The following is a 113,351-nucleotide window of genomic DNA, read 5'->3' as shown; positions in this document are numbered from 1 at the left end:
CGCCGGCTTCCAGCTCGCGCTGGCCTGCGACATCCGCATCGTGGCCGACGACGTCCTGTTCTCCATGAAGGAGCCGGCCCTCGGCCTGGTGCCGGACCTGGCCGGGACCCAGCCGCTGGTCGACGCGGTCGGCTACTCGCGGGCCCTGGAGATCGTGGCCACCGCGCGTTACGTCGACGCCGAGGAGTCCCTGCGCATCGGCCTGGCCAACCACGTCGTCCCGCGCGGCGAGCTGCACGCCGCCGCCGCGAAGCTCGCCGCCGACTTGCTGGCCAACCCGCGCGGCGCCGTCACGGAGTCGAAGGCCCTGCTGCGGGCGGCGGCGGGGCGGGCGTACGACGAGCAGCGGGCCGCGGAGCGGGCGGCTCAGACCCGGCGCTTCCGGGACCTGGCCGGGACGGGAGAGTCCTGACCGTCCCTGGTGCGGCTGCGGCTGCGGCCGCGGCTGTGGTTGTGGTTGTCGCTGCGGCCGCAGCCACGATTGCCAGAAGTCTGCGACCGGGACCGGCATCGACGCCGTCGGCTACTGCGCGGTCTCGGACACCAGCGTCGGCTCGGGCCGCTTGGCCGCCCGGCCGTCCCCGGAGGACTTGCCGGTGATCCGCCGCCCGATCCACGGCAGCAGGTAGATCCGTATCCACCGCAGGTCCTGGCGCCGGGCCTGGAGCCACGGCTTCGGGCGCGCCGGCGGCAGCCCGGCGCGCCAGTCGAAGCTCGGCTCCGCGCCCAGCGCCTGCAGCACCGCCTCGGCGACGCGCCGGTGGCCTTCGGGGGAGAAGTGCAGCCGGTCCTCGGCCCACATCCGCGGGTCGTCGAAGACCCGGGCCGTGAACAGGTCCACGACCACCGCGCCGTGCGACTCGCCGAAGGCGTCCACCAGCTCGATCAGCCGGTTGACGGCGGGCATCAGGCGCTGCGAGCCGCGCATCCGGCGGCGCGGGTCGGTCGGGCGGAACAGGACGATGGTGGCCTTGGTCGTGGCCAGCTGCGCGAAGCAGGAGCGGACGCTCGCCTCGACCGCGGCCATGTCACAGCGCGGCCGCAGCACGTCGTTCAGCCCGCCGGCCAGGGTGATCAGGTCGGCGTTCAGCGCCGCGGCGACCGGGATCTGGTCCCGCTCGATCTGCCCGATCAGCTTGCCGCGCACCGCGAGGTTCGCGTACCGCAGGTGCGGGTCGTCGGCGGCGAGCCGCTCGGCCACCCGGTCGGCCCAGCCGCGGAACGAGCCGTCCGGCAGCGTGTCGTCGCACATGCCCTCGGTGAAGGAGTCCCCGACCGAGACCATGACCTTGCCCTGGTGGGCGCTCAGTGTCGTGAAGTCCATGGTGGCTAGATCCTAGCGGCGGTAGTTTCCAGCGCGGCGAGGGTGTCCACCAGGGCGTTCCAGGTGGCCCGCTCGTTGGCCGCGCCGGTGTGCGGGACGGCGAACCGGGCCAGGTCGACGGCGGTTTCGGCGAGGTCCCAGCGCAGCTGGTAGAGCTCGCGCAGCCGCGGGTCGCCCAGGCCGAAGTTCCACAGGTCGCGCTCCGGCGGTCCGATCAGCGCGCTGTCCCAGTCGATCAGGAGCAGCCGGCCGCCGACCCGCATGAAGTTGCCGAGGTGCGGCTCGCCGTGGGTGAGGACGAACCCGTCCGGCTCGGCCCGGGCGGCCTCGGCGACGCAGTCGTAGTGGGCCAGCAGGGCGGAGAGGGTCGGGGCCTGCCAGGCGATCAGCTTCGAGGCGTTGCGGGCGAAGGGGCCCAGGCTCGGATCGAGGGCCTGTCCGGATAGCAGCGCTTCCAGGGCCGCGCGCTTCGGGATGGCGAAGGTCTCGACCTCGGCGGTGCCCCAGGCCGTTTCCGGGACGGCGTGGAGTTCGGTGACGACGGCCAGCGCTTCGGCGGCGAGTGCGGGGTCGGCCTGATCCCAGGGCTGCCATTCGAAGCTTTCGCCGTCGAGGAGGGGGTGGAGCGACACCGCGAAGCCGGGGGAGGCCGCGGAGCCTGCGGGGCTTGCGGAGCCGGTCGAGCCGGTCGAGCCCGTCGAACCCGTCGAAACCGTCGAAACCGTCGAGCCGAGTTCGGCGAGCAGGCCGCCGTCGACCGTCCGCTCCGGTGCGGGGGTGATCCGGTGGCCGTGGTCGACCAGCGCGCGCGGCACGCTCAGCGCGTTGCGCAGGCTCCGCAGCGGATCGTCGGTGGCCAGGGGGAACGCGGCGAGTTCGTCGACGTTCACGAACCAGCTCCGGCCGGCCGTGTCGCGTACCGACCAGTGGTGCGACCCGAACCCGACCGGGACGTACTGCAGGCCCGCGACCTGCACCTGCCAGCTGTTCGCCAACAGCGCACGCAGCTCGTCTTCAGAAAATGAGCCCGGAGGGTTCAACATGGCTGAAGGCTATGGGAATGGCCGTGTGACCTCACGGCATTTATCTCTGACGGGGATTCACGACTTTAGGGAGCTGCACGCGTGTCGATGGGTGGTGGGATGGGCTCGCCGGGCATGATGATGATGCGCGGGGCCCGCGGCCGGAACGACAAAGAGATCCTGAACCACAAGCTCGCCCCGGGGACCATCAGGCGGATCTTCAAGATCGCCCGGCCCTACCGGGTGCTGATCAGCGTCTTCCTGGCGATCACGATCATCGACGCGGTGCTGGTGGTGCTTCCGCCGCTGCTGGCGCAGAAGCTGGTCGACAGCGGTGTGCTCAAGGGCGACAAGGCCGTGGTCACGAAGCTGGCGCTGATCATCGCGGTGGTCGCGGTGGGGGACGCGATGGCGTCGCTGGTGAACCGGTTCCTGTCCTCGCGGATCGGCGAGGGGCTGATCTACGACCTGCGGACCCGGGTGTTCGCGCACGTCCAGCGCATGCCGATCGCGTTCTTCACGCGCACCCAGACCGGCGCGCTGATCTCCCGGCTGAACAGCGACGTCATCGGCGCGCAGCAGGCTTTCACGTCGGTGCTGTCCAGCGTGCTGTCGAACGTCATCAGCCTGGTCCTGGTCGCCGGGACCATGTTCTACCTGTCGTGGCAGATCACCGTGCTGTCGCTGGCGCTGCTGCCGGTGTTCCTGATCCCGGCCCGCCGCGTCGGCAAGCGGATGCAGGGCCAGGTCCGGCGGCAGATGCAGCTGAACGCGGACATGTCGGCGATGATGACGGAGCGCTTCAACGTCTCCGGCGCGCTGCTGGCCAAGCTGTTCGGCCGGCCCGCCGAGGAGGACGCGGAGTTCGCCGAGAAGGCCGACGGGGTGCGGAACGCGGGCATCAGCATCGCGCTGACCGGCGCGTTCTTCACCACGGCGCTGACCCTGGTGGCGGCGCTGGCCACCGCGCTGACCTACCTGATCGGCGGCCGGCTGGCGATCAGCCACTCCATCACGCTGGGCACGCTGATCGCCCTGGCCGCGCTGCTCGGCCGGCTGTACGGGCCGCTGACCGCGCTGACCAACGTCCGCATCACGGTGATGTCGACGCTGGTGTCCTTCGACCGGGTCTTCGAGGTCCTGGACCTGGAGCCGATGATCAGGGAGAAGCCGGACGCCGGCGTGCTGCCGACCGGGCCGGTCGCGGTCGAGTTCGACGACGTCGCCTTCCGCTACCCGACCGCCGAGGAGGTCTCCCTGGCCTCCCTGGAGTCGGTGGCCCGCCTGGACCAGGCACCGTCGGCGCAGGTGCTGGCCGGCGTGACCTTCACCGCGGCGGCGGGGGAGATGGTGGCGCTGGTCGGCCCGAGCGGCGCCGGCAAGACCACGATCACCTCCCTGGCGAACCGCCTCTACGACCCGCAGTCGGGCGCGGTCCGCATCGGCGGCGCGGACATCCGCGACGTCACCCTGGAGTCGCTGCACGCCACGGTCGGCACGGTGACGCAGGACGCGCACATGTTCCACACCACGATCCGCGCCAACCTCCTCTACGCCCGCCCCACGGCCACCGACGAGGAACTGACCGACGCGCTGCGCGACGCCCAGATCCTGGACCTGGTCCACAGCCTGCCCGACGGCCTGGACACCGTGGTCGGCGACCGCGGCTACCGCCTGTCGGGCGGCGAGAAGCAGCGGCTGGCCATCGCCCGCCTGCTGCTGAAGGCCCCGAGCGTCGTCGTACTCGACGAGGCCACCGCCCACCTGGACAGCGAGAACGAGGCGGCGGTACAGCGCGCACTGGCGCGGGCCCTGCGCGGGCGGACGTCGCTGGTGATCGCGCACCGGCTGTCGACGGTGCGCGACGCCGACCAGATTCTGGTGGTGGACGGCGGCCGGATCGTGGAGCAGGGGCGGCATGAGGAGCTGCTGGCCGCGGATGGGTTGTATGCGGAGTTGTACCGGGTGCAGTTCCAGGGGCAGGAGGGCATGCGGGGCGGGGAGGCCGAGGCCGGCGCCGGTGCTGAGGCTGCGCCGGAGGTCGCTGCGGCTGCGGGGTGATGGCGGGGGCGGCGGCCAGGCGGGCGGCTTTCGGCGCGGCTCGGCGCGGTGGTGGCGGCTTGACCGCCGGACTTCAGCGTGGCGATGGTGGCGCTCGGCATTTTGTTAGGGCATTTTCGCCCCTTATCCAGGTATACCGGGCGCCGCCGACACACCGGCCACCCGCGCGAAGCCAAGCCGCCCGCCCGAGACCGGCCCGGCACCTGGGCCAGCTTGCTCGCCCCAGACCGGCTCGCCCGCCCGAGATCAGCTTGCGCGCCCGAAGCCAGCCCGGCCGCCCGCGCGCCAGCCCGGCCTCGCCGCCGGAGGCCGGCCCGCCCGAAGCAACCTCAGCTCTACCGGCTTTTCCTCAAGGCCGTGAACCCGAATTCCATCGCCACCGGTGAAGGCTGCCGGATCAGCGTTGTGGAGCGCGGCCGGCGGGCGACCCGGGTCTCGCCGGCTGCGGCGCCGGGTTCGCCGTTGGTGATCACCCGGTCGAAGTCGATGCGGCGTGCTTCGGGGATCTCTTCGCGCAGGACCTGGGCGATGTCCGTCCAGATGCCGGCTCGCTGCCAGTCGCGGAGGCGGCGCCAGCAGGTCATGCCGCTGCCGTACTCCAGTTCCTGGGGCAGCTTCTCGAAGCCGATGCGGCGGCCCAGGACCACCAGGATGCCGTTCAGTACCGCGCGGTCGTCCAGGGGTTTGCGGCCCGGGTTGCGGCGGCGGCGGGGGCGCTCGGGGAGCAGGGCGCTGATGCGCTCCCAGGCTCGGTCGGTGACCATCGGGTCCGTGGGGGCGGTGCGGCGCAGGCGTGTCAGGGTGTTGGCGCCGCCGGGCGCGGTGGCGGGGTCGCGGCGTGGGGCCGGAACCCCCAGGAGCACCGCGCTGTGGACATCCGGCGGTTCAGTGCGCGGCGCGTTGTGGGGCACGTATCGCCCAACGCGGTCGAAACAGCAGACGTCACGCTTTCGGGTCGCTTGTCACCCATTGGAGGCAGGCGGAAGCGCCCCGTGGCGTTACCCTGTCCGATGGTCCACTCGATGAGAGACCCTGAAGGGATACCTGGCGCTTATACGCCGAAAGGACTAGGTGGGGACTAGATCGGTACGGTTCGGCAACCGAAGAGGCCGGGCTTTCGTCAAAATATTGAGTGCGGGGAGCGATCGCGGGTAGCCGGGGGCTGCTTCGCAATCCGGTACGACGACTCTCTCTTGGGGGGATCCGCAGGTGGGAACGAACGGACGCCACGCCGCCGAGGCTCGCAGGAGCTGGCCGGAAGGGGACCCGGTAGCGGTGGCGATGGTCGGCCTGCTCGACGTGGAGCTGCGCCGTCGCGGCTGCGCGTGGTCGATCGTGGAGGAGGGGCTGATCGAGGTCTACGGCCCGCACCGCGGCCGCTGGCCGCTGGCCGCCCTCAAGCGCCGGATGGAGGTGGCCGAGAAGGCCGACTGGCCGGAGATGGTCGAGGAACTGGTGCTGACCCGCGTGGACCCCTCAGGGTTCTACGCCAGTTCGGTGTCCCTCACCGGCGACCACGACTCGGAGTGGGCCTCGGTCCGCGGCCGGATCCGGGCCCGCCTGTTCGGCGGCGACGACGCCGACTCCGCGGCGCTGGCCGGGATAGAGCACCGGTTCTGCGCCGACGGCCTGGTGGAGGTCCTGGAACTGGTGCCGCCCTCGCCGCTGCGCGACCCGCTGGGCGCCGGCGTGCGCTGGTACCGGCCCGAGGAGGGCCCGGTCGCGTACGGGGACCTGGCGCGCTGGAAGGTGACCGCGCGGGAGGCCTACCGGACCGCGCGGGAGAACGTGCGCCGCGAGGGCCTGCTGGAGACCCGGCTGCTGGAGGCGGAGGGCGTCAGCATCACGGTGGTGCGCGGCGGCTCCGGCTACGCCCCGACACACTCCTTCTGGCTGCCCGACTACGTGTCCGTCGACAGCAACGGCGCACTGGTGGTGATACCTAACCGCGGACTGTTCGCGGCGCACCCGGTGCGCGGCCCGGAGGCCGTGCCCGCCGCCGAGGGCATGCTGCGCCTGGCGCGGCGGCAGTACGAGACCGGGCCGGGCCCGGTGAGCGACCAGCTGTTCTGGTGGCGGGACGGGGTGCTGTACCGGCAGGGCTCACGCCGCGCCGAGGACGGCATCCGGTTCGAGCCGACGCAGGAACTGGCGGACGTGCTCAGGGCGCTGGCGCGGTAGCGGGGGCGGCGGGCGTTTCGGCGCCTTCCGCCTCTTCGTCTTCTTCGCTGTCTTCTTCTTCGTTCTCTTCGTCCTCTTCAGCCGCCTCGGCGGCCTCCCGGTCCCGGTGCTGGGCCTCGCGCCGGATGATGGTCACCCAGCCGCCGGCCGCGATCACGCAGAACAGCCACCACTGGAACCAGTACGACAAGTACGGGCCCTCGTCCAGCGACGGCGCGTCCACCGGCGTGATCTGCACCCCGGAGGAGTTCGCCGCGGAGTCCGCCGGCTTCGAGGTGATCACCTCGGCGTACCCGCCGCGCAGCTGGAGCCCGGTCTTGGCGGCCAGCGCGCCGGTGTTGATCAGGCTGATCTGCCCGGCCGGCAGGCCCGAGGTGACGTCCCGGATGCCGGTGTTGCCCTTGGTCTCGGACTGCTGCAGGCGGCCGGTGACGGTGACCGTGCCGGCCGGCGGCGCCGGGATCGCGGGCGACTGCTGCTCGTCGGAGTCGACGGTCGGGATCCAGCCCCGGTTGACCAGGACGGACGTGCCGTCCGCGAGCGTCATCGGGGTGATCACGTAGAACCCCGGGTTGCCGTTCTCCTGGTGGTTGCGGGCCAGGAACTGGTGCGCGGTGTCGAAGGTCCCGACCAGCGTGAGCTGCTTCCAGCGGGCCTTCTGCGGCACCGCGGCGCCCACGGCGTCGGCGTCCTCGATCGGCACCGGCGGGGCGTTCATCGCGGTCCTGATGACGGCGTTCTCCGCGGTGCGCTCGTGGTAGCGGCTCCGCTGCCACATCCCCAGGCCGATGAACGAGGGGATGAGGACCAGCCAGATCAGGACATGCAGGCGGATCCAGCGCCAGGAGAAGACGAAACGGTACCGAGACACAGGCTGACGGTACCCGACGTCCCTCAGCGTGCTGGAGGCAGGTCGCACTCAGCGCCAGGCCTTCACCCCGAGCCTAATCCTCGGTCCGGATCAACTCTTCGCCAATCCGACGACGATCCCCGCCACCACCACCGCCACCCCCGCCAGCTGCGCGATCCCCGGCGTCCCGACGCCGAGCGCGGCGCTGGCGGCGCAGGCCGCGACCGGCACCGTGCCGATCAGCAGGCCCGCGCGCTGCGGCCCGAGGCCGTTCAGCGAGCGGTACCAGAGCAGGAACGCGCCGACGGTCAGCGGCAGCGCGAGGTACAGCAGCGCGGCGGTCTCGGCGAGCGTGGGCATCCGCAGCATCGCGGTGCCGTCCGTGGCCAGGCCCGCGACCAGCAGCGTGGGGACGGCGATGACCGTGACGTAGGCCGAGACCCGCAGCTCGCCGAACTTCGGCAGCAGCGGCACCGCGAGCAGTGAGAACAGCGCCTCGCAGGCCAGCGTCAGGACGGCGAACACGATCCCGGCCGCGCTGCCCGGCCCGAAGCCCTGGACCATCGCGCTCCCGGCGACCACCAGCCCGGCCGCGCCGATCGCCGGGCCCGTGCGCAGCCGGTGGCCGTGGCCGGCCTTGGCGACCAGCGGCCCGGCGATGGCCAGCACCAGCGGCGAGCAGGCCACGACGCTGCCGAGGGTGGCGGCGTCGGTGTGCCGGAGCGCGGCGAGCACGAAGACGTTGAACAGGACCAGGCCGGTGGCCGACAGCAGGCTCAGCTGGAGCCATTCGCGGGCGGTCGGCCGGATCCGGGGCAGGCCGCTGCGGCGGACGATGACGGCGAAGACCGCGGCGGCGAGGGTGTAGCGCAGGGCCTGGCCGCCGAGGACCGGGTAGCGGGTGAGGTGGGCGCTGACCGCGGTGGAGGCTCCGAGGACTGACATGGCCAGGGCGCCCTGGAGGACGTGGCGGGTGGCGGGGCGCGGGCGTTGCGCTGGGGTCGGAGCTTGGGTTTGGGCTTGGGCGCCGGCCCCGCTCCCCGCGCCCGCCTCGCCTGTGATCGTGGACATGCTGCGAGGCTAGGATCGGATTGGTCCGCGAGTAAGAACCAATCAGCGGCGCGGAAAGGGGACCAATCCGGTGGCCGAGATCCTGGTGACCGTCGACCGCACCGCCGGCCGCCTGGTCGAGCAGCTGGTCGTCGGCCTGCGCGACGGCATCCGCGCGGGCCGCATCGCCGGCGGCACCGTCCTGCCGCCGAGCCGGCAGCTCGCGGCGGAGCTGCGGCTGTCGCGCGGGCTGGTGGTCGAGGCGTACCAGCAGCTGGTCGCGGAGGGGTACCTGCTCAGCCGCACCGGCGCCGGGACGTGGGTGGCGGCCGGGCACGCGGTGGGGGAGCGGGCCGCGGCGCCGCAGGACACGGCCGAAACGGAGCCGGAGTTCGACCTGACGCCGGGTCGGCCGGACCTCGGGGCGTTCCCCCGCACGGCGTGGGTCGGGGCGCAGCGCCGGGTGCTCAGCGACCTGCCGCACACCGGCCTCGGCTACGGCGATCCCGGCGGCGTGCTCCGCTTCCGCGAGGAGATCGCGGCCTACCTGCGCCGGGTGCGTGCCGCGGACGCCACGCCCGAACGCGTGGTCGCCATCAACGGCTCGGCGCAGGGCCTCGCCCTCGGGCTGCAGGCCCTGTACGAGCTCGGACACCGGGTGCTGGCGGTCGAGGACCCGTCGGCGGACCGCCCGCGCCGGTTGTTGGCCGCCTCGGGCATGACCCTGGTCGGGGTGCCGGTGGACGAGGCGGGCCTGGTGGTCTCGGAGCTGCGGCGGACGTCCGCGACCGTCGTCTTCGCGGGCCCGGCGCACCAGTACCCGACCGGAGTGGTCCTGGCCCCGGCCCGCCGCGCCGAGCTGATCGCCTGGGCCCGCGCCGCCGACGGCCTGGTCATCGAGGACGACTACGACGCCGAGTTCCGCTACGACCGCGACCCGGTCGGCTGCCTCCAGGGCATGGCCCCGGACCGCGTGCTGTACCTGGGGACGACGAGCAAGTCCCTGGCCCCCGCGCTCCGCCTCGGCTGGGCCGTCGCCCCGCAGCCCCTGGCGGACCGGATCCGCGACATCCGCCTGCACAGCGACCTCGGCGGCTCCGTCCTGGACCACCTCGCGATGGCGCACCTGATCGCCACCGGCGCCTACGACCGCCACCTGCGCACCGTCCGCCGCCGCTACCGCACCCGCCGCGACGCGCTGGTGACCGCCCTGGCCGCGGAACTGCCGGAGTGGAAGGTGCGCGGCGTCGCGGCCGGCCTGCACGTGCTGGTGGACCTGCCGCCGCGGAGCGACGAGGGCGCGCTCGCCGCCGCGGCGGACGCGCAGGGCGTGCGCGTCCAGCCGCTGGCGCCGATGCGGTTCGCGCCCGGGCCGCCCGGGCTGGTGCTCGGCTACGCCGGCCTGACGCCGGGGCGGCTGGCGGAGGCGGGACGGCGGCTGGGGGTGGCGGCGCGGCGGGTTTAGCCGGGCCCCTCGACGTCGGCGAAAGGGCCGCGCGGCTCCTCAGTGGCCTGCCACAGCCATTCGCGTCCGGGCGGCTTCCCGCGTCCCGCGTGCGGCGACGGCGTGGCGGGGCGCTCGCCGTTCGCGCTCATCGCGCCGCGGGGACCTTGTTCAGGCCCATGACGCCCGCCAGCAGCCGGTCCCGCGTCCGCAGTGGCAGGCGCGCCAGCAGCCCGAGCATGCGCGTGTCGGATCCGACGGTGTAGCGCGGCTTGGGCTTGCGCGCGGTCAGCGCCCTGATCACGGCGTCGGCCACGATCGTGGGCGGGGCGGCCTTGGACTTGGCCAGCGCGCCGTCCACGGCCTGGATCTGGGCCTCGTAGAGGGCGCGTTCGGCCGGAGTCAGGGCTGCTGTCGCCTTCGCCGTGGCCTGCGCCGCCTTGGCGAAGATCGCGGTGTCCACGAAGCCCGGTTCGACCACGACGACCGGCAGGCCCCAGTGCGCGAGCTCCAGGCGCTGGGCGTCGGACAGCGACTGGAGCGCCGCCTTGCTCGCCGAGATCGGCCCGAAGAACGGTCCGGCGACCCGCGCCGTCGCGGCGGTGATGTTGACCAGCCGGCCGCGGCCGGCGCGCAGCAGCGGCAGGAACGCCTGGGTGACCGCGACCGCGCCGAAGACGTTGACGTCGAACTGGTGCCGCAGGTCCTGCGCGGTGACCAGCTCCAGCGGGCCCTGCACGATGATGCCGGCGTTGTTGACGACGCCGTGCAGGGCGGTGCAGCCGTCGGCCAGGACGTGGGCCACGGCGTCGGCCACGCTGGCGGGATCGGTGACGTCCAGCGGGAAGGCCCGGACGTCAGGGTGCTGCAGAAACTCCCCACCCGATTCGCGCACTGCCGCGTAGACGCGGAACCCGCGCTCGGCCAACGCCTGTGTCGTCGCGCGCCCCACGCCCCCGCCCGCGCCGGTCAGCACCACCGCGCGCTTCTGCTCGCCGTTCATGACAGCCCCTCCCCATACGTTCCACTCAACATGTCTGTCTGTACATGTCATCGTCTACATGTCCGCACCGATGTGTCAAGATGGACGATCAGCCGCCGACTGCCACCCGCTGCCACCGATCCGCCAGGAGGACCCCGCCGATGTCGCTGCGCCACGGCCTGCTCGGCCTGCTCGCCGAAGGCCCGGCCAGCGGCTACGACCTCGCCCGCCGCTTCTCCGAAGCCCTCGGCTCGGTCTGGCCGGCGCAGCACCCGCAGATCTACTCGGAGCTGGCGCGCCTGGAGACGGCCGGCCTGATCGAGGTGGAGAGCACCGGCCCGCGCCGGCGCAAGGCGTACCGCATCACCGACCAGGGCCTGGCCGAGGTGCGCCGCTGGCTCGCAGAGGTGGAGGTCGACCACACGTTCCGGATGGAGACGCTGTTCCGCGCGTACTTCTTCTGGCTGATGGACCCCGAGGACCTGAAGACACACCTGGCGTCCGAGCAGGCCTTCTTCGCCGAGACGGCGGCCGCGCTGCGCGGCTACGCCGAGACCAAGGACCGCGGCGAGTGGGGCACGAGCGCGCAGACGCGGGCGATGCGGATCGCGATCGAGGCGGGGATCCGGATAAACGAAGCGCTGGCGGGCTGGGCCCAGTGGGCGCACGAGACCGATCTCATGACCGCCGAGGACTTCGGTACGGCGAAGCCGAAGCCGAAGGAAAACACTGAATCACTCGACGCCAGCTCACCCGACGCCAACGCTGACGCCGACGAGCGCTGACTCGCTCCCCGGCGTCAAACCCGCGCTACGCCCAGCCCGCCCGAGGCTCCCTCACGCACCGCCACCGGCGGCGATCAAGTGCCCGGGGTGCGACGCGTGGTCGACGTGGTCGGCGATACCGTTCGCGCCGGCCGACTTCGCGCAATGCGCACAGCAGTAGAACTTGCCGTCCGCTTCGACCCCGTGCCCGACGATCCGGCACCGGCAGTGCTCACAGGTCGGCGCCATCCGGTGAATCGCGCACTCGAACGAGTCGAAGGTGTGCTTCACGCCGGCGGCGACGACGTCGAACGACATGTAGTAGTCGTTGCCACAAACCTCACACACGGCCATTTCCGACTCCCGGGTCACGGTGACAGGACGCGGCGGCCTCCACCGCCGAGAGCGGCCTACCCGGCGTTATCGGGCGGTAGTCGATCGCTAGGCCATGCAGGCCATCGCGTCGCCGCCAGGTCCTTCGACGACTAAGGAACCAACACTGGGCGGCCCCGGATTGAACATGTGTTCGCGATGATGGATCGAAGTCTGTCAGAGTCCTTACAGTGCTGAAATGAACGCGCGCCGGACGTCGGTCTGGTACCGGGCGGCCCAGGTGTTCGTGACAGGGCTGATCGTCGGCTTCGCCTGTGCGGACGAGATACACGTGCTGTGGTCGATGCGAAAGCATCCGGATGCCAGGGTCATCCCCGTCTTCTTGGCCGTCTTCCTCGGCGCGTGGATCGGCACGGTCATCGCGCACGAACTGGGGCACCTCGTCGGCGCGCTGCTCATGGGGCTCGGGGTCGGCCACATCCGGCTGCTGCCGGGCGGCCGGGGCGCCGGAGGGCGGCCGCACGTCAACGTCGCGCCGCGCCCCGGCGCGGTCGCGATACCGGCCCGCATCGCCGTCACGGCGCTGGCCGGGCCGGGCGCGAACATCGGCATCGCCGTCTTCTTCTGGCAGTTGGCGGATCGACACGGGGTCAGTGCGGAGCAGCACGGACTCCTGCTCCTGCCGGTGATCCTGGGCCTGGGAGTGGGCGCGGGCAATCTCGTCCCGCTCCATGCGCGCGGACGCCCATCTGATGGGTTGCAGGTGTTTACGTGGCTGCTACGGCGGGGTGGAACAAGGAGGAATTCGATGAAGGACGAGGCCCGGCTCAAGGAGTACCTCGCCGAAATCCAGCGCGGGGGAGTGCCGGACCTCGCGGGTCTGCGCGCGATGGCCGACTACGGCCAGGGCACCACGGACGTGGCCGCCGCCACCGTGCTGATGGCGGCCACGATGAGGGCGGGTATCGCGGAGTTCACCGCGGACATCCCCCGCTTCGTCCGAGCGGCGCGGAATCCGCGGATGCGCCCCGAGACTGCCGCGTCCATGGCCGGGCGTGTCGCCTGGGTCCAGGGCCTTGAAGTGCTGCGCCGGCTCATCCGCCGGGAGGCTCGGGATCCGGAGCTCGTGGCCGAGATCGCGGCGCTCGCCGAGTTCGCCTACGGCAAGGACCGCTCCTGCTCCATCGCCCGCTGCGCCCTGGGCTTGATCCGGCTGGTCCAGAACCGTCCGGCTGAGGCTCGCAGGCTGCTGGTCGGCGCCGATGACGAGGCGCGCACCGACAAGGAGCGTGCGGACCTCCTCGCGGTGCGGGCCCTCGTCGAGGCCACACTTGGCGACTTCGCGCAGAGCCGGCGGCTGATCGCGTCGGCGCGTCGGCTCGACGTCGAGCCCGCGATCAGGCTGCCGCTGGTCGAGGCCGCCCTCGCGAGCGCGGAGAAACGCAGGGCCGCGCAGCAGGATGCCGCCGCCGAAGGCGTTTCGACGGCGGCTGACGTCGCAGAAGCCTGATCGCCGGCTCCGGCTGCTGCTACGGCTCCCGGGGCAGGATGTGCACGACCTCGATCTGCTCCATGACGATCTGCGCCGTCAGCACCTGCGGCTCGCTCTCCTCGTCGTCGTCGAAGGCGCCGTCGGCGAACTTCTCGCGGGCCTCCTGCTCGGCGTCGGCGTGCTGCTCGTCGGCCTCCGGTGGGACTGGCGCGCCCAGCACCGGCTCCTCGGGGCCGCCCTCGAACGAGACGGTCGTCGGAGTCGCCGCGCCGCCGGGGCCGGGGCCGGCGGCAGGCTTGCTGAAGGCGTCGAAGCCCTCGGCCGCTTCCGCAGCCGGAGCCTCGCCCGGGACGCCGGTCGCGGGCTCAGCCGCCGCACCAGCACCAGCCGCACCCGCATCCCCCGCCGCACCAGCCGCATGCGCTCCGCCGCGGCCGCCGCCGCGCCACTCGGGCATGGTGATCGCGTACATCGCGCGGTCCTGCCACTGGCCGCCGACCAGGAAGCGGTCCAGCAGCACGCCCTCCGGCCGCATCTTCACGTGCTCCGCCACCCGCATTCCCGCGGTGTTCCGCGGGTCCACGGTGGTCTGCACGCGGTGCAGCTCCAGGCGGGAGAACGCCAGCTCCAGCAGGAGGCGCGAGGCCTCCGTCCCCAGCCCCTCGGCCCAGCGGTCGGGGCGGAGGTAGACGCCGATCTCGCCCTGGCGGTGCGGGAAGCTGAGGATGTCCAGCGTCGCCGAGCCGATCAGGTCCCCGTACTGCTCTACCGCGAGGTAGAAGCTGCGGCGGGGCTGGAGCTGAGCCATGCGCGCGGTCTCGGACAGCCACGCGCCGGCGGTGTCCGGGGTGGCCAGGGCCGGCCACGGGGTGTGCGCGGCGACCCGTGGGTCGCCGGCTATGCGCTGCCAGGCCAGAAGGTCGTCGGGGCGGAACTCGCGCAGGGACAGGCGAGGGCCCCTCGGGTACTCAAGGAGCGGTGAAGACACGGCAGAACGTTATGCGATCGCCGGGCTCGCGTCAGCCCGAAAGCGACAATGCTTTGAGGGCATCAGTGCTCGGTCAAGGGCTGTACTACCCGGGAACACCCAGTGTGAGCATGGTGAATCCGAAGTAGTCACGGTGTCCGCGCAGCCAGATGCTCCGCTTGCCGTCCAGTCGGTCACGGACCGCCGCCGCGTCCGGATGGTCCGGTTCGGCCAGCAGCCACTCCTCGGCGTCCATCGTCTCCAGCGATTCGTAGTCGTCCCACTCCGGGCGGGTCGAGGACTCGATGCGCAGCGGACGGAACCCGGCGGCGACGGCGTGGTCGGCGAGGTCCGCCAGCAGCTCGTAGCTTTCGGCGGTGGTCCCGGGCCACATCTCGGCCAGCCGCTCCGGCGGCGGCACGGTCTCCCAGTGCTCGACCCCGAAGAACAGCCGCCCGCCGGGATTCACCAGCGGACGCAGGGCTTCCAGCGCCCGCGTCACGTTCCGGCCGAACGCCTGCCACGCCCCGCTGCTGATCACCACGTCCGCCGTCCGCGCGTTCTCCCGTGCCGGTCCTTCGACGAACTCCACCCGGTCTCCGAGTCCGCGGGCCGCGGCGTTGGCCCGTCCCCGCGCCAGATCCCGCCCCGACAGGTCCACGCCGTATCCCCGCGCGGCCGGTGCCAGCGCCAGTACCCGCAGCAGCAGCTCGCCCCAGCCGCACGCGTAGTCGGCGACCGTCGCCGGCCGGGTGGCTGCCAGGTCCGCGGCGATGCGGTTCGCGCGCTCCTCGGACATCGGCGAGTGGAACACCATGCGCGTCGCCGGACCGACGATCTCCTCGACTGTCATGTCGACCAAGGTAGGCGGGGACGCCTGTCTCAGGCTACTGATTCTCCGGTGGCGCTTGATCCGCGAGCAGCGACCGCACCAACGCCCCGGTCGCCACCGCGAACAGCCGGTCGGCGTCCACCGGCGTGGCCAGCGCACCGGCCAGCGCGGCGTCGGGAGCCGGCTCGGCCTGCCACAGCTCCTCGGCCGACGGCCGCTGCTCCGGCGAGCGGTCGGTGTGCCGCTCGACGAGGATGAACCCGATCACGTGGTACTGCAACGCCCGCACCGCCTCGGCGGCCCGGGCGCCGCGCAGTCCGGCGGCCGAGATCTCGGCGATCAGGGCCCGCTGGGAGGGCAGGAACATCGCCGGGGTCAGTCCGCGCTCGTTGACCAGCCCGATCAGGTGCGGGTGGTCCCGCAGCACCCGGCGCAGCTCCACCGCGAGCGACAGCACGCGCGCCGTCGGCGTCGTCCCGCGCGCGGGCAGCGTCTCCAGGCCGTGCACCATCTCCTGCACCAGTTCGTCGAGCAGCGCCTCGCGGTTACCGACGTGCCAGTAGATCGAGGTGACCGCGACTCCCAGCTCGGCGGCGAGCTTGCGCATCGACAGCCCGGCCACGCCCTGCTGCTCGACCAGGCGCGTCGCGGCGTCGAGCACGGCGCGCCGGGTCACCGCCGGCGCACGGCTCGGCTTCGTCGCCTCCTGGCTTGAACCGGTCACGGTGCCATCCTCTCGCCGCCGATGGCTCTTTACCCTTCACGCCCACGGGTGTAACGGTGTTACAGAAGGCTTATGACGAGGAGTCAGATATGCCCAAAGTGCGCTACGGCCCCCGCGACCTCGAAGCCGTCGCCGCGGCCCGCGAATCCGCCTCGAAACTGCCCGACCTGTGGTCCACCGGAGTGCACGCCGTCTGGGAGACCGACCCCGACGCCCTGGCCCAGGTGCTGCCTCCGCCCCTGAAGCCGACCGCCAAACCGTACGTGCGCGCCACGATCAACCAGGTCGACATCTTCGGGATGCCGCTCGGCGCCGCGGCCATCTCGGTGGCCTGCGCGCACGGCGCGGAAGAAGGCTGGTACAGCCTGGTCATGCCGATGACCACCGAGCGCTCGCTGATCGGCGGCCGCGAGGTGTTCGGCGAACCCAAGAAGCTGGCCGAGGTCGTCGTGGACCGGGACGGCGAGCAGGTGGCCGGCACGGTCACCCGGCACGGCGTCACCTTCGCCGAGATCCGCGGCCGGATCGCCGGCGCGCTGGAACCCCCGGCGCCCTACGTCAAGGTCGACTGGTATCTCAAGTTCCTGCCGGCGGTGGACGGCTCCGGCTTCGACGCCGACCCGCTGCTCGTGCGCTGCGTCCGGAACGAGAAGACCAGAGCCCTGGACGCGGTCGAGGGCGAGGTCATCCTCCGCGAGTCCGCGCTCGACCCGATCGCCGACCTCCCGGTGCTCCGGCTGGTCGAGATCACCTACGGGGAGAAGACCTCCGACCAGCGCGGCGAGGTCGTGGCGCGGCTGGATCCGAAGGAGATCCTGCCCTACGTGCACCAGCGCTACGACGACCCGGCGCAGATCCACGACTCCGTGGAGGCTCCCGATGCTGGCTGACCTCCCCGGCAAGACCGCGGTCGTCACCGGCGCGGCCAGCGGCATCGGCCTGGCGATGGCCCGGCTGTTCGCGGCCGAGGGCATGAACGTGGTGCTCGCCGACGTTGAGGAACCCGCTCTCGAAGAAGCAGTCAAGGCAACGGCCGAGGTCGCTCAGCAAGCGGTCCACGGCGCGCGGGCCATCGGCGTCGTCACCGACGTCTCGCTGCCGGAATCCGTGGAAGCGTTGGCGCACAAGGCTTTCGCCACCTTCCCCAGCGTCGACGTCCTCTGCAACAACGCCGGCGTCGGCTCCGGCGCCGAGGGCCCGATGTGGCAGCACGAGCGCACCGACTGGCAGTGGGCCTTCGCGGTCAACGTCTGGGGCGTCTTCCACGGCGTCCAGGCCTTCCTGCCGCGCATGATCGCGCAGGACACCCCCGGCCACGTCGTCAACACCAGCTCCCCGGACGGCGGCATCGCCCCGCTGCCCACGGCCAGCGTCTACGCCGTGACGAAAGCCTCGATCGTCACGATGACCGAAGCCCTGTACGCGCAGCTGAAACAGGCCGGCGCGAAGATCGGCGCCTCGGTGCTCTTCCCGGGCCCGCACATGGTCCGCACCGGCCTGTGGGAGAGCTACCGCAACCGCCCCGAGCGCTACGCGAAGACCAAGCCGCGACAGAACCCGTATCCCACCCTCGAAGGCTGGGAGCAGGCGATGAAGGACGCCGGGCTCGAAGCGAAGATGACCGAGCCGGAAGAGGTCGCGGCGCACGCGCTGGAGGGGATCCGGACCGGGACCTTCTGGATCCTGCCGAAGGGCGGCTCCTCCGACGACATGATCCGGCGGCGCTCGCAGTCGATGCTGGAGCGCTCGAACCCGGGATACCTCGAAAAGTTCATCCTCGACTGAGGAGAAAAGACCCATGCCAGAGCTCGACAACAGCCCCTACGTCGTCATCTCCTCCGACTGCCACGCCGGCCTGCCGACCGAGGAGTACCGCACCTACATCGAAGCCAAGTACCACCCGGCTTTCGACGACTTCCTGGCCGAGCAGGCGGCCCGCGTCGAGGCCGCGACCAAGCTCGGCGTCCGCAACCCCGAGTTCGCCCGGAACTGGTTCGAGGAACACGAAGAAGGCCTGCGCGGCGGCTGGGACTCCGCGCAGCGCGACAAGGAGCTCGACGCCGACGGCGTGACCGCCGAGGTGATCTTCCCGGACGCCGACGCCGTGGAGTCCACCACCGCCGCGCCCTTCGGCGTCGGCCTGACCTTCTCCGGCGGCCTGGACCAGGAGCTGGCGCTGGTCGGGGCTCGCGCGCACAATCGCTGGCTGGCCGAGCTGTGCGCGCACTCGCCGGAGCGGCGCCGCGGCGTGGCCCTGGTGCCGATCACCGGCGACGTGGACGCCGCGGTCGCCGAGATCCGCCGGGCCAGGGACTCCGGGCTCGGGGCGGTGATGATCCCGGCGATGTGGGAGGACAAGGCGCCGTATCACGACCGCCGCTACGACCCGGTCTGGGCGGCCTGCGAAGAGCTCCAGATGCCGGTCGCGACCCACTCCGGCGTGGCCCCGCGCGACGAGTACGGCGACCACCTGGGTATCTACGTCTCTGAGGTGACCTGGTGGCCGGCCCGGCCGATCTGGTTCCTGATCTGGTCCGGGGTGTTCGAGCGCTTCCCGGGTCTGAAGTTCGGCGTCACCGAGGCCGGCTGCTGGTGGGCGCCGAACCTGCTGTGGTTCATGGACCGGCTGTTCCTCGGCGCGCACGCCGCCGCCAAGCTCACGCCGTTCGAGGAGGTGAAGCGGCCGCCGAGCGAGTACTTCGACCGCAACTGCTTCATCGGCGCGACCAACACCAAGCGCCGCGAGCTGGCGCACCGGTACGAGATCGGGATCGACAACATGCTGTGGGGGAACGACTTCCCGCATCCCGAGGGCACCTGGCCGAACTCGAGGAAATGGCTCAGGACCACGTTCCACGACCTCCCGGTCGACGAGACGCGCCGGATGCTCGGCCTGGCCGCCGCCGAGGTGTACGGGTTCGACCTCGCCAAGCTCCAGCCCGTCGCCGAGCGCGTCAACCTGCGGCCGAGCGACCTCGGCCAGTCCGGCGACGAGGCGGCCGGCTGGGCTGCCGCCCGCGAGGTCGGCCGGCACTGGCTCACCGGCAACGACTTCCCGGTCATCGGCTACGGCGCCACCCTCGGCGGCCACCGCACCGAGGGCGTCGGACCGGAGGTGTCGTGATGACCGGGAACACCGATGGCGCAGCGCGGTACACCGTCATCTCCGCCGACGGCCACGCCGGCGCCGACCTGCTGGACTACCGGCCCTATCTGGAGTCGAGGTACCACGACGAGTTCGACGCGTGGGCCGCGGCGTACGTGAACCCCTACGAAGACCTCCTGCACGGCGACGCCGAGCGCAACTGGGACTCCGCACGCCGCCAGGCCGACCTGGAGCGCGACGGCATCGTCGCCGAAGTGCTGTTCCCCAACACCATCCCGCCCTTCTACCCGAGCATGTCGCTCGGCGCGCAGCAGCCGAGCGCCGAAGAGTACGAACTCCGCTGGGCCGGCCTGCGCGCCCACAACCGCTGGATGGCCGACTTCTGCGCGCAGACCCCCGGCCGCCGCGCCGGCACCTGCCAGGTCCTGCTCGGCGACATGGACGACGCGGTCGGCGAAGTCCGCTGGGCCCGCGAGCACGGCCTGTTCGGCGGCGTCCTGCTGCCCGGGACGCCGCCGGGGACGTCGGTCCCGCAGCTGTACTCGGACGTCTACGAACCGCTGTGGGCGGTCTGCGAAGAGCTCGACATGCCGATCAACCACCACGCGGGCTCGGCGTCCCCGGAGATCGGCCAGGAGCCGGCCGGTCGCGCGGTCTTCATGATGGAGATCACCTGGTTCGCGCACCGCGCGCTGTGGCACCTGATCTACGGCGGCGCCTTCAAACGCCACCCCCGCCTCAAGTTCGTGCTCACCGAGCAGGGTTCCGGCTGGGTGCCCGGCGTCCTGGAGATGCTCGACTACTACCACCGCGCGCTGGTGCGCCGGATGAGCTCGGTGATGCATGACGCCGGCGCGGTCACCGCCGAGAGCCGGTTCGGCGCCGGGATCGCCGAGGCGGTCGGCCTGGCGCCGAGCGAGTACTGGAAGCGGAACTTCTACCTCGGCGCCTCCTTCATGCGGCCCGACGAGGTGCCGCTCCGGCATGCCATCGGGCTGGAGAAGCTGATGTGGGGCGGTGACTACCCGCACGACGAGGGCACCTTCCCGTACTCGCGCGAGGCGCTGCGCAACTCCTTCGCCGGCCTGCCGCACGCGGAGATCGCCGCGATCGTCGGCGGCAACGCGGCCCGGGTCTACGGATTCGACCTCGCCGCGCTCGACCCGGTCGCGGCGGCGGTCGGCCCGACCACCGCGGAGATCGACGAGCCGCTGAAGCAGGCGCCCGCGGACGCCACCTCGCCGACCTTCGGCACCGACAGCGTGATCCGGGTGTGGTGAGGCCGCGGCGTCGCGAACCGGCCTGACCTGCACCCGAGCGACACCTCGGCTTAAGACTTAAGTCGCTGGGCATACGTGATCTCGTGGAACACCGCCCCCATCACCAAGCGATCCGCCACCTTCACCCGGTCGGCGGATCGTTGCCCGTTCGGCGCAGTCCCGCCGGTCCTTCATCGCTCGCTCAGGTGCTGGAGGTTCATTGGTCGGACCAGCTCGGCACCGAGGCGGCGGCTTCGATTCCGTGGTGATCTGTACCTGTCGGACGAAGATCTGGATCTGCATGACGAAGATCGGTATCTGTGGGAGAAGATCGGTAGCGGTCGTTGGAAGATCTGCATCTGTATCTCCGGCTTACGCGCCAGGCGGCAAAGTGACACCGGAACGGCCGCTCGGCCGACGGACAGGTCGGAGGTGAGCGGAGGGTGACGCCGATGGAGGTTCCCGGCCGACTGTCGCGGGTCGCGCGCATGCGTCAGCGTGCGCAGGCCCGCAAGCGTGCTCGAGCCCGCAGAGCGGCGCTGGCCGCCGGGGCGGCCGGGATCGTGGTGATCGCCGGGATGCTCGGCACCGCCTTCAGCACGCCGGAGTCCGCCGGCGCGATGACCGCCGAGGGGGCCGCGGAGTCCTCGCCGTCCCCGGTGGCCGCGACCAGCAGCCCCTCGACCTCGGCGAGCACGCACGCCGCCGCGGCTCCCGCGGCCGCGGTCCCGCCGGCCGCGGCGACGGCCAGCGTCACCAGCACCGCCCAGCCCGGCAGCGTCACCCCCGAGCCGACCGTCAGCACCGCGACGAGCACCGCCGCGGCGGCCGCGGCCGCCGGGCCCGGCTCCACGGTCGACACCCCGGACCAGCCGTCGAGCTCGCCGAGCGGGAAGCCGTTCGGCGGCACCGCGGTGGCCGGGGTCCTGTACCGGCCGGATTCCGGTGTCTCCAGCCACTTCTGCAGCGCCTCGGTGGTGCACAGCTCCGCCGGGGACCTGGTGATCACGGCCGCGCACTGCGTCTACAGCGACGGTCCCAAATCGGACATCGCGTTCGCGCCCGGCTTCCACGACGGCCAGCTGCCCTACGGCTCGTGGACCGTCACCAAGGTCGTGGTCTCCCAGAACTGGCAGAGCTCCAACGACCCGGACGAGGACGTGGCCTTCCTGCAGGTGGCGCCGAACTCCAGCGGGGCCTCGCTGGAGTCGGTGACCGGGGCTGACCAGATCGCCTTCAGCCAGGGCTTCGGGATGCCGGTCACGGTGCCGGCCTACCCGCAGGGCTCGGACACCCCGATCACGTGCGTGTCGCCGGCGAAGAAGTTCAGCGCCACGCAGACCGAATGGGACTGCCGCGGCTACCCGGACGGGACCTCGGGCGCGCCGTTCCTGACGAACGTGGACGCCAGTGGGGAGAAGGGGACCGTCATCGGCGTGATAGGCGGCTACCAGCAGGGTGGCGACACCCCGGACATCTCCTATAGCGCCTACTTCGGTTCGGCCGTACAGGCGCTGTATCAGAGCGCGTCGTCATAATCCGTCCGTTTCGCCGGATTCAATCCTGTCGGGTGAGATAACATCCGACTCATCCGTACCCGCCCCTTGATCGCGTTCGGTACGCTTTAGCCTCCCCCCGAAGCGGTGGCCCCGTCGTGCGGCCGCCGACCCCCCCTCGTGGAAGGCTCCCGATCTTGTTCTCCGGCTTCAAGAAGTTCCTGATGCGTGGCAACGTCGTCGACCTGGCGGTCGCGGTGGTCATGGGCGGTGCGTTCAGCGCCATCGTCAACTCGGTGGTCAAGGACATCATCATGCCGTTGATCACGGCGATCTTCGGCAAACAGGATTACACGCGGCTGTCGTTCACGATCAACAAGTCGCACTTCGCCTACGGCGACCTGCTGACCAACGTCATCGTCTTCCTGAGCATCGCCTCCGCGGTGTACTTCGTCATCGTCATGCCGATCAACCGCATCAATGAGCGGCGCAAGGCCCGCCTGGGGATCCCGGAGCAGGCCACCGCGACCGAGAAGGAGCTGCTGGCGGAGATCCGCGACCTGCTCGCGGCGCAGCGGAACAGCAACTGACCGTCACCGGCGCCGCTGCCCGGACGCCGCGCTCACGGGACTCTCACGGACCCGGCGGACCGGGTTGGTAAAGAGTTCCAAGGTCAGCGACGAATCTGTGACCTGGCTCTGCGACACTCGCTCGCATGACCGCACAAGTCCAGCTGAAGTCCACCATGAAGTCCGCCGTGAAGCACATAGCGCCGGGGAGCTGGCGCCGGCACCCCGGTGTGCGCACCGGCGATCAGCTCACTCGCGGCGAGCGTGCCGCGGACAAGATGCGCAACGGCATGGGCTCGTGGATGTTCGTCTTCGTCTCGTTGGTGTTCCTGGCCGTCTGGATGACGGTCAACGTCGTCCTGGACAAGTCGACCGGGCACACCTTCGACGCGTACCCCTTCATCCTGCTCAACCTGGTGCTCTCCTGCGTTGCGGCGTTGCAGGGCGCGATCCTGCTGATCGCCGCCAAGCGCTCGGACCAGGTGTCCAGTGAGCTGGCGCAGCACGACTACGACGCGGACTGCCAGTCGCGGGAGATGCTGCAGGTGCTGACCGAGGAGTTCTCGGCGCTCCGGACGCAGCACGCTGAGCAGAGCGCGCAGCTGGCCGAGCTGATCGCCCGGCTGCCGCTGCCGCAGGCGGAGTAGCGGCTCGGCCGCTGGCCCCGCTGACCTCGCTGGCCGTGCTGAGCCCGCTGGCCCTGCTGAGCGGCGGCGCTACGGATGCGGCAGCAGCGCCGGGCACCCCTGCGTCTTGTACCGGGACTGGTACTCGAAGTGCCAGGTCTCGTCCTGGTACCGGCGGCACAGCCCGTACTTCCCGGCCGTCGACTCCAGCCAGGACGCGGCGGACGGCGGGGCGATGTCCATCGCGTAGCCCTGGACGTGCGCCGATTCGTTCGGCGGGAGCGCGTACTGGCGCGCGGCCTGCGGGGAGCCCAGCTGCTTGACCCAGCAGTCGAAGACGCGCTGCTGGTAGGCCGCGGAGCGGTAGCCGGAGTTGAGCACGAAGCTCAGACCGGCGGCCTGCGCGGCCTTCTGCGCGGCCAGGAACGCCTGCTGGGTGCCGTGGGTCATGCCGCTGAACTTCATCGCCTCGTCGGCGGGGGTGTCGTGGCTCGTGTTCTCGCAGTCGCCGTTCTCGCCGTCGGCCGACGGCGGGGGCGAGGTGGGGCTCTTGCTCGGCGAGGTCGGCGAGGTCGGCGAAGTCTTCGGGGTCGACGACGGCGTCGTGGGCCCCGAGGTGGGCGGCAGGGTGCTGGTCCCCGATATCGCGGAGCCGCTCGTGGTGCCGCCGGTGGTCGGAGTGTCCGGCGCGGAGGTCTCGCCGGGCGTGGGACCCGGCGTGGAGCTCGACGCGGCGGCGTTCAGCGCGGTGTCGTGCGAGGGCGAGTGCGAGCCGCCGACGAGGGCCGCCGCGGTGCCGGCCACGGCCAGCGCCGCGATCGCGACGCCGCCGACGATGAACCAGCGCTTCGGCCGGCGTCCGGCCGATTCCGCGTACGCGGGACCGCTCTCGTACTCGCCGGCCCGGGCCGCCGCCTCCGCCGCGGCGCGGCCGATGTCCTCACCCGGCTCCTGCGGCGTCTGATCGCGCTGTTCCATGTCTGGAAAGACGTGCGAAGAGGTCCTTTCGTTGCTGCCCGCGGTGTCTCGGTTGCGTCACGACCGCCAGCGGGTGGCGGCCTGGACGCGGCACCGGACGCCGAGCTTCACGTACGCGTGCTCCAGATGTTTGTCGACGGTGCGCGGGCTGATCCCCAACCGGGTGGCTATCTGCCGGTCGGTCAGCCCCCGGCACAGCAGGTCCAGCACGTCGGCCTCGCGCGGCGACACCTTCTCCCGCCGCGGGCCCGGCCCGCCGAACGGTGCCAGCGCGCGGCCGATGCGGGGCCGGACCGCTTCGGCGACGGCGACGTCGTGCTGCGTGAAGTCGGGGGAGGCGCGGTTGAAGAGCACGACGACCCGCCGCTGCTCGTCCGGCCGCACCGCCATCACCAGCTGGCGCCGGGCGCCCAGCGGCGCGTACAGCGCGGAGAACACCGGGAGCCGGTGGAACTCGTGGTCGGTGTGCAGATCCGAGCGGCGGGTCGCGGTGCCGGGGCCGTGCCAGGCCGCGGCCAGCAGCGGGTCGTCGGCGTGCGCGGCCAGCAGCGCGGCCTGCTCGGCGCCGACCGACCCGGCCGGCTCGGCCCGCCAGGTCGCCGGATGCCGCCGGTCGGAGGCCAGCCACAGTACGGTGTCGGCCGGGACCGCGCGCCGCAGCACCGGCAGCAGCCGGTCCACCAGCTCGACCTCGTCCACCGCGCCGAGCAGGACGTCCGCGACGGCCAGGATCCGGCACAACCCGACCTCGCCGGGGGTCGGGATGCGGGCCGGTGCGGCCGGCCGCGGCGTGGGGGCGAGCTGGGGTGGAGACGTGAGCTGAACCGGAGACGGCATGCGGATCACCTGCGATCGCGACGTGTGCGGCGGCTGCGGTATGGAGGGGGCCATGGTGGCTCTGCGTGGCGGGACTCTGCCTGAGGGTGGAACACCATGCAGCCTAGCGAGCCTCAGCAACCTCGGATATGCCCTTGCGCATCGAGTCTTCGCACTGTGCGCGGGAACAAAAGCGCGTAGGCGGCGATGTGCGCCAGTGCGAAGACGGGAACAAGGCGCGCGTCTGAGAAGCTGGAACGGTTAGAGGGGATCTTCGGCGACGCTTGGCGGAAAGAGGGGCACGATGCTGGTCGACACGTTCGGCAGAACGGCGACGGACTTGCGGGTGTCCCTGACCGACCGCTGCAACCTGCGGTGCACGTACTGCATGCCCGCCGAGGGGCTGCCCTGGCTGCCGAAGGCGGAGCTGCTCACCGACGCCGAGATCCTGCGCCTGATCGGCATCGCGGTCCACCTGCTCGGCGTGGACCAGGTGCGCTTCACCGGCGGCGAACCGCTGGTCCGGCCGGGCCTGGCCACCCTGGTCGCGCAGGTGGCGGAGCTGCGCCCGCGCCCCCGCATCTCGCTGACCACCAACGCCCTCGGCCTGGCCCGCCTGGCCCCGACGCTGAAGGAAGCCGGCCTGGACCGGGTGAACGTCTCGCTGGACACGCTGGACCCGGCGGTCTTCCGCGAGCTGACCCGCCGCGACCGCTTCGCCGACGTGGTCGCGGGCCTCGCGGCGGCGGCCGAGGCCGGGCTGACCCCGGTGAAGGTGAACAGCGTCCTGATGCGCGGCGTCAACGACGCCGAAGCCCCGGCGCTGCTCCGATGGTGTCTGGAGCGCGGCTACGAGCTGCGCTTCATCGAGCAGATGCCGCTGGACGCCCAGCACGGCTGGGACCGCGCGCAGATGGTGACCGCCGACGAGATCCTGGCGGCCCTGGAGACCGAGTTCAAGCTGACCCCCGAGGGCCCGGTCGCCCGCGGCGCGGCCCCGGCGGAGACCTGGCTGGTGGACGGCGGCCCGGGCCGCGTCGGCGTGATCGCCAGCGTGACCCGCCCCTTCTGCGGCGCCTGCGACCGCGTCCGCCTGACCGCCGACGGCCAGGTCCGCACCTGCCTGTTCGCCCGCGAGGAGTCGGACCTGCGCGGCGCGCTGCGCGACGGCGCGAGCGACGAGGAGCTGGCCGAGCGCTGGCGCGTGGCGATGCTCGGGAAGAAGCGGGCGGCCGGGATCGGGGAGGCGGGGTTCGTGCAGCCCGAGCGGCCGATGTCGGCCATCGGGGGCTGAGCGAGCGGTCGGCGAGCGGTCGGCGGGCGGTCGGCCTGACGGTCGGCTTTTGGCGCGGCTGACCCCCGCAACCGCCACGGATTCGTCTCCCGCCGAATCAGATGCGACCGTGGGCGCGGTCTGATTCGCTGTCCGCATGACATCTCAGCACGACAAGGCCACCCGGTTCCACGCCCTCCACGTCCCCGGCACGCCCCTCGCCCTCGCCAATGCCTGGGACGGGGCCAGCGCCCGGATCGTCGCCTCCACCGGCGCGCCCGCGGTGGCGACCACCAGCGCCGGGGTGGCGTGGGGGCTCGGCGCGGCCGACGGGGGCCACCTCGACCGGGAGCGCGCGGTGGCGTTGATCCGGCGGGTCGTGGACACCGTCGAGGTGCCGGTCACCGCGGACATCGAGGACGGCTTCGGGCCGGACGCGGAGGCCGTGGCCGAGACCGTCGCGCAGGTGATCGCGGCCGGTGTGGTCGGGGTCAACATCGAGGACGGGCCGCGCGATCCGGCCGAGCTCGCCGCGCGCATCGCCGCGGCGCGGACGGCTGCGGACAACGCGGGCATCCCGCTGTTCGTCAACGCCCGCATCGACGTGTTCCTGTTCGGGCTGGGCGCCGCCGAGGACCGCCTCGGCGAGACGCTGGCGCGGGCCGAGCGCTATCTGGCCGCCGGGGCCAGCGGGATCTTCGTGCCCGGGGTGGCCGCCCCGGAGACCATCGCCGAGCTGGTCAAGGGCATCGACGCGCCGCTGAACGTGATGGTCGGGCCGGGGGCGCCGACGGTCGCGGAGCTCGCCGCGCTCGGGGTGGCGCGGGTCAGCCTGGGCGCCGCCGTGGCCGAGGCGGCCTATGGACTGGTCCGCCGCGCCGCCGAGGAGCTGGCCAAAAGCGGTACCTACACGACGGTCGAGGGCGGGCTGCCGTACCCGGAACTCAATGGTCTGATGAGCTGATCGCTTTGTGCTGAGGAACTTGAGGCATCCGCTGTTTTCCGCCACGGACAGCGGGTGCTTTTCAGTCCCGCGGCGCGCCGGGCGTGAAGGGCTCCACCTCGATGAGGAAGCCCCGGACGTCCAGGAAGTCCGCCAGGTGCTGCCGGTGCTCCTCGCAGGCCAGCCACACTTTCCGCCGGTCCGGCGGGTGCAGCTTGGGGTTGTTCCACACCACGCTCCAGACCGCCGGCGTGCGGCAGCCCTTCGCCGAGCAGATGGCGGTCGTGGGGGTGTCTTCCGAGGTCACGAAGCCACTGTAGAACAGCTTCGTGGGGGCGGTGCCGAGAGACGAAGACGCGGCGTCGAACGGCCACGGGGGGAGCCGCTCGACGCCGCAAGTGGCGCCCCGACGGGGGTTCAGGGCGCAGGTAAGAAGTATGACATGCGTAGACCCGCTAAGGGAATGGGCCCCTTACTTTTCGCCAACCGGTGCGGGCACACCGCTCGACCAGCGGCGGGCTCAGTCGTCGTCGCCGACGATCCGTCCCACGATGGGCTCCTCCGGGGCCGAGCCATCGTTGTCTCGGGGGTCTCCGGGACGGCCCGACGCTCCGTTCCCGCCGCTTTGTCCGGGCAGTAACGCCTGCCGTTCGGCGTGGGTGAACGGGGAGTCCGCACCCGGCGCCGGCTCGCGTCCGCCGTTGGCGTACACGACTGCGACATAGGGCAGCACCAGCGCCAGCGCCGCGAGCCCGATCTTCCACGGCCAGGCGATCGGCAGGATCACGATCAGCAGGAACGCCGCGATCCTTATCCCCATCGCCATCAAGTACTTCGACTCCCGGGACCGGATGTCCTGGCTGAGCGGCTTGGGGGCGTCGGTGATCCCGTGTACGACGTCCTGCCGATGTCCGCTCTTGTCCCGCCCGATCCGCATACTCCCAGGCTACGCCCGCCGTCGAGGCCCATGACAGGACCCCGCCGACATCGTCGCGGCGGGGTCCTGATAGTGCGGCCGGGCTGTGTGATCCGGCTGTGTGATCCAGGTGTGCGATCCGGCTGTGTGATCGGCTGTGCGGCGCGGCCTACGAAGCCGGGCTCACCGACGACATGTTGAAGTCCGGGATCCGCAGCGCCGGCATCGCGGTCCGGTTGAAGTAGTCGCCCCACTCCCGGGAGAACGTCCGCTCGGTCCGCCCGGCCTCGGCGATCCGCGAGAGCAGCGACACCGGCGACTCGTTGAACCGGAAGTTGTTCACCTCGCCGACCACCTCGCCGCCCTCGACCTTGTAGACGCCGTCCCGGGTCAGCCCGGTCAACAGCAGGGTCTGCGGGTCCACCTCGCGGATGTACCACAGGCTGGTCAGCAGCAGGCCGTCGCGGGTTTCCCCGGTCATCCCGCCGAGCGTCGGACCGGCCCCGCCGGGCGCCGCGTCCAGGATCAGGTTGTCGATGAACGGCGTCGTCGGCAGCTGCGCCGCCGCCGCGGTCCGTCGCGTACTGACCAGCGAGGAGAGGTGGCCGTCCTTGATCCACTCGGTCGGGCCGAGGGCGAGGCCGTTGTCGAACACCGACTCCGAGGCGTCGGAGGAGTACGCCACGGCGTAAGGGGCGCATTCCAACCCCGGCGCCTTCGGGTCGCTGCGCAGCGTCGCCTTGATCGCCGAAGAGCCCGCCAGGTTCTCGCCGAGCCGGGACCCGCCGCCGCTCTTGCTGTACACCGAGCGGCCGTCCAGGGCGTCGCGCAGTGCGGCGGCCCAGTAGGCGTAGATCATCAGATCGGCGACCGAGCTCGGCGGCAGGATCGTCTCGTAGCGGCCGGCCGGCAGGTCGATCTTGCGCTTGGCCCACTCCAGACGCTGCGCCAGGCCCTGGCCGGCGGCCACGACGTCCACGTCGGAGAAGTCCGCGGTCGGCACGCCGGTCCAGGCCGAGCGCGAGCGGTCGCCGGACTTGGCGTTCAGCTGCACCGAGCCGGTCGGCTGCGCGTGCCGCAGCCGCAGGCCGGTCGAAGAACCCAGATACTGCGTGCCCATGCTGTGCTCGGCGTAGCCGAACAGCAGGTTGCCCTCCGCGCGCGCGGCCGCGAGGGTCTCGCCGAGCGCCGGGGCGAACGCGGAGAACACCGAGATGTCGGTCCGCGCCGGCGCCTCGTCCCAGTCCGCCGACACCCGGCCGGGGACCAGGCCGGCGGCGTCGTCGGCGGGCCCGGACTCCTCGGCCGCCTTCTCGCTGGCCCGGACCAGGTCCTCGAGGGTGGACAGGTCCACGCCCGAGCGGCCGACCACGCCGACCGCGGCCGAGGCCGCGCCGGTCCCGCCGTTCTTCGTCGAGATGACCGTGACCTGCTGGCCGGCCGAGACGCCGTTGGTGGTCAGGGTGTTGTTGGCCCAGCGCAGGTTGGCGTCGGTCGCGGTGTCCACGAGCACCACGGCGCCGTCCGCGCGGGAGAGCTCCAGGGCCTTCTCGACGAGCTGCTGCGGAGTGGCTTGTCCCCCCGACTGGGAGAACGCTGTGTTCATCGGGCTCACTGGCCGGCCTCCTGGACCGTGTTGAGGATGCGGATGCCGCGGAACAGCGCGGTCGGCGCGCCGTGGCTGACCGGCGCGATCTGCCCGGGCTGGCCCTTGCCGCACTGGAACGAGCCGCCGACGACGTAGGTCTGCGGGCCGCCGACCGCTTCCATGGCGCCCCAGAAGTCGGTGGTCGTGGCCTGATAGGCGAAGTCCTTCACCTGGCCCTTGAGCTCGCCGTCCTCGATCAGGAAGGCGCGCTGGCCGGTGAACTGGAAGTTGTAGCGCTGCATGTCGATCGACCACGACTTGTCGCCGACGATGTACAGCCCGCGCCGGACGCGCGAGATCAGCTCCTGGGCGGAGGGGCCGTCCGGCGCGGGCCGGAGCGAGACGTTGGCCATGCGCTGGATCGGGACGTGCGCGGCGGAGTCGGCGAAGGCGCAGCCGTTGGAGCGGCCGCCGTTCAGGCCCTTGAGCTGCGCGATGCGCCGGTCGAACTGGTAGCCGACCAGGATGCCGTCCTTGACGATGTCCCACTGCTGCGTGTGCACGCCCTCGTCGTCGTACCCGACGGTGCTCAGGCCGTGCTCGGACACCCGGTCGCCGGTGACGTTCATCACGGGGGAGCCGTATCTCAGGGTGCCGAGTTTGTCGAGCGTGGCGAACGAGGTGCCGGCGTAGGCGGCCTCGTAGCCGAGCGCGCGGTCCAGCTCGGTGGCGTGGCCGATGGACTCGTGGATGGTCAGCCACAGGTTCGAGGGGTCGATGACGAGGTCGTACTCGCCGGGCTCCACCGACGGCGCGGCGAGCTTGTCCCGCAGCAGGCCCGGGAGCGCGTCGAGCTCGGCGTCCCAGTCGTGGACCTCGGTGCCGGTGAAGAACTCCCAGCCGCGCCCGACCGGCGGGGCGACAGTGCGCATGGTCTCGAACGCGCCGGTCTCCTCGTCGACGGCGACCGCGGTCAGCGAGCCCTCGGTCCGGACCCGCTGCTGCGTGAGGCGGTTGCCGGCCAGGTTGGCGAAGTACTTGCACTCCTGGACGGCCTGGAACTCGGCGTCCACGTGCGCCACGCCGTCGGCTGCCAGCAGCCGCTCGGACCAGCGCTGGAAGTGGCCGATCTTCTCGGTGTCCGGGACGTCGAAGGGATTGATGTCGTAGCTGGAGACCCACACCTGCTCGCCGTGCGGCGGCTCCGGCGCCAGCACCACCGGCTCGGAGTTCACCGGCTTGGACACCCTGGCCACCTCGACGGCCTGCTCGGCCAGCGCCGCGGCGGTCTCGGCGGTCAGCGCCACGCCGGCGGCGAAGCCCCAGGTGCCGTCGTACACGACGCGTACACTCAGGCCGCTGTCGGAGGAGTCGCTGACGCCGTCGACCTTGCCGTCGCGCAGGTTGATGTTCTGGGATCGGACGGTCTCGACGCGGAAGTCGGCGTGCTCGGCGCCCAGGTCGCGGGCCCGGGACAGCGCCGCCTCGGCGAGATCGCCCAAGGGGAGCGAGGTGAAGGACTCGTCTACGGTCATACCGCCAACCTAACGGGAAGTCGGCGGCGAGGGCCGGTTGTGGGGGTCCTACAAAACCAACGCCCGACGATCTATGCCCACCGTGGTTGCGGCTACCGCCGGGTAGCCCGATAGCTTGGCAGCGACGTCTTGAAGAACAAGAACAGAGGTGCTGAATTGAGCCGGTCCGTACTGGTCACGGGGGGAAACCGGGGAATTGGCCTGGCCATCGCGAAGGCCTTCGCGGCGAGCGGGGACAAGGTCGCGATCACCTACCGCTCGGGCGAGGTCCCCGAGGGGCTGTTCGGCGTGAAGTGCGACGTGACCTCGGCCGAGGACGTGGAGCGCGCGTTCGGCGAGGTCGAGGCCCAGCAGGGCCCGGTCGAGGTGCTGGTGGCCAACGCCGGCATCACCCGCGACACCCTGCTGCTCCGGATGAGCGACGAGGACTTCGCCGCGGTCCTGGAGACCAACCTGGTCGGCTCCTTCCGCGTCGCCAAGCGCGCCAGCAAGGGCATGCTGCGCCTCAAGCGCGGCCGCATCGTCCTGATCTCCTCGGTGGTCGGGCTGTCCGGCTCGGCCGGGCAGGCCAACTACGCGGCCAGCAAGGCCGGCCTGGTCGGCTTCGCGCGCTCGGTGGCCCGGGAGATCGGCTCGCGCGGCATCACCTGCAACGTGGTCGCGCCGGGCTTCGTCGAGACCGACATGACCGCGGTGCTCTCCGACGACCGCAAGAAAGAGATCCTCAAGCAGGTGCCGCTGAACCGGTACGCCTCCGTCGACGAGGTCGCCGGCGTCGTGCGGTTCCTGGCCTCCGAGGACGCCGCGTACATCACTGGAGCCGTCATCCCGGTTGACGGCGGACTGGGAATGGGGCACTGAGCATGGGAATCCTCGAAGGCAAGCGCATCATCGTCACCGGTGTGCTCACCGACGCCTCGATCGCCTTCCACGCCGCGCGCATCGCGCAGGAGGAGGGCGCGCAGGTGGTGCTCACCGCGTTCCCGCGGCCCTCGCTGACCCAGCGGATCGCCAAGAAGCTGCCCAACGGCGACGCGCCGGTGATCGAGCTGGACGTGACCAACGAGGAGCAGCTCGCCTCGCTGGCCGACAACGTGAAGCAGTACATGGACGGCGTCGACGGGATCGTGCACAGCATCGCGTTCGGCCCGCAGGACGCCCTCGGCGGCAACTTCCTCAACACGCCGTGGGAGTCGGTGGCGACCGCGGTACACGTCTCGGCCTACTCGCTGAAGTCGGTCGCGATGGCGCTGCTGCCGCTGTTCCCGGAGACCGGCGGCTCGATCGTCGGGCTCGACTTCGACGCGCAGGTGGCCTGGCCCGGGTACGACTGGATGGGCGTGGCGAAGGCCGCGCTGGAGTCCACCTCCCGCTACCTGGCCCGCGAGCTCGGGCCGCGCGGCATCCGCAGCAACCTGATCTCGGCCGGCCCGCTGAAGACCATGGCCGCCAAGTCGATCCCGGGCTTCGAGAAGTTCGACGGCGTCTGGGACGAGCGCGCGCCGATCGGCTGGGACCTGACCGACATGGACCCGGCGGCGCGCGGCATCGTCGCGCTGCTGTCGGACTGGTTCCCGCGGACGACCGGCGAGGTCATCCACGTGGACGGCGGCGTGCACGCGATGGGTGCGTGAGGCGCTCGCGGCTCTGCCATCTCTACCAGTTCCACCAGCTCCACCAGCTCTACCAGCTCTGAGCCAGGCGGCCGGGCCCGGGTACCGAGAGGTATCCGGACCCGGCCGCTTCTCGATTCGTGCCGTTTCTCCGGGGGCGGTCCGCACGGCGCCATATTCAGGCGAAACCTGTCGGTGGTCTCGGATAAAAAGGTGTTGTACCCACCGCGGAGGGTGGGGACACCATCAATCTGAGGTCGTCGGACCCGGCGAGATTCGCGATATAGCTTGACAGCGGCAGTACGCGCTATATCGTGTGCTGCGAGCGAATCCAAGGCTGGGCCTGCGGTCGGCGCGGAGGGGAATCATGAGTGAGGCGGTGAGCGGTACCCAGGACGTGGTCGTCCCGGCTGCCGACGCGGGGCCCGGGGACGGGCCGTCCGTGAAGGAGAAGGACCCGGGCGCCTCGGCGCTCCCGAAGGGTGCCTGGGCGGTGATGTTCACCGTGCTCGGCGCCTCGATGATGGACCTGCTGGACGCCACGGTGATGAACGTCGCGGCGCCCTCGATCCGCAACGGGCTCGGCGCGTCGAACACCGAGTACCAGTGGATCAGCACCGGTTACGTGCTGTCCTTCTCGGTGCTGCTGATCGCCGGCGGACGCCTCGGCGACATCGCCGGCCGGCGCCGGATGTTCCTGATCGGCCTGACCGGCTTCACGATCATGTCCGCGGTCTGCGCCGTCGCGCAGAACCCGGGCGAGCTGATCGCGGCCCGGCTGCTGCAGGGCAGCGCCTCGGCGATGATGATCCCGCAGGGGATCGGCATGATCCGGGAGAAGTTCGGCCGGGAGAACAGCCAGAAGGCGTTCGCGATCTTCGGGCCCTTCATGGGCCTGTCCGCGGCCCTGGGCCCGGTGCTCGGCGGCGCGCTGATCACCTACGCGTCCTGGCGCTGGGTGTTCGTGATCAACCTGCCGGTCGGCGTGATCGCGCTCTACTTCGCCGCCAAGGTGCTGCCGAAGGTGCACCACAGCCAGGGGGAGCGGCCGAAGCTGGACTACATCGGCCTGGTGCTGTGCTCGATCGCGGTCGGCCTGCTGGTCTACCCGGTCATCCAGGGCCGCGAGCACCACTGGGACGCCGGGATCTGGCTGATGCTGGCCGGGTCGGCCGTGGTGATGGTGCTGTTCGCGGTCTACGCGCGGGCCCGGCACAAGAGGAACCTGGACCCGTTCCTGGAGACCAGCCTGTTCCGCAAGCGGGCCTTCACCACCGGGACCATGACCATCTTCCTGTTCTTCGGCGCGTGCGCGGCGGCGTTCACCGTCAGCCCGCTGCTGTTGCAGGTGTCCCTGGGCTGGTCGCCGCTGCGGGCCGGGCTCACCGGCGCGTGGTGGTCGCTGGGGACGATCATCTCGATGGGCGCCGGCCAGGCCTTCGTGAAGAAGACGCCGCGCCGGGTGCTGCACGCCGGGCTGCTGACGCTGGCCGTCGGCATGGCGCTGAGCGCGTTCATCATCAGGCACTACGCGGGCACGTCCTTCACGCTGAGCGCCGAGCACCAGCCGATCTGGCACAGCGGCGTGACCAGCTGGAACCTGGCGCCGGCGCTGCTGGTGTCGGGGATCGGCATGGGCCTGGTGTTCGCGCCGTTCTTCGGCCTGGTGCTGGCCGCGGTCGACGACCACGAGCTGGGCTCGGCGAACGGCGTGATCAGCTCGTTCAACCAGCTGGGGAACGCGGTCGCGGCGGCGCTGTTCAGCACACTGTTCTTCAACCGGGTCGAGAGCGGCGGCTCGCCGTTCCCGGCCGCCGAGCTGGTGTACTGGCTGGCCGCGGGGATCCTGGTGCTGACCTGGCTGTTGGCGTTCACGGTGCCGAAGACGGCGCGGAGCGAGGACGAGATCATGGTGTGACGCCGCGCCGCCGTCTCACAGGACTGCGGGGGATCGGGGGATCCGAGGGGGATCCGAAGAAGGTGGCCCGGCGCTTCGTGCGCCGGGCCACCTCGTTTCGTCCCCGCGGCGATATCTTGACCTCGCCCTTGGGGCAGGCCCGAGGCTTGATCCCGAGCCGCCCGGCGCACCGGACGGCCGTACCGATCCGACAAGGACACCGAATCGCGATGCCCGACGACGAACTGCTGACCAGCGGCGAGTTCAGCCGCCGCTCACGGCTCTCGCCCAAGGCGCTCCGCCTGTACGAGCAGCAGGGCCTGCTGGTCCCCGACGAGGTCGACGCCGCCAACCGCTACCGCCGCTACCGCGTCGGCACCCTGGCCGACGCCCGCCTGATCGTCTGGCTTCGCCGCCTGGACATGCCCCTGCCCGACGTGGCACGCGTCCTGGCAGCCCCGCCGCCCGAGCGCGACGCGCTGATCGCGACGTACTGGGACGAGGCGGAAGCGAAGTTCGCGGCCCAGCGCTGGCTGGCGGCGCGCGTCCGCGAAACGGTGTCCGGCCACGAAGGAGGCCTGACCATGACCCAGGAAATCCACACCCGCGACATCCCGGCCCAACTCGTCCTGACGGAGCAACGCCACCTCACCCCCGAAGAACTCCCCACCTGGATCAGCCAGGCGATGATGCGCCTCCTGACCGCCGCCGGCCCGGCAGGCGGCCCCGCCGGGAACCCCTTCGTGATCTACCACGGCGAAATCAACCACGACAGCGACGGCCCCGCAGAAGTCTGCATTCCCGTGGACCCGACCCGCGCCGCCGCCCTGACCACCCCGACCCGCGAGGAACCGGCCCACCGCGAGGCCTACCTGCGCATCACGAAGGCGCAGGTCGCGTTCCCGCAGATCCTCTCGGCCTTCGACGCGGTGGCCCGCTGGGTCACCACCAACGACCACACCGCCACCCTCTCTCCGCGCGAGGTCTACTTCACCGACTGGGACGCGGCGGGGCCGGACGACGAGGTGTGCGACATCGCGTACCCGATCTAGGTGCGGGGCGGCCGGCCGCGGAGGGGGCGGTCGGCCGCTTCTGGGGGAGGACCGGGTCGCGCGACGCCATTCCGCGCACTGCCAACAAAGCATCGGCGCCGAAGCAGCTGCGTTCGCCCACCGCAGCCGCGCCCGACTCGCAAATCTGCCGCCGCCGAGCCGCCGAGCCGCCGAGCCGCCGAGCCGCCGAGCCGGTGTGCCGCCGAGCACCTAGTGAGCCGACTTCGAGATTTGCCAGCGCAATTACGGCGGTGTGCCCTCGCTCGACCTGCGCGTTGGTGCAGAACTCGACTCACATGGTGTCGGCGAATCTCGAAGTCGGCTCACTAGCCGGCCGCTGCGCGACTCGCGCCGGTGCTCGGTTGCCGACCGCCTTACCTTCTGCCGAGCCGGCCTCGGGTCGCGTTGCCGAGCGGGTGCGGCAGCGCGCCGCCGAGCTTGCGCATAAGACATAAGAGAGGTCGAGTCCCACGTTGTCGCGGCTCGCCCGAGCACCGCGTTCGCGTGCCCGCCGCGCATCGCCCCGCCAGTCGTCATACCTGTCTTGCCAGCCCTCCTCGCTACCCATAAACTTAGCGTGCCTAAACTATGTAAATGACAAAAGGGCGGGGCGGTATGACTGCGACACAAGCTTCCAGCGCGACTGGGAAGGCCGTCCGCGGGCCCGACCATCCGCACTACAAGTGGGTGGCGCTGTCCAACACCACGTTGGGCATGCTGATCGCGACCATCAACTCCTCCATAGTCCTGATCTCGCTTCCTGCCATCTTCAACGGCATCAAGCTCGATCCGTTGCAGCCGTCGAACGTCAGCTACCTGCTGTGGATGCTGATGGGCTACATGCTCGTCACCGCCGTGTTCGTGGTGGCGCTGGGGCGGCTCGGGGACATGTTCGGGCGGGTCAAGATCTACAACTCCGGGTTCCTGGTCTTCACCGTCTGCTCGATCGCGCTGTCGCTTGACCCGTTCCATGGTGCGACCGGGGCTTTGTGGCTCATCGGGTGGCGGGTGTTCCAGGCCATCGGCGGGGCGATGCTGATGGCGAACTCGGCGGCGATCATCACCGACGCGTTCCCGGCCGCGCAGCGCGGTATGGCGCTGGGGATCAACATCGTCGCCGCGATCGCCGGGTCGTTCATCGGTCTGGTGCTCGGTGGTGCGCTGTCGGAGTGGAACTGGCGCACGGTGTTCTGGGTGAACGTGCCCATCGGGCTGATCGGCACGGTGTGGGCCTACAAGTCGCTGCACGACACCGGCGTCCGACAAAAGGCCCGCATCGACTGGTGGGGCAACCTCACCTTCGCCCTGGGTCTGACCTCGCTGCTCGCCGGCATCACCTACGGCATCCAGCCCTACGGCGGCCACACCCAGGGCTGGACGAACCCCTGGGTCGACGCCGGGCTGATCGGCGGTGTCGTGCTGATCGTCGTGTTCTGTGTCATCGAGGCGAAGATCTCCGATCCGATGCTGCCGATGACGTTGTTCAAGAATCGCGACTTCAGTACCGGCAACCTCGCCAACCTGCTCGGCGCGATCGCGCGCGGCGGCCTGCAGTTCATGCTGATCATCTGGCTGCAGGGCATCTGGCTGCCGCTGCACGGCTACGACTACAAGGACACGCCGCTGTGGGCGGGCATCTACATGATCCCGCTGACGCTCGGCTTCCTCGCCGCCGGGCCGATCGCCGGGCACCTGTCCGACAAATTCGGGCCGCGGGTCTTCGCCGCCGGGGGTCTGGTGGCGATGGCGGTCTCGTTCGCCGGCCTGCTCCTGATACCTACGGACTTCTCCTACTGGGTGTTCGCCCTACTCATATTCCTCAACGGCATCGGCGGCGGGCTGTTCTCCGCGCCGAACACCTCGCTGATCATGTCCAGCGTGCCGACGCGGATGCGCGGGGCGGCCTCCGGGGCTCGGGCGACGTTCATGAACGCCGGCATGGTGCTCTCCATGGGCATCTTCTTCTCGCTCATGGTCGCCGGCCTGTCCAGTTCGCTGCCGCACACCCTGTCCAGCGGCCTCACCGCGCAGGGGGTGCCGGCCGGGACCGCGACGCAGATCTCGCACCTGCCACCGGTGGCGACGCTGTTCGCCGCCTTCCTCGGCTACAACCCCATGCAGCAGCTGCTCGGCCCCTCGACGCTGCACGCCCTGCCCGCCGCCAACGCGCAGACCCTGACCGGCCGGGAGTTCTTCCCCCACCTCATCTCCGGCCCCTTCCACGACGGTCTGATGGTCGTGTTCTGGCTCGCCATCGCGATGGCGGTGATCGGGGCGGTGGCCTCGGCGCTGCCCGGGCAGGCGAAGCCGGAGGAGGAGACGGCCGCCGGACAGAGCGCGGCGGCGACCGCCTGACGGCGGGTCCCACGCCGGTGAGCCGGGTCCCACGTGGGACCCGCGGCGTGGGACCGGCCTGTGGCGCCGGGGGTCGGTAGATTGTGAGTCGGGCAATGTGTTTCACTGTGCCCCACTTCCGCCTCACCGCACCGACACCCATCCGACGTCGCCGGCTCAGTCCCGCGCTCCTGTGAAGGACCCGATGAACTCATCGCCGACCCAGCCCGACACCGAGGTAGCCGCCCGCCTGCGGGTGGCGCTGGGGCGTCTGAACAGGCAGCTGCTGCAACGACAGTCCGAGGCGAGCTTCGCCCAGCTGTCCGCGCTCTTCGTGATCGAGAAGTGGGCCCCGATCCGGATCGGGGACCTGGCGCAGCGCGAGAAGGTGGCCGCGCCGTCGATGACCCGCACGCTCAGCGGCCTGGTCGCGGCCGGCTGGGTGCAGCGCGAGCCGGACCCGGACGACGGCCGCTCCTTCATGGTCACCCTGACGCCCGGCGGCGAGGCGCTGATCACCAAGGTGCGCAAGCAGCGGACCGCGGCGCTCGTGCAGGGCATGGAGCGGCTGACCGGCGCGCAGCTGGAGGCGCTGCAGGCCGCCGTGCCGGTGCTGGAGCAGCTGGCCGACGAGGTCGAGCCGAAGCAGCGCCTGAGCTGAAGCGCGCAGCGGCGAAGCAGTGAAGCAGCACCTGAGCTGAACGAAACGATGAACGGCGCCACGACGGGACCCCGCAGGCGTCCGCCCGGACAACGATGCGACACTGGGCAGCATGACGGCAGCAAGTGACGAGCCCACGGTCTCCGTGCCAGAGATTTCAGTGCCCGAAACGCCGGCCGAGGCCGAGTGGCCGCCGCGCGAGTGGCGCGAGGCACAGCGCGGCGCCGGCGCGACCAGCATGTACCGGCTCCTGGGCCTGATCGCCCTGATCATGGTGATCCTGGTGGCGGTGTCCTTCTGGGGCCTGGCCAACGGCTGATGCGGCACACCCTGATCCTGCTCCGGCATGCCAAGTCCGAGTGGCCCGACGGCGTCGCCGACCACGACCGCCCGCTCACCGCGCGCGGCCGCCGCGACGCGCCGCGCACCGGCGCGTGGCTGGTGGAGAACGGCCGCGTGCCGGACCGGGCCGCGGTCTCGACCGCGCTGCGCACGCAGGAGACCTACGAGCTCGCGGCGGAGGCGTTCCCGGCCAGCCCGGAAGTCGTCCTCCGGGACGACCTCTACGCCGCCTCGGCGGGCGAGATGCTGGAAGTGATCCGCGAGACGCCCGAGGGCATCGGCACCCTGATGATCGTCTCGCACAACCCCGGGACCCAGTACCTGGCGCTGGCGCTCGCCGACGCGGCGAACCCGGAGCTGGTCACGAAGGTCCACGCCGGCTACCCGACGAACACGCTGACCGTGCTCGAGTTCGACGGCGCCTGGGCCACGCTGGACCCGGCCGGGGCCTCGATCGTGGCGGTGGAGTCCCCGCGCGGCTGAGCCGCTCAGGCCGCGGGCTGCACTCGGGCCGACGCCGACGCAGGCCCCGAGGTCGACCCTGACTCCGAGGCCGACCCCGACTCCAAGGTCGGTCCCGAGGCCGACGCGGAGGCAGCCCCCGAACCCGAACCCGAACCCGACCGAGCGGCGGCCTCCGCGGGCGCGGTCTCTATCGCCTCTTCCGAAGCGTCCGCGACCTCGACCTCCTCGCGGGTGATCCCCAGCAGATACAGGATCGTGTCCAGGAACGGCACGTTCACCGCCGTGTCCGCCTGCTCCCGCACCACCGGCTTGGCGTTGAACGCCACCCCGAGCCCGGCGGCGGCCAGCATGTCCAGGTCGTTGGCCCCGTCGCCGATCGCCACGGTGTCGGTCACCGGGATCCCGGCCGACTCCGCGAACTCCCGCAGCGCCGCGGCCTTGCCCGCGCGGTCCACGATCGCCCCGACCACCCGGCCGGTGAGCCGGCCGTCGGCGCCGATCTCCAGGGTGTTGGCCAGCGCGAAGTCCAGGCCGAGCTCGTCCCGCAGCGAGTCGGTGACGTGCGTGAACCCGCCGGAGACGATGCCGACCAGGTAGCCCAGCCGCTTCAGCGTCCGGACCAGCGTGCGGGCGCCGGGCATCAGCCGGACCGAGGCGCGCACGTCCTCCAGCGCGCCGGCGTCGAGCCCTTCGAGCAGGGCCACGCGCTCGCGGAGCGACCCGGCGAAGTCCAGTTCCCCGCGCATCGCGCGCTGGGTGATCCCGGCGACCGCGTCCAGGCATCCGGCGCGGGCCGCGAGTTCTTCGATGACCTCGCCCTCGATCAGCGTGGAGTCGACGTCCATCACCACCAGCCGCTTGGCCCGGCGGCTCAGGCCGGCCGGCTGCACCGCGATGTCCGCGTGCTGCTCGGTCGCGACCCGGGCCAGCCGCTCGCGCAGCAGGTCGGGTTCGGCGCCGGAGACGTCGAGCTCGATCGCGGTCACCGGGTACTTGGCCAGCCGCACGATGCGGTCGATGTTGCCGTGGCACTCGGCGATCTCGTGCGCCAGCGCCTCCATCGCGGCCGCCTTCAGCGGGGCGCCCAGTACGGTGACGTGCGTGCGGCCATCGCGGCGCTTGCGGTTGTCGCCGAGGCCGGTGACCACCTCGACGTCGAGCTTCTCCTTGGCGGCCCACCTGTGCAGGGCCAGGCGCAGCGCGGTGGGGCCGTCGGACTCCGTCGGCGCACCGACGAGCACGGCCAGCACCAGGCGTCCGCGCACCACCACCTGTTCCACGTCCACCACCGGGACGTCGAACGGCTCGAGCGCGGCGAACAGGCTCGCGGTGACCCCGGGACGGTCGGCGCCGTACACGGTGACCAGGACGGTTGCGGCAGGCGGCGGCAGGACGAGCGCGGTGTTCATGGTGTGATCCACGGTACCCGGGGTACGCGGAACGGCCGAGGAGTGTCCGGGTGGTGGGCGGTCCGGTATCCCATACGGGTGATGTCCGGTCTCTAAACAGGTTCACCCCGGGGTGACAGACCTAGCATGGAATCATGGCCGCGGACGACCTGTCCTTCGTCGCCGGGTTCCTCGCCGCGTCCGGGTTGTTCTGGACCGGGGGCGGGGTGCTCTGGCTGTCCGTGTGCGCCCGCAGACTGGCGCGCCTGCGGCTCCGGCTGGTCGGGGTGCCGACGCGGGGCGAGGTGATCGGGATGGTCGTGTCCTGCGACGCCTCCGGGACGGTGCGCAACGCGCCGCGGGTCCGCTACTTCGCGCCGACCGGGCCGCCGGTCGTCACCCGCGCCTACGGCTACCGGCCGCACCAGAGCGTGGCGACCGGGGCCCAGGTGCGGCTCTGGTACGACCCGCTGCGGCCGGAGCGGATCCTGGTCTCGCGCTTCGACCTGAGGCTGCGCGATTGGGTGGAACTACTCGGGGCGCTGGTGGTGCTGGCCATCGGGGTGGCGATGGAGTTCGCCGCGCTGACGATGGGCTGAGCCGGCGATCAGTGCCCGCCGGGCTCCAGGATCGAGTGGTACGCCGCCAACTGCGCCCGCCGCGTCACCCGCTCCAGGCCGACCAGCGCCGAGGCCCGCAGCCGGGACTCCAGCGCCGTGACGCTGCCGCCCTCGTCCTGCTTGGCCAGGTCGGCGATCGCCGCCAGCCGCTGCGCCTGGGTCAGGACCTTGACGGCGCGCGGCGGATACCCCGGCGCCAGTACCGCCTCCGGCGCGCGGCCGTGGCCCCGGATCGCGGCCAGCGACTCGGCCAGCTCCGGACGCCAGCGCGCCACGTCGAGCCGGGCCAGCTCCTCGGCCGCCTCGCGCAGCGCCGCGTTCAGCTCGCGTTCGGCCTCTGACAGCGTCGGCACCGGGGCCGCGCCGCTCTCCACCGGGGTCACCGTCCAGCGCACCGCGTGCCCGCGGTCGCCGTCCGGGCCGTAGCCGGCCACCGACGGCACGATGCCCAGCGCCGGCCCGTCGGTCAGCACCGCCTCGCCGACCTCGATCGCCGCCTGGTTGAAGGCGGCCGGGCCCTTCAGCCCCAGCGGGTCGCCGGGCCGGGGCAGCGCCAGCCGCAAGCCCGTGACGCCGGCGGCGCGCAGCCGGCCCAGCGCGACGGTCCAGCTCACCTCGGCGTCCTCGCCCGGCACGCCGGCCACCCGGTGCGGCTCGTCGCCGTCCGCGCGGACCTGTTCGGCGGCCGAGTCCAGACTGGTGTGCCCGGACAGCCACGCGTTCCCCCACGCCACGAGGCGCCCGGACCGGTGTTCGCTCAGCATGACCACCAGGGTACGTCGCGGCGCCCACGCGGTGATCCGGCGCACATGTCGTGGGGCGACCGCAGGCCCGAAGCGGACACGTCGGTGGCCTAAGCTAGGCGCGCGAAGATCGAGGCCTGCAGCGTGAGGAAACTGGTGCCGAACATGACCACCGATGCCCTGTCCGTCGACGCTGACAGCGTCCTCGACCTCGACAGTGTTCTCCACTTGGTGGACGTATCCGTGGTCCGGGAGGGCCGCAAGCTGCTGGACGCCGTGAACTGGACGGTCGGCGAGGGCGAGCGCTGGGTGGTGCTCGGGCCGAACGGCGCCGGCAAGACCACGGTGCTGAACATCGCGGCCACCTCGCTGTTCCCGACCGCCGGCGCGGTGGGCATTCTCGGCGAGCGGATGGGCGCGGTCGACGTCTTCGAACTCCGTCCGCGCATCGGCTACTCCTCGGCCGCCGTCTCCGAGCGGCTGCCGCGCGGCGAGACGGTGCGCGACGTGGTGATGACCGCCTCCTACGGCATGGTCGGCCGCTGGCGCGAGAAGTACGACGAGGCCGACGCCCAGCGCGCCGACGACCTGCTGGCCTGGTGGGGCATGGCCGAGTTCGGCAAGCGCACCTTCGGCACGCTGTCCGAGGGCGAGCGCAAGCGCGCCCTGATCGCCCGCGCGCTGATGGCCGACCCGGAACTGCTGCTGCTCGACGAGCCGGCCGCCGGCCTGGACCTCGGCGGCCGCGAGGACCTGGTGCGCCGGCTGTCGGGGCTGGCCTCGGACCCGTACGCGCCGGTCACGATCCTGGTCACGCACCACGTCGAGGAGATCCCGCCGGGCTTCTCGCACATCCTGCTGGTGCGCGCCGGCGCGGTGGTGGCGGCCGGGCCGATCGAGACCTCGCTGACCTCCGAGAACCTGACCACCACGTTCGGGCTGCCGCTGAGCGTGGAGCGCTACCAGACCCCCTCCGGCGACCGCTGGTACGCCCGCGCGGTCTGACGTCCGCCACCGCGCGCCCTCTGACAGGGGTTTGATAGCCGCTTCGGCTTCCGTAGCATGGGTTCCATGGACGCGATGGTGTGGGCGATCGTTGCGGCCGTGCTGATCCTGCTGGAGCTGACCACGACCACGTTGGTGTTCGTGATGCTCGGGATCGGGGCGGCGGCCGCCGCGATCGCCGCCGGGGCCGGCGGGAACGTGGTCGTGCAGTTCGCGGCCTTCGGTGCGGTCTCCGTCGCCACGCTGGTCTTCGCCCGCCCCACCGCGATGAAGCGGCTGCACGGCGGGCCCGAGCACCGCCAGGGCACCGACACGCTGATCGGGCGCGAGGCCGTCGTCGTGGAGAAGGTCGACGCCCACGACGGCAGAGTTCGGATATCCGGCGAGATCTGGAGTGCCCGCGCCTACGACGGGCAGACTGAATACGAGGTCGGAGACCGCGTCGACGTCGCGCAGATCGAAGGTGCCACCGCACTCGTTCTCTAGGCGGCGCCTGGGATTCCGCTTGCCCTTGTGCGGGCAGGACTGTTCACGACGGACCTCGACTGAACTGTGTGTGCGCTATGCCTTCGCGGGCCTAAGATCGAGCACTGTCACCGGGGGGTGCTTGTCGCCCCCTGCCTGCCGGACATCGATGTTGTTATGGAGGAGGAGTCGACATGGTCACCACGATCGTCGTCCTCGTCGTGATCGCCGCGGTCATCGCGGCGAGCTTGTTCCAGTCCGTGCGCATAGTCGGGCAGGGGACCGTCGCCGTCATCGAGCGCTTCGGCCGCTACACCCGCACCCTGACGCCGGGCCTGCGGATCCTGATGCCGGTGGTGGACCGGGTGCGCGCCATCATCGACGTGCGCGAGCAGGTCGTGCCGTTCCCCCCGCAGCCGGTGATCACCCAGGACAACCTGACGGTCTCGATCGACACCGTCATCTACTTCCAGGTCACCGACGCCCGCGCGGCGGTCTACCAGATCACCAACTACATCCAGGCGATAGAACAGCTGACGGTCACCACGCTCCGCAACATCGTCGGCGGCATGGACCTGGAGCGCACCCTGACCAGCCGCGACTACATCAACAACGAGCTGCGCGGCGTCCTGGACCAGGTGACCGGCAACTGGGGCATCCGCGTCTCCCGGGTCGAGCTGAAGGCGGTGGAGCCGCCGGCCTCGATCCAGGACTCGATGGAGAAGCAGATGCGCGCCGACCGGGACCGCCGCGCCGCGATCCTGTCGGCTGAGGGCTTCAAGCAGTCGCAGATCCTCACCGCCGAGGGCGAGAAGCAGGCCGCGGTGCTGCGCGCCGAAGGTGAGGCCAAGGCGCGCGCGCTCCAGGCCGAGGGCGAGGCGGCGGCGATCCGCAAGGTCTTCGACGCCATCCACGAGGGCAACGCCGACAACCAGGTGATGGCCTACCAGTACCTCCAGCAGCTGCCGAAGATCGCCGCGGGCGACAGCAACAAGCTGTGGATCATCCCCAGCGAGTTCGGCAAGGCGCTGGAGAACGTCGGCGGCGCGTTGGGCCGGTTCGGCCAGGCGCCGGCGATGCCCGGCGTGCCGGCCGCGGAGCCGGTGGCGGCCAACGGCAACGCGCTGGGGCCGAGCGCCGAGGCGTCCCCGAAGGGGCCGGCGCCGCGCCAGGACCGGCCGCCGCGCCAGCGGGGGACGTCGAGCCCGGCGGACGACGTGTTCTTCAACCAGGACGAGGACTGAGGTAACTGAGGTAGTCGAGAGGGCGCGGGGCCGGTCTGAGGACCGGCCCCGCGCCTTTTCCCATGGCGGCCTCACTTCTTAACCAGCGGGGCGCGTCCGGACTTGCCACGTCTCGGCGCCGACCGATACCGCGAGCAGCGCCGCGCCGAGCATGCCGACCGCGGTGAGCCGGTCGCCGAGCAGCGCGACGGCCAGGATCGTGCCGGTCAGCGGTTCCAGCAGGGCCGTGACGGTTCCGGTGCTCGCCGCCGCTTCGCGCAGGCCGATGAAGTAGCAGCCGTAGGCGATGGCGGTCGGGACGAGGCCGAAGACTGCCAGGAGGCCGAGGGCGGCGGGCCGTGGCGTGAATCCGGCGCCGGTGGTGATTTCGGAGGTGCCGAGGAGTGCCAGGCCGCCGAGGGTGAAGCTGTAGCCGGTCATCGTGATCTCGTCCAGGCCCGGGACCGGGTCTTTGCCGAGCAGGCTGATCGCGGAGAAGCCCGCCGCGCTGGTGATCGCGCACAGGGCGCCGAGGGCGAGATGCGTGGCGGTGATGCCGCGCGGGGGTTCGCCGACCAGCAGGCCGAGGCCGGCCACCGCCAGTGAGACGGTGGCCGCGACCCGGACGTCCAGCCGCCGCCGGCCGGTCGCCTGCTCGAACGCGACGACCAGCAGGGGCGCGGCGCCGATGGTGAGGAGTGTGGCCAGGCTGACGTCGGTCAGGGCGACCGCCGCGAAGTAGCAGGCCTGGAAGCCCGCCGAGAGCGCGCCCATGACGCCGACGCGGGTCCAGGCCGCGCGGCCCCGGACGAGTCCTGGTCGGGCCGCCGAGGCGCCGGCGACCGGCAGCGGTCCGGAGTGACCGGCGGCGGCGCCCGGCAGCCGTCCGGACTGCGCGGCGGTGCCGCTGTCTCGCAGCCGTCCGCGTCCAGTGGCGGTCGCGAACAAGATGAGCAGTGCGCCGCCGATCGACAGCCGGTAGCCGGCCACGGCGGTGGGGGACAGGTGCGCGTGCAGCGCGAGCAGCCGGCCGGTGAGACCGCCGGTGCCCCAGAGCACGCCGGAAAAGACAAGGTAGATCAAGGGATCGCTCCTGCGACGAAGGAAAAGAGGAATCAGTCGCGGGAAGCGGGGACGTGCCACTCACACCGGTCGGCTCAACACGCCGACCGGCGGTTCCTGACGATCAGGTCGACCCCGCTTCAGGATCCCGGCGGCGGGGTGACCGGGAACAACCGGTGCACGGTTAGCGATCCTAACTACTGGACGGCGCGTAGCCAACCGATCTTTCCCCGCTACGCTCGATCATCGGCCACGGCGCGTCGGCCAGGGCACGAAGGAGGCAGCGGTGGGCATCGGCGAGGTGGCGGCGCTCCTCGGCGTGGGCATGGCGGCCGGCACGATCAACACGGTCGTCGGCTCCGGCACCCTCGTGACCTTCCCGACTCTGCTCGCCTTCGGTTACAGCCCGGTCGTCGCGAACGTCACCAATACCGTCGGTTTGGTACCCGGTTCGCTGTCCGGAATCCACGGCTACCGCGCGGAGATCGCCGAGTTCCGGGCCGTCGGCGGCCGGCGCCTGACCCGCCTGGTGCTCGCCTCTATGCTCGGGGCCGCGATCGGCGCGCTGCTGCTGTTCCTGCTGCCCGCCAAGGCGTTCAAGGCGATCGTGCCGGCGCTGATCGCGCTGGCGTTGGTGCTGATCATCGTCCAGCCGCGGCTGTCGAAGCGGATCGCGGCGCGCCGGGAGGCGCGGGAGAGCGCGGGGGTGGCGGACGGCGCCCGCCAGGGCTGGGGCGTGCTGCTGGCCGTGTTCGGCAGCGGGATGTACGGCGGCTACTTCGGCGCCGCGCAGGGCGTGCTGCTGATGGCGATTCTCGGCCTGACGTACAGCGACCGCCTGCAGGTGCTCAACGGCGTCAAGAACGTGCTGGCCTGTGTGGTGAACGCGATCGCGGCCGTGGTGTTCATCACGGTCGGCGCGCTCGGCCTCGGCGGCTCCCAGCATCCGTCGGTGCGCTGGGGCGCGGCCCTGGCGATCGCGGTCGGTGCGCTGGTCGGCGGGAAGATCGGGGCGAGCGTGGGCCGGCGGCTGCCGCCGAAGGTGCTCAGGGGCCTGATCATCGTGGTGGGGCTGGTCGCCATCGGATCGATGGTGCTCTGAACCGGTTTGCCGCCGATGCATAACCGCACAACCGGCCGCACTTCGACGCATAGGTGATCTTCACCGAATTGGCAGTGTATCCAGCTGATACTACCTATGCTGGAGGCGGTACCGGCGGCGTGCCGCACGTGCATGGCGTCCGTGCACCTGGGTCAGTATTCTGCCCGTGACGGGGGTCACGGGTCTGACAGTTCGGGGGCGGGACCACCGGGGATCGGCGAACAAGATCGACACAGATCTTCAAGGACCAACACAGAACGGCACCAACGGCGCGGCGGCTCGCCGCGTCACCACTCCATCCGGTGCTCCGGCGCCGGCAGGCCCGTTTCGGAGATTCGTCTTGGGCAAGGTCTCCTACCGCTACGCGCACATCGAGGATCTCGACGCGCCGACCATCTACGCCCTGCTGCGGCTGCGGCAGGAGGTCTTCATCGTCGAGTGGGGCAGCTCGCACCTGGACATCGACGGCCGGGACACCGAGCCCTCCAGCGTGCACCTGTGGGCCGAGCGCGACGGAGACGTGCTGGCCGCCCTGCGCGTGGTTCAGGAGTCCGACGACACCCTGCGGATAGAACGCCTCGCCACCCGCTTCGGCGCGCGCGGCCGCGGCATCGCCGGACGGCTGCTGGACTACGCGGTGAAGATGGCCGGCGAGCGCAGACTCCTGATCGACGTCCCCACCGCCCTGGAGCCGTGGGCCGAGCGCTTCGGCTTCGCCAGGGCCGGCGACCCCTTCATCGCCGAGGGTGTCCAGCAGGTGACCATGGCTCACTGATGCACGTGCCTTTGCACGTGCACCACCGGTCCCGGCGCGGGGGCCGGCGCGCGATGAGATCCGCGCCACGGCCGAACGGGGATGTTCGCTCCCCCGATTCGCCCCGATTCGCCGGATTCGCCGCCTCACTTGTGGAACAGGCGGTGTTAGTGTGCGTTGACGTTCCTACAGTCGTAATGCGGAGGACCACTCCATGGCCGATCCACGGCGCGTCCCCAGCTTCGCCGTGCCAGCCGCGTCGGCCGAGGGATCGGCGTGACCGCCGGCCGGCACGGGGCGGCGGGGTCGGCGATAGCCCAGGCAGCGGCGGCGGTCGCGGTCGTCGGGTACGACGGATCGCTGCCGGGACCGGTGGTCCGCCGGGTGCTGGAATCCTCCGAACTCGTCGTGGGCGTCGCACGCCATCTCGACGGCATCGGGGTGCCCGAGCACGTGCGGCGCATCCTGCTGGGCGATGACAACCGCCTGGCCTACGCCCGCCTCACCGCGCACCTGGGCGACCCCAAGGCGGGGCCGGCGGTCGTGGTGACGGCCGGCGACCCCGGGTTCTTCGGGGTGCTGCGCGATCTGCGGGAATCAGGCTTCGAAGTCGTCGGGTACCCGGCGCCCGGCCCGGTGGCCGCGACGCTGGGCCGGCTCGGGCTGCCGTGGGACGACGCGGTCGTGGTCTGCGTGACCGACGACCGCTCGCTGCAGCGCGCCGCCAACACCGCCCGCGCGCACCCGAAGGTGGCCATCGTGGCCTCCCCGGAGTTCACGCCGAACCGGGTCGCCGCGGCCCTGCGCGGGGCCGAGCGGGTCTTCATCGTGGCCCAGCACCTCGGCGAGGCCGACGAGCGGATCGAGCGGCTCTCGCCCACCGAGGCGGCCGGCCGCGTGGTCTGGGGCGCCGCCGACGCGATCCTGGTGCTGGACGAGGAGCGGCTGAGCCCGGACTCGCCGCACGACCCGCGCTGGGGCGCCGGCTGGGTGTCGGCGTGGGCCGGGCCGTCCTCGGGCTGGGCGGTGCCGGACAACGCGTTCGTGGCCCGCGGCCCGCAGGTGCTCCCCGCTGAAGTCAGGGCCTTGATACTGGCGCGGCTGGCCCCGCGGCTGGGCGCGATGATCTGGGAGGTCGCGGCCGGGGCCGGGGCGCTGGCCGTGGAGTGCGCGCGGCTGGGCGCCGCGGTGATCGCCGTGGACCGCGATCCGGACGCCTGCGAGCGGATATCGCTGAACGCGGTGATGCACGGCGTGGACGTCGAGGTGGTCAGCGGACCGGCGCCGACCGCGCTGGCCACGCTGCCCCGGCCGGACGCGGTCTTCGTGGGCACCGAGCGGGCCGACATCGTGCGGTCCTGCGCCACCACCGGCGCGCGCACCGTCGTCACCGCGGTGACCGCCCTGGACCGGCTGCCGGCCATCCGGCAGGCGCTGCGGCTGGGCGACCGCCGGGTGGACGGCGTGCAGTTGCAGGCCTCGCGTCTGGCTCCCCGACCGGGGGACGCGCTCCGCCTGGCCCCGGCGGCGCCGGTATTCGTTCTTTGGGGTGAGCTTGGGTGACGGACCGGGCTTTTTAGTCAACCCGATCAGGGGCTGCGTATGCTCTTCCGGGCCGCGCGCGGCCGTTCACAAGCAATACTTGGCAGCGCCCACGCGAACGCAAACCCCCGCTGACAAGGGGGACACGGGGAAACGGGAGCGGGATACGAACCATGGTATGGAACGACAGGATCGAGGAACCCACGGTGACCGGTGCCGACGATTTCGGGCGTGAAGGCTCCGGGAGGGCGCCGTTCGAGGGCGATTTCCCTCCCGGCGCCGGGCCCTACGACGACAACGCGCCGACCGCCGAGTTCAGCAGGCTGGTGTTCGACGACGACGGTGCCGGCGATTTCCCGGGGCCGCGTAACGGTTCTGCGGGACCGGGTGGGCCCGGGGGGCCTGGGGGACCCGGCGGGCCTGGCGGCGGTCGTGGTGGCGCGGGTGGCGCCGGCGGCGGCCAGGGTGGGCCCGGCGGTCCGGCCGGCCCCGGCGGTCCTGGTGGTCCTGGTGGTCCTGGCGGACCTGGCCCCGGTATGCGGATGCGCGACGGCCAAGAGCCGCGCGGCGCGTTCGGCGGACCGGAGCAGGGTCGGCGCGGGGGTGGCGGTCCTGGCGGACCCGGTGGCGTTTCCGGCGGTCCTGGTGGGCCCGGTGGTCTTGGCGGACCGCAGGGTCCGGATTCGGCGAATCGTCCGACCCGTCCGATCCGTCCGCGTCCGGCCGGTGCGCCGGGCGGGCCCGCGGTGCCGCCCGGATCGGTGTTCCGCGACCAGCCGCCGAACGGCCCGCGCGGTCCGGTGGACGGCGCGCGCGGCCTGGGCGACCCCGGCCGTCCGCAGCGTCCGGTGATGCCCTCGATGCAACCGCCGCCGGGCCGCGGCCCGCAGCCCGGCCCCCGGAATCAGGGTTCTGAGAACCGCGGCAACTTCGGCGTCCCGCAGCAGCGCGACTCGAATGCCGACTCCGGCCCCACGCCCCGCCGCTCGCCGGGCGCGCGCGGCGCCGAGGCGCTGCGCCAGGCCCAGCAGTTCGACGTGTTCCGCCGCGACCCGGTGGTCCCGCAGCAGGCGTCCCCGGCCGACGGCAACGACTTCGACGAGGCCGCCGACCGCACCGCCCTGCCGCGCGACCCCCGCGACCCGCGCGGCCAGGTCGACATCAGCGTCTTCGACGCCCCGGAGACGCCCGAGCGCCCCGGCTTCGACCTGCGCGCACCCCTCCGTGGCCCGGCCTCCTACGACCAGCCGACGGACATCATCCCGGCGGTCCTCGACGACCCCGGCCATGACTCCTTCGGCCAGCACCCCGGCCAGAACGCCGACTTCGCCGCCGACGAGGCGCCGGGCGGCTTCGGCACGCCGCAGGGCTTCCCGCCCGGGCCGCAGGGATTCGCGGCACCGCAGGCCGAGGAGCAGACGTTCGGCGAGCAGGGCTTCCCGCCGGGACCGCAGGGTTTTGCCGCGCCGCAGGGCGAAGAGCAGGGCTTCCCGGGCGGTGCGCAGGGTTTTGCGGCACCGCAGGGTGATGATCGCGGATTCGGCGAGCAGGGTTTCCCGCCCAGGTCGCAAGGTTTCGGTGCGCCGCAGGGCGAGGACCAGGCGTTCGCTGAGCAGGGTTTCCCGCCCGGGCCGCAGGGCTTCGGTGCGCCGCAGGGTGAAGAGCAGGCATTCGGCGACCAGGGCTTCCCGGGCGGTGAGGACCGCGGGTTCGGCGACCAGGGCTTCCCGCCCGTGAACAACACCGGATTCGGTGCCCCGCAAGGCTTCCCGCCGGCCGGCGCGCCCGGGTTCGGCGCTCCGCAAGGGTTTCCGCCCGCCGGTGGTACCCAGGGCTTCTCCCCGGTCGGCGGCTTCGGCGCGGACGAGGCTGTTTTCGACGGCCCGCAGTCCGGGCACCCGCCCTTCCCGCCCGCCCCGGGCTTCGGCGAGGCCGAGGAGTCCGGCGGCGATTCCAGCTTCGGCTCGCGCCCGCAGGGCTTCCCGCCGGCCGCCGACGAGGCCGCCTTCCCGCCGGCGCAGGACGCGCACTCCGGGGGCATCGACCCGCAGGCGACGTTCGGCGGCCCGCAGGCCTTCGCGCCGCAGGCCGGTAACGACCCGTCGTTCGGTGCGCGGCCCGGCAACGAGCCGTCGTTCGGTACGCGGCCCGTGGACGAGCCCGTGTTCGGCGCGGCCGTCGAGTCCGGGCAGTCCGCACAGTCTCCGCAGTCCGCCCAGCCCGCGCCGCCGACCCCGGTCTTCGGCGCGCCGGAGGGCGGCATGCCCTCCTTCGGCGACCGTCCGCTGACCCCCAACACCAGCCCCGACTACGGCCTCGGTGCCGCCGGGGCCGCCGAGGCGCAGACCGAGCCCCCGCTCGGCGCGCACCTCGACCCGCCGCGCTTCGAGCCGGCGCCGCCGGTGTTCGACGACCCGAGCGAGGGCGTCGAGTTCGGCGGGGCGGGGGAGGAGCCCGGACCGGTGTTCGCGACCCCGACCGTGGCCATCGCGCCGGTCGAGGACGCGGCGCTCGACGAGGACGCCGACGCCGACGCCGAGCCGGAGATGTTGGTCCCGTGGGCCGCGACCGCCGGGCCGGAATCCGCCGAGGCCGAGGCCGTCGAGCTCGAAGGCCAGATCCAGGGCCAGGGCCAGGTTCAGGGCCAGATCCCGGTCCAGGGCCAGATCCCGGCCCAGGGTCAGATCCCGGCCCAGGGTCAAAGCCAGACCCCCGGCCAGATCCCGGCCCCGCTCCAGGCCGTCGACGACGACCTCTACGACACCGACGACGAGCCCTACGACGATGTCCCCCGCGTCCCCCCGTACGACGACGCCGAACTCGCCGCCGTGCACCGCGTCATCCGCGAACGCCGCGACGTGCGCTCCACGTTCCTCGCCGACCCGATCCCGGACGAAGTCCTCACCCGGGTCCTGGAGGCCGCGCACACCGCGCCGAGCGTCGGCTTCTCCCAGCCCTGGGACTTCCTCGTGCTGCGCAGCCGCGAGACCCGGCAGGCCGTGCACGAACTGGCCGCGCGCCAGCGCGACGCCTACTCCGCCTCGCTGCCCAAGGCGCGGCAGAAGGCGTTCAAGGACCTGAAGATCGAGGCCATCCTCGACACCCCGGTCAACATCGTCGTGACCTGCGACCCGACCCGCGGCGGCCGGCACACGCTGGGCCGGCACTCGCAGCCGCAGATGGCGCCGTACAGCGCCGCGCTGGCGGTGGAGAACCTGTGGCTCGCCGCGCGGGCCGAGGGGCTGGGCGTGGGCTGGGTGTCGTTCTTCGACGAGCGCGAGCTCACCCGGACCCTGGACCTGCCGGACCACCTGTCGGTGGTGGCGTACCTGTGCGTCGGCTTCGTCCACGAGTTCCCGGGCGAGCCGGAGCTGTCCGGCGCCGGCTGGGCCAAGCGGCGGCCGCTGGCCTGGGCCGTGCACGACGAGCAGTACGGCCGGCGCGCGCTGCCCGGCAGCAGCCCGGTGTCGCTGCTGGAGGAGACCCTGGCCGCGATCGCCCCGCTGGACGAGGCCGCCGCCGACGCCGCGCTGGCCCGCCAGGAGGTGATGACCAAGCCGCTCGGCTCGCTGGGCGTCCTGGAGGACGTCTCCGTGCAGCTCACCGGGTTGGCCGGGGTGTTCCCGCCGCCGATTCCGGAGCCCGCCGCGGTCGCGATCTTCGCCGCCGACCACGGCGTACACGCGCAGGGCGTCACGCCCTGGCCGCAGGAGGTCACCGCGCAGATGGTGCTCAACTTCCTGTCGGGCGGGGCCGTGGTCAACGCCTTCGCGCACCAGATCGGCGCCGAGGTGTGCGTGGTGGACGTCGGCGTCAACGCCGACCTGCCGCAGCAGACCGGGCTGGTGCCGCGCAAGATCCGCTACGGCACCGCGGACCTGGCCGAGGGCCCGGCGATGACCCGCGAGGAGGCGCTGACCGCGCTGGAGGTCGGCGTCGAGACCGCGCGCGACCTGGTCGCGGCCGGCAACAAGGTGTTGCTGACCGGCGACATGGGCATCGCGAACACCACCGCGAGCGCGGCGCTGATCGCGGCGTTCACCGGCGCCTCGCCGACCCAGGTCACCGGCTACGGCACCGGGATAGACGAGCAGACCTACGCGCACAAGGTGGACGTCGTGCGCCGGGCCCTGGACCTGCACCGGCCGGACCCGGCGGACCCGCTGGGCGTGCTGGCCGCGGTCGGCGGCCTGGAGCACGCGGCGCTGGCCGGCTTCATCCTGGGCGCGGCCAGCCTGCGGATCCCGGTGATCCTGGACGGCGTGATCGCCGGCGCCGCGGCGCTGGTGGCCCAGGCGCTGGCCCCGGACGCCACCGCGGCCATGGTCGCCGGGCACCGCTCGGCCGAGTCCGGGCACCAGCTCGCGCTGGAGGCCCTGGGCGTGGTCCCGCTGATCGATCTCGAATTGCGGTTGGGGGAGGGCAGCGGAGCGGTGCTGGCTCTACCGTTGGTGCAGGCGGCGGTGCGCGCGCTGCGGGACGTGGCGACTTTCGAGTCGGCCGGCGTCACCGAGCGCGCGGACGAGGACGACGAGAACGCCGCCTAGGCGACCCGCCGACCAGCCGAGCTCCACGCGACCGACACGGGAACCCCACGACTGATGAGCGCCATGACCGACCCCACCTCCGTCTACCCCGCCGCGCTGCGGCTGGCCGGCAGGCCGGTGGTGGTGGTCGGCGCCGGCCCGGTCGCCCAGCGCCGGGTGCTGGGGCTGCTGGACGCCCGCGCCGACGTGCTGGTGATCGCCCCCGAGGCGACGCCGGCCGTGGAGGCGCTGGCCGACGGCGGCGAGATCGTCTGGGAGCGCCGGCCCTACCGGGACGGCGACCTGGCCGCGGCCTGGTACGTGGTGGCCGCCGCCGACGATCCGGCGGTGAACGGCGCGGTGGCGCGCGAGGCCGAGGCCGGCCGGGTGTTCTGCTCCCGGGCCGACTCGGCCGAGGACTCCACGGCGTGGACCCCGGCCGTCGGGCGGCACGACGGCGTCACGGTCGCGGTGATCGGCGGCGGCGACCCGCGGCGGGCCGTGGACGTCCGGGACGGCGTCCTGGAGGGACTGCGCGACGGCACCCTGGCCGCCCCGCACCACCGCGGCCGCACACCGGGCGTGGCGCTGGTCGGCGGCGGGCCCGGGGACCCGGACCTGATCACCGTGCGCGGCCGCCGGCTGCTGGCCGAGGCCGACGTGGTGGTGGCCGACCGGCTCGGGCCGCGCGGGCTGCTGGACGAGCTGGCGCCGGACGTGGAGATCATCGACGCGTCGAAGATCCCTTACGGCCGCGCGCTGGCCCAGGACGCGATCAACGAGATCCTCATCGACCGCGCGAAGGCCGGCAAGTCCGTGGTCCGGCTCAAGGGCGGCGACCCGTTCGTCTTCGGCCGCGGTTTCGAAGAGGTGCTGGCCTGCGCCGAGGCCGGCGTGCCGTGCTCGGTGGTGCCCGGCATCACCAGCTCGATCTCGGTCCCGGCACTGGCCGGGATCCCGGTGACGCACCGCGGCGTCGCGCACGAGTTCACCGTGGTCTCCGGCCACGTCGCCCCGGACCACCCGAAGTCCCTGGTGGACTGGGCCGCCCTGGGCCGGATGACCGGCACGCTGGTGATCCTGATGGGCATCGAGCGGATAGGCGCGATCTCCGCCACTCTGCTGGAGAACGGCCGCGATCCGCAGACCCCGGTCGCGGTGATCCAGGAGGGCACGATGCCCGGCGAACGCCGGGTGCAGACCACGCTCGCGCTGGTCGAGTCCGCGGTCGCCGAGGCCGGGATCCGGCCGCCGGCGATCGTCGTGGTGGGGCCGGTCGTCGCGCTCACCTGAGCGGCGCGGCCCCGGCGCGCTCGGCGGCGCTTCGATTCCTTACATCGGTCTTATTGACCACCGGCTTATCCGCTGCCGGTTGTAATACCGCTATGAGCCAGGATCAGGACCCGATCGACGAGACCCGGCAGTTCGAGCCGGTGGACCCATACAACATCCCGGGTTATGAGCAGCCGCAGCAGCAGTCCTTCGAGCAGCAGCCCTATGGCGCGCCCCAGCCGCAGCGGCCGGGCTTCATGCAGCGTCTGACCCGGCTTGGGCCGCTGAAGCTGGCCGTGCTCGGCACCGCCGGCGTGATCGTGCTCGGCGGGGCGGCCTGGGGCACCACCGCGGCGTTCCAGTCGGGCTCGTCCTCGTCGAACACCGCGGCCGCCGCGCCGGCCACCAGCCAGGACCCGAACCAGGCGCCCGGCGCCGGGGCCACGACCGGCGTGACCGGCCGGCGCGCCAAGGCCCCGAAGCTCGCCCGGATCAAGATCACCCAGATCGGGACCGGCTCCTTCTCCGGACTCGAGGCCAAGGGCAAGGCGGTGACCGTCGACTACGGCGCCAAGACCCGCTTCGGGACCAAGGCGCGTCCGCTCACCTCGGCCGACCTGCAGGTCGGCATGACCGTGACGGTGGCCGGGCCGCTCCAGGGCGACACCATCACGGCCACCGTCGTCGCGGTCCCGGCCAAGGCGGCGAAGGCGCCCGGCACGCCCGGGGACTCCGCGAGCCCGACCGACCCGGCGAGCCCGGTGGGCGGCGCCGCCTGATCCGGGCGGCTCCGGCACCTGCTCTGACAACTGCGTGACTGACAAAACTTGAAATCTGCCAGCTGTCAGTCGTATCGTGGAGCCATGACGACGACTGACAGCCCCTTCACCGCCCGCCGGCTCGGCGCCCAGGGCCCCCAGGTCTTCCCCCTCGGCCTCGGGGCCATGGGCATGTCAGCCCTCTACGGGCCGACCGACCGCGACGAGTCCATCGCCACCGTGCACGCCGCGCTGGACGCCGGCATCACCCTGATCGACACCGGCGACTTCTACGGCATGGGAGACAACGAGCTCCTGCTGGCCGACGCCCTGCGCGGCGTGGACCGCGACCGCTACCAGCTGAGCGTGAAGTTCGGCGCGCAGCGCGACCCGTCCGGGGCCTTCATCGGCTACGACACCAGCCCGAACGCCCTGAAGACGGCGCTGGCGTACTCGCTGCGCCGGCTCGGCGTGGACCACGTCGACGTCTACCGCCCGGCCCGGCTGGACCCGAACGTCCCGATCGAGGAGACCGTCGGCGGGCTGGCCGAGATGGTGCAGGCCGGGTACGTCCGGTACATCGGCCTGTCCGAGGTCGGCGCGGACACGCTGCGCCGGGCCGCGGCCGTGCACCCGATCTCCGACCTGCAGATCGAGTACTCGCTGATCTCCCGCGGCATCGAGGGCACGATCCTGCCGACCGCCCGCGACCTGGGCATCGGGATCACCGCCTACGGCGTGCTGTCCCGCGGCCTGATCAGCGGCCACTGGAGCAAGGACCGCTCCGCCGAGGGCGACTTCCGCTCGGCCTCGCCGCGGTTCCAGGGCGAGAACCTGGACCACAACCTGGCGCTGGTCGAGACGCTGCGCGCGCTCGCCGTGCAGAAGAACGTCTCCGTGGCGCAGCTGGCGATCGCCTGGGTCGCGGCGCAGGGCACGGACATCGTGCCGCTGGTCGGCGCCCGCACCCGGAGCCGCCTTGAGGAGTCGCTGGGTTCCCTCGGGGTCACGCTGACCGCCGACGACCTGGCCGAGATCGAGAAGGCCGTGCCCGCCGGCGCGGCGGCCGGAGACCGGTACGTCGCCGAGCAGATGGCCCACCTCGACTCGGAGAAATAGAGTGCAGCGGTGAGTATGAGTACCAGTGGACCACTGACACCTGAGCGCATCCTGGAAGCGGCGGAGGAGACCCTGCGCCGCTTCGGCCCGGCCAAGACCAGCGTGGTCGACGTCGCGCGGGCGCTCGGGGTCAGCCACGGCTCGGTCTACCGGCACTTCCCGACCAAGGCGGACCTGCGTGACGCCGTGGTCGACCGCTGGCTGGAGCGCATGCACCCCGCGCTGGCGGAGATCGCCGACAGCGCGGGGGACTCCGTCGAGCGCGTGCGGCTGCTGCTGTGGACGCTGGCGGAGACGAAGTGGACCCGGGCGCAGGACGACCCGGAGTTCTTCGCGGCGTTCGCCGAACTCGCCGAGGAGGCGCGCACTCCGGTGGTCGCGCACATCGACTTCGTGGTCGAGCAGCTGACGAAGGTGATCGTCGAGGGCGTGGCGCGCGGGGAGATAGCGGCGGCGGACCCGAAGACCACGGCGCTCGCGGTGTTCGACGCCATGGCCAAGTTCCACAACCCGGCGACGCGCGCGGAGTGGGCGCGGCCGGCCATCGACGAGTCCTTCGCCAACGTCTGGGCGCTGCTGCGCGACGGCCTGCTGCCACGTTAAGGTCCGCGGTCGCGCGCCGGTCGGCCGCGCGATTCCGGTTGAAGCCACCGGATGCGGCAGGATCTACCAGCGTGGGAACCCTGATCGAAGTCACCGACCCGTCCGACCCGCGCCTGCACGACTACTCCGGCCTCACCGACGTCGAGCTGCGCAAGGTCCGCGAACCCGCCGAGGGCTTGTTCCTGGCCGAGGGCGAGAAGGTGATCCGCCGCGCGCTGGCCGCCGGCTACCCGATGCGCTCGACGCTGCTGTCGCCGAAGTGGGTCGAGGCGATGCGGCCGCTGATCGACGACGTCGACGCCCCGGTCTACGTCGGCAGCGAACCGTTGCTGGAGGCGGTGACCGGCTTCCACGTCCACCGCGGCGCCCTGGCCTCGATGCAGCGCACGCCGATCCCGGACGCCGGGGCCGTGCTGGCGAAGGCGCGGCGGGTGGTGGTGATGGAGGACATCGTCAACCACACCAACCTCGGCGCGATCTTCCGCAGCGCGGCGGCGCTGGGCATGGACGCGGCGGTGCTGACCCCGAGCTGTGCCGACCCGCTGTACCGGCGCTCGGTCCGGGTGTCGATGGGGACGGTCTTCGCGCTGCCCTACGCCCGGTTGGACTCCTGGCCCGGCGGTCTCACGACGCTGGCCGAGCACGGCTTCCGGACGATCGCGCTGACCCCGGGCCCGACCGCGATCGACCTGCGGGACCTGCGTTTCGGACCGGAGGACAAGGTGGCGCTGCTGCTGGGGACCGAGGGCGACGGATTGTCGGATCCGGCATTGGCGGCGGCGGAATTGCGGGTGCGGATTCCCATGGCGGCCGGCGTGGATTCGCTGAATGTGGCAGCGGCGGCGGCCGTCGCTTGTTACGCGATCGCCGCGGGCTGAGTTCGCCTATTTCTTGAAGCCGGCGCTTGCATTTTTCTATTGCGGGCGTCGATATCCCCATGCCGGCGCGGACCGACCCGTCGAGCTGCTGCGGAAGACGCCGGGAAAAACCCAGCGCCGGGCGGCCTCCCCGGCCCACCCGGCGCTTGGTTCGTCCAGAGGCTGCACTCTCATGTTCGGGCGAACGCTGTGCTGTGCGGTAAAGCTGTGTCATGCGTTAAGACTGTGTTGTGCGTTAAGACTGTGTTGTGCGGTAAAGCTGTGTCGTGCGGTCGCACTCCGGCGGCGTTCACGCCGCCACTTCGGTCCCCTCCCTGGCCGCCGCCTGCGCGTCGGCGAACCCCCGGTCGCGCTGCGTACCGATCCGGATCGGCACCACCACCGGGCGCGTGCCGGTCGCGGCGCCGCGGCGGCGCCGGGCCTCCTCGGCCCGCTCCAACTCCGTCAGTCCGCCCCAGATGCCGAACTGTTCCGGCAGCGCCAGCGCGTGCTCCAGGCACTGCTGGCGGACCGGGCAGTCGTCGCACACCCGCTTGGCGGACGTCTCCCGCTTCTCCCGTTCCCGGATCCGCTCCGAGTCCGGGGCGAAGAACACCGTCGCGTCCCCGGACTGGCACAGTCCGCGTTCCTGCCAGCCGAGCTTGAGCTCGGCGATCGGCGGAATCCGGGCCGCCGTCCGGGCGGACGACGAGCGAACCGGTATCGGTCCGACGGCTCCTCGTACCGTGGTCTGCTGAGCCATGGTCCGGCTCACCCCCTCCATCTACGTTCCCGCGCACCTGCCAAGACCAACCCGGCTACTCGCACCGCCTCTCAGCTGGCGCCGTCAGCGGCAATGCCGGGTTACGGGTGTAACGGATCACGGGCTTCCCGTGTTCCCGAGAACGAGGCGAAATCTTCTCAGCTCGTTTCGATGAACGGCCCATGTCCGGCACGGGGCGAACGCGTCACGGCACATGCACGCGCGGTTGCACGAGCATCGGCGGATTCACTCGGGAAGGCGGTCTGCGAGCCGCTGGGGGTTCGGATCGCCGCCCCGGGATAAACCCCCGGTAACCGAGAATTCTTCACACGATGTTATAGAGGCTTCGATAGGCCATCTGGCCGCATGACGTCGCCGTCCGTGTCGTCGCGACCCCGCATCGGCAATGTCGGACGGCCGGTTCCCGCGACTGAGGCGCTGAGCGTGGAAGAAGGAGATTTTCCGGCGAATCCCGCTCAAGATCGCAGAGCCCTGATCAGGCTGATCGCTGTTTTCGCAGGTATTCGCCATAGTCCTTTCGGGTGGTTGTACTACCATTGGAGGCTTGTTCGGGTCTAACGTCTGAACCAGCCCTCTGCGACGGCCGGCCACCAGGTCGCCGCCGAGCCGGGCTGCGGTCGGCGCGGGGCCGGGCGCTCCAAGCGCATGGACCGAAGGGTTCAGCCATGCAGGTGGATTCAGGCTCTTCCCCGGGTAAGAAGCCGGCAGGCAACACGGCCTTGAAGGCCTTGCGGCTGTCCCGGCACTGGACGCAGGCGGAATTCGCTGCGGAGTTCGAGAAAGCCTCCCGCGCGCTTGGTAAGGTGCTGTCACTGTCCGTCCGGCAGGTCCGCCGGTGGGAGAGTGAGGATCCGCCGTGTCCGCTCCCGGCGTACCAGCGGGTCCTGGAAGAGGTCTTCGGCGTCTCCGTCGCGCAGATGGGATTCCAGGTCGGATGGTCGGTGCCGTGGGCGCCGCGACCGGAATCGTCACAGCCACCGACCGCCGCCACTGGGCGTGCTCCGGAAGTGGGGCCCGAGGACGACGGTGCAGCTGGGGGAGTCACGCAACACGGACGGATGGCAGGGCTGTGCCGCACGCGGCCCGCCGACCGATCTGGAGGGCACGACCCAGTGAAGCGCCGAGAATTCGTCACCAGCGCCGCCGCGGCGCTGACCGTCGCCGGGGCGGGTGAGACCGCGTACGGGGCCGAGGCCCCCGACCGGCTCCCGGCCGCGGCCGACCCGGCCGGCCGCGCGGTCCCGTTCGACCGGCAGATGGTGGACGGTTATGAGTTCATCACCAGCCAGCAGCGATCCCTGTACTACACGGTCCCCCCGGCCCGCATGTACTCCCCGGCGGTGGCGCACGCCCAGCTCGGGGCCGCGCTGCTGAGCGGGACCGGCCCGCAGACCCAGCGCTCCCGGCTGGCCGGCTCGCTGGCCGAGGCCTCGTTGCTGGCCGCACGCCTGGCGTTCTTCGACCTGAAGAAGGCCGAACCGGCGCGCATGCACTACCGCAACGCCCTGGTCGCCGCGCGCGAGGCCGACGACCACCAGCTCGGCTCGGCGATCCTGGCGCACCTGGCCTTCATCCCGGCCTGGGACGGCAAGGCCGGCGAGTCCCGCGACCTGATGCGCGCCGCCTACGCGCACGCCGCCCGCGGCGTCAGCGCCGTCCAGCGCTCCTGGCTGCACGCCGTGGACGCCGAGATCGAGGCGCGCCTGGGCGACCACAAGCGCGCGGTCGACCTGATCGGCCGGGCGGAGGAGGCCCTGTCGGACGCCGACCGCTCCGCCGTCCCGGACCCCGAGTGGCTGGACTACTTCGACGCCACCCGGCTCAACGGCTTCAAGGGCTTCTGCCACATCAACGGCGGCAGCCCGGAACTCGCGCAGGAAGCGCTGCTGTGCTCGCTGATGGCGCTCAAGCCCAACGAGGCCAAGCAGCGCACGATCGTCCTGGCGGACATGGCTGACATCCATGTGCGCACCAAGGAGATCGAGCAGGCCTGCGTGACCCTGGAGCGGGCCCTGGTGAACCTGGACAAGCACTGGTACGGCATCGGCTGGGACCGGATCTACAACGTCCGCCGCAAGATGGACAACTTCGAGGACACCCGCTCGGTTCGCGAACTGGATATGCGGATGAACTCCTCATGGGGCGCGACGATGCGCTTGGCGACCTGAGCCCGACGGTCCGGGGGCTCGGATCTTGTTGTCAGGGGGTCCGCCGGGACGATGACCGTGGGGTCGTCCCGGTGGACCCTCTGGGTTCCACGCTGTTCTAGGCTGTGCAGTGGGCATCCGGAGCCTGGACTGGAAGCGGTTCAGAACGCTACGTTCCAGGCGTGTCCGAGCATATTGATAAGAGTGTTGACAGTCGCGGCGTAGTCGTCGTCGGAGCAGGTCCCACGGGACTGTTGCTGGCGGGGGACCTGGCCGAGTCCGGGGTCCCGGTGACGCTGCTGGAGCGGCGGCCTCCGGGGTTGTCCAATCTGAGCCGTGCCCTGGTGGTGCACGCCACGACGTTGGAGGCTTTCGATTCCCGCGGCATCGCGGCGCCGCTGATCGAGCGCGGCGCGCCGGTGCAGTCGCTGCGGTTGTTCGACACGGCGGTGGTGGACGTCTCGGATCTGCCGACGCCGTACCCGTACCTGTTGGTGGTGCCGCAGTATGAGACCGAGGCCGTGCTGCACGAACGCTTGGAACGGCTCGGGGTCCGGATCCGCTACGACACCGAAGTCGTCGGGCTGCGGCAGGACGCGGACGGCGTGACCGTCACGGCGCGCGACGCCTCCGGCACCCGCGAGGAGCGCGCCGCGTACGTGGTCGGCACCGACGGCAGCCGCAGCGCGGTGCGCTCGCTGCTCGGCGTGGAGTTCCCCGGCCACACCGTGGTCGCGTCGGTGATGCTGGTGGACGCGCGGCTGTCGCAGCCGCCGCAGGCGCGCATCGCGACGAACACCGACGGCGACAAGTTCGCCTTCGTGGCCCCGTTCAAGGACGGCTACCACCGCATCATCTGCTGGGACCAGAAGCACGCGAAGGCCGAGACCGAGCCGGTCGAGCTCAGCGAGGTCCGCGAGATCCTGCGCGAAACCCTGGGCACCGACTTCGGCATGGGGGAGCCGCGCTGGTCCAGCCGCTTCCACAGCGACGAGCGGCAGGCCGAGCACTACCGCGTCGGCCGGGTGTTCCTGGCCGGCGACGCCGCGCACACGCACAGCCCGGCCGGCGGGCAGGGGATGAACACCGGTCTCCTCGACGCCGCGAACCTGTCGTGGAAGCTGGTCGCCGTGTTGCGCGGCCATGCCGACGACGCGTTGCTCGACACGTACGAGTCCGAGCGCTATCCGGTCGGCAGCGCGGTGATCAAGGGCTCGGGTCTGCTGCTGCGCGCGGCGGAGATCAAGATGACCCCGGCCCGCAAGGCCCGGAACCTGGCCATGCACTTCGCGCTGGCGCGTCCGGCGGTGAACCGCAGGATCGGTTATGCGTTGTCCGGACTGTGGATCAGCTATCCCGCGCCGCACGGCGCGCATCCGCTGACCGGGCATCGCGCCGGCGACGTCGCGCTGGAAGGCACCCCCTCGCGGCTGCTCGAAGCGCTGCGCGGCGGCGGATTCGTCCTGCTGGCTCCGGCGGAGCTGCACGAAGCAGCGGACAAGGCCGGAGTGCGCGCACCGGGAGTGACGACGGCCGTGCCGACCGACGGCGGGCCGGTACGCCTGGTCCGTCCCGACGGCTACATCGCCTGGGCCGCCGACGCCCCGACCTCCGAGGACGTCGCGAAGGCGATCGCCGCCGCCACAGACCGCCGCCGTCAGGAAAGATGACAGAATGCGTCCTTTCCGCTTCCTCGCGGCCGTCGCCGACGACGAGGAGTTCGCCGAGCTGATTCCTCTGGCCCGCAAAGCAGAGGCGATGGGTTATTCGAGCTTCGTGCTCTCCGACCACCTCATGAACTACGCCCCGCTGTTGCCGCTGGCGCAGGTCGCGGCAGTGACCGAGCATCTGCGCGTGGGTACGTTCGTGCTCAACAACAACCTGCGGCACCCGGCCGTGCTGGCCCAGGAACTCGCGACGCTCGACCAGCTGTCGGGCGGCCGGCTCGACATCGGGATCGGCGCCGGCTGGAACAAGCCCGAGTACGACGCGATCGGCATCCCCTTCGAGCCGGTCGGCGTGCGGATCAAGCAGCTGACCGAGGCGATCGCGGTGCTCAAGGGCTGTTTCGCCGAGGGGCCGTTCTCCTTCAGCGGTGAGCACTACACGATCACCGACTTCGACTCCCTTCCGCTCCCCGTGCAGCGACCGCACCCGCCGTTCTTCCTCGGCGGAGGCGGCAAGCGGTTCCTGACGCTGGCCGCGCGCGAGGCGCAGATCATCGGATTGGCGCCGCGCCTGGTCAATGTCGACGGCAAGCCGGTCTCGGACCCCCGCACCATCACCGCGGCCGCGACCGACGAGAAGCTCGGCTGGATCAAGGAGGCCGCGGGGGACCGCTTCGCCGAGATCGAGTTCAACACCTACCCGGTCACCGGGCCGATCGTGGTCACCCACGAACCCCGGGTCGAGGCCCAGCGGCGCATCGACCGGGTCCGGGACCGGACCGGCGTCGAGCTGACGATCGACGAGCTGCTGGAATCCCCGCACACCTACATCGGCAGCCCGAAGGATCTGATCGCCAAGTTCCTGGAGCTGCGCGAGCGGTTCGGGATCACCTCGTTCCTGATCGACGACCTGGACGCCATGGCCCCGGTCGTGGAGGCGCTGGCCGGGCAGTAGAACGTCGAAAGCGATGGGGAGGCTCCCGGGTGGGAGCCTCCCCATCGCTATTGACCAGCTGTGTTCTTACCTACCGCGGCGTCACACCAGCACGCTGTCGTCCGCGGCCCGCGCGGCGTCCAGCGAACCGCCGTCGGGCTCGTCGGCCTTCGACAGCCGCGACGGCCACCACATCCGCTTGCCGATGTCCAGGGTCAGCGCGGTGACCAGGACCGAGCGCACGATCATGGTGTCCAGCAGCACGCCGAGCGAGACCGCGAAGCCGATCTCGGCGAACGGCACGATCGGCAGCGTGGCCAGGACCCCGAAGGTGGCGGCCAGGACCAGGCCGGCCCAGGTGATCACGCCGCCGGTGGCGGACAGGCCGACCAGCGCGCCGCGCCGGGTGCCGCGCCGCACCGACTCCTCCCTGATCCGGGTCATCAGGAAGATGTTGTAGTCGATGCCCAGCGCCACCAGGAACACGAAGCCGAACAGCGGCATCCCGATGTCCACGCCGTGCCAGCCCAGGCCCTTGAACACCAGGGCGCTGATGCCCAGCGAGGCGCCGAAGGACAGGATCACCGTCAGGATCAGCAGCAGCGGAGCCATGAAGGCGCGCAGCAGCAGGCCCAGGATGATGAACACCGCCAACAGGATCAGCGGGATGATCAGCTTGCTGTCGTGGCTGGAGGCGCGGGCGATGTCCAGCGTCACCGCCGGGCCGCCGCCGACCACCGCGTTGGCCCCCGGAACCGAGTGCACCGCGGCGCGGACCCGGTCGACCGTGTTCTGCGCGGCCTTGGAGTCCGGGGCGTCGGTCAGCGCCGCCTCGAGGTAGAAGTGTCCGTTGACGACCGCGCTCTTGATGGTCCTGGGGACGCCGACGCCGTTCGGGTCGACCCCCGGGACCGTCTTGAGCTTCGCCGTGACCGCGTCGACCTGCGAGGCGTCGCCGATGATGCTCAGCGGCTGCCCGGAGTTGTCCGGGAAGTACTGGGCCTGCACCTCGGCTCCGGTCACGGAGGCGGGCTTGGTGACGAACTGCTCGGCCACCGTCTGCTGGTGCGCGTTGAGCTCGGTGATCCCGCCGGCCAGCGCGATCAGGACGACCGCGGTGCCCACCCACACGGCGCGCGGACGGACCGCGATCCGCTTGCCCATGCGGGCCCAGACGCCGTGCTGCGTCGGCTCGTCGGAGCCGAAGGTCGGACGGACCGGCCAGAACACCCAGCGGCCGAAGATCACCAGCAGCGCCGGCATCAGGGTCAGCATCGCGGCCAGCGCGATGATCACGCCGATGGCCAGGACCGGGCCCATGCCCTTGGTCGAGTTCATCTCGGCGACCAGCAGGATCAGCATGCTGACGGCCACCGTGGCGGAGCTGGCGACCAGTGCGGGCCCGGCTCGGTGCACGGCGTGCGCCATCGCCTCGTGCCGGTCCTCGTACCGCCTGAGCTCTTCTCGATATCTCGCGATGAGCAACAGTGCGTAGTCCGTGCCGGCGCCGAACACCAAGACGATCAGGATGAACGCCGCTTGGCCGTTCACCGTCAGTCCCGCGTGTTTGGCCAGCAGATAGATCACCGACTCGGCCACCGTCAGAGCGCCGCCGCCGACCGTGAGCAGCGGCAACAGCCACAGGATCGGGCTGCGGTAGGCGATCAGCAGGATGATGATCACGGCGAACGCGGTGAAGTAGGTCAGCGAGCCGTTGATCTTCTTGAAGGCGTCGGCCTCGTCGCCGGCCTCACCCATCGGCCCGGTGACGTACGTCTGTAGACCCGCGCTCGGCGTGCCCAGCGCGGCCTTCATCGCCGCGATGGTGTCCGGGAACTTGTTCCAGCCCGCGCTGCCGGGGTTCACCGGCACGAGGATCTGGATCGCCTTCCCGGCGTTCGGGCCCGTGGTCAGCGGGATGACCTGGACGGCGCTGTGCACCACCAGGTCCAGGTTCTTCGCCGGCGGGTCCTGTTCCATGATCGCCGCGGCGTTCTGAGCCTGCGCCTTGTCGGCGTCGGTCAGGCCGGTCGACCGGGCGTAGAGCAGGATCGCCGGGTACCAGTTCGGGTGGAAGTCACCCTCGATCTTCAGTTCCTTCGTGGATTCGGCGCTCTTGGGCAGCCAGGACGTGGTGTCGTTCTTCTGGGCGTCGTTCAGCTTCGTCGCGAAGCTGCCCAGGCTGAAGATCACCAGGATCCAAACGGCGAACACCACCCATTTGGATTTGCGTCCGGACACGACCCGGGCGAAGACACCCGGCTCCGAATCCGCGTTGGTCAACGCGTTACCACTCACGAAAGAGCCCCCTCAGGCTATCGCGACCTCCGTCCGCTGACGGTTGCCCACCCCATGTGCGGGTCCGACTCGCGGACTCGTTACCGAGCTATTGTGACACGCGATACAACGCGTTTTTGCAACGAGGGGAAGAACTTTTTTGCGCGGGCACGCCTTCACCGACGACGACTCAGCCCTCATGTACGACGTGGAGAACCCCTGGGATCCCGACGGTTCGATGCACGAGCGGTTCCTCACCGACGCCGCCGTCGCCGTCGACGCGGTCCTGGACGTCGGCTGCGGCACCGGAAGCTACCTGCACACCGCCCGGGAGCGCGGCGCCGGGGGCCGGCTGGTCGGCGTCGATCCGGACGAGTCGATGCTGGCCCGCGCCCGGCGCCGGACCGACATCGAGTGGCTCCGGTGCACGGCCGCCGAGATGACCTTCGAGGCCGAATTCCCGGCCGTCACGATGAACAGCAATGCCTTCCAATGCCTCGCCACCGACGACGAACTGCGGGCCTCGCTGGCCGCGATCCGCCGGGCGATCCGGCCGAACGGCGTCTTCATATTCGGGACCCGGCACCTCCAGGCCCGCGCCTGGGAGGCGTGGAACCCCGACAACGGCGGCGCCTTCACCATGCCCGACGGGCGCGAATACCGCGGCTGGTTCGAGGTGGAGTCGGTGGCCGGACCGCTGGTGACCTTCACCGACACCGTCGCGAGCCTGGACGGGACACCGCTGCGGGTCGCGCGGGCCACGCTGCGCTTCCACACCCCCGAGACGCTGAACCCGTTCCTGGAAGAGGCCGGCTTCGCGGTCGAGAACCAGTACGGGGACCAGAAGACCGGTCCGCTGACCGACGCCAGCCGCGAAATCATCACCCACGCGCGCGCCCAATAAGATGCTCACAGAAGTAACGGAAACATCGTCGAACAGCGAAGGACCACGCATATGACCGACACCGGCGCCCCCGTCGAGCGGACGCTCGTCCTGCTCAAGCCCGACGCCGTGGCGCGCGGCACCATGGGGCGGGTCCTGACCAGGTTCGAGGACGCGCTGCTGAAGGTGGTCGGCTCCAAGATGGTGTGGATGGACGCCGACCTGACCCGCAAGCACTACTTCGACCTCGAGGAGCGCTTCGGCGCCGGCGTCTACAACGCCACCGCGACCTTCATGCAGTCCGGCCCGGTCCTGGCCCTGGTGCTGGAGGGCATCGACGCGGTCAAGACGGTCCGCAAGCTGGTCGGCTCCACCTACCCCAACGAGGCCGCCCCCGGCACCATCCGCGGCGACTTCGCGCACCAGAACAAGGCCTACGCCACGGCCAACGGCATCGCGGTGGCCAACCTGGTGCACGCCTCGGGCAACATCGACGAGGCCAAGCAGGAAGTCGCGCTGTGGTTCTCGGACGAAGAACTCTTCGAGTACTCCACGGTCGCCGAGAAGTTCGTGCTCTAGTCGCTAGGATCGCTCTCGCGAGTTAAGCAGGCTTTTCACCTGGCGGGAGTACCACGCGTGGCAGCGACAGCAGCGTCCATCCACCTGCGCATCGCCGAGGAGCTCGGCGTCACCGAACGGCAAGTCCGGTCGGCCGTCGAGCTCCTGGACGGCGGCGCGACCGTGCCGTTCGTCGCGCGGTACCGCAAGGAGGTGACCGAGGGGCTGGACGACGCGCAGCTGCGCACGCTGGAGGAGCGGCTGCGCTACCTGCGCGAGCTGGAGGAGCGCCGGGAGGCGATCCTGGAGTCCATCCGCAGCCAGGGCAAGCTCGACGAGGCCCTGGAGGCGCAGATCCTCGCCGCGGACTCCAAGTCCCGGCTGGAGGACATCTACCTGCCGTTCAAGCCCAAGCGGCGCACCAAGGCGATGATCGCGCGCGAGGCCGGGCTGGAGCCCTTGGCCGACGCGCTGCTCGGCGACCCGGCGCTGGACCCGACGGCGACCGCCGCGGACTACGTCGACGCCGACAAGGGCGTCGCGGACGCCGCCGCGGCCCTGGACGGCGCGCGCTCGATCCTGGTCGAGCGCTTCGGCGAGGACGCCGACCTGATCGGCGCGCTGCGCGAGCGCATGTGGAGCTCGGGCCGCATCACCTCCAAGGTCCGCGAGGGCAAGGAGGAGGCCGGCGCGAAGTTCTCCGACTACTTCGACTTCGCCGAGCCCTTCACCGCGCTGCCGTCGCACCGCATCCTGGCGCTGTTGCGGGGCGAGAAGGAGGAGGTCCTGGACCTCACCTTCGACCCCGAGGACTCCGATCCTGATCCCGGCGCGCCGGTCACCCAGAGCGGGTACGAGGTCCGGATCGCCAAGACCTTCGCCATCCCTTCGCCGACCACCCCCGGCGCCGGCGTGAAGTGGCTGAACGACACGGTCCGCTGGGCCTGGCGCACCCGGATCCTGGTCCGCCTGGGCGTGGACATCCGCATGCAGCTGTGGACCCTGGCCGAGGACGAGGCGGTCCGGGTGTTCGCGGCCAACCTGCGCGACCTGCTCCTGGCCGCCCCGGCCGGCACCCGCGCGACGATGGGCCTGGACCCCGGCTACCGGACCGGCGTGAAGGTCGCGGTCGTGGACGCCACCGGCAAGGTGGTCGCCACCGACGTGATCTACCCGCACGTCCCGCAGAACAAGTGGAACGAGGCCCTGGCGAAGCTGGCCTCCCTGGTCAAGGTGCACAAGGTCGAGCTGATCGCGTTCGGCAACGGCACCGCCTCCCGTGAGACCGACAAGCTGGCCCAGGAACTGGTCGCCAACATGCCGGAGCTGAAGCTGACCAAGATCATGGTCTCCGAGGCCGGCGCCTCGGTGTACTCGGCCTCGGCGTTCGCCTCGCAGGAACTGCCGGACATGGACGTCTCCCTGCGCGGCGCGGTGTCGATCGCCCGGCGCCTCCAGGACCCGCTGGCCGAGCTGGTGAAGATCGACCCCAAGTCGATCGGCGTCGGCCAGTACCAGCACGACCTGGCCGAGGGCAAGCTGTCGCGCTCGCTGGACGCGGTGGTCGAGGACTGCGTGAACGCGGTCGGCGTGGACGTGAACACCGCCTCGGCCCCGCTGCTGACGCGGGTGTCGGGCATCGGCTCGTCCCTGGCGGACAACATCGTCGCGCACCGCGACGCCAACGGCCCCTTCGCCACCCGCAGCGCCATCAAGAACGTCCCGCGCCTCGGCGCGAAGGCCTTCGAGCAGTGCGCCGGCTTCCTGCGCATCCCCGGCGGCGACGACCCCCTGGACGCCTCCTCGGTCCACCCCGAGGCCTACCCGGTGGTCCGCCGCATCCTGGCCACCACCGGCACCGGCATCAAGGAGCTGATCGGCGACACCAAGACGCTGCGCGCGCTGAAGCCGACGGAGTTCGCCGACGACACCTTCGGCGTCCCGACCGTCACCGACATCCTCGCCGAGCTGGAGAAGCCGGGCCGCGACCCCCGCCCCGCCTTCAAGACCGCGACCTTCAAGGAGGGCGTGGAGAAGATCGGCGACCTCCAGCCCGGCATGGTGCTGGAGGGCGTGGTCACGAACGTCGCGGCGTTCGGCGCCTTCGTCGACGTCGGCGTCCACCAGGACGGCCTGGTGCACATCTCGGCCCTGTCGAAGACGTTCGTGAAGGACCCGCGCGACGTGGTGAAGCCCGGCGACGTGGTCCGGGTGAAGGTGCTGGACGTGGACCCGGTGCGCAAGCGCATCGCGCTGACGCTGCGCCTGGACGACGAGGCGGGCTCCGGCTCCGGCGGCCCGGGCCGCCAGCGGCAGTCCGGCGAGAACGGCGGTGGCGGCGGCGGTGGCGGCGGCCGCGGGCGCGACGGCCGCAGCGGCGGCGACCGGCGGGGCGGCAACGGCGGTGGCAACGGCGGCGGTGGCGGACAGGGCGGCGACCGGCGCGGCGGTGGCAACGGTGGTGGCGGTGGTGGCGGCGGCGGCCAGGGCGGCGGCGGTGGCCGCGGCGGCGACCGCCGTGGCGGCGGAAGCAGCGAACCGCAGGGTGCGCTGGCTGACGCGCTGCGGCGGGCCGGGCTGGCGTAGCACCGGCGTCAAGCGGGACTCGGCGCCCGTCGCGGACTTCGGTCTGCGGCGGGCGCTCTGCTACTCAGCCGCTTGCCGCCGCAGACCAGCGCCGCGCTACCGCCCCGTCATCCGTTGATGCTTCCCCAGAACTTGAACAGGTGATAGCCGAAGTACTCGCCGTTCACGGGCGAATGCGGGTCCAGGATGTCCTGCGCCCACCGCGCGATGAAGTTCCGGTCCGGCCCGAGCGCGTACAGCAGCGCGAAGACGATCAGGATCCCGTACGGCGCGATCTGTGCCCCGATCCGCCGCCAGTCCGCGCTCAGGAAGGGCTCGATGATCCCGTATCCGTCCAGGCCCGGGATCGGCAGCAGGTTCAGTATCGCGCTGGCGATCTGGATGTACGCCAGGAACGTCAGCGCCGACCACAGCGCGGCGTGGTCCGGGGAGGCCGGGCCGAAGATCCAGGGCGGACCCCAGGTGCCCAGCACCACCAGGAGCACGATCGAGAACACCACGTTCACCGCCGGCCCGGCCGCCGACACCAGCGAGTCCTTCCACTTCCCGCGCAGCCGGTGCGACTCGATCGCCACCGCGCCGCCGGGCAGCGGCAGGCCGCCGATCAGCAGGAAGAACAGCGGCAGCACGAAGGTCAGCACCGGGTGCCCGTACACGCGCGGGTCCAGCCGCAGGTAGCCCTTGCGCGCCACGGTGTGGTCGCCGCCCCAGTACGCCGCGGCGGCGTGCATGAACTCGTGCAGGCACAGCGAGATCAGCCAGCCGCAGAGCACGAAGATGAACACCCCGGCGCGGTTGCTGCCGTACCCCTTGTACAGCGCGAAACCGCTGGCCGCGAAGCCGGCGACGAGCGCCAGGAAGATCGGCGAGATCCCGCCGCCGCGCGCCGACTGCGACCAGTCGGGCCGGTACTCGCCGGGCTTGATCAGGCGCAGGTTCTTGCGGGCCATCGGGTCACTCACCTCGGGTTCGGCGGGGTCTTCGTCTCATCGCGGGCCGGTCGTCGTCACGGGCCGACCGTCATCGTCGCCGCGCCATCGTAGGTCCTCCAACCGACCAACGATGAAGCATTGCCGAACGATCCCAGCCCCTACAGCTGACTGACATCCGTCACCGTCACCACGGCGGTCCCGGCCTCGTCGCTGGCCGCCAGGTCCACCTCGGCGCTGATGCCCCAGTCGTGGTAGCCCTCGGGATCGTCGAAGATCTGACGGACCAGCCAGAACCCCGGGCGTCCGTCCGGCTTCTCGTCGATCACCAGCAGCTTCGGCCCGCGGGCGTCCGGCCCGGTCCCGAGCTCGTCGTGGGTGTCGAAGTAGTCCTCGATCGCGAAGTACCACTTCTCCGAGTCCCAGCCGGCGGCCGCGTCCAGCTCGCCGAGGTCGTCGTACTTGCGCAGCGCGAACAGCTCGACGCGGTGGAACAGCTCGTTGCGCACCATGACGCGGAACGCCCGCGCGTTCGCGGTGACCGGCGGCGGACGCTCGTCGAAGTTGTGCGGAGAGACGGCGGCGGTCTCCTCGCCCGGGTTGACCAGCTCCTCCCACTCGTCGAGCAGCGAGGAGTCGACCTGGCGCACCATCTCGCCGAGCCATTCGATGAGGTCGTCGACCTCGTCGTTGCGCATCTCCTCGGGCATCGTGTGCTTCAGCGCCTTATAGGCGTCCGCGAGGTAGCGCAGAAGGAGTCCCTCAGAGCGCGGAAGCGTATAGAGGCTCACGTACTCCGCGAACGTCATAGCGCGCTCGAACATGTCCCGCGCCACGGACTTCGGAGCGACTTCGTAGTCCGCGACCCAGGGAGAGCTGCGCTTGTAGACGTCATAAGCCGCCTGAAGCATCTCCTCCAGAGGCTTCGGATACGTGACCTTCTCCAGGAGCTCCATCCGCTCCTCGTACTCGATCCCGTCCGCCTTCATCTCCGCGACCGCCTCGCCGCGCGCCTTGTTCTGCTGCGCGGACAGGACCTGCCGAGGGTTGTCCAGGGTCGACTCGATGACCGACAGCGCGTCCAACGCATAGGTCGGCGACTCTGGCTCCAGCAGCTCCAGCGTCGCCAGAGCGAACGGGGACAGCGGCTGGTTCAGCGCGAAGTCGAACTGCAGGTCCTTGGTCAGCCGTACCGTCCGGCCCTGCTCGTCCGCCTGGTCGAGCTGCTCGACGATGCCGGCGGCCAGCAGCGCGCGGTAGATGGCGATCGCCTTGCGGATCAGCTTCAGCTGCGACTTGCGGTCCTCGTGGTTGTCCTCCAGCAGGTGCCGCATCGCGTCGAAGGCGTCGCCGGGCCGGCTGATGACGTTCAGCAGCATCGCGTGGCTCACCTGGAAGCTGGACGTCAGCGGCTCCGGCTCGGCCGCGACCATCCGCTCGAAGCTGGGCTTGCCCCAGGAGACGAAGCCCTCCGGCGCCTTCACGCGCACGACGCGCGACAGCTTCTTCTTGTCGCCGCCGGCCTTGGCCACGCGCTTGGAGTTCTCCACCTCGTGCTCGGGCGCCTGCGCCACCACGTACCCGGCGCTGTCGTACCCGGCCCGGCCGGCGCGCCCGGCGATCTGGTGGAACTCGCGCGCCTTGAGCTGACGGGTCCGCACACCGTCGTACTTGGTCAGACCGGTGAACAGCACGGTCCGGATCGGCACGTTGATCCCGACGCCGAGCGTGTCGGTCCCGCAGATCACCTTCAGCAGCCCGGCCTGCGCCAGCAGCTCCACCAGCCGCCGGTACTTCGGCAGCATGCCCGCGTGGTGCACGCCGATCCCGTGCCGGACCAGCCGGGACAGCGTCTTGCCGAAGCCCGCGGTGAACCGGAAGTTGCCGATCATGTCGGCGATCGCGGCCTTCTCCTCCTTGGTGCACACGTTGACGCTCATCAGCGCCTGCGCGCGCTCGATGGCCGCGGCCTGGGTGAAGTGCACGACATAGATCGGCGCCTGGTTGGTCTGCAGAAGCTCTTCCAGAGTCTCGTGCAGAGGCGTCTCGGAGTACGAGTAGTACAGCGGCACGGGACGCTGCCCGGAGGAGACCACCGCGGTCGGGCGCCCGGTGCGCCGGGTGAGGTCCTTCTCGAAGCGCGTGACGTCGCCGAGCGTCGCCGACATCAGCACGAACTGCGCCCTCGGCAGCTCCAGGATCGGCACCTGCCAGGCCCAGCCCCGGTCCGGCTCGGCGTAGAAGTGGAACTCGTCCATCACGACCTGGCCGATGTCGGCCTCGGTGCCCTCGCGCAGCGCGTGGTTGGCCAGCACCTCGGCGGTGCAGCAGATGATCGGCGCGTTCGGGTTCACGCTGGCGTCGCCGGTGAGCATGCCGACCTTGTCGGCCCCGAAGATGGCGCACAGCGAGAAGAACTTCTCGCTCACCAGCGCCTTGATCGGCGCGGTGTAGAAGGTGCGCTGCCGGGGGTCGTCGCGGTACCGGGCCAGCGCGGCGAAGTGCGCGCCGGCGGCGACCAGCGACTTGCCGGAGCCGGTGGGCGTGGACAGGATCAGGTTGGCCCCGGTGACCACCTCCAGCAGCGCCTCCTCCTGCGCCGGATAGAGGGTGATCCCCTGCTCGCCGGCCCACGCGCTGAAGGCGTCGAACAGGGCGTCGGGGTCGTCGGTGGCGGGCAGGCGATCGGTGAGGGTCATAGTGGCTTCAACAATATGCGGTCGCCGGGCACGTCCGGGGCACCCGCCTTGATCCTCAGGGCGCTATTCCGTCTCGAAAGCCGCACCGCCTAAGCTTCGTGTCATGACCATGCCCGATTCGCCCAGCGACCCGAACCAGGCGGCCGATCTCCAGGCGCAGGACGGTGTGGGGGAGCCGGACGGCTTCCGGCGGCTGTGGACGCCGCACCGCATGGCGTACATCAAGGGCGAGAACAAGCCGACCGGCCCGGCGGCCGGAGAGGACCCGTTCTGCCGCATCCCGTCGCTGAGCGACGAGGACGGGCTGATCATCGCCCGCGGCGAGCTGGTCTACGCGGTGCTGAACCTGTACCCCTACAACGGCGGGCACCTGATGGTGGTCCCGTACCGGCACGTAGCGGACTACACGGACCTGACCCTCCCGGAGACCGCCGAGCTCGCGGACTTCACGAAGCGCGCGATGACCGCGGTGCGCGCGGCCTCCGGCGCACAGGGCTTCAACATCGGGATGAACCAGGGCGACGTCGCGGGCGCGGGCATCGCCGCGCACCTGCACCAGCACGTGGTCCCACGCTGGGGCGGGGACACGAACTTCATGCCGGTCGTCGGGCACACGAAGGTGCTGCCGCAGCTGTTAGGGGAAACCCGCAAGCTGTTGGCGGATGAGTGGCCCGTAGACTGAGGGTATGGACGAGGGCAGCTTCCCCAAGCCGGTTCTAATCTTCGACGGAGACTGTGGCTTCTGCACACGCTCGGTCAACGTCCTCAAGCGCCTCCCGATAAAAGCGGAGGTGACGGCTTACCAGTTCACAGATCTCGCGTCATACGGGACAACCCCGGAGCGGGCCAACCACGAAGTGTTGTTGGTGGACCCGACAGGCCGGATCCACGGAGGCGCGCAAGCCATTGCGCGCCTTTTGCTTACCGCCGGGGGGATTTACGCTGCGGCGGGCTGGGCGCTGCGCATGCCGCCGATCCGCTGGGTCGCGGCCGGCGTGTACCGCCTGATCGCGAACAACCGCCAGCGGATGCCCGGAGGCACAGCCGCCTGCGCTCTGCCGCCCGCGGCGCGGGAGAGCGCGTCGGTCTGAGACGCCGCGACACAACCTGAAGAGTCCCGCCGGGAAAGACCCGGCGGGACTCTCGTGTGGCCAGGACGGCTTCCGTCCTCACTCCTCCTGCTCGACCTCCGCCTTCACCTTCGTCGCCAGCTGCGGCGGCATCGGCTCGTGCCCCAGGTAGTTGCGGGTGAACGTCCCGGTCCCGTGCGACAGCGAGCGCAGCTCGATCGCGTAGCGCGCGATCTCCACCTCCGGGGCGTCGGCGCGGATCACGGTGCGGCCGTTGTCGCCGGGCTCGGAGCCGGACACCCGGCCGCGCCGCGAGGACAGGTCGCCCATGATCGCGCCCACGTACTCGTCGGCGACCTGGATCTCCAGGCTGTCGACCGGCTCCAGCAGCAGGATGCTGGTCTTGGCCGCGGCGTCCTTCAGGGCCAGCGCGCCGGCGGTCTGGAAGGCCATGTCGCTGGAGTCCACCGAGTGCGCCTTGCCGTCGTAGAGCGTCACGCGCAGGTCGATCACCGGGTAGCCGGCCGCGACGCCGCGCTCCATCTGGGCCCGCACGCCCTTCTCCACCGACGGGATGAAGTTGCGCGGGACCGCGCCGCCGACCACCTTGTCCACGAACTCGAAGCCGCTGCCGGACGGGAGCGGGGTGACCTCGATGTCGCAGATGGCGTACTGGCCGTGGCCGCCGGACTGCTTGACGTGCCGGCCGTGGCCCTTGGCCGCGCCGCCGAAGGTCTCGCGCAGCGAGATGCGATGCGAGACGGTGTCCACGGCCACGCCGAACTTGTTCTTCAGCCGGTCCAGGACCAGGTCCATATGGGCCTCGCCCATGCACCACAGCACCAGCTGCCGGGTCTCCGGGTTCATCTCCAGGCGCAGCGTGGCGTCCTCGGCGACCAGCCGGGACAGCGACTGCGACAGCTTGTCCTCGTCGCTCTTGGCGTGCGCGCGGATCGCGACCGGCAGCAGCGGGTCCGGCATCAGCCACTGCTCGATCAGCATCGGGTCGTCCTTGCCGGACAGCGTGTCCCCGCTCTCGGCGTGCAGCAGCTTGGCCACCGCGACGATGTCCCCGGCGATCCCGGCGTCGATCCCGCGCTGCGTCTTGCCCAGCGGGCTGGACAGCGCGCCGACGCGCTCGTCGACGTCGTGGTCGGCGTGCCCGCGGGCCTCCTGGCCGTGCCCGGAGACGTGCACCGGGACGTCGGGGCGCAGCGTGCCGGAGAACACCCGCACCAGGCTGATCCGCCCGACGTAGGGGTCGGTCGAGGTCTTCACCACCTCGGCCACCAGCGGCCCCTCCGGGTCGCAGGCCAGCGGACCCTTCGGCTTGCCCTCCGGTGTGGTCACCGGCGGTACCTCGTGCTCCAGCGGCGACGGGAACGCCTTGGTCATCAGCTCCAGCAGCTCGATCGAGCCCAGCGCCGGCGGCGCGGCGACGGTCCCGGCGACGATCGCCGAGTACGGGAGCACCGGGTAGAACGAGCCGCGGGCCACCGCCTTCTCCAGGTCGTCGACCAGCACGTCGACGTCCAGGTCCTCGCCGCCCAGGTAGCGGTCCATGAGGGTCTCGTCCTCGCTCTCGGCGATGATCCCCTCGATCAGGGCGTTCCGGGCGTTCTCCACGCCCTCGCGGTGCGCCTCCTCCGCGTCCCGCTCGGTGCGCTGGCCGTCGGAGTGCTCGAAGATCCGCTGCGACAGCAGCCCGATGACGCCGCCGACGTGCTCCTCGTCGTCCAGCAGCGGCAGGTACAGCGGCTGCACGCCGTCGCCGAAGATGCGCTGGCAGATCAGCACCATCTCGTCGAAGTCGGCGCGCGCCGAGTCCAGCTTGGTGACCACCACGGCACGCGGCATCCCGACCGCCGCGCACTCCTCCCACAGCAGGCGCGTGGAGCCGTCGACTCCGTCGGCGGCCGACACGACGAACAGCGCGGCGTCCGCGGCCCGCAGTCCGGCGCGCAGGTCGCCGACGAAGTCGGCGTAGCCCGGGGCGTCCAGCAGGTTGATCTTGATCCCCTCGAACTCCACCGGGGCCAGCGCCAGCGCGACCGAGCGCTGCTGCCGCTGCTCGACCTCGTCGAAGTCGGTGACGGTGGTGCCCTCCTCGACCCGGCCGGGACGGTTCACCGCACCGGTGGCGGCCAACAGCGACTCGGCGAGGGTGGTCTTGCCGGCCCCGGTGTGGCCGACCAGCACCACGTTCCGGATCTGCTCGGGCCGGGAGGGCGTCGTCACCCTGCCGGCGGCCCCGGCGTGGCCGCCCTGTCCGCCTGATTTGTCTGCCATCGAGCGTGCTCCTTTTCCTGTGTCAGGGCGGCTCTTCTCTGAGCCGGAGCCGATCTTGTCATGACACTGGGGTAGCGGTTGTACCAGCTGTACATACTTCGTTACCCGGCTGTTCCTTGCAGCCAACTCCTATATGCGACATGCCACAAGGGGGCGGGGCCCGAGCGGTTCACGGGCTGCTCACGGGTCGCTGCTTACGGGGGTGGCTGCTCACGGTCGCTCAGGGGATCCGGCGCAGCGGAGTCGAGGCGATCTCCTCGGAGACCACGGTCTCGGCACGGTCCGGGTTGCCCTCGGCGACCGCGGCGACCAGCGCGGCGTGCGCGGCGTGCCCCAGGTTCTCGTCGGCCCGGCCGCTGCGCCGCACCAGGTCGGTCAGCGCCTCGCGCAGGGTCGGCACGAACTGCTCGAACAGGGCGGTGAGCACCGGGTTCCCGGCCGCCGCCACCACGGCGGTGTGCAGCGCGACGTCGGCCTCGATGAACTCCTCGTCGGACCGGCGCGCGGCCCGGGTCCGACGCTCCAGCGCGGCCTCCAACGCGGCGGCGTCGGCCGGGGTACGGCGCTCGGCGGCCAGCCGTGCGGCGCGGGTCTCGATCATCATCCGGACCTCGTAGAGGTCGGCCAGCGAGGCTTTGCGCAGGTGGTCGGCCAGATCCGTCCGCGATTCGGTGGCCAGCACGAACACCCCGGCCCCCTGCCGCGGCTGGAGCAGCCCCTCGCCGGCCAGCGCGCGGATCGCCTCGCGGACCGTGGAGCGGCCGACGCCGAGCGAGGCGGCCAGCGTGGTCTCGCCGGGGAGCTTGGTGCCGACCGGCCACGCCCCGCCGGTGATCTGCTCGCGCAGCTGCGCGGCGGCCTGCTCGACGAGCGGCGTGGGCTGGATCGATCGGAGGGTCACGGGGCCAGTTGTACCACTGTTTGGCGGCCGCTCAGGAACTCAGGTACTCAGCTTGTCTGAGGAGTGCTAGCCTTCCGAAGCATGACGACCCCAGCTCGGCCGACGCCGTGGAACCCGCAGCAGCCCAGCCCGATGCCCTCGCACCGCTACCGGAGCGTCTTCGAGCGCGTCGACGTCCCAATCGTCGCGAAGACACAACCCGCGCGCACTTGGCCCGACCGCCGGCTCGAAGCCGCCCCGCTCTGGGTCCCGGTGGACCTGCGCGACGGCAACCAGGCCCTGGCCGAGCCGATGGACACCGAGCGCAAGACCAAGATGTTCGACCTGTTCCTGCGCATGGGTTACAAGGAGATCGAGGTCGCCTACCCCTCCGCCAGCCAGACCGACTTCGACTTCGTGCGCTCCCTGGCGGCCCGCGACGACATCCCCGAGGACGTCACGATCTCCGTCTTCACGCCGGCCAAGCCCGAATTGATCGAACGGACGTTCGCCTCGGTCGAGGGTCTGCCGAACGTCCTGGTCCACCTCTACACCGCGACCGCTCCCGCCTGGCGCGACCTGGTGCTACGCGGAAGCCGCGGCGAGGTCAGGGCGCTGATCGAGGATGCCGCCGAGCTGGTCGCCAAGCTCGCCGATCAGCGCGGTGCCGATGCCGGGAGGATGCGCTTCCAGTTCTCGCCCGAGGTTTTCATCCTGACCGAGCCGGACTACGTCATCGAGGTCTGCGACCGCGTCACCGAGATCTGGGACGCCTGCGCCGACCGCCCGGTGGTGCACAACCTGCCGGCCACGGTCGAGGTCGCCACTCCGAACGTCTACGCCGACCAGATCGAGTACATGAGCCGGCACCTGGCCCGGCGTGAGCACGTCATCCTCTCCGTGCACCCGCACAACGACCGCGGCACCGGGGTGGCCTGCGCCGAGCTGGCCGTGCTGGCCGGGGCGCAGCGCGTTGAGGGCTGCCTGTTCGGGAACGGCGAGCGCACCGGCAACGTCGACCTGGTCACGCTGGGGCTGAACCTGCACGCGCAGGGCGTGGACCCGATGGTCGACTTCTCCGACATCGACGCGGTACGGGCCGTGGTCGAGGAGTGCAACCGCCTCCCGGTCCACATCCGGCACCCCTACGTCGGCGACCTCGTCTACACCGCGTTCTCCGGCACGCACCAGGACGCCATCAGCAAGGGCATGGCGCACCACGCCGCGCAGGCCGTGAAGCTCGGCGTGCCGGAGCGCGAGGCGCCGTGGGACGTGCCCTACCTGCCGATCGACCCGGCCGACGTCGGGCGCAGCTACAAGGGCGTGATCCGGGTCAACAGCCAGTCCGGCAAGGGCGGGGTGGCCTACCTGCTGCGCACGCACTACGGCGTCGACCTGCCGCGGGACCTCCGTCCGGGCTTCTCGAAGGTAGTGCAGCGGGCCACCGACGAGCACGGCCGCGAGATGACGCCGCAGGACCTGTGGGAGCTGTTCCGGACGACGTACGTGGTGCCGGGGGAGGACGGTGCCTGGAAGCTGACCGAGCCGGTGTTCGCCGAGCTCGCGGACGGCGGCCACCGGGTCGCGGCGACCGTGGTCACCGCGGACGGCGCCGTGATCCCGGTGTCGGGGTCCGGCAACGGGCCGCTGTCGGCGCTGACCGTGGCGCTGGGCAAGGCCGGGATCCGGTTCGACATCCTCGACTACTCCGAACACGCGGTCTCCGAGGGTGCCGACGCCGTGGCGGCCTGCTACCTCCGCTCCCGGGTCGACGGCCGCGAGGTCTGGGGCGTCGGAATGGACACCTCGGTGCTGACGGCGATGGTGCGGGCCACTGTCTCAGCGCTCAACCAGGCGCTGGTTCGGGGTGGTGAGACGGGGTCCGACCAGGAGTGATGATCTGTATTCAACACGTGGGAAAACCATTGGCGGGAGAGCCGGGTGGTGGCACCCCAACCCGGCCACCGCGGGTCGGTGGGAGCGGCCGGACCCCTATGATGGCCTCGCGGTCGGCTGGCCGCGGTACATCGGCTGGCCGCGATGCAGACGCCCCACCGACCCCACGTACCCGATTTTTGGACGGTCATGCTCAACCGTTACGCGCGTGCCTTCTTCACCGCCATCTTCACGCCGACTGCGAAGTTCTTCCTGAAGATCGGGATCAGTCCGGACGCGGTGACGCTGGTCGGCACGCTCGGCGTGATCGCCGGTGCGCTGTGCTTCTACCCGCGCGGGTCGTTCTTCGTCGGGACCGTGGTCATCACCGCGTTCGTGTTCTCCGACCTGGTCGACGGCACCATGGCGCGCATCCTGGAGCGCACCGACAAGTTCGGGGCGTTCTGGGACTCCACGCTGGACCGGCTCGGCGACGCCGCGATCTTCGGCGGGCTGGCGTACTGGTTCGCCCGGGGCGGGAACCAGCCGGTGATGTTCGGGCTCTGTCTGGCGATCATGGCGCTGGGCGCGGTGGTGTCCTACGCGCGGGCGCGCGCCGAGGGGCTCGGGGTGAACGCCAACGTCGGTTACGTGGAGCGCAGCGAGCGGCTGGTCGGGTCGCTGGTGGCGACCGGGCTGTCGGGGCTGGGCGTGCCGTACATCCAGGCCGTCACACTGTGGGCCATCGCCATCGGGTCGTTGGTCACGCTGGTCCAGCGGGTGCTGCTGGTTCGCAAGGTACTGCTCAAGGGGGAGGCGGTCGCGTGAGCGCAGAGAGCGCTGGGGGAGTTAAGGAACGGGTCGTCAGCTGGGGCTACGGCACGGCGTGGACGATAGTGAAACTCCTGCCGGAGCGCACCGCGTACCGGCTGTTCGACTTCATCGCGGACCGGTTGTGGTCCCGGCGCGGCGCGCAGGTGCGGCAGCTGGAGAAGAACCTGCTGCGCGTGCTCGGCAAGGACACGCCGGAGGCGCAGCTGCGCGCGATGTCGCGCCGGGCGATGCGCTCGGCGCTGCGGCAGTACTGCGAGCAGTTCCGCATCCCGACGTGGAGCCGTGAGCGGATCATGGACAGCGTCGACTTCCCGCCCGAGGACATAGGGCGTCTGAAGGAGGCCCTGGCTTCCGGGCGCGGCGTGATCATGGCGCTGGGGCACACCGGCAACTACGACCACGCCGGGGTCTGGCTGGTGAACTTCATGGGCGAGGGCTTCACCACCGTCGCCGAGCACCTGAAGCCGGAGTCGGTGGCGGAGAAGTTCCTGGACTACCGACGTGGCCTGGGCATGGAGGTACTGCCGCACGACGGCGGGCCGTCGGTGTTCGGCACGCTGGCCCGGCGGCTGCGGGCCGGCAAGGGCGTCGCGCTGGTGGCCGACCGGGACCTGAGCGCCAGCGGGGCGCAGGTGACGATGTTCGGCGAGGCCACGCGGATCGCAGCGGGGCCGGCGGCGCTCGCGGTGCAGACCGGGGCGGTGCTGCTGCCGGTGCAGCTGTGGTACCCGTCGTACGGTCGGATGAGCATAAGGGTGCGGCCGGAGATTCCGGTGCCGGCGGAGGGGAAGCGGCCGGAGAAGGTGGCCGTCATGTGCCAGCAGCTCGCGGACAACTACGCCGCGGGGATCGCGGCGCATCCGGCGGACTGGCACATGATGCAGAAGTTCTTCCTCGCGGATCTGGACCCGGCGAAGGCGCCGAGGGCGAAGCCCGAGCCGGCGGAGTCGACGTCATCCTCCGCCGAGGAGGCGTCGTGAAGATCGGCGTGGTCTGCCCCTACGCGTGGGACATCCCCGGCGGTGTGCAGAACCACGTCCGGGACCTGGCCGTGCACCTGATCCGGCTGGGCCACGAGGTGTCGGTGCTGGCCCCGGCCGACGACGAGGCCTCGCTGCCGGCGTACGTCACGCACGCCGGGCGTGCCGTGCCGGTGCCGTACAACGGCTCGGTGGCGCGCGTGAACTTCGGCTTCCTGTCCGCCGCGCGGGTGCGGCGCTGGCTGCACGACGGGGCGTTCGACGTGCTGCACGTGCACGAGCCGTCCTCGCCGAGCCTGTCGATGCTGGCGTGCTGGGCCGGCTCCGGCCCGATCGTCGCCACCTTCCACACCGCCAACCCGCGCTCGCGCGCGATGACGGTCGCGTACCCGATCCTGCAGCCGACGCTGGAGAAGATCAGCGCCCGTATCGCCGTGTCCGAATACGCGCGCCGCACCCTGGTGGAGCACCTGGGAGGCGACGCGGTGGTGATCCCGAACGGCGTCGACGTCGGCTTCTACGAGCGCGCCGAGCCCAAGGCGGAGTGGCAGACGCAGCCCGGCCAGGGCGGCACGCTGGCGTTCATCGGGCGCATCAACGAGTCCCGCAAGGGCCTGGCGACGCTGCTGGAGGCGTTCCCGGAGATCGCCGCGGCCCGCCCCGGAGTCCGGCTGCTGGTCCTCGGCGGCGGCGACATCGACGAGGTCGCGGCCTTCCTGCCGGACGCGGTCCGCGGCCAGGTGGAGTTCCTGGGCCGCCTCTCCGACGAGGACAAGGCCCGGCTGCTGTCGAGCGTGGACGTCTACGTCGCGCCCAACCTCGGCGGCGAGAGCTTCGGCATCATCCTGGTCGAGGCGATGTCGGCCGGCGCCCCGGTCCTGGCCAGCGACCTGGACGCGTTCGGGCTGGTGCTGCAGGGCGGTGCGCTGGGCCGGCTGTTCCCGACCGGCGACGCGCACGCGCTGGCGAAGGACGCGATCGAGCTCCTGGACGACGCCACGGAGCGCGCCCGCCTGTCGGAGGCCGCGGCGCTGGCGGTGCGGCGGTACGACTGGTCGGTGGTGGCCGCGGACCTGCTGGCGGTGTACGAGATGGTGACGACCGACGCGGCTTCGCTGGCGCGGGCTGCGGAGGCGGAGGCGGAAGCGGAAGCGGCGGTCGAAGCAGAGGCGGCGGCTGCGGTCGAGGCGGAGGCGGCGGTCGAGGCTGAAGCTGCGGCTGCGGTCGAGGCGGAGGCTGAGGCTTTGGGAGCGCGCGAGGTGCTGGAGCCCTGAGGACGCGGCGCAGCGCAGCACAGTGGCTGGTCGCCGCGCGCCCCGGAACGAGAGCAGGCAATCGCCTCACCTGATGGGGTGAGGCCGCGACGCCCGCCCCGTCAGTCCTCGAAGTCGTCCTCGGTGCTGCCGGTCCTCCCGCCGAGCAGCCACGGGATCTGCATCTCTTCGGCCGCCGCGAGGTAGATCTCGATCAGTTCGGCGCGCTCGGGGTCGTCCTCGGCCAGCTCGGAGGCCAGGGTGGCCTGCGCGGCGGCGACGTACGGCCGGGCGGCCAGCGCGGCGCGCAGGTTCAGCGAGCGGCGCAGCATGCGGATCCGCTCGGCGGGCTCGTGGTGCGCCGCCAGGTGGCGGATCGCGATGGATTCCAGGGCCGCGTCGGCGTGCTTCACGCTGTATTCGAGCGCTGTCTCGAAGTGCGGGACGGCGGCGTCCGCGTTCCCGTCGATGTTGTCGAGCAGGCAGCCCCAGTGGAACTCCGCCCAGGCCCGCGTGGAGTCGTCGCCGTCGCAGATCGCGTCGCGGTAGCCGGCCTCGGCGGCGGCCCGGTCGTCGGGGCGCGGGCCGCGGTTGAAGAGCAGGCGGCTGTAAGCCAGGCGGGCGCGCAGGAGGTGGGCCGTCGGCGAGTCCTGGTCAAGGGCGGCGACGGCCTGCTCGGCCTCGTCGTGGCCGGCCCATAGGAACATCCAGCGCTCGAAGGCGATCTCGGCGCGCAGCTCGGGGTCGGCGTCCGGGGCCAGCACCGCGAGCGCGGCGTCCCAGTCCCCGAGCAGCTGCAGACGGCGGGCTATGTAGGCGGTGTCAGTTACCATGGCGCCTACAGTAGGAATCGATGATGTAGGCGGTCAAGTGCAATACGGTGACTACATAGGGAACGTGACCCGACTGGCGGTCGAGCTGGCCAACACCGGCACCCTGGACCAGGACGGCGAACTGGTCGCGGCCTTCTTCGAAGAACACGAGGTCACACCCCCGCCTGACGGCGCCTACGGCGCCCTGCCGAAGCTGGTGTCCACGGCGCTGTCCCAACTCGTCGACACCACCGCCCCCGACGCCGTGCACCAGCTGCTCCGCGACTACCCGCCGGAAATGCACCTCTCCGACCACGACGGCCTCGGCGGCTGGCACATCCACTTCAGCCGCAACGGCGCCCCCGCCGAACGCTGGCTCGGCCAACTCCTCGCCGCCAAGCTCGCGCTGGTCGCCGCCGGGGACCCGGCGGTCACCCTCGGCCGCTGCGCCGCCGCCGGCTGCGCCAACTACTTCGTGGACCAGTCGCGCAACCGCACGCGCCGCTTCTGCGGCAACGCCTGTGCGAGCCGCACGACGGTGGCCGCGTACCGGGCGCGGGCGGTGCGGGAGTAGCGGCGGCGGGAGTGCACGCGCGCCACGGAGCCCAAGTCAGAGCTCATCGGGTTCGTCAGGGTAGTCCGGTGGTTCGAGTCCGGTGGCCACGAGCAGGGCGTCCAGCGCGCTTCCCTCGATCCTGGGCGGTTGGTAGCCGCGCTCGCGAACGTGGTCGACGAAGTCTGCGTCGAGCGGCAGCCCGTGCCGTGCCAGCAGCGTGGCCCAGGCGGTCGACCAGATGTAGGTCCCGTCGCTCCTGAAGCCGTCGCCGCCACGATGGCGCGGGTCGCGCGTCACCGGATCGATCCAGTAGCCGCCCGCGACCAGGCAGGGCGATGTCGCCAAGTAGTCGGCGACGCGCGATCGCTCCGGCCCGTCGGCGATACTGACCGTCGCCCCGTCGGAGTCCCCGGCGCCCCCGATTCGCGACGGTGGCAGCGGCATCCGCCGCTCGGGCAGCTCCGTCTGTGTGCCCGGAACCTCAACGTCCACCGTCGTCGCCACGCCGAGCTCGCCGAGTTCGACCGCGAGCCACGCGATCTCGCCGCGGGTCCCGGGCCAGCCGGCATGCAGCAACTGCCCGTGGATCTCCCGCGTCCTGGCGAGCGGGAGCCGGAACACCCGCCGCAAGGCGCGCATAACCAGTACCCCCGCGTCCGAAGACTGGTCGATGCGAATTCGCCACTGGCCGGTGAGTTCCAAAAACAGGTCGCGCCAGTGCGTCGGTACGAAGCGCCGCCCTTGCTGAAGCGAGCTGTGGTCGCAGACCCGGCAGAGAGCCTCCAAGAACCAGCTGTTCTCGCCGCCGCTCAGTGACTCGCCGACCGCGTGGTTCATGGGGTTCTGGCACAAGGGACACGCGCCGTCCGGCCCGTCGAGCGTCAGCGTCATACGCACGCTCCCCGTGGACCGCCTGGCGTTCAACTCCCGCAACTCATTTCCCCCTGCCGCCCCCGCCGCGCCCACCCCGAACCGCCCGCGCCCACTAGGCTGACCCACCGTGTCCGTCCTCGTCTACGCCGCAGCGGTGGTCCTGCTCATCGGCGTCTACCTCAGCTGGACCGCCAACCGGCTGGACCGCCTGCACACCCGCCGCGATGCGGCGTGGGCCGCGCTCGACGCGCAGCTCGTTCGGCGCGCCTCGGTGTCGCTGGATCTGGCGGCTTCGCGGCTGCTCGATCCGGCCGCGTCGATCCTGCTCGATGATGCCGCGCACACCGCGCGGGACGCCGCCGCTGATTCGCGCGATCTCGCCGAGACGAATCTGACGCGGGTGCTGCGCGACGTTTTCGAAGACCCCAAGGAGAGCCTCGCGCTCAAGGAGCGGCCCGGCGGGGGCGCGCTGCTGGTCGAGCTCGACTCCTCGTGCCGGCGCGTCCAGTTGGCGCGGCACTTCTACAACGACGCCGTCCGGGTCACGTGGGTGCTGCGGCGGCAGCGGCTGGTGCGGTGGTTCCGGCTCGCCGGGCACGCGCCGTTTCCGGACACCTTCGAGATGGACGACGAGGAACCCGTCGGTTTGCGGGGGATGGCCTCGACCTAGCGGTAAGGTGTAAGGGGTGCGCTGTGTGTAAGGATCGTCACCGACCTGCGGTGATGACATTCACCAGCCATCACAAGCCGCCTCACCGTCCACTCCCGCATCCTGACCTGGCCACATTGTCAGGTGGATCACACTTGCGCGCCCTCTAGGATGGTGCATCGGGAGCAGTCCGCTCATCCGATCAACCCTTCCCTTGTGAGGTCATCCGTGTCCGTGAACGAGAACACCGCGCAGGCTCCGGAGATCGGCACCGCCCGCGTCAAGCGCGGCATGGCCGAGATGCTCAAGGGCGGCGTGATCATGGACGTCGTCACGCCGGAGCAGGCCCGGATCGCCGAGGACGCCGGCGCGGTCGCGGTCATGGCGCTGGAGCGGGTGCCCGCCGACATCCGCAAGGACGGCGGCGTGGCGCGGATGAGCGACCCGGACATGATCGACGGCATCATCGCCGAGGTCTCGATCCCGGTCATGGCCAAGGCCCGGATCGGCCACTTCGTCGAGGCCCAGGTGCTGCAGGCGCTCGGCGTGGACTACATCGACGAGTCCGAGGTGCTGACCCCCGCCGACGAGACCCACCACATCGACAAGTGGGCGTTCACCGTCCCCTTCGTCTGCGGCGCCACCAACCTCGGCGAGGCCCTGCGCCGGATCGCCGAGGGCGCGGCGATGATCCGCTCCAAGGGCGAGGCCGGCACCGGCAACGTCGTGGAGGCCACCCGGCACATGCGCCAGCTGCGCGCCGACATGAAGCGGCTGACCACGCTCGACGAGTCCGAGCTGTTCCTCGCCGCCAAGAACCACCAGGCGCCGTACGAGCTGGTCAAGGAGGTCGCGCGCACCGGGAAGCTGCCGGTCGTGCTGTTCACCGCCGGCGGCATCGCCACCCCGGCCGACGCCGCGATGATGATGCAGCTCGGCGCCGAGGGCGTGTTCGTCGGGTCCGGCATCTTCAAGTCCGGCGACCCGGAGAAGCGCGCCAAGGCCATCGTGGAGGCCACCACGAACTTCGACGACCCGGACGTGATCGCCAAGGTCTCCCGCAACCTCGGCGAGGCGATCGTCGGCATCAACCTCGACACGCTGCCGGCCGAGCAGCGCTACGCCTCGCGCGGCTGGTAACGCATGGCGGCGACCAAGACGATCGGCGTGCTCGCGCTGCAGGGCGACTTCCGCGAGCACGTCGCGTCGCTGAAGGCGGTCGGCGCGGCCACCGCGCTGGTGCGCCGCCCGGCCGACCTGGACGCGGTCGACGCGCTCGTCCTGCCCGGCGGGGAGTCCACCACGATGTGGAAGCTCGCCACCACGGCCGAGCTGTTCGCCCCGGTGCGCAAGCGGATCGCCGACGGCATGCCGGCCTTCGGCACCTGCGCCGGGATGATCATGCTGGCCGACCGGATCACCGACGCCGCCGCCGGTCAGGAGACCTTCGGCGGGCTGCCGATCACCGTGCGGCGCAACGCCTTCGGGCGGCAGACCGAGTCCTTCGAGGAGCCCATCGCCTTCGACGGGATCGGGGAACTGGCCGGTGTCTTCATCCGCGCGCCGTGGGTCGAGGAGCTCGACGAGGGTGTCGAGGTGCTGGCACGCGTCACCAGTGGCCCGGCTATCGGTAGGATCGTCGCGGTCCGGCAGGGAAACCTGCTGGCGACGTCCTTCCATCCGGAGCTGACCGCGGACCACCGGGTCCACGAGTACTTCGTGGCCATGGTGAACGACCGCGACGCAGCCTGAATGAATTCGTAGTTAGGGAGCAGGGGTAATGTCCGGCCACTCCAAATGGGCGACCACCAAGCACAAGAAGGCGGTCATCGACGCCAAGCGCGGCAAGCTGTTCGCCCGGCTGATCAAGAACATCGAAGTCGCGGCCAAGACCGGCGGCGGAGATGTGACAGGTAACCCCACGCTCTTCGACGCGGTGCAGAAGGCCAAGAAGAACTCGGTCCCGGCCGACAACATCGACCGCGCGGTCAAGCGCGGGTCCGGTGCCGAGGCCGGCGGCGCCGACTGGCAGACCATCATGTACGAGGGCTACGGCCCGAACGGCGTGGCGGTGCTGATCGAGTGCCTGACCGACAACCGCAACCGCGCCGCCTCCGAGGTGCGGGTGGCCATGACCCGCAACGGCGGCTCGATGGCCGACCCGGGCTCGGTGTCGTACATGTTCACCCGCAAGGGTGTCGTGATCGTCCCCAAGTCCGGCAGCCTGAGCGAGGACGACATCCTGCTCGCGGTGCTGGAGGCCGGCGCGGAAGAGGTCAACGACCTCGGCGAGTCCTTCGAGGTGGTCAGCGAGGCCGGGGACCTGATCCCGGTGCGCACCGCGCTGCAGGGCGCTGGGATCGACTACGAGTCGGCCGAGTCCTCCTTCCTGCCCTCGGTGCAGGTGGAGCTGGACGAGGACGGCGCGCGCAAGGTGTTCCGCCTCATCGAGGCGCTGGAGGACAGCGACGACGTGCAGAACGTCTACGCCAACTTCGACGTCTCCGACGAGGTCATGGAGAAGATCGACGCCTGACAAGGCGGCATGTGCGCATATGTTGGGAGCCGGATCCGCGAGCGTGGGCCCGGCTCCCTCATTGTGTCCCCGCGCGCCACTAGGCTTCCCTGGACAAGAGAACTGCTGTTTCAGGCGACGTCTCAGGGAACGAAAGGTCGGTCGCGCGTGCGGGTGCTGGGGGTCGATCCGGGACTGACGCGGTGCGGCGTGGGGGTCGTCGAGGGCACGCCCGGGCGGCCGCTGACGCTGGTCGGGGTCGGCGTCATCCGCACCCCGGCGACCATGGACCTCTCGCGGCGGCTGCTGGCCATCGAGGAAGGGCTGGAGGCGTGGCTCACCGCGCACCGGCCCGAGGCGGTGGCGGTCGAGCGGGTCTTCAGCCAGCACAACGTCAGCACCGTGATGGGCACCGCGCAGGCCAGCGCGGTCGCGATGCTGGTGGCCGCGCGGCACGGGCTGCCGGTGGCGCTGCACACGCCGAGCGAGGTGAAGGCGGCGATCAGCGGCTCCGGACGCGCCGGCAAGGACCAGGTGGCGACGATGGTGGCGCGGGTGCTGCGGCTGGCCGAGCCGCCGAAGCCGGCCGACGCCGCCGACGCCGCGGCGCTGGCCATCTGCCACATCTGGCGGGGGACGGCGCAGAGCCGGCTGGCCGCGGCGATCGCGAAGCAACGATGAACAACAGCGAGCGGCAGTGAGCAGCGGTGAGCACGGTGAGCAGCGGTGATCAGCAGGACGCAGCGGTGAGCACTCTCAGCAGTGAGCACAATGATGAGCTATGAGCACAGCACAGTGAGGAGTGGCGCGTGATCGCCTTCGTGTCCGGCCCGGTGGCCGCGGTGAACCCGGCCAGCGCCGTGGTCGAGGTCGGCGGCGTCGGCATGCTCGTGTACTGCGGACCCGGCACGCTGGCGGCCCTGAGCGTCGGCGAGAAGGCCAAGCTCTTCACCGCCATGGTGGTCCGCGAGGACTCGCTGACCCTCTACGGCTTCGCCACGGACGACGAGCGCGCCACGTTCGAGCTCCTGCAGACCGCCAGCGGCATCGGCCCGAAGGTGGCGCAGGCGATGCTGTCGGTGCACGCCCCCGACACCCTCCGGACCATCTTCATGACCGGCGACGAGGCCGCGCTGACGCAGGTCCCGGGCATCGGCAAGAAGGGCGCCCAGCGGCTGCTGCTGGAGCTCAAGGAGCGCCTGGGTCCGCCGACCGGCGCGGTGCCGGGCCAGGCCCAGAACGGCTGGAGCCGCGCCGGCCTGGGCTCGTGGCGCATCCAGCTGCTGGAGGCGCTGACCGGCCTCGGCTGGACGGCGCGCGAGGCCGACGACGCGGTCAGCGCGGTCGGCCCGCTGGCCGCCGAGCAGGAGGCGGCCGGGCAGACGGTGCAGCTCGGACCGCTGCTGAAGGCGGCCCTGCGGACGATGAAGAAGTAGGTAGCCGTGGAACAGGAAACCGAACGCCTCGTCTCCGGCGCCGCCGTCACCGGCGACGTCGAGGAGCAGGCGGCCGACGCGGCGCTGCGGCCCAAGCGGCTGGCCGAGTTCGTCGGGCAGCCGAAGGTGCGCGACCAGCTGTCGCTGGTGCTGGACGCGGCCCGGATGCGGGAGGCGGCTCCGGACCACATCCTGCTGTCCGGGCCGCCCGGGCTGGGCAAGACCACGCTGTCGATGATCATCGCCAACGAGCTCCAGGTGCCGATCCGGATCACCTCCGGGCCGGCCATCCAGCACGCCGGCGACCTGGCGGCGATCCTGTCCTCGCTGGCCGACGGCGAGGTGCTGTTCGTCGACGAGATCCACCGCATGTCCCGGCCCGCCGAGGAGATGCTCTACATGGCGATGGAGGACTTCCGGGTCGACGTCATCGTCGGCAAGGGCCCGGGGGCCACCGCGATCCCGCTGGAGCTGCCGCCGTTCACGCTCGTCGGGGCCACCACGCGCTCCGGGCTGCTGCCGGCGCCGCTGCGCGACCGCTTCGGCTTCACCGCGCACCTGGAGTTCTACGCCGCCGCCGACCTGGAGCACGTCGTCAACCGCTCGGCCCGGCTGCTGAACGTGCGCATCGACGCCGATGGCGCCAAGGAGCTCGCCGGGCGCTCGCGCGGCACCCCGCGGATCGCCAACCGCCTGCTGCGGCGGGTCCGGGACTACGCCGAGGTGAAGGCCGACGGCACGGTGAACCTGGAGATCGCCCGGGCCGCGCTGGACGTCTACGAGGTCGACGAGCGCGGCCTGGACCGGCTGGACCGCGCGGTGCTGCACGCGCTGCTCAAGCTGTTCGGCGGCGGGCCGGTCGGGCTGTCCACGCTCGCCGTGGCGGTGGGGGAGGAGTCCGAGACGGTCGAGGAGGTCGCCGAGCCGTTCCTGGTGCGCGAGGGCCTGCTGGCTCGCACACCCCGGGGGCGGATCGCGACCGCCGCGGCCTGGGCGCATTTCGGGCTCAGTGCACCCTGATCCGGCGGCTGCCGTCAATACCCGTTTGATATCGGGCATATCACGCGAACCGGCGGCACATCACCGGCCTCATCGTCCCCACCAGGCGACTTGTGGCCCTGGAGGCTCCCGTGGTTCACAAGTTCCGGATGATTTCGACTACGTTGGGTCACGGGAACCGGCCGTAGGCCCCGGACCGTTGTTCGGGGCGTATCCGCTCGCATAAACTCCCGCGAGTCGGGCGGTGCCCCCCACCGCCCATCAGCGACCTCCCGGCCCGGCGCCGGCGGTCTTCAACAAGGACCAGCGACACCTATGGGATCTCCCGTTTTCCTGATCTGGATCGTCCTGATCGGGGCCATGTTCTACTTCATGATGATCCGTCCGCAGAAGCGAGCGCGGTCGCAGCAGTCCGACATGCTGCAGCACCTGCAGCCCGGCGCGCAGGTGCGGACCACGGCCCAGATCATGGGCACCATCGTCGAGGTCGGTGACGACTGGGCCATCGTGGAGACCACCCCGGGGACGCGCATCAAGTTCGGCAAGCCCGCCATCGTCGGCATCATCATGGACGACGAGGCCGAGGACGAGACCGCGGACGAGGCCGAGGACGCGCCGACCCCCGGCGGCATCGGCGACGCCCCGCACGGCGTGCACGACGCCATCCCGGCCCAGGACGCCGTCCCGGCGCAGGACGCGAAGCCGGCCGACGCCGACGGCGCCCCGGCGGCCGACGACGCCGTGAAGTCCGAGACCGACAAGTCCGAGAAGTCCGACGTCGAGCCGGCCGCCTCCGAGGACTCCGCCGAGGAGGTCAAGGACGCCGAGCCGGCGAAGTCGTGACCCCGGTCCCGATTTGGCTCGCCAACACAAAAGGTTTCCTCACCGAAAACCTGTAAGGTCGCACCGCCGCCACGGACTGTGAACCCCGGTCCGGGTGGCGGGGCGGCGTGGGGTGTGACCGACGCGCCGTCGCCGGACACGACACGACACGAAGAGACGGACGAATCCCTTGGCCGGATCGAAGGCTCCGCGGTCCCGGAACCGCAAGACGAGCCCATGGACCCCCCTGACGGCGCTGGCCGCCGTCATCATGGCGCTGGTCGGCACCATGATCGGCACCGGGCACCGCACGCCCCAGCTCGGTATCGACCTGGCCGGCGGCACCACGATGACCATGACCGCCCAGGGCAAGACCCCCGCGGCCGGCGACATGGACACGGCGCTGCAGATCATGCGGAACCGCGTCAACGGCCAGGGTGTGTCCGAGGCCGAGGTGACCAAGCAGGGCAACAACTCGATCGAGATCGACCTGCCCGGCAAGAACTCCTCGGACCTGCTCAAGGAGCTCGGCCAGACCGCGAAGCTGTACTTCCGCGTGGTGGTCTCCGACCCGACCCAGTACGGGGTCCCGCTGCGGCAGAGCCTGACGCCGAACACCCCGCAGACCTCCACGCCGAGCCCGTCCGGGACCGGCACGCCGTCCGGGTCCGGCTCCAAGGCGTCCAGCACGCCCTCGTCCAAGGGCAGCAGCAGCGGCGCCACGTCGTCGAAGCCGAGCACGTCCTCGACCCCGTCGACGCCCACCGGCACCGCGACGTCCACCCAGCACCGGGTCGCCGACTCCGGGCTGAAGGACGCCACCCCCAGCACCACCCCGAGCTCCCCGAGCGGCACCGCGACCGCGACCGCCAGCTCCAAGAGCTCGGCGTCCACGCCGTCGACCCCGTCGTCGCCCCCGGCCTCGGGTTCCCCGTCCGCGCCGAGCGCGTCCCCGAGCGCCCCGGCCACCGCGCCGGACGGCACGGTCAAGCAGACCACCCCGGACCAGAACACGCTGTTCCTGTACGAGACGATCGACTGCACCAAGCCGCCGACGACGCTGGGCAGCATGTTCGCCGCCAACGCGTTCGCGGTCGGCTGTGACTTCACCAGCCACGTGCCGTACCTGCTCCAGCCGGCGGACGTGGACGGCAAGGACCTGTCCAGCGCCTCGGCCAACGCGGTGACCGCCGGCGGCCAGAACGCGTTCCTGACCGGCCAGTGGGAAGTGGACCTGTCCTTCAACAGCAAGGGCGCCGCGGACTTCGGCCGGGTCACCACCGAGCTGAACGGCAATGGCGGGCAGTTCGCCGTGGACCTGGACGGCGTGGTCTACAGCGCGGCCACCGTGCAGCAGCCGATCACCGACGGCAACGCCCGGATCACCGGCACCTTCACCCAGAAGCAGGCCGAGAACCTGGCCAACGTGCTGAAGTACGGCGCGCTGCCGATCACCTTCGACCAGGGCGACGTCTCGCAGATCTCGGCCTCGCTGGCCGGCAACCAGCTCACCGCCGGCCTGGTCGCCGGCGGGATCGGCCTGGTGCTGGTCGTCGCCTACCTGATCGCGTACTACCGCGGTCTGTCGCTGGTCGCCGTGGCCTCCCTGCTGATCTCCGGGATCCTCACCTACTCGCTGGCGAGCCTGCTCGGCCCGGCCATGGGCTTCCGGCTGTCGCTGGCCGGCGTCGCGGGTCTGGTGGTCGCCATCGGCATCACCGCGGACTCGTTCGTCATCTTCTTCGAACGACTCCGCGACGAAGTGCGCGAAGGCAGAACCCTGAGAACAGCCGTGGACCACGGCTGGGTCCGGGCCCGGCGCACCATCATCTCCTCGGACTTCGTGTCCTTCCTGGCCGCCTTCGTGCTGTACGAGGTCTCGGTCGGCACGGTGAAGGGCTTCGCCTTCACCCTGGGTCTGACCACCCTCCTGGACATCGTGGTGGTCTTCACCTTCACCAAGCCGATCGTCACGCTGCTGGCCCGCCGCAGCTTCTTCAACGACGGCCACCCCTGGTCCGGGCTGGACCCCAACCGCCTGGGCGTGAAGAAGTCGCCGGGCATCCGCCAGACGGTCGTCGACCGCCGTGCCGCCGCCCGTCGGGGCTCCGCGGAAGGGAATGAAGCCTGATGTCCGCCCACAACAGCTGGGGCAACCGCCTGTACCGCGGCGAGGTCGCCTACGACTTCATCGGCAAGCAGAAGCGCTGGTACACCATCTCCGGCGCGCTTCTGCTCATCTCGGTCGTGTCCCTGGTGGTGCTCGGTCTGAACTTCACCCTGGACTTCCGGGGCGGGTCGCAGTTCGACATCAAGTCCGCCTCGGCCAGCACCCAGACCATCACCGACAACGTCGGCGCCATCGTCAAGGACCCGCAGGTCTACACCTCGAACAGCGCCGACGGCCGGCACGTCGTGGTCAAGACCACGCCGCTGACCAGCGACCAGCTGGCCAAGGTGCGCGAGGCGATCGCGACCGACGCCGGCCAGAAGAACAACCCCGACGCGGTCACGGTGCAGCTGGTCTCCGGCTCCTGGGGCCACGAGATCACGCAGAAGGCGATCGAGGGTCTGATCGTCTTCGTGGCGCTGGTGATGCTGTACCTGGCGATCTTCTACGAGTGGAAGATGGCGCTGTCCGGCATCATCGCCCTGATCCACGACCTGGTGATCACCGCGGGTATCTACGCCCTGATCGGCTTCGAGGTCTCCCCGGCCACGGTCATCGGCTTCCTGACGATCCTGGGCTACTCCCTGTACGACACCGTCGTGGTGTTCGACAAGGTCCGCGAGAACACCAAGGGCCTGGGCACCACCAAGACCGACCAGAGCTACACGCAGGCCGCCAACCTGGCCGTCAACCAGACCCTGATCCGCTCGCTGAACACCTCGCTGATCGCGCTGATCCCGGTGGCGGCGCTGCTGTTCGCCGGCACCGTGGTCAGCGGCGGTGCGGGCGTGCTCCAGGACCTGGCGCTGGCCCTGCTGGTCGGTATCGCGGTCGGCACCTACTCCTCGATCTTCATCGCGACGCCGATCCTGGTCGACCTGAAGGAGCGCGAGCCGGAGATGCGCACGCTGAAGCGCAAGGCGTCCGGGTCGCAGGCCAAGGCCGCGGCGCGGGCCGAGCGCAACGCCGTGCCGTCGCAGGACGACCGGCTCGGCGACGAGTACCCCGGCGACCCCGAGGACTTCGAGGCGGCCGGGGCCGGGGAGCCGGCGCGGGACGTGCCGCGCGGCCCGCGCAACCAGCCGGTGCGCGGGGACCGGGGCCGGAACCGGCCCAGCGGCAAGCGGCGCTGACCTGCTCCCACCTGCCCGCGCCGCTGCGGCGCGGGGCCGGGAGCGGTGATCGCACAGGGTAAGCTCGCTCGGTGAGCTTCCCCGAAACCTCCAGTGGCGGGGACCTGTCCAAGGTCCTCGCCACTCGCATTCTCGACGTCCCCGACTTCCCGAACCCGGGGGTCGTGTTCAAGGACATCACCCCGCTGCTCGCCGACCCGGAGGCGTTCGCGGTGGTGGTCGGGGCGATGGCCGAGCTGGTCCGCGCGGCCGGGGCCACCCGCGTCGCGGGGCTGGAGGCGCGCGGCTTCATCCTGGCGGCCCCGGTGGCGCTGGCGGCGGGCGTCGGGTTCGTGCCGGTGCGCAAGGCGGGCAAGCTGCCGCGCGAGACGTACCATGAGGACTACCAGCTGGAATACGGAACCGCGGCCATAGAGGTGCACCGCGACGCCTTCCACCCCGGCGAACGCGTGATGGTCGTGGACGACATCCTGGCCACCGGCGGCACCGCGGTCGCGGCGGCGAACCTGGTGCGCGACGCGGGCGCGGAGCCGGTGGGACTGGCGGTGCTGATGGAGCTGGCGTTCCTGCACGGCCGCGAGCGCTTCGCCGCGGCCGTCCCGAACGCGGGGATCCACCCGCTCCTGGTGGTCTGAACCGGCGTCCTGACCTGGCTGTTCCGCCGACCGGGAAACAATGCCCGGGCAGCGGTCGTTACACTGGGCGAACCCACTAGGCGAGAGGGGTCGCGCTTGGCGACGAAGGAGCAGGTCGGGACGACGGCCGGGTCCGGCGCGACCGGCGGCGGCGACGCCGCGGCGAACGGAAGCGCGAACGGCACGGCCGCCACGGGGAACGACGCTGCTGCGAAGTCGGGGAAGACCGGCCGGGGTAAGGGCTCCGGGTCCGGTGGCGCGGGCAAGAGCGCGGCCGCGGCGACTGCTGCTGCCGCTCAGAACGGCGCCACGGCGGCTGCCGGGGAGCCGCAGGGGTCGGGGCAGGGGAAGCCGCACGCTCGGGCTCCCAAGGCCGCTACGGCTCCGGGCGGGTCTGGGGCGGCGGCTTCGTCCGCGCCGACTGTGCCTGCGCCGACTGGTTCTACTGCTTCGGCCGCTTCGACTGCTTCTTCGGCGAGCGCTACAGCTGCTTCCGCGCCGAGCGCTTCAGCCGGCTCTCGGGCGAACCCTTCAGCTGCCTCCTCATCGGCCTCGCCGTCTTCTTCGGCGCCGGCGGCTACTTCCGCACCGACCGTGCCTGCGCCGACTGCTTCGACTGCGCCGGCTGCTTCTCCGGCGAGCGCCACGGCTGCCTCCGCGCCCGCATCCCCCGCAGCATCCACTGTGTCCGCAGCGGCCTCCGTGCCGACTCCGCCGGCCGGGTCCGCCCCGCGCGCCAAGGCGGCGCCCGCGGCGTCGGCATCTGCCGCGCCGGCCGTGCCCACACCGCCGTCCGCCGCTCCCGCGCGCCTCAGCTCAGCCGCACTCCCTGCCGCGCCGCCGGTCCCAGCCGCCGCCGGCGCTAAGTCCGGCACGTCCCGCCCCAGCTCCAGCCGCGTCCGCGCACGCCTGGCGCGCTTGGGGAGTACCCGCAGCGGTGGCCCGCCGGTGGTGCTCGAGCCACTGTTCAAGATCATCCGGGCCAACCATCCCAAGGCCGACCTGAAGCCGGTCGAGCAGGCCTACGCAGTCGCCGAGCGGCACCACCGCGGCCAGCGGCGCAAGAGCGGCGACCCGTACATCACGCACCCGCTCGCCGTCACCACGATCCTGGCCGAGCTGGGCATGGACGTCCCGACGCTGTGCGCCGGGCTGCTGCACGACACCGTCGAGGACACCGACTACAGCCTCGACATGCTGCGCGGCGACTTCGGCGACACCGTCGCGCTGCTCGTGGACGGCGTCACGAAGCTGGACAAGGTCAAGCTCGGGGAGGCCACGCAGGCCGAGACCGTGCGCAAGATGGTCGTGGCCATGGCGCGGGACATCCGCGTGCTGGTCATCAAGCTCGCCGACCGGCTGCACAACATGCGCACCATGCGCTACATGAAGCGGGAGAAGCAGGAGAGCAAGTCCCGCGAGACGCTGGAGATCTACGCCCCGCTGGCGCACCGGCTGGGCATGAACACGATCAAGTGGGAGCTGGAGGACCTGGCGTTCGCCATCCTCTACCCCAAGATGTACGACGAGATCGTGCGCCTGGTCTCCGAGCGCGCGCCCAAGCGCGAGGAGTACCTGAGCCAGGTCATCGACGCGGTGCACGGCGACCTGCGCGAGGCGAAGATCCGCGCCACCGTCACCGGCCGGCCGAAGCACTACTACTCGGTCTACCAGAAGATGATCGTCCGCGGCCGCGACTTCGCCGACATCTACGACCTGGTCGGCATCCGGGTCCTGGTGGACTCGGTGCGCGACTGCTACGCGGCGCTCGGCGCCATTCACGCGCGGTGGAACCCGGTCCCCGGCCGGTTCAAGGACTACATCGCGATGCCGAAGTTCAACATGTACCAGTCCCTGCACACCACGGTCATCGGCCCCGGCGGCAAGGCCGTGGAGCTGCAGATCCGCACCTTCGCGATGCACCGCCGCGCGGAGTACGGCGTCGCGGCGCACTGGAAGTACAAGGAGGACGCGGTCGAGGGCGTCCGCAAGCCGACCAACGGCGCCGGTACCGCCAACCCCGGCGGCGACATGGCGTGGCTGCGGCAGCTGCTGGACTGGCAGAAGGAGACCGCGGACCCGAACGAGTTCCTGGACGCCCTGCGCTTCGACCTGTCCACCGCCGAGGTCTACGTCTTCACGCCCAAGGGCATGGTGATGGCGCTGCCGTCCGGCTCGACCCCGGTCGACTTCGCCTACGCGGTGCACACCGAGGTCGGCCACCACACCATCGGCGCCCGCGTCAACGGCCGCCTGGTCCCGCTGGACAGCAAGCTGGACAACGGCGACGTGGTGGAGATCTTCACCTCCAAGGCCCCGAACTCCGGCCCCTCGCGCGACTGGCTGGGCTTCGTGGCGTCCCCGCGCGCCCGCAACAAGATCCGCCAGTGGTACACCAAGGAGCGCCGCGAGGAGGCGGTCGAGCAGGGCAAGGACCAGCTCGCCAAGGCCATGCGCAAGCAGGGGCTGCCACTCCAGCGCCTGATGACCTCCGAGTCCCTGGCCACGGTGGCCCACGACCTCCGCCACGCCGACATCAGCGCCCTGTACGCGGCGATCGGCGAAGGCCACGTCTCGGCGCAGCACGTCGTCCACCGCCTCCTGCACCTCCTCGGCGGCGAAGAAGGCGCGACCGAGGACCTGGCCGAGGCGACCGTCCCGGGCAACATCGAGAAGCTGTCCCGCCGAGGCCAGGCCCGCCCCGCCGGCGACCCCGGCGTCCTGGTGAAGGGCGCGGACGACATCTGGGTCAAGCTGGCCCGCTGCTGCACCCCGGTCCCCGGCGACGACATCATCGGCTTCATCACCCGAGCCTCCGGCGTCAGCGTCCATCGCGCCGACTGCACCAACATCGAATCGCTGGCCGCCCAGCCCGAACGGATGGTGGAGGTGTCATGGTCGCCCGGAGGGGCGTCCATGTTTCTCGTCGCGATCCAGGTCGAGGCGCTAGACAGGTCCAGGCTCCTCTCGGACGTCACGCGCGTCCTGTCGGACCAGCACGTCAACATCCTGTCGGCCTCCGTGACGACCAGCCGCGACCGGGTCGCGATCTCGCGGTTCACGTTCGAGATGGCCGACCCGGCACATCTGGGGGCGGTGCTGAAGGCTGTTAAGGGCGTTGAAGGGGTGTTTGACGTTTATCGGGTGACGAGCGCGAAGCACGCGTGAGTTTGTTCGCACTCACCCGCGAACCTCAAGTCCCGAACCTCAACTGCTGAACGCCACGTCCACGGGCCCGACCCCGCCCGTCAGTCCGCGCGGGTGGCGGCGATCGCGGCTGCGGTGGCGAGGCCGGGCGAACGTGCCGGCCGCGTTCCCGGTCATGCGTCGTGAGCTGCGCCTGCCTGGCAGACCGCGCATTATGCCGGTGAGGCGTTTCGGGCTATCGCAACGTTTTGGGCAAGCGCACGATTCGGGCTACAACCGGGACGCCGTGATCGCTAGGGTGTGCGGGTGCGGAGTCGAGTCCCGGCGCGGATGACGTTGTCCCCTGCGCGCAAGGGGTTGATCGCCATAGCCGCGGCGCACCTGGCGGCGTTGCTCGGTCTGCTGATCGCAGGACTTTGGGACCGGGCCGCGTTGTGGGTCGTCGCCGGCGGCTTCGGGGTGCTCGCCGTCGGGCTGCCGTGGATGCTGGTGGCGCTGTGCGTGGACTACGTCGTGGACCCGGCCGCGTGGCGCCGCACGGTCGTCGTGGAGGGCTTCGCGACCAGCGAGGGCTACACGGTGCCGCCGCATCCCTCGGACGAGAGCTATGTCCTGCACCGTGTCTACGAGTTCACGACGCTGCGCGGTGAGACCCGCCGTGCCGGCAGCCGCGCCACGTTCGCCGAGGCGCCGGACGGCCGTATCCGGCTGCGCTACGACCCCCGGCATCCGACCCGGATCTGGCCGGCGCGCATCGCCCCCGGGACGGCCGCGGCCGGCGCCGTCGTGGCGGTGCTGATGCTCACCGCGGCCGCCTTCGCGCTGGCCGGCGCCATCGGATTCGGGCTGTCGACGTGGGCGTAGGGAAAACGAACCTCGAGCGCGCTCAGCGGCGATGAGCTTGTTACGGGACAACACCTAAAGACAACGCCTAAAGACAACACCTGAAGGCGCCAGAACCCTTGCCCCACAAACGATCCGGGTGCCCTCCCGAAGGAGGACGCCCGGATCGACAGAACTCGTGGCCGAACTCGGTGGCCGAACTCGTGGCCAAAGAAACCAAGCTCAGCGCGTGAACTCCGCCAGCGCCTTCTCCGCCTCGGCCAGCCACTCCTGCCGGGCCGCGATCGAAGCCTCGGCCTCCGCCGCCTTCTTCTCCTGCCCGGCCGCACGCGCCTTGTCGGCCTGCACCCGCAGCTTGTCCAGGGCGGCGCGCAGCTGCTCGACGGTGGCCTCGGCGCGGGCCCGCTTCTCCGGGTCCTTGCGGGAGTGCTCGGCGGCCTCGGCGTCGGCGATGGCGCGGTCCACGGTGTGCAGCCGGCCCTCGATGCGCTGGCGGGCGTCGCGCGGGACCGGGCCGATGGCCTCCCAGCGCTCGTTCAGCGAGCGCAGCGCGACCCGGGCGGCGCGGTGGTCGGTGATCGGGAGCAGGGCCTCGGCCTCGACCACCAGGATCTCCTTGGCGGCCAGGTTCTCGCGCTCGGCGCCGCTGCGCTCGTCGAGCACCGCGTTGCGGGCCGCGAAGAACGTGTCCTGGGCGGCCTTGAAGCGCTTCCACAGCTCGTCCTCGACGTCGCGCTGCGCCCGGCCGGCGGTCTTCCACTCGCTCATCAGGTCGCGGAAGCGGCCGGCGGTGGGGTTCCAGTCGGTGGAGTCCTGCAGCGCCTCGGCCTCGGCGATCAGGCGCTCCTTGTGCGCGCGGATCTCCACGCGCTGGGCGTCGAGCTCGGCGAAGTGCTGCTTGCGGCGCTTGGCGAAGGCCGAGCGGGCCTGGGACAGCCGGTGCCACAGCTCGTCGTCGGTCTTGCGGTCCAGGCGCGGGGCGGCCTTCCACTCGTCCAGGAGGACCTTCATGCGGTCCCCGGCGACCCGCCACTCGGTGGACACGGCCAGCCGCTCGGCCTCCTCGGCCAGCGCCTGCTTGGCGCCGCGGGCCTCGGCCTGCTGCTGCTCGCGCACCGCGCGGTGCTCGGCCTTGCGCTGCTCGGCCAGCTCCACCAGGCCGTCCAGCCGGGCCAGCAGGCCGTCCAGGTCGCCCACGGCGTTGGCGCCGGAGATGGACTCGCGGAGCTTGCCGATCTTGTCCAGGGCGTCCTTGGGCGACGGCGCGGACGGCCCCGACTGCTTGAGCCGGTTGGCGATCAGGTCGACCTCGACCTTCAGGCCGTCGAACTTGCGCTGGTAGTACGCCAGCGCCTCGTCCGGGGAGCCGGCCGCCCACGAGCCGACCTGCCGCTCGCCGTCGGCGGTCCGGACGTAGACGGTGCCGTCCTCGGCGACCCGGCCCCAAGCCTCGGTTGCCTCGCCCACGATGAGCCTCCAAGTTCTGCTGGACCGGGGTGTCTGAGGACCGGTCCGCCACAATTAAGCTGCACGGATCCGGGTTCCGGTCGTCCAGTGGGACACAATAGCGCGGACCGTCCCGGTGAGGGGACGGCCCGCGTCACGTTCCGGAATCGAACCGCTGTTCCGCCCCGGCGTCCCGGGCATGCCGGAAGAGCGCCGCGGCGATGCCGCGGGAACGCCCGGGGGACACCGCGGCGGCCGCGGTCCGTCCCTTGTTTACTTGATCGTCACGCTCTTGATGGTGACGGTCTGCTTCGGCTTGCCGTCGCCCTGGCCGTTCGAGTCGTCCTCGCCGGCCGCGGCGATCTTGGTCACCACGTCCATGCCGGCGGTCACCTTGCCCCAGGGGGTGTAGTTCGCCGGCAGCGGGGAGTCCTTGAAGACGATGAAGAACTGGCTGCCGTTGGTGCCCGGGCCCGCGTTCGCCATCGCGATGGTGCCGGCCGGGTAGGTGGCGCCGGTCAGGTTCTCGTCCTGGAACTGGTAGCCCGGCCCGCCCGAGCCGGTGCCGCTCGGGTCGCCGCACTGCAGCACATAGATCCCCGAGGTCACCAGGCGGTGGCAGGTGGTGTTGTTGAAGTAGCCCTTGCCGGCCAGGTACTTGAACGAGTACGTGGTGTACGGCGCCTTCGTGGTCAGCGCGTCGAAGGACAGGTCGCCGGAGTTGAAGCTGATCGTGGCGCTGTACGGCTTGGCCGCGTCGGCCGCGTTGTACGTCGGCACGCCGACGTCCTTGGACGCGTTGCCGGTCTTCGTGTAGCCGATCTTCTCCGGGCTGGAGCTGGTCGGCGCCGGCGACGTCGGGGAGCCCGAGGGCGTGGAGGACGCCGACGTCGGCGTGGAACTGGCCGCGGAGTCGGTCTTGTTGCCGCCGCTGGTCGCGATCGCGACGCCGACTCCTATCCCGACCACCGCGACCGCGGCCACGGCGGCTGTGATCTTGTTGCGCTTCTTGGCGGCCGCCTGCTGCTGGGCCAAGCGGGCCTGGACGCGCTCGTAGCGGGCGCGCTCCAGCTCTCGCTGACGGTCCTTGCTGGTCACCGATTCGCCTCCGGGGTGTGGTCGACCCTGCCGGCCGAGGTCGTGTCGTGTGTCTTCTCAGGGGTGTCTATGGGGCTTTGAGCTCTGTTTCTCCAGACCAAGATCCCGAACAAGTCGAGCTCCAGCGGCACAGTGTACGGTGCGTTCCCTAGAAATCACCTGTGAGCTTCCAATGAGTTCGCAAAGGGACCGGGGCCGCCGGTAACCTGCGTAGGGAAATCTCCAACCGCATCGACCGAACTGAGTGTGGGGCGCGCGTGCTTGTCGCCGGATTCCCAGCCGGAAGCCTGGGTGCGAACTGCTATCTCGTGGCGCCCGGCGCCGGTGAGCAGTGCGTGATCATCGATCCCGGTGAGGACGCCGCAGCCGGGGTCGAGGAGGCGGTCCGGGAGCACCGGCTGCAGCCGGTGGCCGTCCTGCTGACCCACGGCCACGTCGACCACACGATGAGCGTCATCCCGGTCTGCGGCGACTACGGCGTCCCGGCCTACGTCCACCCCGACGACCGCGGGATGCTGACCGACCCGCAGAGCTGGCTCGGCATCGCGCCGGGCACGCCGATCTTCGGGCAGTCGAAGTTCGTCGAGCCGGACGAGGTCCGCGAGCTCACCGACGGCGTCGTGCTGAGCCTGGCCGGTCTGGAGATAACCGTCGACCACGCCCCGGGCCATACCAAGGGCTCAGTGACGTTCCGGACTCCCGAGCAGCAGGACATCCCGCAGGTGCTCTTCACCGGGGATCTCCTGTTCGCCGGAGCAGTCGGCCGCTGGGACCTCCCCGGCGGCGACCGCGAAGAGTTGCTGGCGTCACTGGCCCGCGTCTGCCTGCCGCTGCCGGACGAGACCGTCGTCCTGTCCGGCCACGGCCCCCAGACCACGATCGGCCGCGAGCGCGCCACGAACCCGTTCCTGACGGAAGCCGCGCCGCAGCGGATCACCCCCCGCGGCTTGTAGGGATACCCACGACCATCATGACCAAGTTCCAGAACGCCCCTGGCACCTTCGACCTGCTCCCGCCGGACTCGGCGGGCTACCTCGGCGTGCGCGAGGCGATGTCCGCGCCGCTGCGCCGGGCCGGCTACGGCTACATCGAGACGCCCGCCTTCGAGTCGACCGCGATGTTCAAGCGCGGCGTCGGCGAGAGCACGGACATCGTCACCAAGGAGATGTACTCCTTCACCACCCGCGGCGGCGACGACATCACGCTGCGGCCGGAGGGCACGGCCTCGGTGCTGCGCGCCGCGCTCCAGGCGAACCTGATCCGCGGCAGCCTGCCGGTGAAGCTGTGGTACTCGGGCTCCTTCTACCGCTACGAGAAGCAGCAGCGCGGCCGCTACCGCCACTTCTCACAGGTCGGCGCCGAGGCGCTGGGCTCGGAGGACCCGGCGCTGGACGCCGAGCTGCTGATCATCGGCGACGACATCTACCGGGGCCTGGGCCTGACCGAGTACACCCTGTTGCTGAACTCCCTCGGCGACCAGAAGTGCCGGCCGGCCTACCGGGAGAAGCTCCAGGAGTTCCTGCGCGGGCTGGACCTCGACGAGGAGACCCGCAAGCGCGCGGAGATCAACCCGCTGCGGGTGCTGGACGACAAGCGCGAGGCGGTGCAGAAGCAGCTCACCGACGTCCCGCTGATCAGCGACAACCTCTGCGACGAGTGCCAGGCCTACCACGACGAGGTGCGCCGCCTGCTCGCCAAGGCCGGCGTCGCCTACGTCGACGACCCGAAGCTGGTCCGCGGCCTGGACTACTACACCCGCACCACGTTCGAGTTCGTGCACAGCGGCATCACCGGTTCGCCGACCGCGATCGGCGCCGGCGGCCGCTACGACGGCCTGTCCGAGGACCTCGGCGGGCCGAACCTGCCGAGCGTCGGCTGGGCGCTCGGCGTGGACCGGACCGTCCTGGCGTTGCAGGCCGAGGGCCGCGCGGTGCCCGGCGGCGAACAGCTGGACGTCTTCGCGGTGCCGCTCGGCGACGAGGCCCGCGAGCTGCTGTTCGAGCTGGTCACCACGCTGCGCCGGGCCGGTGTCGCGGCCGACTTCGGCTACGGCAGCAAGGGCATGAAGGCCGCGATGAAGGCCGCCGACCGGTCCGGCGCGAAGTACGCGCTGATCCTCGGCGAGCGCGACATCGCAGAGAACGTCATTCAGATCAAGGAACTGGCGACCGGTGAGCAGGAGCCCAGCTCTCTCTCCGACATCGTCACGACGATTCAGGAGAAGCTGAAGTGATCCGCACCCATGAGGCGGGAACGCTCCGAGCGTCCGACGCCGGCACGACCGTCACGCTGGCCGGGTGGGTCGCCCGCCGGCGCGATCACGGGGGCGTCACCTTCCTGGACCTGCGTGACGCGTCCGGCTTCGTGCAGGTCGTGGTCCGCGAGAGCGAGTCCGTGCACGACCTGCGCAACGAGTACTGCGTCGTGGCCACCGGCGAGGTGCGCGTGCGCCCCGACGGCAACGAGAACCCGGACCTGCCGACCGGGCAGATCGAGGTCGTCGTCGACACCGTCGAGGTGCTCTCGCCGGCCGCGCCGCTGCCGTTCCCGATCGACGAGCACAAGAGCTCGAACATCAACGAGGAGATGCGGCTGAAGTACCGCTACCTCGACATCCGGCGCGAGCCGATGGCCCGGGCGCTGCGCATGCGCTCCAAGGCCACCAAGGTCATCCGGGACGTCATGGAGGAGCACGGCTTCCTCGACGTCGAGACCCCGACGCTGACCCGCTCCACCCCCGAGGGCGCGCGCGACTTCCTGGTGCCGGTCCGCCTGCAGCCTGGCACCTGGTACGCGCTGCCGCAGTCCCCGCAGCTGTTCAAGCAGCTGCTGATGGTCGCCGGCCTGGAGCGCTACTACCAGATCGCGCGCTGCTACCGGGACGAGGACTTCCGCGCCGACCGGCAGCCGGAGTTCACGCAGCTGGACGTCGAGGCCTCGTTCGTCGACCAGGAGGACATCCTCGAGGTCGGCGAGGCGATCGTGGCCGCGGTGTGGAAGGAGACGCTGGGCGTCGAGATCCCGCTGCCGCTGCCGCGCATGAAGTACCACGAGGCGATGGACCGCTTCGGCTCGGACAAGCCCGACCTGCGCTTCGGCCAGGAGCTCACCGAGCTGACCGAGTACTTCGCCGGCACCGAGTTCCGGGTGTTCCAGGCGCCCTACGTCGGCGCCGTGGTGATGCCCGGCGGCGCGGCCCAGACCCGCAAGGAGCTGGACGCCTGGCAGGACTGGGCCAAGGCGCGCGGCGCGCGCGGCCTGGCCTACGTGGTCATCGACGCCGAGACCGGCGAGCTGCGCGGCCCGGTCGCCAAGAACTTGTCCGAGGCGCACCTGTCCGGTCTGGCCGACAAGGTCGGCGCCAAGCCCGGCGACGCGGTGTTCTTCGCCGCCGGCAAGCGTGCCGCCTCCCAGGAGCTGCTGGGTGCGGCGCGGCTGGAGATCGGCAAGCGCGGCGAGCTGATCGACGAGAGCGCCTGGAAGTTCCTGTGGGTCGTGGACTTCCCGATGTTCGAGCCGATCGAGGACGCGGCCGGCGAGCAGACCGGCTGGCACGCGGTGCACCACCCGTTCACCGCGCCCACGGCCGAGAGCCTGGACAGCTTCGACAAGGACCCGGGCTCGGCCCTGTCCAACGCCTACGACATCGTCCTGAACGGCACCGAGCTGGGTGGCGGGTCGATCCGTATCCACCGCAAGGACGTGCAGGAGCGCGCGTTCGCCGCGATCGGCCTGTCGCAGGAAGAGGCGCAGTCGCAGTTCGGCTTCCTGCTGGAGGCCTTCAACTACGGCCCGCCGCCGCACGGCGGGATCGCGTTCGGCCTGGACCGCCTGGTCGCGCTGCTGACCGGCGCGGACACCATCCGCGACGTGATGGCCTTCCCGAAGACCGCCACCGGCGGCGACCCGCTGACCGGCGCGCCGACGCCGATCACCGCGGCGCAGCGCAAGGAGGCCGGGGTGGACGCGGTGTACGAGCCCAAGGGCCAGGCCAAGGACGCCAAGGACGGCAAGGACGCCAAGGACGCGGCGCCGGCGAAGGCGTGACGCCCAGCGCTTGAAAAGCGTGCGAGAGGGCGGGCCGGGAGTGATCCCGGCCCGCCCTTGTCGTGTGTCGGCGAACCCTGATTGACTGGTCCCATGGCTGCGGTGACCGGGGTTCTGACCGATTACGCGCGCGGGGAGGCGTCGGAGAGCGACGTGGTACGCGCCTTGCTTGCCCACGACGGGTGGTACGCCCCGATGATGTGGCTCGACGAGGTGTTCCCGGACCGCAGGGTCTACGACAGCATGATCCCGACGCCGGCCCTCGGCCAGGCGCCGGCTCCGGGCCGGCTGTGGGTGTTCACCGACGCCGAGCAGGTGAACGCCGCGATCGAGGCCGGTTCGGCGTTCGCCGCGGCCGGCGGCCCGGTGCGCGGCGTGGAGCTGTTCGGGGCGCTGGGCACCGGCGTGTCGGAGATCCAGGTGAACCCGGCCGGCGCGGTCGAGCACGGCTGGTCGCTCGGGATCGACGGCGCGGTTCTGGACTTCCTGGCCCGCTGGATCGCCGCGCTGGAGGTCGAGACGGCGCTCACCGACAGCGGCGAGGACCTCGGTGAACGGCTCGCCGGGTTCGAGCACTACGTGGTCCCGGTCGACGACACCGGCCGGCCGCGGGTCGTGGCGTTGCTGAAGCCGCCGGGCAACTTCGTCATGGCGTTCACCGCGCCGGACCTGTACGCCGCGCACCAGCAGCGCGATCCCGGGGTGACCGGAGCCGCCGACATGGCCGCCTCGGCACTGTTCCGGCTGGCCGACTACGACGGCGTCGACGGCGTGGTGCTGGACATGAACGAGTCGGACTCCTTCATCCTGCCGAGGGACCTCTGCGACGCCGTGCTGAAGCTGATCGCGTAGTCGCGCTGAAGCTGATCGCATAGTCGTCGGCCGCTGTTTATCTTGGCCCCATGAATGATGCCGCTGGTGCCCATGTCCTCCCGGACCCCGCCACCGAGTTCGGCCGGACCGTCCGCCGCCGCCTGGCCGAGGAAGAGATTGTCTGGCTGGTCACCGTCAACTCCGCCGGCGTCCCGCAGCCGAACCCGGTGTGGTTCCTGTGGGTCCCGGACGAGGACGACGAGTGGGGCGACGGCAGCTTCCTGATCTACCACTCCGACACCGCGGCCCGGCTGCGCTCCATGAAGGAGCGGCCGACGGTCGCGCTGCATTTCGACGGCGGCGTGAACGACCTGGAGGTGCAGGTCTTCACCGGTGACGTCGAGATCCTGGAGGGCCACCCGACGATCGGCGAGATCCCGGAGTTCGTGGCGAAGTACACGGACCGGGCCGCGCGCTACTTCGGCAAGACGGTCGCGGAGGCCATGGAGAAGTACTCGGTGGCGACGCGGATCCGGCCGCGCAAGGTGCGGGGGTTCTGACCGCGCTGCTGCCAGGCAAAACCGGAGCGCGTCCCCCAAGGCCCCACCAAGGAAGACGCGCTCCGGAGTCCGGTGTTTCTCAGCAGTTCTCTGATACTTGGCGGTTCTCCGGCTCAGCAGTTCTCTGATGCCAGGCTTCCGGCGGCCACCAGCCGGCGCTTCTCCGGCTTCGTCGTCCGCTCCGCGGCGCCGTCCTTCGTCCTGATCGCCAGCAGCGGGATGAACCGGTGCGCCAGCGGCCCGATCAGCAGCGCGTAGGCCGCGGTGCCGATGCCCACCGTGCCGCCCAGGAGCCAGCCGCTGGCCAGGACCGTGAGCTCCATCGAGGTGCGGACCACGCGGACGGAGTGGCCGCGCGCGGCGTAGCCGGTCATCACGCCGTCGCGCGGGCCGGGGCCCATGCCGGCCCCGATGTACGCGCCGGTCGCCACGCCGTTCAGCACCACGCCGGCGAGCATCTCGCCCCAGCGCAGCCACCAGGCGTGCGGGCTCGGCATCCAGGCCATCGCGCCGTCCATCGCCAGGCCGACCACGACCACGTTGCTCAGCGTGCCGAAGCCGGGCTTCTGCCGCAGCGGGATCCAGAACAGCATCACCGCGACGCCCACCAGGATGACGGTGGTGCCGACCTGCAGGCCTATGTGCTTGGCCAGGCCCTGGTGGAACACGTCCCAGGGGTTGGCGCCGAGGCCGGACATCAGGATCATGCCGTCGCTGACGCCGTAGAGGATCAGCCCGAGCTGGAGCTGGACCATGCGGTGCGCGCGCCGGTCGCGCGGGATCAGCGCCGAGAGCCAGGCCAATCCGGCTCGGACCAGGTCGCCGACCGGCAGCGGGTCCGAGATCCGCTGCTCGTGGTGCCCCAGTAGGGCGCGCTCGGCTTGGTCGCCGACTACCGGAGCAAGGGTGGACGAGCCCTGCGTCGACACCGTGCTGGTCATGCTGGCCTCCCTCAGGATTGCCCTTGCGGGCCACTTCCATCAGGATGGACTTCAAGTGGCCCGCCGTGTAGGGCCAATCAAGGGAGGGTGGCATGGCAGCTCCGTTGGAACTGGCGACGACCGACCGCTCGGTGGGCAGCACCCGGCTGGCGCGGCTGGTCCGCGACGTCTCGCATCTGGGGGTGGCCGACGCGGCCGGCGACACCGACCGCCGCCCCGCCTACCGCGCGCTGGCCCAGAGCGTCAGGTGCCTGATCCTCGACGGCCGCATCGCGCTGCGGACCCGGGTCCCGGCCGAGCGCGACCTGGCCGCCGCCCTCGGGATGAGCCGGACCACCGTCACCGCCGCCTACGACCTGCTGCGCGAGGACGGCTTCCTGGAGAGCCGGCGCGGCTCGGGCACCTGGACCACGCTGCCGCCGGGGGCCGGCCCGCAGGTCTCCGGGGGCTGGCTGCTGCCGGCCCAGCCCGGCGCCGCCGAGGTCGCCATCGACCTGTCCTGCGCCTCCTTCGGCATGCCCGGCGAGCTGATGGCCGAGGTGCTGGCCGAGGTCGCGCCCACGTTCGCCGCCCTGACCATGGACACCGGCTACTACCACGCGGGCTGGCCGGAGCTGCGCGAGCTCATCGCCGAGCGCTACGTCGAGCGCGGCCTGCCGACCACCCCGGACCAGATCGTCATCACCTCAGGGGCGCAGCACGGCAACGTGCTGGCGCTGGGCCTGCTGTGCGGGCCGGGGGACCGGGTGGTGGTGGAGAGCCCGACCTATCCGAACAGCGTCGAGGCCATGCGGCGGGCCCGGCTGCGGCCGGTGCCGGTGCCGATCGGCGAGGACGGTATCGAGTCCGACGTGCTGGCCGCGCAGCTGCGGCAGGCGGCGCCGCGGGTGGCGTACCTGATCCCGGACTTCCAGAACCCGACCGGCACGCTGATGTCGCAGGAGCGCCGCGCCGAGGCCGCGGAGGCCGCACGCGCCGCCGGCACCTGGATCATCAACGACGAGACGGTCTCGGACATGGCCCTGGACGTCCCGTCCCCGGTCCCGTTCCCGGCCTCGGTCTCGCGCGCGGCGGCCGAGCAGGTGATCTGCGTCGGCTCGATGTCCAAGAGCCACTGGGGCGGCCTGCGGATCGGCTGGATCCGGACCACGCCGCGGATGGCCACCGAACTGGCCGGACAGCGGGTGGCGATGGACATGGCGGGCTCGGTGCTGGACCAGATCATCGCCGCCGCGCTGCTGCGCCGCGGCGGGGGCTTCGTCGAGGAGCGGCGGGAGCGGCTGCGGCGGCAGCGGGCCGTGCTGGAGGAGGCGCTGGCCGCGGAGCTGCCGGACTGGTCGTGGCGCCGGCCGGCCGGCGGGCTGTCGCTGTGGGTGGACCTCGGCGAGCCGTCGTCCTCGGAGCTGGCCGACCGGGCCGCGGCGTTCGGGGTGCGGCTGGTCGGCGGGCCGCAGTTCGGGGTGGACCCGGGGACGTTCGAGCACCGGGTGCGGATCCCCTACACGCTGCCGGAGCAGACGCTGCGGGACGCGGTGCGGCGGCTGGCCGCGGCGTTCCGGTGCGAGGCCGCGCTGCCGCCGGTATCGGAGGAAAACCGCTGGGTGGCCTGACCATTCCTGGGCGATGATCGGCGCTGTGGCTACCTACCTTGAGACCGAGCGGTTGGTCCTGCGCCCCTTCACCGCGGACGACGCCGAGCTGCTGATCGAGCTGGACAGCGACCCGGCGGTGATGCGGTATCTGAGCGGCGGGAAGCCGACCGCGCCGGAGGACATCCGGGAGCGGATCCTGCCCAGGATCATCGCGGGCGTGCAGAAGTGGGACCACAAGCTGGGCTTGTTCGCCGCGCAGGAGAAGGACGGCGGCGCGTTCGTCGGCTGGTTCTGCCTGCGGCCCAAGCCCGACGGGCCGTTGGACGAGGCGGAGCTCGGGTACCGGCTGCGGCGGGCGGCGTGGGGCAAGGGCTATGCCACCGAGGTGTCGCAGGCGTTGGTGCGCAAGGCGTTCACCGAGCTCGGGGTCCGGCTCATCTGGGCCGAGACGATGTTCGTGAACCGCGGGTCGCGCCACGTGATGGAGAAGCTGGGGATGCGGCACGTGGAGACGTACTTCCCCGAGCTGGAGCCGATCGAGGGCTCCGAGCACGGGGAAGTCCGCTACGAGCTGACCGCGGACGAGTGGGCCGGAAGGTAGCCGGGCGGCGTCGTGGCCGCCCCGGACACCGCCTCAGGTCACTGTCCGCCGCTGGCAGCGCCCGCCGGGACGGTGATGGTGCCGGTGAAGACGTCGAAGTAGATCGCCGCCGACACCCCGAGCCCGACGATGCCCAGGGCCAGGGCACCCCAGGTCAGGGCGCGCACCCAGGCCGGGGCCGGATGCTTGGCGAAGAACTCGCCGACGAACAGCGTCGCGGCGGCGACCAGCATCGCGGCCACCGCGAACCAGATGCCGACCAGCGCGGTCTTGTGCCACGGCTCGGTGTAGCGCTGCTTGATGATCGCGTCGGCGGCGGAGTTGGCGGTGTTGATCTGCCCGATCAGCTGCTGGCGCTGGGCCAGGATGTCGCCGACCCAGCTGCCGCCCATCGAGGTCAGGGCCAGGCCGGTGGCGACGATCGCGCCGGCGCCGGCGACGATGCCGGAGCCGGTCTTCGCCTCGTCCAGGACGAGGGCGTCGCCGTCGAGGTAGTCGTCCTCGTCCTCGACGAGCTCGGGGATGATCTCGTCGGCGACCGGGGCGACCGGGGCGATGTCGTCGGCGGCGGACGGGGCCGTGGCCTCGGGCTTGGCGTCGGCCTTGGCGTCGGCCTTCGTCTCGGTCTCGACCTCGAGGACGGCGTCGCCGTCGGCGGCTTCGACGCTGTCGGTGCTGCTTGGCGTAGTCATGGGAGTGGAGCTTAGGCATACCAGCCTGAGAGCGCGATTAACGGACGGCCGCCATTGAGCATCGGGCTGTGTTCGAATCCCGCCCGCCGCCCGCCGAAACCGCGCTGACCTGCACTCCCGCGCGCCGCCGGAATCAGCGCAATTGCTGGGCCGGAGTGAACAACATCCGCTGCCCGAGCTCGGCGGCGGCCAGCGCGGCCATCACCGCGGCGGCGAGCAGCATGTACATCACGACGATCTGGTACCGGATGGCCACCTCCGGCGACACCCCGGCCAGGATCAGCCCGGTCATCGCCCCGGGCAGGCTGATCAGCCCGACCACCTTCGTGGAGTCCAGCGTCGGGATCAGCGCGGTCCGCAGCAGCTCCCGCCGGTGCGGCGCGAACGCGGCGGTGGCACTGAGCCCGAGCGACAGCCGCGCCTCGATGGCGGCCCGCTGCCCCTTCGCCTCGGCCACCATGCGCGCCAGCGTGACCCCGGTGGCCGCCATCGCCCCGCTGACCACCATCCCCCCGACCGGCACCACGACCCGCGGCGTGGTCTGGATGACGCCGAACGCCATCAGCACCCCCATCGTCACCGCGGCGGCGACCGCCACGGCCGCGGTGGCGACGTACCGGGAGTGCCGCAGCCCCTTGCCCCGCCGCCCGGCCACCTGCCCGGCGATGACCACCATGACCGCGAGCCACGCGAACCCGCCGGGCAGCCCCGCGTGCTTGAACAGGAAGAGCAGCACGGCCCCGACCAGGAACAGCTGCACCCCGGCCCGCACCGCGGCGACCACGACCTCGCGCGCCAGCCCCAGGCGCTGGCGCCAGGCGATGAGGACCGCGAGGCCGACCAGGCTGACGGAGAGGGCGACTCCGGTCCATTCGGGTACTGCGGGGCTGCTCATGCGGCGATCTTAGAGGGCGGATCGGACAGGTCGGGGTCGGCGCGGGCCGCCGAAGGTATCGGCGCTGGAAGTTTCAGGAGGCGCGGGTCCACTCGCCGCGGATTGGCCGGGGCGCGGCGGAGGTCGCGGCCTCTACCTTGATCGCCATGAGCGAAGTCATCGGGGAAGGCACCAGGCTCGACTTGCCGAACTGGCGGATGGTCGTCAAGGTCGGCGCGGCGGACACCAACGGCACGCTGACCGTCATCGAGGGCGTATTGCCCTCCGGCCATCCGGGCCCCGCACCGCACATCCACGACGGCCACGACGAATGCTTCGTCCTCCTCGAAGGCCGCATGCGCTTCCGAGTGGACGCCGGATACCGCACCGCCGCCGCCGGCGACACGGTGTTCGCCGGCCGCGGGCTGGCCCACGGCTTCGCCAACCCGTTTCCCGAGTCGGCGCGCTACGTCGTCATGCTCACGCCGAGCGGATACGAGGACTACTTCGCCGAGCTGGCGGCCCGGATCGCCGACATCGGACAGATGCCCGACCCGGGCTGGACCGCGGCGCTGATGGCGCGCTATTCGACACGGGCGGTGGCTGTGGTGGCTGATGTCGATACGGTCTGAGAGCGGTGGTGGTGGGCTGTGTGGGGGTTGGGGGTGTTGGTGGCGGGTGCGGTTTGTTGGTGGGTTGGCAGTCAAAGGCGTTTTTTGACGGCTTCGCCTAAGGTTTGGTGACCTCGCTGGGTGGCGCAGTTCGGTGGTGCCCCGCTGGTTGCGCTGGCGGCCGGCGGCCAGGCTGGGCACGACCGCGCACGGGTCCGAGTCACTGCGCATGCGTTGCGTAGGCGGCGATCGTCGGGCGTGGTGGGTGCCTAAGATCAAAGGCAGGCGCCTCCGGCGGGGGCACTCG

The 113,351-nt window shown here is 71.3% G+C and carries 102 protein-coding genes and 1 pseudogene (1 of these 103 running past the window's edge); 70 read left to right on the top strand and 33 right to left on the bottom strand.

The window, feature by feature from the left end:
• Positions 1-412, top strand: the 3' portion of a protein-coding gene (locus ABH920_RS40885; RefSeq protein ID WP_370354693.1) for an enoyl-CoA hydratase/isomerase family protein. Its footprint begins 365 nt before the window's first position; the window shows 412 of its 777 coding nt (coding positions 366-777); its start codon lies off the left edge, out of view; it ends in the stop codon at positions 410-412.
• Positions 413-523: 111 nt separating this feature from the next.
• Here the strand turns inward: ABH920_RS40885 and ABH920_RS40880 are convergent, their stop codons facing one another.
• On the bottom strand, positions 524-1,324 hold the full coding sequence (locus tag ABH920_RS40880) for an SGNH/GDSL hydrolase family protein (RefSeq protein ID WP_370354692.1): 801 nt from the start codon (positions 1,322-1,324) through the stop codon (positions 524-526).
• A gap of 5 nt (positions 1,325-1,329) precedes the next feature.
• A complete protein-coding gene (locus tag ABH920_RS40875) occupies positions 1,330-2,367 on the bottom strand; it encodes a phosphotransferase family protein (protein ID WP_370354691.1) in 1,038 nt (345 codons plus the stop codon).
• Positions 2,368-2,454: 87 nt separating this feature from the next.
• Between ABH920_RS40875 and ABH920_RS40870 the strand changes: the two genes are divergently transcribed.
• On the top strand, positions 2,455-4,407 hold the full coding sequence (locus ABH920_RS40870; protein ID WP_370354734.1) for an ABC transporter ATP-binding protein: 1,953 nt from the start codon (positions 2,455-2,457) through the stop codon (positions 4,405-4,407).
• A gap of 335 nt (positions 4,408-4,742) precedes the next feature.
• Here ABH920_RS40870 and ABH920_RS40865 read toward each other — a convergent pair whose 3' ends face one another.
• Positions 4,743-5,318 (bottom strand): transposase, encoded by a 576-nt coding sequence (locus ABH920_RS40865; protein WP_370354690.1) that lies wholly within the window; start codon positions 5,316-5,318, stop codon positions 4,743-4,745.
• Between the two features lie 298 nt (positions 5,319-5,616).
• Between ABH920_RS40865 and ABH920_RS40860 the strand changes: the two genes are divergently transcribed.
• Positions 5,617-6,588, top strand: coding sequence for a hypothetical protein (locus ABH920_RS40860; protein WP_194921744.1), 972 nt, complete (start codon positions 5,617-5,619; stop codon positions 6,586-6,588).
• Here the strand turns inward: ABH920_RS40860 and ABH920_RS40855 are convergent.
• Positions 6,569-7,459, bottom strand: coding sequence for an SURF1 family protein (locus ABH920_RS40855; protein WP_370354689.1), 891 nt, complete (start codon positions 7,457-7,459; stop codon positions 6,569-6,571). The genes ABH920_RS40860 and ABH920_RS40855 overlap by 20 nt on opposite strands.
• A 90-nt stretch (positions 7,460-7,549) precedes the next feature.
• Positions 7,550-8,509, bottom strand: coding sequence for a DMT family transporter (locus ABH920_RS40850; protein ID WP_370354688.1), 960 nt, complete (start codon positions 8,507-8,509; stop codon positions 7,550-7,552).
• A gap of 70 nt (positions 8,510-8,579) precedes the next feature.
• Here ABH920_RS40850 and ABH920_RS40845 point away from each other — a divergent pair, with 70 nt between their 5' ends.
• On the top strand, positions 8,580-9,953 hold the full coding sequence (locus ABH920_RS40845) for a PLP-dependent aminotransferase family protein (RefSeq protein WP_370354687.1): 1,374 nt from the start codon (positions 8,580-8,582) through the stop codon (positions 9,951-9,953).
• Here the strand turns inward: ABH920_RS40845 and ABH920_RS40840 are convergent.
• A complete protein-coding gene (locus tag ABH920_RS40840; RefSeq protein ID WP_370354686.1) occupies positions 9,950-10,084 on the bottom strand; it encodes a hypothetical protein in 135 nt (44 codons plus the stop codon). The two genes, ABH920_RS40845 and ABH920_RS40840, sit on opposite strands and share 4 nt — an antisense overlap.
• Positions 10,081-10,935 carry an SDR family NAD(P)-dependent oxidoreductase gene (locus tag ABH920_RS40835; RefSeq protein ID WP_370354685.1) on the bottom strand — a complete coding sequence of 285 codons (855 nt, stop codon included), beginning with the start codon at positions 10,933-10,935 and terminating at the stop codon, positions 10,081-10,083. The genes ABH920_RS40840 and ABH920_RS40835 overlap by 4 nt, the downstream gene beginning before the upstream one ends.
• A gap of 140 nt (positions 10,936-11,075) precedes the next feature.
• On the opposite strand from ABH920_RS40835, the gene ABH920_RS40830 reads away from it, so the two are divergent.
• Complete coding sequence (locus ABH920_RS40830; protein WP_370354684.1) at positions 11,076-11,699, top strand: helix-turn-helix transcriptional regulator; 624 nt, start codon at positions 11,076-11,078, stop codon at positions 11,697-11,699.
• Positions 11,700-11,750: 51 nt separating this feature from the next.
• On the opposite strand, the gene ABH920_RS40825 is transcribed toward ABH920_RS40830, so the two are convergent.
• Positions 11,751-12,032 (bottom strand): hypothetical protein, encoded by a 282-nt coding sequence (locus ABH920_RS40825; protein ID WP_194916051.1) that lies wholly within the window; start codon positions 12,030-12,032, stop codon positions 11,751-11,753.
• A 217-nt stretch (positions 12,033-12,249) separates the two neighbouring features.
• Here ABH920_RS40825 and ABH920_RS40820 point away from each other — a divergent pair, with 217 nt between their 5' ends.
• Complete coding sequence (locus ABH920_RS40820; RefSeq protein WP_370354683.1) at positions 12,250-13,521, top strand: hypothetical protein; 1,272 nt, start codon at positions 12,250-12,252, stop codon at positions 13,519-13,521.
• 19 nt (positions 13,522-13,540) lie between these two features.
• On the opposite strand, the gene ABH920_RS40815 is transcribed toward ABH920_RS40820, so the two are convergent.
• From ABH920_RS40815 to ABH920_RS40805, 3 genes are all read right to left on the bottom strand, one after another.
• Positions 13,541-14,491 carry a GNAT family N-acetyltransferase gene (locus tag ABH920_RS40815; protein ID WP_370354682.1) on the bottom strand — a complete coding sequence of 317 codons (951 nt, stop codon included), beginning with the start codon at positions 14,489-14,491 and terminating at the stop codon, positions 13,541-13,543.
• An 85-nt stretch (positions 14,492-14,576) separates the two neighbouring features.
• Positions 14,577-15,323, bottom strand: a complete 747-nt coding sequence (locus tag ABH920_RS40810) for a cyclopropane-fatty-acyl-phospholipid synthase family protein (RefSeq protein ID WP_370354681.1) — start codon at positions 15,321-15,323, stop codon at positions 14,577-14,579.
• A 34-nt stretch (positions 15,324-15,357) separates the two neighbouring features.
• The gene (locus ABH920_RS40805; protein ID WP_370354680.1) at positions 15,358-16,026 is read right to left on the bottom strand and encodes a TetR/AcrR family transcriptional regulator; all 669 of its coding nucleotides are present in this window, start codon (positions 16,024-16,026) and stop codon (positions 15,358-15,360) included.
• 89 nt (positions 16,027-16,115) lie between these two features.
• Between ABH920_RS40805 and ABH920_RS40800 the strand changes: the two genes are divergently transcribed.
• From ABH920_RS40800 to ABH920_RS40770, 7 genes are all read left to right on the top strand, one after another.
• Positions 16,116-16,916, top strand: coding sequence for an acetoacetate decarboxylase family protein (locus ABH920_RS40800; RefSeq protein ID WP_370354679.1), 801 nt, complete (start codon positions 16,116-16,118; stop codon positions 16,914-16,916).
• On the top strand, positions 16,906-17,811 hold the full coding sequence (locus ABH920_RS40795; RefSeq protein ID WP_370354678.1) for an SDR family NAD(P)-dependent oxidoreductase: 906 nt from the start codon (positions 16,906-16,908) through the stop codon (positions 17,809-17,811). The genes ABH920_RS40800 and ABH920_RS40795 overlap by 11 nt, the downstream gene beginning before the upstream one ends.
• Positions 17,812-17,824: 13 nt before the next feature.
• A complete protein-coding gene (locus ABH920_RS40790) occupies positions 17,825-19,150 on the top strand; it encodes an amidohydrolase family protein (RefSeq protein ID WP_370354677.1) in 1,326 nt (441 codons plus the stop codon).
• Positions 19,150-20,412, top strand: coding sequence for an amidohydrolase family protein (locus ABH920_RS40785; protein WP_370354676.1), 1,263 nt, complete (start codon positions 19,150-19,152; stop codon positions 20,410-20,412). Before ABH920_RS40790 ends, ABH920_RS40785 begins: the two co-directional genes overlap by 1 nt.
• Before the next feature lie 431 nt (positions 20,413-20,843).
• The gene (locus ABH920_RS40780) at positions 20,844-21,929 is read left to right on the top strand and encodes a serine protease (protein WP_370354675.1); all 1,086 of its coding nucleotides are present in this window, start codon (positions 20,844-20,846) and stop codon (positions 21,927-21,929) included.
• A 116-nt stretch (positions 21,930-22,045) separates the two neighbouring features.
• Positions 22,046-22,477 (top strand): large conductance mechanosensitive channel protein MscL, encoded by a 432-nt coding sequence (gene mscL, locus ABH920_RS40775; protein WP_370354674.1) that lies wholly within the window; start codon positions 22,046-22,048, stop codon positions 22,475-22,477.
• A gap of 125 nt (positions 22,478-22,602) precedes the next feature.
• The gene (locus ABH920_RS40770; protein ID WP_370354673.1) at positions 22,603-23,103 is read left to right on the top strand and encodes a DUF1003 domain-containing protein; all 501 of its coding nucleotides are present in this window, start codon (positions 22,603-22,605) and stop codon (positions 23,101-23,103) included.
• A 69-nt stretch (positions 23,104-23,172) separates the two neighbouring features.
• Here ABH920_RS40770 and ABH920_RS40765 read toward each other — a convergent pair whose 3' ends face one another.
• Both ABH920_RS40765 and ABH920_RS40760 read right to left on the bottom strand, forming a co-directional pair.
• The gene (locus ABH920_RS40765) at positions 23,173-24,060 is read right to left on the bottom strand and encodes a D-alanyl-D-alanine carboxypeptidase family protein (protein ID WP_370354672.1); all 888 of its coding nucleotides are present in this window, start codon (positions 24,058-24,060) and stop codon (positions 23,173-23,175) included.
• Positions 24,061-24,117: 57 nt separating this feature from the next.
• Positions 24,118-24,897 (bottom strand): LuxR C-terminal-related transcriptional regulator, encoded by a 780-nt coding sequence (locus tag ABH920_RS40760; RefSeq protein WP_370354671.1) that lies wholly within the window; start codon positions 24,895-24,897, stop codon positions 24,118-24,120.
• A gap of 283 nt (positions 24,898-25,180) precedes the next feature.
• Here ABH920_RS40760 and moaA point away from each other — a divergent pair, with 283 nt between their 5' ends.
• Positions 25,181-26,170 (top strand): GTP 3',8-cyclase MoaA, encoded by a 990-nt coding sequence (gene moaA, locus ABH920_RS40755; protein ID WP_370354670.1) that lies wholly within the window; start codon positions 25,181-25,183, stop codon positions 26,168-26,170.
• A 136-nt stretch (positions 26,171-26,306) separates the two neighbouring features.
• Positions 26,307-27,113 (top strand): isocitrate lyase/phosphoenolpyruvate mutase family protein, encoded by an 807-nt coding sequence (locus tag ABH920_RS40750; RefSeq protein WP_370354669.1) that lies wholly within the window; start codon positions 26,307-26,309, stop codon positions 27,111-27,113.
• A gap of 61 nt (positions 27,114-27,174) precedes the next feature.
• On the opposite strand, the gene ABH920_RS40745 is transcribed toward ABH920_RS40750, so the two are convergent.
• The 4 genes from ABH920_RS40745 to ABH920_RS40730 form a co-directional block, all read right to left on the bottom strand.
• A complete protein-coding gene (locus ABH920_RS40745; protein ID WP_370354668.1) occupies positions 27,175-27,399 on the bottom strand; it encodes a hypothetical protein in 225 nt (74 codons plus the stop codon).
• Between the two features lie 213 nt (positions 27,400-27,612).
• On the bottom strand, positions 27,613-28,029 hold the full coding sequence (locus tag ABH920_RS40740) for a DUF3099 domain-containing protein (RefSeq protein ID WP_370354667.1): 417 nt from the start codon (positions 28,027-28,029) through the stop codon (positions 27,613-27,615).
• 148 nt (positions 28,030-28,177) lie between these two features.
• On the bottom strand, positions 28,178-29,614 hold the full coding sequence (locus ABH920_RS40735; protein ID WP_370354733.1) for a metallopeptidase TldD-related protein: 1,437 nt from the start codon (positions 29,612-29,614) through the stop codon (positions 28,178-28,180).
• 5 nt (positions 29,615-29,619) lie between these two features.
• Positions 29,620-31,131 (bottom strand): TldD/PmbA family protein, encoded by a 1,512-nt coding sequence (locus ABH920_RS40730; protein WP_370354666.1) that lies wholly within the window; start codon positions 31,129-31,131, stop codon positions 29,620-29,622.
• Positions 31,132-31,287: 156 nt separating this feature from the next.
• Here ABH920_RS40730 and fabG point away from each other — a divergent pair, with 156 nt between their 5' ends.
• The 8 genes from fabG (at position 31,288) to ABH920_RS40690 (ending at position 39,513) form a co-directional block, all read left to right on the top strand.
• Positions 31,288-31,992, top strand: coding sequence for a 3-oxoacyl-[acyl-carrier-protein] reductase (fabG, locus tag ABH920_RS40725; protein WP_370354665.1), 705 nt, complete (start codon positions 31,288-31,290; stop codon positions 31,990-31,992).
• A 2-nt stretch (positions 31,993-31,994) separates the two neighbouring features.
• Positions 31,995-32,765, top strand: coding sequence for an enoyl-ACP reductase FabI (gene fabI / locus ABH920_RS40720; protein ID WP_370354664.1), 771 nt, complete (start codon positions 31,995-31,997; stop codon positions 32,763-32,765).
• Between the two features lie 346 nt (positions 32,766-33,111).
• Positions 33,112-34,662, top strand: coding sequence for an MFS transporter (locus ABH920_RS40715; RefSeq protein ID WP_370354663.1), 1,551 nt, complete (start codon positions 33,112-33,114; stop codon positions 34,660-34,662).
• A gap of 209 nt (positions 34,663-34,871) precedes the next feature.
• Positions 34,872-35,693: a MerR family transcriptional regulator gene (locus ABH920_RS40710; RefSeq protein ID WP_370354662.1), complete on the top strand. Its 822-nt coding sequence runs from the start codon at positions 34,872-34,874 to the stop codon at positions 35,691-35,693.
• 615 nt (positions 35,694-36,308) lie between these two features.
• Positions 36,309-38,048 (top strand): MFS transporter, encoded by a 1,740-nt coding sequence (locus ABH920_RS40705; RefSeq protein ID WP_370354661.1) that lies wholly within the window; start codon positions 36,309-36,311, stop codon positions 38,046-38,048.
• Between the two features lie 184 nt (positions 38,049-38,232).
• On the top strand, positions 38,233-38,688 hold the full coding sequence (locus ABH920_RS40700; RefSeq protein ID WP_370354660.1) for a MarR family winged helix-turn-helix transcriptional regulator: 456 nt from the start codon (positions 38,233-38,235) through the stop codon (positions 38,686-38,688).
• 112 nt (positions 38,689-38,800) lie between these two features.
• Complete coding sequence (locus ABH920_RS40695; protein WP_370354659.1) at positions 38,801-39,007, top strand: hypothetical protein; 207 nt, start codon at positions 38,801-38,803, stop codon at positions 39,005-39,007.
• A complete protein-coding gene (locus ABH920_RS40690) occupies positions 39,007-39,513 on the top strand; it encodes a histidine phosphatase family protein (RefSeq protein ID WP_370354658.1) in 507 nt (168 codons plus the stop codon). The genes ABH920_RS40695 and ABH920_RS40690 overlap by 1 nt, the downstream gene beginning before the upstream one ends.
• A 5-nt stretch (positions 39,514-39,518) precedes the next feature.
• On the opposite strand, the gene serB is transcribed toward ABH920_RS40690, so the two are convergent.
• Positions 39,519-40,904, bottom strand: a complete 1,386-nt coding sequence (gene serB, locus ABH920_RS40685) for a phosphoserine phosphatase SerB (RefSeq protein ID WP_370354657.1) — start codon at positions 40,902-40,904, stop codon at positions 39,519-39,521.
• Between the two features lie 134 nt (positions 40,905-41,038).
• Between serB and ABH920_RS40680 the strand changes: the two genes are divergently transcribed.
• Positions 41,039-41,482, top strand: a complete 444-nt coding sequence (locus ABH920_RS40680; RefSeq protein ID WP_370354656.1) for a DUF3592 domain-containing protein — start codon at positions 41,039-41,041, stop codon at positions 41,480-41,482.
• An 8-nt stretch (positions 41,483-41,490) separates the two neighbouring features.
• Here ABH920_RS40680 and ABH920_RS40675 read toward each other — a convergent pair whose 3' ends face one another.
• On the bottom strand, positions 41,491-42,267 hold the full coding sequence (locus ABH920_RS40675; protein WP_370354655.1) for a hypothetical protein: 777 nt from the start codon (positions 42,265-42,267) through the stop codon (positions 41,491-41,493).
• A gap of 144 nt (positions 42,268-42,411) precedes the next feature.
• Here ABH920_RS40675 and ABH920_RS40670 point away from each other — a divergent pair, with 144 nt between their 5' ends.
• The 3 genes from ABH920_RS40670 to ABH920_RS40660 all read left to right on the top strand — a co-directional run bounded on the left by ABH920_RS40670 (position 42,412) and on the right by ABH920_RS40660 (position 44,960).
• Positions 42,412-43,251 (top strand): ABC transporter ATP-binding protein, encoded by an 840-nt coding sequence (locus ABH920_RS40670; RefSeq protein ID WP_370354654.1) that lies wholly within the window; start codon positions 42,412-42,414, stop codon positions 43,249-43,251.
• Between the two features lie 66 nt (positions 43,252-43,317).
• A complete protein-coding gene (locus tag ABH920_RS40665) occupies positions 43,318-43,737 on the top strand; it encodes an NfeD family protein (protein ID WP_370354653.1) in 420 nt (139 codons plus the stop codon).
• A 173-nt stretch (positions 43,738-43,910) separates the two neighbouring features.
• Entirely contained in the window at positions 43,911-44,960 is a 1,050-nt protein-coding gene (locus tag ABH920_RS40660) for an SPFH domain-containing protein (RefSeq protein WP_370354652.1), read from the top strand.
• A 78-nt stretch (positions 44,961-45,038) separates the two neighbouring features.
• Here ABH920_RS40660 and ABH920_RS40655 read toward each other — a convergent pair whose 3' ends face one another.
• Entirely contained in the window at positions 45,039-46,022 is a 984-nt protein-coding gene (locus ABH920_RS40655) for a DMT family transporter (RefSeq protein WP_370354651.1), read from the bottom strand.
• A 265-nt stretch (positions 46,023-46,287) separates the two neighbouring features.
• Here ABH920_RS40655 and ABH920_RS40650 point away from each other — a divergent pair, with 265 nt between their 5' ends.
• The 9 genes from ABH920_RS40650 to ABH920_RS40610 all read left to right on the top strand — a co-directional run bounded on the left by ABH920_RS40650 (position 46,288) and on the right by ABH920_RS40610 (position 58,555).
• The gene (locus ABH920_RS40650) at positions 46,288-47,103 is read left to right on the top strand and encodes a sulfite exporter TauE/SafE family protein (protein WP_370354650.1); all 816 of its coding nucleotides are present in this window, start codon (positions 46,288-46,290) and stop codon (positions 47,101-47,103) included.
• Positions 47,104-47,443: 340 nt separating this feature from the next.
• A complete protein-coding gene (locus ABH920_RS40645) occupies positions 47,444-47,878 on the top strand; it encodes a GNAT family N-acetyltransferase (protein WP_194918475.1) in 435 nt (144 codons plus the stop codon).
• 255 nt (positions 47,879-48,133) lie between these two features.
• On the top strand, positions 48,134-49,420 hold the full coding sequence (locus ABH920_RS40640) for a precorrin-6Y C5,15-methyltransferase (decarboxylating) subunit CbiT (protein ID WP_370354649.1): 1,287 nt from the start codon (positions 48,134-48,136) through the stop codon (positions 49,418-49,420).
• A 725-nt stretch (positions 49,421-50,145) separates the two neighbouring features.
• On the top strand, positions 50,146-53,946 hold the full coding sequence (cobT, locus tag ABH920_RS40635; protein ID WP_370354648.1) for a nicotinate-nucleotide--dimethylbenzimidazole phosphoribosyltransferase: 3,801 nt from the start codon (positions 50,146-50,148) through the stop codon (positions 53,944-53,946).
• A gap of 54 nt (positions 53,947-54,000) precedes the next feature.
• Positions 54,001-55,218 carry a uroporphyrinogen-III C-methyltransferase gene (cobA, locus tag ABH920_RS40630; protein ID WP_370354647.1) on the top strand — a complete coding sequence of 406 codons (1,218 nt, stop codon included), beginning with the start codon at positions 54,001-54,003 and terminating at the stop codon, positions 55,216-55,218.
• Positions 55,219-55,310: 92 nt separating this feature from the next.
• A complete protein-coding gene (locus ABH920_RS40625; RefSeq protein WP_370354646.1) occupies positions 55,311-55,976 on the top strand; it encodes a hypothetical protein in 666 nt (221 codons plus the stop codon).
• An 84-nt stretch (positions 55,977-56,060) separates the two neighbouring features.
• The gene (locus ABH920_RS40620; protein ID WP_370354645.1) at positions 56,061-57,074 is read left to right on the top strand and encodes an aldo/keto reductase; all 1,014 of its coding nucleotides are present in this window, start codon (positions 56,061-56,063) and stop codon (positions 57,072-57,074) included.
• Between the two features lie 15 nt (positions 57,075-57,089).
• Positions 57,090-57,677 carry a TetR/AcrR family transcriptional regulator gene (locus tag ABH920_RS40615; protein WP_370354732.1) on the top strand — a complete coding sequence of 196 codons (588 nt, stop codon included), beginning with the start codon at positions 57,090-57,092 and terminating at the stop codon, positions 57,675-57,677.
• A 71-nt stretch (positions 57,678-57,748) separates the two neighbouring features.
• Positions 57,749-58,555, top strand: a complete 807-nt coding sequence (locus tag ABH920_RS40610) for a TrmH family RNA methyltransferase (protein WP_370354644.1) — start codon at positions 57,749-57,751, stop codon at positions 58,553-58,555.
• Positions 58,556-58,844: 289 nt separating this feature from the next.
• Here the strand turns inward: ABH920_RS40610 and ABH920_RS40605 are convergent, their stop codons facing one another.
• Positions 58,845-59,297 carry a WhiB family transcriptional regulator gene (locus ABH920_RS40605; protein WP_370354643.1) on the bottom strand — a complete coding sequence of 151 codons (453 nt, stop codon included), beginning with the start codon at positions 59,295-59,297 and terminating at the stop codon, positions 58,845-58,847.
• A gap of 1,133 nt (positions 59,298-60,430) precedes the next feature.
• Between ABH920_RS40605 and ABH920_RS40600 the strand changes: the two genes are divergently transcribed.
• From ABH920_RS40600 to ABH920_RS40590, 3 genes are all read left to right on the top strand, one after another.
• Positions 60,431-61,486: a transcriptional regulator gene (locus ABH920_RS40600; RefSeq protein WP_370354642.1), complete on the top strand. Its 1,056-nt coding sequence runs from the start codon at positions 60,431-60,433 to the stop codon at positions 61,484-61,486.
• Between the two features lie 161 nt (positions 61,487-61,647).
• Positions 61,648-63,135 carry an FAD-dependent oxidoreductase gene (locus ABH920_RS40595; protein ID WP_370354641.1) on the top strand — a complete coding sequence of 496 codons (1,488 nt, stop codon included), beginning with the start codon at positions 61,648-61,650 and terminating at the stop codon, positions 63,133-63,135.
• Positions 63,136-63,139: 4 nt separating this feature from the next.
• On the top strand, positions 63,140-64,087 hold the full coding sequence (locus ABH920_RS40590; protein WP_370354640.1) for a TIGR03621 family F420-dependent LLM class oxidoreductase: 948 nt from the start codon (positions 63,140-63,142) through the stop codon (positions 64,085-64,087).
• An 81-nt stretch (positions 64,088-64,168) separates the two neighbouring features.
• Here the strand turns inward: ABH920_RS40590 and ABH920_RS40585 are convergent, their stop codons facing one another.
• The gene (locus tag ABH920_RS40585) at positions 64,169-66,364 is read right to left on the bottom strand and encodes an MMPL family transporter (RefSeq protein ID WP_370354639.1); all 2,196 of its coding nucleotides are present in this window, start codon (positions 66,362-66,364) and stop codon (positions 64,169-64,171) included.
• A gap of 139 nt (positions 66,365-66,503) precedes the next feature.
• Here ABH920_RS40585 and ABH920_RS40580 point away from each other — a divergent pair, with 139 nt between their 5' ends.
• Genes ABH920_RS40580 through ABH920_RS40570 form a run of 3 tightly spaced genes read left to right on the top strand, consistent with a single transcriptional unit; the run spans position 66,504 to position 70,370 of the window.
• The gene (locus tag ABH920_RS40580; protein WP_370354638.1) at positions 66,504-67,247 is read left to right on the top strand and encodes a trans-aconitate 2-methyltransferase; all 744 of its coding nucleotides are present in this window, start codon (positions 66,504-66,506) and stop codon (positions 67,245-67,247) included.
• 51 nt (positions 67,248-67,298) lie between these two features.
• Complete coding sequence (locus ABH920_RS40575) at positions 67,299-67,805, top strand: nucleoside-diphosphate kinase (protein ID WP_370354637.1); 507 nt, start codon at positions 67,299-67,301, stop codon at positions 67,803-67,805.
• A 57-nt stretch (positions 67,806-67,862) separates the two neighbouring features.
• The gene (locus ABH920_RS40570; RefSeq protein WP_370354636.1) at positions 67,863-70,370 is read left to right on the top strand and encodes a Tex family protein; all 2,508 of its coding nucleotides are present in this window, start codon (positions 67,863-67,865) and stop codon (positions 70,368-70,370) included.
• Positions 70,371-70,477: 107 nt separating this feature from the next.
• Here ABH920_RS40570 and ABH920_RS40565 read toward each other — a convergent pair whose 3' ends face one another.
• Positions 70,478-71,320, bottom strand: a complete 843-nt coding sequence (locus ABH920_RS40565) for a site-2 protease family protein (protein ID WP_370354635.1) — start codon at positions 71,318-71,320, stop codon at positions 70,478-70,480.
• A gap of 140 nt (positions 71,321-71,460) precedes the next feature.
• Positions 71,461-73,998, bottom strand: coding sequence for a DEAD/DEAH box helicase (locus ABH920_RS40560; protein ID WP_370354634.1), 2,538 nt, complete (start codon positions 73,996-73,998; stop codon positions 71,461-71,463).
• A 103-nt stretch (positions 73,999-74,101) separates the two neighbouring features.
• On the opposite strand from ABH920_RS40560, the gene ABH920_RS40555 reads away from it, so the two are divergent.
• Together ABH920_RS40555 and ABH920_RS40550 are read left to right on the top strand one after the other, a co-directional pair.
• Positions 74,102-74,680, top strand: coding sequence for an HIT domain-containing protein (locus ABH920_RS40555; protein WP_370354633.1), 579 nt, complete (start codon positions 74,102-74,104; stop codon positions 74,678-74,680).
• A gap of 4 nt (positions 74,681-74,684) precedes the next feature.
• Positions 74,685-75,089: a thiol-disulfide oxidoreductase DCC family protein gene (locus ABH920_RS40550; RefSeq protein ID WP_370354632.1), complete on the top strand. Its 405-nt coding sequence runs from the start codon at positions 74,685-74,687 to the stop codon at positions 75,087-75,089.
• A 78-nt stretch (positions 75,090-75,167) separates the two neighbouring features.
• Here the strand turns inward: ABH920_RS40550 and ABH920_RS40545 are convergent, their stop codons facing one another.
• Positions 75,168-77,357: an elongation factor G-like protein EF-G2 gene (locus ABH920_RS40545; RefSeq protein ID WP_370354631.1), complete on the bottom strand. Its 2,190-nt coding sequence runs from the start codon at positions 77,355-77,357 to the stop codon at positions 75,168-75,170.
• Between the two features lie 220 nt (positions 77,358-77,577).
• Positions 77,578-78,258, bottom strand: coding sequence for a FadR/GntR family transcriptional regulator (locus ABH920_RS40540; RefSeq protein ID WP_370354630.1), 681 nt, complete (start codon positions 78,256-78,258; stop codon positions 77,578-77,580).
• Between the two features lie 81 nt (positions 78,259-78,339).
• Here ABH920_RS40540 and leuA point away from each other — a divergent pair, with 81 nt between their 5' ends.
• From leuA to ABH920_RS40520, 4 genes and pseudogenes are all read left to right on the top strand, one after another.
• Positions 78,340-80,133, top strand: a complete 1,794-nt coding sequence (gene leuA, locus ABH920_RS40535; protein WP_370354629.1) for a 2-isopropylmalate synthase — start codon at positions 78,340-78,342, stop codon at positions 80,131-80,133.
• Positions 80,134-80,322: 189 nt separating this feature from the next.
• On the top strand, positions 80,323-80,940 hold the full coding sequence (gene pgsA / locus ABH920_RS40530; RefSeq protein ID WP_370354628.1) for a phosphatidylinositol phosphate synthase: 618 nt from the start codon (positions 80,323-80,325) through the stop codon (positions 80,938-80,940).
• A 68-nt stretch (positions 80,941-81,008) separates the two neighbouring features.
• On the top strand, positions 81,009-81,926 hold the full coding sequence (locus ABH920_RS40525; protein ID WP_370354627.1) for a phosphatidylinositol mannoside acyltransferase: 918 nt from the start codon (positions 81,009-81,011) through the stop codon (positions 81,924-81,926).
• Positions 81,923-83,047, top strand: a pseudogene (locus ABH920_RS40520) (glycosyltransferase family 4 protein); the annotation flags it as partial. The gene ABH920_RS40525 and the pseudogene ABH920_RS40520, both read left to right, overlap by 4 nt.
• Before the next feature lie 254 nt (positions 83,048-83,301).
• On the opposite strand, the gene ABH920_RS40515 reads toward ABH920_RS40520, so the two are convergent.
• Positions 83,302-84,012: a hypothetical protein gene (locus ABH920_RS40515; protein WP_370354626.1), complete on the bottom strand. Its 711-nt coding sequence runs from the start codon at positions 84,010-84,012 to the stop codon at positions 83,302-83,304.
• Between the two features lie 64 nt (positions 84,013-84,076).
• On the opposite strand from ABH920_RS40515, the gene ABH920_RS40510 reads away from it, so the two are divergent.
• Positions 84,077-84,565, top strand: coding sequence for a CGNR zinc finger domain-containing protein (locus ABH920_RS40510; protein ID WP_370354625.1), 489 nt, complete (start codon positions 84,077-84,079; stop codon positions 84,563-84,565).
• A gap of 36 nt (positions 84,566-84,601) precedes the next feature.
• Here the strand turns inward: ABH920_RS40510 and ABH920_RS40505 are convergent, their stop codons facing one another.
• Positions 84,602-85,438, bottom strand: coding sequence for a hypothetical protein (locus ABH920_RS40505; protein WP_370354624.1), 837 nt, complete (start codon positions 85,436-85,438; stop codon positions 84,602-84,604).
• Positions 85,439-85,547: 109 nt separating this feature from the next.
• Between ABH920_RS40505 and ABH920_RS40500 the strand changes: the two genes are divergently transcribed.
• The 13 genes from ABH920_RS40500 to ABH920_RS40440 all read left to right on the top strand — a co-directional run bounded on the left by ABH920_RS40500 (position 85,548) and on the right by ABH920_RS40440 (position 99,790).
• Entirely contained in the window at positions 85,548-86,090 is a 543-nt protein-coding gene (locus ABH920_RS40500) for a hypothetical protein (RefSeq protein ID WP_370354623.1), read from the top strand.
• Between the two features lie 207 nt (positions 86,091-86,297).
• Positions 86,298-87,209, top strand: a complete 912-nt coding sequence (gene pdxS, locus ABH920_RS40495; protein WP_370354622.1) for a pyridoxal 5'-phosphate synthase lyase subunit PdxS — start codon at positions 86,298-86,300, stop codon at positions 87,207-87,209.
• 3 nt (positions 87,210-87,212) lie between these two features.
• Positions 87,213-87,821: a pyridoxal 5'-phosphate synthase glutaminase subunit PdxT gene (gene pdxT, locus ABH920_RS40490; protein WP_370354621.1), complete on the top strand. Its 609-nt coding sequence runs from the start codon at positions 87,213-87,215 to the stop codon at positions 87,819-87,821.
• Between the two features lie 28 nt (positions 87,822-87,849).
• A complete protein-coding gene (locus tag ABH920_RS40485; protein WP_370354620.1) occupies positions 87,850-88,605 on the top strand; it encodes a YebC/PmpR family DNA-binding transcriptional regulator in 756 nt (251 codons plus the stop codon).
• Positions 88,606-88,752: 147 nt separating this feature from the next.
• Complete coding sequence (gene ruvC, locus ABH920_RS40480) at positions 88,753-89,265, top strand: crossover junction endodeoxyribonuclease RuvC (protein WP_370354619.1); 513 nt, start codon at positions 88,753-88,755, stop codon at positions 89,263-89,265.
• 128 nt (positions 89,266-89,393) lie between these two features.
• Entirely contained in the window at positions 89,394-90,020 is a 627-nt protein-coding gene (gene ruvA, locus ABH920_RS40475) for a Holliday junction branch migration protein RuvA (protein WP_370354618.1), read from the top strand.
• 6 nt (positions 90,021-90,026) lie between these two features.
• Positions 90,027-91,040 (top strand): Holliday junction branch migration DNA helicase RuvB, encoded by a 1,014-nt coding sequence (gene ruvB / locus ABH920_RS40470; RefSeq protein ID WP_370354617.1) that lies wholly within the window; start codon positions 90,027-90,029, stop codon positions 91,038-91,040.
• Positions 91,041-91,334: 294 nt separating this feature from the next.
• Positions 91,335-91,862 (top strand): preprotein translocase subunit YajC, encoded by a 528-nt coding sequence (gene yajC, locus ABH920_RS40465; protein WP_370354616.1) that lies wholly within the window; start codon positions 91,335-91,337, stop codon positions 91,860-91,862.
• A 169-nt stretch (positions 91,863-92,031) separates the two neighbouring features.
• On the top strand, positions 92,032-93,972 hold the full coding sequence (gene secD / locus ABH920_RS40460; RefSeq protein WP_370354615.1) for a protein translocase subunit SecD: 1,941 nt from the start codon (positions 92,032-92,034) through the stop codon (positions 93,970-93,972).
• The gene (gene secF / locus ABH920_RS40455) at positions 93,972-95,144 is read left to right on the top strand and encodes a protein translocase subunit SecF (RefSeq protein WP_370354614.1); all 1,173 of its coding nucleotides are present in this window, start codon (positions 93,972-93,974) and stop codon (positions 95,142-95,144) included. Before secD ends, secF begins: the two co-directional genes overlap by 1 nt.
• Positions 95,145-95,215: 71 nt before the next feature.
• Positions 95,216-95,779 carry an adenine phosphoribosyltransferase gene (locus ABH920_RS40450; RefSeq protein WP_370354613.1) on the top strand — a complete coding sequence of 188 codons (564 nt, stop codon included), beginning with the start codon at positions 95,216-95,218 and terminating at the stop codon, positions 95,777-95,779.
• Between the two features lie 594 nt (positions 95,780-96,373).
• Positions 96,374-98,947: a bifunctional (p)ppGpp synthetase/guanosine-3',5'-bis(diphosphate) 3'-pyrophosphohydrolase gene (locus tag ABH920_RS40445; protein ID WP_370354612.1), complete on the top strand. Its 2,574-nt coding sequence runs from the start codon at positions 96,374-96,376 to the stop codon at positions 98,945-98,947.
• 285 nt (positions 98,948-99,232) lie between these two features.
• A complete protein-coding gene (locus ABH920_RS40440; RefSeq protein WP_370354611.1) occupies positions 99,233-99,790 on the top strand; it encodes a hypothetical protein in 558 nt (185 codons plus the stop codon).
• A gap of 201 nt (positions 99,791-99,991) precedes the next feature.
• Here ABH920_RS40440 and ABH920_RS40435 read toward each other — a convergent pair whose 3' ends face one another.
• Together ABH920_RS40435 and ABH920_RS40430 are read right to left on the bottom strand one after the other, a co-directional pair.
• The gene (locus ABH920_RS40435; RefSeq protein WP_370354610.1) at positions 99,992-101,236 is read right to left on the bottom strand and encodes a DUF349 domain-containing protein; all 1,245 of its coding nucleotides are present in this window, start codon (positions 101,234-101,236) and stop codon (positions 99,992-99,994) included.
• 252 nt (positions 101,237-101,488) lie between these two features.
• Positions 101,489-102,313 (bottom strand): peptidylprolyl isomerase, encoded by an 825-nt coding sequence (locus tag ABH920_RS40430; RefSeq protein WP_370354609.1) that lies wholly within the window; start codon positions 102,311-102,313, stop codon positions 101,489-101,491.
• A 257-nt stretch (positions 102,314-102,570) separates the two neighbouring features.
• Here ABH920_RS40430 and ABH920_RS40425 point away from each other — a divergent pair, with 257 nt between their 5' ends.
• From ABH920_RS40425 to ABH920_RS40405, 5 genes are all read left to right on the top strand, one after another.
• A complete protein-coding gene (locus ABH920_RS40425) occupies positions 102,571-103,266 on the top strand; it encodes an MBL fold metallo-hydrolase (protein ID WP_370354608.1) in 696 nt (231 codons plus the stop codon).
• 17 nt (positions 103,267-103,283) lie between these two features.
• On the top strand, positions 103,284-104,546 hold the full coding sequence (hisS, locus tag ABH920_RS40420) for a histidine--tRNA ligase (RefSeq protein WP_370354607.1): 1,263 nt from the start codon (positions 103,284-103,286) through the stop codon (positions 104,544-104,546).
• Positions 104,543-106,360 carry an aspartate--tRNA ligase gene (gene aspS / locus ABH920_RS40415; RefSeq protein ID WP_370354606.1) on the top strand — a complete coding sequence of 606 codons (1,818 nt, stop codon included), beginning with the start codon at positions 104,543-104,545 and terminating at the stop codon, positions 106,358-106,360. The genes hisS and aspS overlap by 4 nt, the downstream gene beginning before the upstream one ends.
• Positions 106,361-106,453: 93 nt before the next feature.
• The gene (locus ABH920_RS40410; protein WP_370354605.1) at positions 106,454-107,212 is read left to right on the top strand and encodes a hypothetical protein; all 759 of its coding nucleotides are present in this window, start codon (positions 106,454-106,456) and stop codon (positions 107,210-107,212) included.
• 50 nt (positions 107,213-107,262) lie between these two features.
• Positions 107,263-107,733: a pyridoxamine 5'-phosphate oxidase family protein gene (locus ABH920_RS40405; RefSeq protein ID WP_370354604.1), complete on the top strand. Its 471-nt coding sequence runs from the start codon at positions 107,263-107,265 to the stop codon at positions 107,731-107,733.
• Between the two features lie 113 nt (positions 107,734-107,846).
• On the opposite strand, the gene ABH920_RS40400 is transcribed toward ABH920_RS40405, so the two are convergent.
• Positions 107,847-108,674: a YitT family protein gene (locus ABH920_RS40400; protein ID WP_370354603.1), complete on the bottom strand. Its 828-nt coding sequence runs from the start codon at positions 108,672-108,674 to the stop codon at positions 107,847-107,849.
• 92 nt (positions 108,675-108,766) lie between these two features.
• Here ABH920_RS40400 and ABH920_RS40395 point away from each other — a divergent pair, with 92 nt between their 5' ends.
• Positions 108,767-110,284, top strand: a complete 1,518-nt coding sequence (locus ABH920_RS40395; protein WP_370354602.1) for a PLP-dependent aminotransferase family protein — start codon at positions 108,767-108,769, stop codon at positions 110,282-110,284.
• A 25-nt stretch (positions 110,285-110,309) separates the two neighbouring features.
• On the top strand, positions 110,310-110,867 hold the full coding sequence (locus tag ABH920_RS40390; protein ID WP_370354601.1) for a GNAT family N-acetyltransferase: 558 nt from the start codon (positions 110,310-110,312) through the stop codon (positions 110,865-110,867).
• A gap of 38 nt (positions 110,868-110,905) precedes the next feature.
• Here the strand turns inward: ABH920_RS40390 and ABH920_RS40385 are convergent, their stop codons facing one another.
• Entirely contained in the window at positions 110,906-111,559 is a 654-nt protein-coding gene (locus ABH920_RS40385) for a hypothetical protein (RefSeq protein ID WP_370354600.1), read from the bottom strand.
• A 133-nt stretch (positions 111,560-111,692) separates the two neighbouring features.
• The gene (fetB, locus tag ABH920_RS40380; RefSeq protein ID WP_370354599.1) at positions 111,693-112,454 is read right to left on the bottom strand and encodes an iron export ABC transporter permease subunit FetB; all 762 of its coding nucleotides are present in this window, start codon (positions 112,452-112,454) and stop codon (positions 111,693-111,695) included.
• A 146-nt stretch (positions 112,455-112,600) separates the two neighbouring features.
• Between fetB and ABH920_RS40375 the strand changes: the two genes are divergently transcribed.
• Positions 112,601-113,065: a cupin domain-containing protein gene (locus ABH920_RS40375; protein WP_370354598.1), complete on the top strand. Its 465-nt coding sequence runs from the start codon at positions 112,601-112,603 to the stop codon at positions 113,063-113,065.
• Positions 113,066-113,351 lie beyond the last annotated feature (286 nt).

Origin of the sequence: Catenulispora sp. EB89 (genome assembly GCF_041261445.1) — a bacterium.
Lineage (GTDB): Bacteria > Actinomycetota > Actinomycetes > Streptomycetales > Catenulisporaceae > Catenulispora.
This window is presented reverse-complemented; position numbering and strand designations above follow the sequence as displayed.

Excerpts from the sequence above, each read along its gene's own strand:
- ABH920_RS40735 (WP_370354733.1), bottom strand. The coding sequence starts at position 29,614 with ATGAACACAGCGTTCTCCCAGTCGGGGGGACAAGCCACTCCGCAGCAG.
- ABH920_RS40400 (WP_370354603.1), bottom strand. The coding sequence starts at position 108,674 with ATGACCAGCACGGTGTCGACGCAGGGCTCGTCCACCCTTGCTCCGGTA.
- hisS (WP_370354607.1), top strand. The coding sequence starts at position 103,284 with ATGACCAAGTTCCAGAACGCCCCTGGCACCTTCGACCTGCTCCCGCCG.
- fabI (WP_370354664.1), top strand. The coding sequence starts at position 31,995 with ATGGGAATCCTCGAAGGCAAGCGCATCATCGTCACCGGTGTGCTCACC.
- ABH920_RS40695 (WP_370354659.1), top strand. The coding sequence starts at position 38,801 with ATGACGGCAGCAAGTGACGAGCCCACGGTCTCCGTGCCAGAGATTTCA.
- ABH920_RS40710 (WP_370354662.1), top strand. The coding sequence starts at position 34,872 with ATGCCCGACGACGAACTGCTGACCAGCGGCGAGTTCAGCCGCCGCTCA.
- cobA (WP_370354647.1), top strand. The coding sequence starts at position 54,001 with ATGAGCGCCATGACCGACCCCACCTCCGTCTACCCCGCCGCGCTGCGG.
- pdxT (WP_370354621.1), top strand. The coding sequence starts at position 87,213 with ATGGCGGCGACCAAGACGATCGGCGTGCTCGCGCTGCAGGGCGACTTC.
- ABH920_RS40795 (WP_370354678.1), top strand. The coding sequence starts at position 16,906 with ATGCTGGCTGACCTCCCCGGCAAGACCGCGGTCGTCACCGGCGCGGCC.
- fetB (WP_370354599.1), bottom strand. The coding sequence starts at position 112,454 with ATGAGCAGCCCCGCAGTACCCGAATGGACCGGAGTCGCCCTCTCCGTC.
- ABH920_RS40560 (WP_370354634.1), bottom strand. The coding sequence starts at position 73,998 with ATGACCCTCACCGATCGCCTGCCCGCCACCGACGACCCCGACGCCCTG.
- serB (WP_370354657.1), bottom strand. The coding sequence starts at position 40,904 with ATGAACACCGCGCTCGTCCTGCCGCCGCCTGCCGCAACCGTCCTGGTC.
- pgsA (WP_370354628.1), top strand. The coding sequence starts at position 80,323 with ATGCTCAACCGTTACGCGCGTGCCTTCTTCACCGCCATCTTCACGCCG.
- ABH920_RS40870 (WP_370354734.1), top strand. The coding sequence starts at position 2,455 with ATGGGTGGTGGGATGGGCTCGCCGGGCATGATGATGATGCGCGGGGCC.
- ABH920_RS40715 (WP_370354663.1), top strand. The coding sequence starts at position 33,112 with ATGAGTGAGGCGGTGAGCGGTACCCAGGACGTGGTCGTCCCGGCTGCC.
- ABH920_RS40800 (WP_370354679.1), top strand. The coding sequence starts at position 16,116 with ATGCCCAAAGTGCGCTACGGCCCCCGCGACCTCGAAGCCGTCGCCGCG.
- ABH920_RS40740 (WP_370354667.1), bottom strand. The coding sequence starts at position 28,029 with ATGCGGATCGGGCGGGACAAGAGCGGACATCGGCAGGACGTCGTACAC.
- ABH920_RS40395 (WP_370354602.1), top strand. The coding sequence starts at position 108,767 with ATGGCAGCTCCGTTGGAACTGGCGACGACCGACCGCTCGGTGGGCAGC.
- ABH920_RS40700 (WP_370354660.1), top strand. The coding sequence starts at position 38,233 with ATGAACTCATCGCCGACCCAGCCCGACACCGAGGTAGCCGCCCGCCTG.
- ABH920_RS40675 (WP_370354655.1), bottom strand. The coding sequence starts at position 42,267 with ATGCTGAGCGAACACCGGTCCGGGCGCCTCGTGGCGTGGGGGAACGCG.
- ABH920_RS40660 (WP_370354652.1), top strand. The coding sequence starts at position 43,911 with ATGGTCACCACGATCGTCGTCCTCGTCGTGATCGCCGCGGTCATCGCG.
- ABH920_RS40680 (WP_370354656.1), top strand. The coding sequence starts at position 41,039 with ATGGCCGCGGACGACCTGTCCTTCGTCGCCGGGTTCCTCGCCGCGTCC.
- ABH920_RS40790 (WP_370354677.1), top strand. The coding sequence starts at position 17,825 with ATGCCAGAGCTCGACAACAGCCCCTACGTCGTCATCTCCTCCGACTGC.
- ABH920_RS40750 (WP_370354669.1), top strand. The coding sequence starts at position 26,307 with ATGACATCTCAGCACGACAAGGCCACCCGGTTCCACGCCCTCCACGTC.
- ABH920_RS40385 (WP_370354600.1), bottom strand. The coding sequence starts at position 111,559 with ATGACTACGCCAAGCAGCACCGACAGCGTCGAAGCCGCCGACGGCGAC.
- ABH920_RS40565 (WP_370354635.1), bottom strand. The coding sequence starts at position 71,320 with ATGGCCCGCAAGAACCTGCGCCTGATCAAGCCCGGCGAGTACCGGCCC.
- ABH920_RS40810 (WP_370354681.1), bottom strand. The coding sequence starts at position 15,323 with ATGACAGTCGAGGAGATCGTCGGTCCGGCGACGCGCATGGTGTTCCAC.
- ABH920_RS40850 (WP_370354688.1), bottom strand. The coding sequence starts at position 8,509 with ATGTCCACGATCACAGGCGAGGCGGGCGCGGGGAGCGGGGCCGGCGCC.
- ABH920_RS40620 (WP_370354645.1), top strand. The coding sequence starts at position 56,061 with ATGACGACGACTGACAGCCCCTTCACCGCCCGCCGGCTCGGCGCCCAG.
- ABH920_RS40835 (WP_370354685.1), bottom strand. The coding sequence starts at position 10,935 with ATGAACGGCGAGCAGAAGCGCGCGGTGGTGCTGACCGGCGCGGGCGGG.
- secF (WP_370354614.1), top strand. The coding sequence starts at position 93,972 with ATGTCCGCCCACAACAGCTGGGGCAACCGCCTGTACCGCGGCGAGGTC.
- ABH920_RS40770 (WP_370354673.1), top strand. The coding sequence starts at position 22,603 with ATGACCGCACAAGTCCAGCTGAAGTCCACCATGAAGTCCGCCGTGAAG.
- ABH920_RS40820 (WP_370354683.1), top strand. The coding sequence starts at position 12,250 with ATGAACGCGCGCCGGACGTCGGTCTGGTACCGGGCGGCCCAGGTGTTC.
- leuA (WP_370354629.1), top strand. The coding sequence starts at position 78,340 with ATGACGACCCCAGCTCGGCCGACGCCGTGGAACCCGCAGCAGCCCAGC.
- moaA (WP_370354670.1), top strand. The coding sequence starts at position 25,181 with ATGCTGGTCGACACGTTCGGCAGAACGGCGACGGACTTGCGGGTGTCC.
- yajC (WP_370354616.1), top strand. The coding sequence starts at position 91,335 with ATGGGATCTCCCGTTTTCCTGATCTGGATCGTCCTGATCGGGGCCATG.
- ABH920_RS40485 (WP_370354620.1), top strand. The coding sequence starts at position 87,850 with ATGTCCGGCCACTCCAAATGGGCGACCACCAAGCACAAGAAGGCGGTC.
- ABH920_RS40375 (WP_370354598.1), top strand. The coding sequence starts at position 112,601 with ATGAGCGAAGTCATCGGGGAAGGCACCAGGCTCGACTTGCCGAACTGG.
- ABH920_RS40625 (WP_370354646.1), top strand. The coding sequence starts at position 55,311 with ATGAGCCAGGATCAGGACCCGATCGACGAGACCCGGCAGTTCGAGCCG.
- ABH920_RS40785 (WP_370354676.1), top strand. The coding sequence starts at position 19,150 with ATGACCGGGAACACCGATGGCGCAGCGCGGTACACCGTCATCTCCGCC.
- ABH920_RS40825 (WP_194916051.1), bottom strand. The coding sequence starts at position 12,032 with ATGGCCGTGTGTGAGGTTTGTGGCAACGACTACTACATGTCGTTCGAC.
- ABH920_RS40405 (WP_370354604.1), top strand. The coding sequence starts at position 107,263 with ATGAATGATGCCGCTGGTGCCCATGTCCTCCCGGACCCCGCCACCGAG.
- ABH920_RS40780 (WP_370354675.1), top strand. The coding sequence starts at position 20,844 with ATGGAGGTTCCCGGCCGACTGTCGCGGGTCGCGCGCATGCGTCAGCGT.
- ABH920_RS40705 (WP_370354661.1), top strand. The coding sequence starts at position 36,309 with ATGACTGCGACACAAGCTTCCAGCGCGACTGGGAAGGCCGTCCGCGGG.
- ABH920_RS40545 (WP_370354631.1), bottom strand. The coding sequence starts at position 77,357 with ATGGCAGACAAATCAGGCGGACAGGGCGGCCACGCCGGGGCCGCCGGC.
- ABH920_RS40555 (WP_370354633.1), top strand. The coding sequence starts at position 74,102 with ATGACCATGCCCGATTCGCCCAGCGACCCGAACCAGGCGGCCGATCTC.
- ABH920_RS40505 (WP_370354624.1), bottom strand. The coding sequence starts at position 85,438 with ATGACGCTGACGCTCGACGGGCCGGACGGCGCGTGTCCCTTGTGCCAG.
- ABH920_RS40550 (WP_370354632.1), top strand. The coding sequence starts at position 74,685 with ATGGACGAGGGCAGCTTCCCCAAGCCGGTTCTAATCTTCGACGGAGAC.
- ABH920_RS40410 (WP_370354605.1), top strand. The coding sequence starts at position 106,454 with ATGGCTGCGGTGACCGGGGTTCTGACCGATTACGCGCGCGGGGAGGCG.
- ABH920_RS40760 (WP_370354671.1), bottom strand. The coding sequence starts at position 24,897 with ATGCCGTCTCCGGTTCAGCTCACGTCTCCACCCCAGCTCGCCCCCACG.
- ABH920_RS40590 (WP_370354640.1), top strand. The coding sequence starts at position 63,140 with ATGCGTCCTTTCCGCTTCCTCGCGGCCGTCGCCGACGACGAGGAGTTC.
- ABH920_RS40605 (WP_370354643.1), bottom strand. The coding sequence starts at position 59,297 with ATGGCTCAGCAGACCACGGTACGAGGAGCCGTCGGACCGATACCGGTT.
- ABH920_RS40840 (WP_370354686.1), bottom strand. The coding sequence starts at position 10,084 with ATGAGCGCGAACGGCGAGCGCCCCGCCACGCCGTCGCCGCACGCGGGA.
- ABH920_RS40765 (WP_370354672.1), bottom strand. The coding sequence starts at position 24,060 with ATGGAACAGCGCGATCAGACGCCGCAGGAGCCGGGTGAGGACATCGGC.
- ABH920_RS40615 (WP_370354732.1), top strand. The coding sequence starts at position 57,090 with ATGAGTACCAGTGGACCACTGACACCTGAGCGCATCCTGGAAGCGGCG.
- ABH920_RS40575 (WP_370354637.1), top strand. The coding sequence starts at position 67,299 with ATGACCGACACCGGCGCCCCCGTCGAGCGGACGCTCGTCCTGCTCAAG.
- ABH920_RS40880 (WP_370354692.1), bottom strand. The coding sequence starts at position 1,324 with ATGGACTTCACGACACTGAGCGCCCACCAGGGCAAGGTCATGGTCTCG.
- ABH920_RS40665 (WP_370354653.1), top strand. The coding sequence starts at position 43,318 with ATGGACGCGATGGTGTGGGCGATCGTTGCGGCCGTGCTGATCCTGCTG.
- ABH920_RS40830 (WP_370354684.1), top strand. The coding sequence starts at position 11,076 with ATGTCGCTGCGCCACGGCCTGCTCGGCCTGCTCGCCGAAGGCCCGGCC.
- ABH920_RS40730 (WP_370354666.1), bottom strand. The coding sequence starts at position 31,131 with ATGACCGTAGACGAGTCCTTCACCTCGCTCCCCTTGGGCGATCTCGCC.
- ABH920_RS40515 (WP_370354626.1), bottom strand. The coding sequence starts at position 84,012 with ATGGTAACTGACACCGCCTACATAGCCCGCCGTCTGCAGCTGCTCGGG.
- ABH920_RS40875 (WP_370354691.1), bottom strand. The coding sequence starts at position 2,367 with ATGTTGAACCCTCCGGGCTCATTTTCTGAAGACGAGCTGCGTGCGCTG.
- ABH920_RS40670 (WP_370354654.1), top strand. The coding sequence starts at position 42,412 with ATGACCACCGATGCCCTGTCCGTCGACGCTGACAGCGTCCTCGACCTC.
- ABH920_RS40690 (WP_370354658.1), top strand. The coding sequence starts at position 39,007 with ATGCGGCACACCCTGATCCTGCTCCGGCATGCCAAGTCCGAGTGGCCC.